94 protein-coding genes and 9 pseudogenes (2 of these 103 cut by a window edge) are annotated in these 115343 nt (G+C 37.3%); 43 read left to right on the top strand and 60 right to left on the bottom strand.

The genetic code is table 11. The annotated features are described in order from the left end of the window. The 4 genes from V5M36_RS15160 to V5M36_RS15175 form a co-directional block, all read right to left on the bottom strand. Window positions 1–760: the 5' portion of a DEAD/DEAH box helicase gene (locus tag V5M36_RS15160; protein WP_338560488.1), read on the bottom strand. It extends 2588 nt beyond the left edge of the window; the window shows 760 of its 3348 coding nt (coding positions 1–760); the start codon lies at window positions 758–760; its stop codon lies beyond the left edge, outside the window. Window positions 761–943: 183 nt separating this feature from the next. Then, entirely contained in the window at window positions 944–1222 is a 279-nt protein-coding gene (locus V5M36_RS15165) for a helix-turn-helix domain-containing protein (protein WP_053579060.1), read from the bottom strand. After that, window positions 1215–2507 carry a type II toxin-antitoxin system HipA family toxin gene (locus V5M36_RS15170; RefSeq protein ID WP_338560494.1) on the bottom strand — a complete coding sequence of 431 codons (1293 nt, stop codon included), beginning with the start codon at window positions 2505–2507 and terminating at the stop codon, window positions 1215–1217. Before V5M36_RS15170 ends, V5M36_RS15165 begins: the two co-directional genes overlap by 8 nt. Window positions 2508–2602: 95 nt before the next feature. Then, window positions 2603–2839 (bottom strand): hypothetical protein, encoded by a 237-nt coding sequence (locus tag V5M36_RS15175; RefSeq protein WP_005200773.1) that lies wholly within the window; start codon window positions 2837–2839, stop codon window positions 2603–2605. A 204-nt stretch (window positions 2840–3043) separates the two neighbouring features. Between V5M36_RS15175 and V5M36_RS16145 the strand changes: the two are divergent. Continuing rightward, a pseudogene (locus V5M36_RS16145) lies at window positions 3044–3238 on the top strand (helix-turn-helix domain-containing protein); the annotation flags it as partial. Here the strand turns inward: V5M36_RS16145 and V5M36_RS16150 are convergent. Continuing rightward, window positions 3206–3373 (bottom strand): class I SAM-dependent methyltransferase, encoded by a 168-nt coding sequence (locus tag V5M36_RS16150; RefSeq protein ID WP_005200775.1) that lies wholly within the window; start codon window positions 3371–3373, stop codon window positions 3206–3208. The pseudogene V5M36_RS16145 and the gene V5M36_RS16150 overlap by 33 nt on opposite strands. Window positions 3374–3670: 297 nt before the next feature. Here V5M36_RS16150 and V5M36_RS15185 point away from each other — a divergent pair, with 297 nt between their 5' ends. Genes V5M36_RS15185 through V5M36_RS15195 form a run of 3 tightly spaced genes read left to right on the top strand, consistent with a single transcriptional unit; the run spans window position 3671 to window position 9796 of the window. Continuing rightward, a complete protein-coding gene (locus V5M36_RS15185; RefSeq protein WP_004668045.1) occupies window positions 3671–4345 on the top strand; it encodes a hypothetical protein in 675 nt (224 codons plus the stop codon). Next, window positions 4345–6621 carry a hypothetical protein gene (locus tag V5M36_RS15190; RefSeq protein WP_338560498.1) on the top strand — a complete coding sequence of 759 codons (2277 nt, stop codon included), beginning with the start codon at window positions 4345–4347 and terminating at the stop codon, window positions 6619–6621. Before V5M36_RS15185 ends, V5M36_RS15190 begins: the two co-directional genes overlap by 1 nt. Then, entirely contained in the window at window positions 6605–9796 is a 3192-nt protein-coding gene (locus V5M36_RS15195; RefSeq protein ID WP_338560500.1) for a site-specific integrase, read from the top strand. Before V5M36_RS15190 ends, V5M36_RS15195 begins: the two co-directional genes overlap by 17 nt. A 314-nt stretch (window positions 9797–10110) precedes the next feature. Here the strand turns inward: V5M36_RS15195 and V5M36_RS15200 are convergent, their stop codons facing one another. The 3 genes from V5M36_RS15200 to V5M36_RS15210 are packed head-to-tail and all read right to left on the bottom strand — an operon-like array spanning window position 10111 to window position 14011. After that, entirely contained in the window at window positions 10111–11685 is a 1575-nt protein-coding gene (locus tag V5M36_RS15200; RefSeq protein WP_338560503.1) for an aldehyde dehydrogenase (NADP(+)), read from the bottom strand. 10 nt (window positions 11686–11695) lie between these two features. Continuing rightward, window positions 11696–12694 (bottom strand): AraD1 family protein, encoded by a 999-nt coding sequence (araD1, locus tag V5M36_RS15205; RefSeq protein WP_338560505.1) that lies wholly within the window; start codon window positions 12692–12694, stop codon window positions 11696–11698. A 12-nt stretch (window positions 12695–12706) separates the two neighbouring features. Continuing rightward, the gene (locus tag V5M36_RS15210; RefSeq protein ID WP_338560508.1) at window positions 12707–14011 is read right to left on the bottom strand and encodes an MFS transporter; all 1305 of its coding nucleotides are present in this window, start codon (window positions 14009–14011) and stop codon (window positions 12707–12709) included. 169 nt (window positions 14012–14180) lie between these two features. Between V5M36_RS15210 and V5M36_RS15215 the strand changes: the two genes are divergently transcribed. From V5M36_RS15215 to V5M36_RS15225, 3 genes are all read left to right on the top strand, one after another. After that, window positions 14181–15914: an IlvD/Edd family dehydratase gene (locus tag V5M36_RS15215; protein ID WP_338560511.1), complete on the top strand. Its 1734-nt coding sequence runs from the start codon at window positions 14181–14183 to the stop codon at window positions 15912–15914. An 80-nt stretch (window positions 15915–15994) separates the two neighbouring features. Beyond that, window positions 15995–16711 carry a FadR/GntR family transcriptional regulator gene (locus V5M36_RS15220; protein WP_338560513.1) on the top strand — a complete coding sequence of 239 codons (717 nt, stop codon included), beginning with the start codon at window positions 15995–15997 and terminating at the stop codon, window positions 16709–16711. A gap of 41 nt (window positions 16712–16752) precedes the next feature. After that, window positions 16753–17703 (top strand): NAD(P)-dependent oxidoreductase, encoded by a 951-nt coding sequence (locus V5M36_RS15225; protein ID WP_338560515.1) that lies wholly within the window; start codon window positions 16753–16755, stop codon window positions 17701–17703. Window positions 17704–17897: 194 nt separating this feature from the next. Here the strand turns inward: V5M36_RS15225 and V5M36_RS15230 are convergent, their stop codons facing one another. Together V5M36_RS15230 and V5M36_RS15235 are read right to left on the bottom strand one after the other, a co-directional pair. Then, the gene (locus V5M36_RS15230; protein WP_338560517.1) at window positions 17898–19076 is read right to left on the bottom strand and encodes a maltoporin; all 1179 of its coding nucleotides are present in this window, start codon (window positions 19074–19076) and stop codon (window positions 17898–17900) included. Window positions 19077–19210: 134 nt separating this feature from the next. Then, complete coding sequence (locus V5M36_RS15235; protein ID WP_338560519.1) at window positions 19211–20530, bottom strand: MFS transporter; 1320 nt, start codon at window positions 20528–20530, stop codon at window positions 19211–19213. A 561-nt stretch (window positions 20531–21091) separates the two neighbouring features. On the opposite strand from V5M36_RS15235, the pseudogene V5M36_RS15240 reads away from it, so the two are divergent. Further along, window positions 21092–21787: pseudogene (locus tag V5M36_RS15240) on the top strand (IS1 family transposase). A 130-nt stretch (window positions 21788–21917) separates the two neighbouring features. On the opposite strand, the gene V5M36_RS15245 reads toward V5M36_RS15240, so the two are convergent. The 3 genes from V5M36_RS15245 to denD are packed head-to-tail and all read right to left on the bottom strand — an operon-like array spanning window position 21918 to window position 25184. Continuing rightward, the gene (locus V5M36_RS15245; RefSeq protein WP_338560521.1) at window positions 21918–22802 is read right to left on the bottom strand and encodes an NAD(P)-dependent oxidoreductase; all 885 of its coding nucleotides are present in this window, start codon (window positions 22800–22802) and stop codon (window positions 21918–21920) included. Further along, window positions 22802–24178, bottom strand: a complete 1377-nt coding sequence (locus V5M36_RS15250) for an MFS transporter (RefSeq protein WP_131319431.1) — start codon at window positions 24176–24178, stop codon at window positions 22802–22804. Before V5M36_RS15250 ends, V5M36_RS15245 begins: the two co-directional genes overlap by 1 nt. Before the next feature lie 34 nt (window positions 24179–24212). Next, window positions 24213–25184, bottom strand: coding sequence for a D-erythronate dehydrogenase (gene denD, locus V5M36_RS15255; protein ID WP_131319429.1), 972 nt, complete (start codon window positions 25182–25184; stop codon window positions 24213–24215). A 357-nt stretch (window positions 25185–25541) separates the two neighbouring features. Between denD and V5M36_RS15260 the strand changes: the two genes are divergently transcribed. After that, on the top strand, window positions 25542–26420 hold the full coding sequence (locus tag V5M36_RS15260; protein WP_338560525.1) for an SMP-30/gluconolactonase/LRE family protein: 879 nt from the start codon (window positions 25542–25544) through the stop codon (window positions 26418–26420). 57 nt (window positions 26421–26477) lie between these two features. Here the strand turns inward: V5M36_RS15260 and V5M36_RS15265 are convergent, their stop codons facing one another. Further along, entirely contained in the window at window positions 26478–27407 is a 930-nt protein-coding gene (locus V5M36_RS15265) for a LysR family transcriptional regulator (RefSeq protein ID WP_338560527.1), read from the bottom strand. A gap of 111 nt (window positions 27408–27518) precedes the next feature. On the opposite strand from V5M36_RS15265, the gene V5M36_RS15270 reads away from it, so the two are divergent. The 3 genes from V5M36_RS15270 to V5M36_RS15280 all read left to right on the top strand — a co-directional run bounded on the left by V5M36_RS15270 (window position 27519) and on the right by V5M36_RS15280 (window position 32214). Further along, a complete protein-coding gene (locus V5M36_RS15270) occupies window positions 27519–28694 on the top strand; it encodes a fumarylacetoacetate hydrolase family protein (protein ID WP_338560529.1) in 1176 nt (391 codons plus the stop codon). A gap of 132 nt (window positions 28695–28826) precedes the next feature. Further along, entirely contained in the window at window positions 28827–30614 is a 1788-nt protein-coding gene (locus V5M36_RS15275) for an IlvD/Edd family dehydratase (RefSeq protein ID WP_338560530.1), read from the top strand. Between the two features lie 22 nt (window positions 30615–30636). Further along, entirely contained in the window at window positions 30637–32214 is a 1578-nt protein-coding gene (locus V5M36_RS15280) for an aldehyde dehydrogenase (NADP(+)) (protein ID WP_338560532.1), read from the top strand. A gap of 69 nt (window positions 32215–32283) precedes the next feature. On the opposite strand, the pseudogene V5M36_RS15285 reads toward V5M36_RS15280, so the two are convergent. The 5 genes and pseudogenes from V5M36_RS15285 to ptsP form a co-directional block, all read right to left on the bottom strand. Continuing rightward, window positions 32284–32445 (bottom strand): annotated as a pseudogene (locus tag V5M36_RS15285) (helix-turn-helix domain-containing protein); the annotation flags it as partial. A gap of 16 nt (window positions 32446–32461) precedes the next feature. Beyond that, window positions 32462–33226, bottom strand: a pseudogene (locus V5M36_RS15290) (IS5 family transposase). A 258-nt stretch (window positions 33227–33484) separates the two neighbouring features. Beyond that, window positions 33485–35167: a fructose-specific PTS transporter subunit EIIC gene (locus V5M36_RS15295; RefSeq protein WP_338560534.1), complete on the bottom strand. Its 1683-nt coding sequence runs from the start codon at window positions 35165–35167 to the stop codon at window positions 33485–33487. A 4-nt stretch (window positions 35168–35171) separates the two neighbouring features. Continuing rightward, window positions 35172–36104 carry a 1-phosphofructokinase gene (gene pfkB / locus V5M36_RS15300; protein WP_338560537.1) on the bottom strand — a complete coding sequence of 311 codons (933 nt, stop codon included), beginning with the start codon at window positions 36102–36104 and terminating at the stop codon, window positions 35172–35174. Between the two features lie 7 nt (window positions 36105–36111). Further along, window positions 36112–38976, bottom strand: a complete 2865-nt coding sequence (ptsP, locus tag V5M36_RS15305) for a phosphoenolpyruvate--protein phosphotransferase (protein ID WP_338564263.1) — start codon at window positions 38974–38976, stop codon at window positions 36112–36114. Between the two features lie 325 nt (window positions 38977–39301). Between ptsP and V5M36_RS15310 the strand changes: the two are divergent. From V5M36_RS15310 to V5M36_RS15320, 3 genes and pseudogenes are all read left to right on the top strand, one after another. Next, window positions 39302–39655, top strand: a pseudogene (locus tag V5M36_RS15310) (transposase); the annotation flags it as partial. Window positions 39656–39668: 13 nt separating this feature from the next. Then, window positions 39669–39962 (top strand): annotated as a pseudogene (locus V5M36_RS15315) (DUF1376 domain-containing protein); the annotation flags it as partial. Window positions 39963–39972: 10 nt separating this feature from the next. Further along, the gene (locus V5M36_RS15320; RefSeq protein WP_338560540.1) at window positions 39973–40722 is read left to right on the top strand and encodes an ATP-binding protein; all 750 of its coding nucleotides are present in this window, start codon (window positions 39973–39975) and stop codon (window positions 40720–40722) included. 44 nt (window positions 40723–40766) lie between these two features. Here V5M36_RS15320 and V5M36_RS15325 read toward each other — a convergent pair whose 3' ends face one another. Beyond that, window positions 40767–41513 (bottom strand): IclR family transcriptional regulator, encoded by a 747-nt coding sequence (locus V5M36_RS15325; RefSeq protein ID WP_338560542.1) that lies wholly within the window; start codon window positions 41511–41513, stop codon window positions 40767–40769. A gap of 188 nt (window positions 41514–41701) precedes the next feature. Here V5M36_RS15325 and V5M36_RS15330 point away from each other — a divergent pair, with 188 nt between their 5' ends. From V5M36_RS15330 to V5M36_RS15365, 8 genes and pseudogenes are all read left to right on the top strand, one after another. Beyond that, window positions 41702–42508 (top strand): VOC family protein, encoded by an 807-nt coding sequence (locus V5M36_RS15330; RefSeq protein ID WP_338560544.1) that lies wholly within the window; start codon window positions 41702–41704, stop codon window positions 42506–42508. Between the two features lie 39 nt (window positions 42509–42547). Next, window positions 42548–44134 carry a bifunctional 3-(3-hydroxy-phenyl)propionate/3-hydroxycinnamic acid hydroxylase gene (locus V5M36_RS15335; RefSeq protein WP_338560546.1) on the top strand — a complete coding sequence of 529 codons (1587 nt, stop codon included), beginning with the start codon at window positions 42548–42550 and terminating at the stop codon, window positions 44132–44134. Between the two features lie 31 nt (window positions 44135–44165). Next, window positions 44166–45014: a fumarylacetoacetate hydrolase family protein gene (locus V5M36_RS15340; protein WP_338560549.1), complete on the top strand. Its 849-nt coding sequence runs from the start codon at window positions 44166–44168 to the stop codon at window positions 45012–45014. A gap of 52 nt (window positions 45015–45066) precedes the next feature. Continuing rightward, the gene (locus V5M36_RS15345) at window positions 45067–46401 is read left to right on the top strand and encodes an MFS transporter (RefSeq protein WP_338560551.1); all 1335 of its coding nucleotides are present in this window, start codon (window positions 45067–45069) and stop codon (window positions 46399–46401) included. Between the two features lie 166 nt (window positions 46402–46567). After that, window positions 46568–47830: an OprD family outer membrane porin gene (locus V5M36_RS15350; protein WP_338560553.1), complete on the top strand. Its 1263-nt coding sequence runs from the start codon at window positions 46568–46570 to the stop codon at window positions 47828–47830. A gap of 195 nt (window positions 47831–48025) precedes the next feature. Then, window positions 48026–48221, top strand: a pseudogene (locus tag V5M36_RS15355) (IS3 family transposase); the annotation flags it as partial. A gap of 280 nt (window positions 48222–48501) precedes the next feature. Then, complete coding sequence (locus V5M36_RS15360) at window positions 48502–48738, top strand: VF530 family protein (protein ID WP_002058193.1); 237 nt, start codon at window positions 48502–48504, stop codon at window positions 48736–48738. 522 nt (window positions 48739–49260) lie between these two features. Beyond that, window positions 49261–50631 (top strand): phosphomannomutase CpsG, encoded by a 1371-nt coding sequence (locus V5M36_RS15365; RefSeq protein ID WP_338564265.1) that lies wholly within the window; start codon window positions 49261–49263, stop codon window positions 50629–50631. 69 nt (window positions 50632–50700) lie between these two features. Here V5M36_RS15365 and galE read toward each other — a convergent pair whose 3' ends face one another. The 20 genes and pseudogenes from galE to V5M36_RS15465 all read right to left on the bottom strand — a co-directional run. Continuing rightward, window positions 50701–51717 (bottom strand): UDP-glucose 4-epimerase GalE, encoded by a 1017-nt coding sequence (gene galE, locus V5M36_RS15370; RefSeq protein WP_338560559.1) that lies wholly within the window; start codon window positions 51715–51717, stop codon window positions 50701–50703. 12 nt (window positions 51718–51729) lie between these two features. Beyond that, complete coding sequence (gene pgi, locus V5M36_RS15375) at window positions 51730–53385, bottom strand: glucose-6-phosphate isomerase (protein WP_338560562.1); 1656 nt, start codon at window positions 53383–53385, stop codon at window positions 51730–51732. Continuing rightward, a complete protein-coding gene (locus V5M36_RS15380; protein ID WP_338560565.1) occupies window positions 53382–54641 on the bottom strand; it encodes a UDP binding domain-containing protein in 1260 nt (419 codons plus the stop codon). Before V5M36_RS15380 ends, pgi begins: the two co-directional genes overlap by 4 nt. A gap of 44 nt (window positions 54642–54685) precedes the next feature. Then, the gene (gene galU / locus V5M36_RS15385; RefSeq protein ID WP_338560567.1) at window positions 54686–55564 is read right to left on the bottom strand and encodes a UTP--glucose-1-phosphate uridylyltransferase GalU; all 879 of its coding nucleotides are present in this window, start codon (window positions 55562–55564) and stop codon (window positions 54686–54688) included. A 26-nt stretch (window positions 55565–55590) separates the two neighbouring features. After that, complete coding sequence (locus tag V5M36_RS15390; RefSeq protein WP_338560569.1) at window positions 55591–56223, bottom strand: sugar transferase; 633 nt, start codon at window positions 56221–56223, stop codon at window positions 55591–55593. Continuing rightward, window positions 56220–57362, bottom strand: coding sequence for a glycosyltransferase family 4 protein (locus V5M36_RS15395; RefSeq protein WP_338560571.1), 1143 nt, complete (start codon window positions 57360–57362; stop codon window positions 56220–56222). The genes V5M36_RS15390 and V5M36_RS15395 overlap by 4 nt, the downstream gene beginning before the upstream one ends. Beyond that, window positions 57352–58419 carry a glycosyltransferase gene (locus V5M36_RS15400; protein ID WP_338560574.1) on the bottom strand — a complete coding sequence of 356 codons (1068 nt, stop codon included), beginning with the start codon at window positions 58417–58419 and terminating at the stop codon, window positions 57352–57354. Before V5M36_RS15400 ends, V5M36_RS15395 begins: the two co-directional genes overlap by 11 nt. Continuing rightward, complete coding sequence (locus V5M36_RS15405) at window positions 58419–59489, bottom strand: EpsG family protein (RefSeq protein WP_338560576.1); 1071 nt, start codon at window positions 59487–59489, stop codon at window positions 58419–58421. Before V5M36_RS15405 ends, V5M36_RS15400 begins: the two co-directional genes overlap by 1 nt. A 15-nt stretch (window positions 59490–59504) precedes the next feature. Then, a complete protein-coding gene (locus tag V5M36_RS15410) occupies window positions 59505–60581 on the bottom strand; it encodes a glycosyltransferase family 4 protein (protein WP_338560578.1) in 1077 nt (358 codons plus the stop codon). A gap of 12 nt (window positions 60582–60593) precedes the next feature. Further along, complete coding sequence (locus V5M36_RS15415; protein WP_338560580.1) at window positions 60594–61559, bottom strand: glycosyltransferase family 52; 966 nt, start codon at window positions 61557–61559, stop codon at window positions 60594–60596. Continuing rightward, the gene (locus tag V5M36_RS15420) at window positions 61526–62731 is read right to left on the bottom strand and encodes an oligosaccharide flippase family protein (RefSeq protein ID WP_338560582.1); all 1206 of its coding nucleotides are present in this window, start codon (window positions 62729–62731) and stop codon (window positions 61526–61528) included. Before V5M36_RS15420 ends, V5M36_RS15415 begins: the two co-directional genes overlap by 34 nt. Window positions 62732–62733: 2 nt before the next feature. Then, entirely contained in the window at window positions 62734–63786 is a 1053-nt protein-coding gene (pseI, locus tag V5M36_RS15425; RefSeq protein WP_338560585.1) for a pseudaminic acid synthase, read from the bottom strand. Then, on the bottom strand, window positions 63779–64723 hold the full coding sequence (locus V5M36_RS15430) for an ATP-grasp domain-containing protein (protein WP_338560587.1): 945 nt from the start codon (window positions 64721–64723) through the stop codon (window positions 63779–63781). The genes pseI and V5M36_RS15430 overlap by 8 nt, the downstream gene beginning before the upstream one ends. Before the next feature lie 7 nt (window positions 64724–64730). Next, the gene (locus tag V5M36_RS15435) at window positions 64731–65426 is read right to left on the bottom strand and encodes a metallophosphoesterase family protein (protein ID WP_338560589.1); all 696 of its coding nucleotides are present in this window, start codon (window positions 65424–65426) and stop codon (window positions 64731–64733) included. Continuing rightward, window positions 65426–66103 (bottom strand): SDR family NAD(P)-dependent oxidoreductase, encoded by a 678-nt coding sequence (locus V5M36_RS15440; protein ID WP_338560591.1) that lies wholly within the window; start codon window positions 66101–66103, stop codon window positions 65426–65428. The genes V5M36_RS15435 and V5M36_RS15440 overlap by 1 nt, the downstream gene beginning before the upstream one ends. Then, on the bottom strand, window positions 66100–67224 hold the full coding sequence (gene pseG / locus V5M36_RS15445) for a UDP-2,4-diacetamido-2,4,6-trideoxy-beta-L-altropyranose hydrolase (RefSeq protein ID WP_338560593.1): 1125 nt from the start codon (window positions 67222–67224) through the stop codon (window positions 66100–66102). The genes V5M36_RS15440 and pseG overlap by 4 nt, the downstream gene beginning before the upstream one ends. Further along, a complete protein-coding gene (gene pseF / locus V5M36_RS15450; RefSeq protein WP_338560596.1) occupies window positions 67197–67883 on the bottom strand; it encodes a pseudaminic acid cytidylyltransferase in 687 nt (228 codons plus the stop codon). The genes pseG and pseF overlap by 28 nt, the downstream gene beginning before the upstream one ends. Continuing rightward, entirely contained in the window at window positions 67880–69040 is a 1161-nt protein-coding gene (gene pseC, locus V5M36_RS15455; protein ID WP_338560598.1) for a UDP-4-amino-4,6-dideoxy-N-acetyl-beta-L-altrosamine transaminase, read from the bottom strand. The genes pseF and pseC overlap by 4 nt, the downstream gene beginning before the upstream one ends. Further along, window positions 69041–70039 (bottom strand): UDP-N-acetylglucosamine 4,6-dehydratase (inverting), encoded by a 999-nt coding sequence (gene pseB, locus V5M36_RS15460; protein ID WP_338560600.1) that lies wholly within the window; start codon window positions 70037–70039, stop codon window positions 69041–69043. Between the two features lie 279 nt (window positions 70040–70318). Continuing rightward, window positions 70319–70543 (bottom strand): annotated as a pseudogene (locus tag V5M36_RS15465) (Vi polysaccharide biosynthesis UDP-N-acetylglucosamine C-6 dehydrogenase TviB); the annotation flags it as partial. Window positions 70544–70933: 390 nt separating this feature from the next. Between V5M36_RS15465 and V5M36_RS16155 the strand changes: the two are divergent. The 8 genes from V5M36_RS16155 (at window position 70934) to V5M36_RS15500 (ending at window position 77257) form a co-directional block, all read left to right on the top strand. Beyond that, window positions 70934–71035 (top strand): transposase family protein, encoded by a 102-nt coding sequence (locus V5M36_RS16155; RefSeq protein WP_445206287.1) that lies wholly within the window; start codon window positions 70934–70936, stop codon window positions 71033–71035. A gap of 42 nt (window positions 71036–71077) precedes the next feature. Beyond that, complete coding sequence (locus V5M36_RS15470; protein ID WP_338560602.1) at window positions 71078–71290, top strand: transposase family protein; 213 nt, start codon at window positions 71078–71080, stop codon at window positions 71288–71290. A gap of 146 nt (window positions 71291–71436) precedes the next feature. After that, complete coding sequence (locus tag V5M36_RS15475; protein WP_338564268.1) at window positions 71437–71559, top strand: hypothetical protein; 123 nt, start codon at window positions 71437–71439, stop codon at window positions 71557–71559. Window positions 71560–71829: 270 nt separating this feature from the next. Further along, window positions 71830–72924, top strand: a complete 1095-nt coding sequence (locus tag V5M36_RS15480) for a polysaccharide biosynthesis/export family protein (protein WP_338560604.1) — start codon at window positions 71830–71832, stop codon at window positions 72922–72924. Between the two features lies 1 nt (window position 72925). Beyond that, window positions 72926–73354, top strand: a complete 429-nt coding sequence (locus V5M36_RS15485) for a low molecular weight protein-tyrosine-phosphatase (RefSeq protein WP_338560606.1) — start codon at window positions 72926–72928, stop codon at window positions 73352–73354. 19 nt (window positions 73355–73373) lie between these two features. After that, complete coding sequence (locus tag V5M36_RS15490) at window positions 73374–75575, top strand: polysaccharide biosynthesis tyrosine autokinase (protein WP_338560608.1); 2202 nt, start codon at window positions 73374–73376, stop codon at window positions 75573–75575. 239 nt (window positions 75576–75814) lie between these two features. After that, on the top strand, window positions 75815–76522 hold the full coding sequence (locus V5M36_RS15495) for an FKBP-type peptidyl-prolyl cis-trans isomerase (RefSeq protein WP_338560611.1): 708 nt from the start codon (window positions 75815–75817) through the stop codon (window positions 76520–76522). Between the two features lie 45 nt (window positions 76523–76567). Then, window positions 76568–77257, top strand: a complete 690-nt coding sequence (locus V5M36_RS15500; protein WP_338560613.1) for an FKBP-type peptidyl-prolyl cis-trans isomerase — start codon at window positions 76568–76570, stop codon at window positions 77255–77257. Between the two features lie 100 nt (window positions 77258–77357). On the opposite strand, the gene murJ is transcribed toward V5M36_RS15500, so the two are convergent. Both murJ and ampD read right to left on the bottom strand, forming a co-directional pair. Then, window positions 77358–78908, bottom strand: coding sequence for a murein biosynthesis integral membrane protein MurJ (gene murJ, locus V5M36_RS15505; RefSeq protein WP_338564271.1), 1551 nt, complete (start codon window positions 78906–78908; stop codon window positions 77358–77360). 52 nt (window positions 78909–78960) lie between these two features. Further along, complete coding sequence (gene ampD, locus V5M36_RS15510; RefSeq protein ID WP_338560616.1) at window positions 78961–79542, bottom strand: 1,6-anhydro-N-acetylmuramyl-L-alanine amidase AmpD; 582 nt, start codon at window positions 79540–79542, stop codon at window positions 78961–78963. 153 nt (window positions 79543–79695) lie between these two features. Between ampD and nadC the strand changes: the two genes are divergently transcribed. Further along, a complete protein-coding gene (nadC, locus tag V5M36_RS15515) occupies window positions 79696–80541 on the top strand; it encodes a carboxylating nicotinate-nucleotide diphosphorylase (protein WP_338560618.1) in 846 nt (281 codons plus the stop codon). 880 nt (window positions 80542–81421) lie between these two features. Further along, window positions 81422–83674, top strand: coding sequence for a DUF6351 family protein (locus tag V5M36_RS15520; RefSeq protein ID WP_338560621.1), 2253 nt, complete (start codon window positions 81422–81424; stop codon window positions 83672–83674). A 315-nt stretch (window positions 83675–83989) separates the two neighbouring features. Here the strand turns inward: V5M36_RS15520 and rph are convergent, their stop codons facing one another. The 3 genes from rph to V5M36_RS15535 all read right to left on the bottom strand — a co-directional run bounded on the left by rph (window position 83990) and on the right by V5M36_RS15535 (window position 87084). Next, window positions 83990–84706 carry a ribonuclease PH gene (gene rph / locus V5M36_RS15525; protein WP_338560623.1) on the bottom strand — a complete coding sequence of 239 codons (717 nt, stop codon included), beginning with the start codon at window positions 84704–84706 and terminating at the stop codon, window positions 83990–83992. A 162-nt stretch (window positions 84707–84868) separates the two neighbouring features. Then, on the bottom strand, window positions 84869–86026 hold the full coding sequence (locus V5M36_RS15530) for a fatty acid desaturase family protein (RefSeq protein WP_445206288.1): 1158 nt from the start codon (window positions 86024–86026) through the stop codon (window positions 84869–84871). Window positions 86027–86061: 35 nt separating this feature from the next. Then, window positions 86062–87084: a flavin reductase family protein gene (locus V5M36_RS15535; protein ID WP_338560625.1), complete on the bottom strand. Its 1023-nt coding sequence runs from the start codon at window positions 87082–87084 to the stop codon at window positions 86062–86064. A 172-nt stretch (window positions 87085–87256) separates the two neighbouring features. Here V5M36_RS15535 and V5M36_RS15540 point away from each other — a divergent pair, with 172 nt between their 5' ends. Continuing rightward, the gene (locus V5M36_RS15540; protein WP_338560627.1) at window positions 87257–87913 is read left to right on the top strand and encodes a TetR family transcriptional regulator; all 657 of its coding nucleotides are present in this window, start codon (window positions 87257–87259) and stop codon (window positions 87911–87913) included. Window positions 87914–87996: 83 nt separating this feature from the next. On the opposite strand, the gene V5M36_RS15545 is transcribed toward V5M36_RS15540, so the two are convergent. Beyond that, on the bottom strand, window positions 87997–88614 hold the full coding sequence (locus V5M36_RS15545; RefSeq protein WP_338560629.1) for a thiol:disulfide interchange protein DsbA/DsbL: 618 nt from the start codon (window positions 88612–88614) through the stop codon (window positions 87997–87999). Window positions 88615–88801: 187 nt separating this feature from the next. Here V5M36_RS15545 and ubiG point away from each other — a divergent pair, with 187 nt between their 5' ends. The 5 genes from ubiG to V5M36_RS16165 all read left to right on the top strand — a co-directional run bounded on the left by ubiG (window position 88802) and on the right by V5M36_RS16165 (window position 92643). Next, window positions 88802–89518 carry a bifunctional 2-polyprenyl-6-hydroxyphenol methylase/3-demethylubiquinol 3-O-methyltransferase UbiG gene (gene ubiG / locus V5M36_RS15550; RefSeq protein WP_338560631.1) on the top strand — a complete coding sequence of 239 codons (717 nt, stop codon included), beginning with the start codon at window positions 88802–88804 and terminating at the stop codon, window positions 89516–89518. Beyond that, window positions 89515–90201, top strand: coding sequence for an HAD family hydrolase (locus V5M36_RS15555; protein WP_338560633.1), 687 nt, complete (start codon window positions 89515–89517; stop codon window positions 90199–90201). The genes ubiG and V5M36_RS15555 overlap by 4 nt, the downstream gene beginning before the upstream one ends. A gap of 34 nt (window positions 90202–90235) precedes the next feature. Further along, window positions 90236–90982: a YciK family oxidoreductase gene (locus V5M36_RS15560; RefSeq protein WP_338560634.1), complete on the top strand. Its 747-nt coding sequence runs from the start codon at window positions 90236–90238 to the stop codon at window positions 90980–90982. 847 nt (window positions 90983–91829) lie between these two features. Further along, complete coding sequence (locus V5M36_RS16160; protein WP_445206289.1) at window positions 91830–92225, top strand: transposase family protein; 396 nt, start codon at window positions 91830–91832, stop codon at window positions 92223–92225. After that, entirely contained in the window at window positions 92173–92643 is a 471-nt protein-coding gene (locus tag V5M36_RS16165) for a transposase family protein (protein WP_445206290.1), read from the top strand. The genes V5M36_RS16160 and V5M36_RS16165 overlap by 53 nt, the downstream gene beginning before the upstream one ends. A gap of 67 nt (window positions 92644–92710) precedes the next feature. Here the strand turns inward: V5M36_RS16165 and V5M36_RS15570 are convergent. From V5M36_RS15570 to V5M36_RS15580, 4 genes and pseudogenes are all read right to left on the bottom strand, one after another. Further along, window positions 92711–93786 (bottom strand): IS3 family transposase gene (locus tag V5M36_RS15570; protein ID WP_242757396.1). Its coding sequence is split into 2 segments (ribosomal slippage): window positions 92711–93534 and window positions 93534–93786, totalling 1077 coding nucleotides; the frame shifts between segments, so codons are not numbered across the junction. 123 nt (window positions 93787–93909) lie between these two features. Further along, complete coding sequence (locus V5M36_RS16170; protein WP_445206291.1) at window positions 93910–94404, bottom strand: transposase family protein; 495 nt, start codon at window positions 94402–94404, stop codon at window positions 93910–93912. After that, window positions 94352–94747: a transposase family protein gene (locus V5M36_RS16175; protein WP_445206289.1), complete on the bottom strand. Its 396-nt coding sequence runs from the start codon at window positions 94745–94747 to the stop codon at window positions 94352–94354. Before V5M36_RS16175 ends, V5M36_RS16170 begins: the two co-directional genes overlap by 53 nt. Window positions 94748–95508: 761 nt before the next feature. Then, window positions 95509–95712, bottom strand: a pseudogene (locus tag V5M36_RS15580) (sulfite exporter TauE/SafE family protein); the annotation flags it as partial. Here V5M36_RS15580 and V5M36_RS15585 point away from each other — a divergent pair. Further along, window positions 95679–96050 (top strand): hypothetical protein, encoded by a 372-nt coding sequence (locus V5M36_RS15585; protein ID WP_338560641.1) that lies wholly within the window; start codon window positions 95679–95681, stop codon window positions 96048–96050. The pseudogene V5M36_RS15580 and the gene V5M36_RS15585 sit on opposite strands and share 34 nt — an antisense overlap. A 21-nt stretch (window positions 96051–96071) precedes the next feature. Here V5M36_RS15585 and V5M36_RS15590 read toward each other — a convergent pair whose 3' ends face one another. From V5M36_RS15590 to V5M36_RS15615, 6 genes are all read right to left on the bottom strand, one after another. Continuing rightward, on the bottom strand, window positions 96072–96416 hold the full coding sequence (locus tag V5M36_RS15590; RefSeq protein WP_338560643.1) for a hypothetical protein: 345 nt from the start codon (window positions 96414–96416) through the stop codon (window positions 96072–96074). 664 nt (window positions 96417–97080) lie between these two features. Then, window positions 97081–98760, bottom strand: coding sequence for an amidohydrolase (locus V5M36_RS15595; protein ID WP_338560645.1), 1680 nt, complete (start codon window positions 98758–98760; stop codon window positions 97081–97083). Between the two features lie 689 nt (window positions 98761–99449). Continuing rightward, window positions 99450–100571 carry a molecular chaperone DnaJ gene (gene dnaJ / locus V5M36_RS15600; protein WP_338560647.1) on the bottom strand — a complete coding sequence of 374 codons (1122 nt, stop codon included), beginning with the start codon at window positions 100569–100571 and terminating at the stop codon, window positions 99450–99452. 94 nt (window positions 100572–100665) lie between these two features. Beyond that, window positions 100666–101043 carry a hypothetical protein gene (locus V5M36_RS15605; protein ID WP_338560649.1) on the bottom strand — a complete coding sequence of 126 codons (378 nt, stop codon included), beginning with the start codon at window positions 101041–101043 and terminating at the stop codon, window positions 100666–100668. Between the two features lie 132 nt (window positions 101044–101175). Next, a complete protein-coding gene (locus V5M36_RS15610) occupies window positions 101176–104310 on the bottom strand; it encodes an efflux RND transporter permease subunit (RefSeq protein ID WP_338564277.1) in 3135 nt (1044 codons plus the stop codon). An 11-nt stretch (window positions 104311–104321) separates the two neighbouring features. Next, window positions 104322–105425, bottom strand: coding sequence for an efflux RND transporter periplasmic adaptor subunit (locus V5M36_RS15615; RefSeq protein ID WP_338560651.1), 1104 nt, complete (start codon window positions 105423–105425; stop codon window positions 104322–104324). Window positions 105426–105574: 149 nt separating this feature from the next. On the opposite strand from V5M36_RS15615, the gene V5M36_RS15620 reads away from it, so the two are divergent. From V5M36_RS15620 to V5M36_RS15630, 3 genes are all read left to right on the top strand, one after another. Continuing rightward, a complete protein-coding gene (locus V5M36_RS15620; RefSeq protein ID WP_338560653.1) occupies window positions 105575–106189 on the top strand; it encodes a TetR/AcrR family transcriptional regulator in 615 nt (204 codons plus the stop codon). A gap of 125 nt (window positions 106190–106314) precedes the next feature. After that, entirely contained in the window at window positions 106315–109005 is a 2691-nt protein-coding gene (gene ppc, locus V5M36_RS15625; protein ID WP_338560655.1) for a phosphoenolpyruvate carboxylase, read from the top strand. Window positions 109006–109358: 353 nt separating this feature from the next. Beyond that, window positions 109359–110660, top strand: a complete 1302-nt coding sequence (locus V5M36_RS15630; RefSeq protein ID WP_338560657.1) for a solute carrier family 23 protein — start codon at window positions 109359–109361, stop codon at window positions 110658–110660. Window positions 110661–110844: 184 nt separating this feature from the next. On the opposite strand, the gene V5M36_RS15635 is transcribed toward V5M36_RS15630, so the two are convergent. The 4 genes from V5M36_RS15635 to ilvD form a co-directional block, all read right to left on the bottom strand. Beyond that, window positions 110845–112530: a putative bifunctional diguanylate cyclase/phosphodiesterase gene (locus V5M36_RS15635; RefSeq protein ID WP_338560659.1), complete on the bottom strand. Its 1686-nt coding sequence runs from the start codon at window positions 112528–112530 to the stop codon at window positions 110845–110847. A gap of 357 nt (window positions 112531–112887) precedes the next feature. After that, window positions 112888–113175 carry a chorismate mutase gene (locus V5M36_RS15640; RefSeq protein ID WP_338560661.1) on the bottom strand — a complete coding sequence of 96 codons (288 nt, stop codon included), beginning with the start codon at window positions 113173–113175 and terminating at the stop codon, window positions 112888–112890. Then, a complete protein-coding gene (locus tag V5M36_RS15645) occupies window positions 113168–114490 on the bottom strand; it encodes a hypothetical protein (protein ID WP_338560663.1) in 1323 nt (440 codons plus the stop codon). Before V5M36_RS15645 ends, V5M36_RS15640 begins: the two co-directional genes overlap by 8 nt. 83 nt (window positions 114491–114573) lie before the next feature. After that, window positions 114574–115343, bottom strand: partial view of a dihydroxy-acid dehydratase gene (gene ilvD, locus V5M36_RS15650; RefSeq protein WP_338560665.1) — the final stretch only. Its footprint extends 916 nt past the window's final position; the window shows 770 of its 1686 coding nt (coding positions 917–1686); the start codon falls outside the window, past its right edge — the gene reads right to left on this strand; the stop codon is at window positions 114574–114576.

Below are 115343 nucleotides of genomic sequence, written 5' to 3' on the forward strand. Positions count from 1 at the left end.
GCTCTGACCATTTAAGTGCAGCATGGCTCTTTTTTTGCCAATAAACATCGCCACTTTGAATAAAACTTTTGAAGTGCTCCAATAAAATCCCGGATATATCAAGATTGCTCTGATAAAAGCGTTCGTCACTGTTTGTTTTGGCGTAATAATAAACCTGATTAAATAATTGTCGTTTTTGTTCAGGTAAAGTCAGATGCTTTCTGGTTATATTTTCATATTGCGTATAATCACTTTCACCGGCAATCGAGCCATTTTTATTGCGTCTGGCCTTCTGCACAACAAGGGTCAATTTTTTTGAGCTGATAGACTGATTTAACAGGTAAATTAAATAAGTGTTTGTTTGGGAAGGTTGCTCAGGGTCCGTCTGTTCTAACTGCCGTTTAAAGTCATGCAACCAGCGTTGCGCCTGATCATATCCCTGTTGGCGGTTTGCTATTGACCGTGTTGATTGAGATTCAGCAGAACGCTGCTGAAATTCTTGGCGATATTCTTGAAAGAATAACCGTGCTAAAGCAGCAGCATGTTTACAGTTATATCTAACGGGACAAGTACAATCGTCATCGATTAAACGGTCCTTTTTAGGATTATAGGTAATGGCGGTATCGTAATAGTCTGTACCCTCAATTTGAGCATACATCGTGACATCGCCGCTTTCCTCAAAGAACTCAATCGTTTCCCTATCAATGTGTTTAGCATAGCTCAGACTGCGCTGAATAGTTGCGGTACTAAAGCGAGATAGAAAATTGATCAATGAGGACATGATTACCAGACACTAAATGTTTATACAATTATAACGGACAAAGCTGTCATTTCAGAATAGTAGCCGAACTGCTCAACCTGAGCACAGATTCGACTCACTCAATAGGAATATTGTGAGTAAAGACAATCAAATCAGAGAAGTTAAACAGATCATTAAGGTCGAAAATATCCTGATTGAAAGTTCTCATTTCTTCACGACAGTTAATTTTAAACCAAATGGGGTTAAAAGTTTTAGCATTGTTTCTAAGGTTGGATTTGCATCTGATCGCTCGAGCTTCTGTAAAGTTTGAAGCGAAATTTTAGTGATCTTGGACATTTCATGTAATGTCAGATGCAGCTCTGTTCTAATGAATTTTGCAATGACATGTATCGGCCAGTCTGGATTAAGCTGAATCATTTCTAAGACATATTGTCTTTTTCTAATTTGCTCTATTTGAGAGAGTGGAATAAAACGTTTATCCATGACAAATCTCCTTTAATTGTGCGCAAATACCTTCAATGCGATATGCACAATTTTCTAGAATTTCATCATCTATCCCGATAGATTTCATATGAGTTAAAAGCCCTTGATACAAAGGTAATTGTTCAGAAAATACAGATTTTATTTGTTCTATGGTTAAAGAACTGCATTCTACAATTTGATGAGCAATTGAAGCCCAATTGTTATCGTCTTTTTCCCATCGAGTAGATCTCGCGATTCCATCAGGATGTAGCCACATAGGGGCAAAATCAAATAAAGGCGTTAATTGAATATCGCCATTGTTAAGCCTTTGAAATGCCGTATTACGGGTATGATTATCTTTATTTCCTAAAGCGATATTGGCTAAATCTCTTTTTGCATATTCAAGAATTTCTGTTTCTGGATCCGTACAATAATTCATGATAATTTTGCAGACTTCGTTATGAGACATTTTTACTCCGAAGCCAGCTTTTCCACTAAAAGAAGCTAAACTTTCTTGGGCTATTCTTTCAACACGGTTATCAACCACTTGCCGATCAAAACGTGGAATAAATAAAGTTCTTCCATGTAATTCTAGAGGTCTAAATACTCGCAATCCTAAATATGCTGCTATTTGCATATATAAGGGTTCTTGATTCAAAATTTTGTTTAGACGTTGATCCGTTCCTCGGCTAAATTTAACCAACCAGTGCTGTTTAGCCATTTCATCAGGTAACGTATGATCAAGATAAAATAACTCATCATGACCTTGTGTTAGTAATAGTTTTGGCCACTCGCCTTGAACGCCAGATGATCCAGAGATAAATAGTCCAAAAGATGATAATGACTCAAGAAACTCTTCACTACGTTCGATAATTTCCTGTATTGAAAATCCTTGTACTAACTGATCTGAATATTGAGTTAAAAGCCATTCATGAGCTTCTTTTATTCTTAAGTTACCAATAGGGTTGCTCGCTCCTACTTTAAGCAATGGCCAATCTGCTGACTCTTCTTCATACTCAGGGCGGCCAAGTTTTTTTAATAGTTCTTTTCGACCATATCCTTGAGGTAATAGATCAACTAGAAAAGCTGGCCACGTAGGCTCAATATTGCTTTCTAAATTAATCGGATAATGGTTTGAAACAGCATGACCATCTCGTAATCCCATATGTTCAATTGCGTAATCCATTGAATAATATGTTCCGCAGCTAGCTTTCCAACCTTTAGCTTTTTCACCTATTACTTCAATAGTGGCACAATCGATCCATTGATTATTCAGAAATATTTGGACAGAGCAAAAATCATTCATAATTCTATTTAAATAGTAAAGTATAGTCAGTTTCCCCTATTATATACCTATTATAGTAGTAAAGTATTATTTTTATCCAAGTGAGTTTTCAAAATTTATTTTTTATTTAACATAAAATCTCTACTTGGGAAAACAACACAAAAACCCGCATCTAAAAAACTGAAATAAAAAATGCGCCATCCAAACTGTTCAGCTAGGGGCGTAATATCTTTTATAAAAATTCCATTTTTCCCATCCGGCGTGAGGAAAAAAGTAAGAGAGCTAGCTAGCCCAGTCTCAAACATACCTAAAATTTGTTTAGCCAGTTCTGTACGTAGAATGCCAAGGGTCATTGGAGATGGTAGTCATCTCAATTACGCAGCAACGCTTGGTTCATTGCAATAGATTCTATTAGATTGGAAATGTCTAATTAGATTTCTTTAATCTAATAGGATCTAATCAGCCAATAAAGCACCTCATTACCGATCAACTGGCACAGCTCATAACTCCATTATTTTGTGGCTTAATAGCCATAACTAAATATAAGACACAATATTATGGATTTAAAACTCAGAAAACCTGAAGAAGTTGTTGCGTTATTATGTGAGAGGCTTCGTAAAGAACGACTTTATCTAGAAATAACTCAAGCAGACGTTGCTGGTATTGGTGTGAATACAGTATCTAATCTGGAAGCTGGTCGAAATGTTTCATTTGAAAATTTAGTACGCATTAACTACCAGCTCAGCCGAATCATCTATTGCATCAACTTGATACCCTCTACTTTTGAAATCCAAAGTGTCATCACCCGACCCACAGCCCAAGTCCAAGTCCAAAATCTTTACTTGTGTAGGGAAATACTTAAAAAATGGTTCGTACAAACTCTGCATGTCAACTCGGTATGTACTATCAAAAAAATTTGAGCATTGTTATTGTAATAATCAGCTGTACTCATCCCTACCCTATTCAGTCTAATCTGCTATGTGAACATCATAATAGAAACTTGATATTTTTTGCCAACTCACAAATATAGCTAACTAATAGTGAGTATCCGATTGAGGAGGAAAATTTGAAACTTTCAATAATAAAAAAACTTTAAAAACAAGAAAAAAATGATGCCTCCTGCCATATTCAAACACTCCAAATATACGTGAATATTACTGTATTATTTTTATTCAATAGCACACATGGATTTGACATCTGAACTACTTTTAAAGTTTCCAGCAACACAGATAAGTACTCTAAAAAATTTCAAAAAAAGCAGAATCATCATTCATCCATATGCTTTTGGTTTAAACCTATGTTACTTACATATGTTTAAAAATCTCGCTGCAGATTTAGATATTTCTAATCGTCTAAAAGAACTTCACGTGTGGAAAACTGCAAATTTTGATGGCTACACCATCTTTAACAATATTCACTTATATCTAAGCTATGTAAAACAAGATGCTAAAGAAGTCTCTTTAATTATTCATCAAAAACCAACTTTTTCAGATGAGGAATTAGTATTTCTGATGGAGTTATGCAGTCGTGAATTTATTCAATTCATCAAAAATTCAAAATTCGATATTAAGTCTTTGGATCCAAAGAAAACATTGCACTTAATTAATATGCATCTTTCGCGTCAAACACTATTAACTCTTAACAAAGACTCATCTTTGAAGCCACACCATCAAATGAGTCTAGAGCTACTTGCACACTTGCTTTCATGCTCTCGAAACCAACTCAATCAGCGGATGAAAAATATCAAGCAAGAACGCACACAGATTTTTAATGAATTATCACTACACAGCAGTTGTGTAAAAGAACTTATCGATCGCCCTGATAGCTGCCTAAGTACAGAAAAAATTTGGAGATCATAGTGTCGAACGATCTAAACGAACATATTGATTTGCCAGTTATTTCACTGCAAAAAATGCTTGAAAAACTGTTTGGTGATGAGAAATTTGAACGTGCACAACACATCAACTATGTAATTAAACTATTGTCTTTGCAACAGGCTGACAACTTTCTAGATGGTCTCAATCTCGATTGCTTTAACGTCGATGTAGAATTTCAGTCAAATCTACCTAAACCATCAGTAATCTCTTTTACTAAAAAAGTTAAGATCAGCGATCTACCGATCACTTCATATATCAATTCAATTTCGCAATTATCTGAGTCGCAGACTCATGCACAAAATTGGAATATTCTAGTTTTAAAAGCAGCAATTTATTTAATTGCTCTTCCTGAGCTCAAGCCAGATCTTTTTAAACAAGCACACGCAGAACACTTCAATACAGTAAAGCGCTTATTTCAGCGTTTTAGAACTGCAAATAAAAATTTAGATACTGAAAAAAAATATCATAATACAGAAGAGTATAAACGCCTCTGGAATGTCTATCTTAAAGATCCAACGCTGAGCTTAGAACAATTTATTCAACATCTGATCACATTAGATACGGATGAATTGCCTGAGTTTGATCGCAATCTACTCAATGATATTCGCATTACTTTTAACTACGTTTTAAAAAACAAAGCGAAGATTGCACGTACAAGTATTGATACACAGCTTCAACATCAGTTTCTTGATGAAGAACAATTCATTGAAGAAAGTATCGAAATCAAAAAAGGTGCTAAATCTAAAGCACTGAATATAGAAACGTTAATTGATGAGCCGATTAATAGGCAAATTGTTGTCAATCCAACTCACGTCACACCACTCGCAGCACATTCAGAAACGAGTCAAAACTATGTTCTACGGCTTGTTGCAAAACATATTCAACGCAAAGAACATTTACTCACGTCGAGTAGTTTTTTCCCGAATCCATCTAGCGTGAATCATCTACTGAAAAGACTTCATGTGGACTACTCTGAACATCAAAATAAAAGTGCTTTGATCCTGATGCTCGCATTTTTAACAGGCAACAGTGTGAATGAGTGGCTATATATACAAAGCAAGCGAGCTATAAACTTAAATAACCGCCAAAAATTGATCCATAAAAATGATCAGTTCTTCTTAAGCAGTAAATTTAATGTATTTGAGAACCGCGATTTTGAGTATTCAGACAACTTGCTCAATCAGACGATCTATTTAGACATTCCAATCCCTAATCTATTCATTGAGGATCTCCGCAAAATGAATTCGGTTAGTTTCGATGATATACAGCAATATTTACGCAAATTAAGACAAGAATTATTGATTCCAAAACTGTCTGTCGTAAAGGTGAGTTCTCTACTGCATCACACGGTTCTTGAAAAAACAGGTAATAAACAACTTGCAGACCTAGTTACAGGGATTGATGCAAATCAGTCATCGTCTATTTCTTATTGTCATCAGCATATCCCGCGTTTACACGCACAATATCTCGATATTTTAAAATCACTCTGTGCGGATATAGTGCGTAAATATGAAAGTGGTGTTACCACTTCACCATCTGATTCAACACTTTATTTTGGTAGTCGTAAAGCTCCCAAGCCACAGGTAATTACAGAGATTTTTGCTGTATTGAAATTTAATATTTTTTCACAAGCCGAAGATGACCTAATTTCAATCTTTAATCATTACAACATCTGGCTATGGCATATCCTCCTTCTTTTTACAGCAGCACGCCCCGTTGCTGAATTCCCTGGATTTCTTAAAAACTTTAATTTAAAACGCCAAATTTTGATGGTTTCTGACAAAGAAGTAGGCGGCCGCAATGGATTCGGACGCCTCATTCCACTTTGCCCATTTTTAGTTGAAGAGATAAAAAAATTCCTTAATTTTTTAGAATATTTTTCGATTCAAATCATAATGAGCCACTCACACTTAGCTGATCTCTTACAACAAATCAAAACAAGTCAATTGCCCTTACTTGGCATTATCAAAAATAACGAGTGGATATCACTAAGCCCTTCTATAGTCAAAAATTTTCATCCTGAATTATGCCTTGATCATGCAAACTGGCACCGCCACACAGCACGTGCTTTTTTAACTCATAAAATTACCGAACCTGAGATTTTAGCTCTCTTTGGACATGAACTCATGCAACAAGAAGCAGCACATCCATTTTCCAGTTTATCGCTCTCTCAATTTTCTAAAATTGCAGATGTTTTAGAGCAAATGAAAGATCAATTTAAAATTAGCGGGATTGAAGTACATGTCATCATTCAATAAAAAAATCCAAAAAAAACGCTATGCTGAAGATAGACGTCAACTTCAACGTAATGAATTAGAAAAGACCCTACGAGCTGATGCAGAACAAGAGCTCCGACAATACTTTGATGAACAAAAATTCTCAACTGAAGACTTAATTCAAGCTTATCCCGCGATTTATGAGTTTATTAAACGTAAAGCACCAAATTTGGCTTGGAAAAAATATGCACATGAATTCTTCCGAACATATATCAAATATCTCAATAAGAACAATAACCTAGACTTCCCATTACCGTACCTCACCTTTGAGATGAAACGCGATGAACCAATTTTCACCCCAGATTGGATCCAGGCCGGTCATGAAATTGACATCATTATAGAAAAACTTTGGGATTATTGGATTCTTGCTCAAGATAGTTCTGCTTTTTCTGATGATGAAATTATTGGGAATATTCTGCTTTGCTCAATGTTATACGGTGGATTAAATCAAACATCTTCATTAAATGCTTTGCTCGAACATTTAAAAAACCTGGCAAAAATCCAAAAAATTTGCGATTTTAATATCATCTTTTTAGAGCCACTTTCTCAGAGCTATGGTGATTTATTTATTGATGAAAAAACGATACGCAAATCGCGTAATTTTGTTCCAGATCAACTAACACGCCTTTGGCTCATTCATTTCAATACAAGACAAATTCGTGACATCAGTCTTGACGTGGGTGCTTACCTTCGTCTCATTTTTCAAAAAATTAAACATCCATACACAAGCAAGACTTTTAAATTTCTACGTGACTACTCCAATTTCAACTGGCTACAACTGAAAAATTCAGATGTTGACCCAGCATTATCACAATGCTTGTTAGAAAAAACACTCACTTGTGGTTTATCTGAACATGAGTTTGAAAATTTTGCTCTCCCAAAATTTAAAACTCAGTTAGTGGATGAACTCGAACGAAATATATCTTCTACACCCAAGCCCTTACCAAATCTAAATACGTCTGAAGCGGTAGAGAATGTAATATTTATTCATAAAAACTTGCTGAAAATTATTCGCACATCATCAACGGAAAAACCAATTGTTGAACTCATTATTGAATTTTGTCTCATATATCAGACTCAGTTTAATGAGTTTTCTAAGCGTATTATCCTGTGGCTCATCAGTCTCTATCGACCAAGTTCAGAACAAATACAAGAACTAGCAACCTTTGATTTTGATGCAGTTAAGTACACTAAGTCATTTCAAGACAATCAAAAACTCGCAGATAGTTCAATCTATACATACTACACCCGGATCGCAGAACCGTTTTTAACTCATGCCTTACAATACTTCGATGCCGACGATGACATTAATGATCTGCTGAACAAAATCTATCAACAAATCATTAGCAATACACGACTTGCTGATGAAGCAGATCAACCTGAGTTTAAAAAATCTAAAGACCAAACTATTCGTATGTTGAAACGCTTTCACACCTTTCAACAAATTGTTTTTCAAGCAGAAGATTTCGAACTCGAATTTATTGCATCACAAAGTAGACCCCGCGCACGTATCATTGGGCACGTAACATTCCAAGTGATATTAAAGAAATTGGATCAACTTTTACATGACCACTTTATTTCAGATCATCATTATAAAATATTGAAAATAATTTATATTTTGGGATACCGCACTGGTATGCGTATTAATGAAATACTCGGTTTACGTGTAAAAGATATCGAGGGTTTCGATCAACTTTCTATATGGATTCAACCTTATGGTTCAAAAAAACAAGGGAATCAACATCTACTCAAAACAGATAGTGCTGAACGGATTGTACCCGCCTATGCTTTACTTAAAGATGATGAACACCAATTTTTTAGCGATTATGTTGTGGAAAAACGTTTAGAGAATAAGAAAAGCTTATATTTATTCAGTAACTTGAATGAAAATAAAAAACTGAATAAACATACTGTCACCACGCCACTAAAACAAATACTGAATCAAATCTTTAAAGAACATCATTATTCATTTCACTCTTTTCGTCACACTACAGCGAATCACTTATCACTGTTACTCAACTGCGAATATGCACCACTTGTGCAAAAGCTGACTGACTATAGTGAAGACGAATATCAAAAAATTCGAGCTGAGCTACTTCAGAATCAACATGGACAAAACCATTGGTTTGTTATTGCACATCTCTTAGGACATATAGAGCCAGTTGAAACTTTCAAAAGCTATATTCATTTAAGTTATCTCATAGCTGGTCAAAAACTACTAAAATATCATCCAGATATGCCTAATGAACTGGCTAAAAAAATCATGGGCCACAATGCAACGTTTAAAAATTTAAAAATAACAAATGATGAAAAAGACTTTAATTTTGAAAAAAATCAGGCAGTTCTAGCAACTATGTTATTGAACGATCAAACAAACTGGCTCCAAAGTAATGCTACTGACATTTTGGATGAACTGTCGTTACAAATAGATCAATCCCATGATTTTTTTGCTTTCTTTGCTGGAACAGAAGATTCTAAAATTTCACTTCAACGCTTTTATGAAACGCTCAATATATTGGAGACTACTAACGATCCTAAAAGTGCAGCTCAACGTATGTGCTTACCAGAAGAGCTCGTCAATTATTGGTTTGAAAATGCCCTAAATTTAGCAAATATTAAATCAAAAAAAGGGAATCCGCGTTTATTTAGTATTGAGAGCTCAACACACTTAAAGCCGGCGATGCTTGATACCGCTGAAGAGCGTCATGCGTTGACTTATTTTTTTGAACATTTACAGAAAGTAGCTCGTAAAAAACCAACACAAATTGCATGCGTCCTGAATGTATTTTTGAATCGAGTGACCGCATCACACACAGGTATCCATTATCGCTGGAAGGATATCGATCAACTCGAACATTTTTACTCCCAGGTTAAGGCTTTATTTCCTGCCAAATTTTGGCACTTATTTGGACAAAATTTGCAAACAAAGTTAGATGCTAAACAACAGCCTCAACTTTTCAAACTAGCAAAAGCATCAACAGATAAACATCCATCAACACAAGAGGATTTTCCTCGTCTACAACTCTATTCAGTCAAAGATGGTCATGCGCTTGCTGCATTTAAATTTTGCTTACATTTAGCATGTATTGGCAGACCACAATCTCTTGAGCTTAAAGTTGAAGGATTAGAAGGGAGTACTGGAAGCAGAGGAACTTAGCATGAGTATGAATCATTTAGACTTAGCTATGTAATTTTTATACTTGTGGTCTATCGGGTAAGGATGGCTTGTAACCTATGAAAAAAACGAGTGGTCGATTTATCCAGTGATTTGCAGTGATTTGCAGTGAAATTTATAGCAAAAAAGCGAATAATCTGTTTGAATCTTGCTTTTTCAATCATTAAACGCAAATATTATTTATTTTAGATTATGAAGTTACCATACTTTTTAATATGTTTCCCCCCTAACTTTCATTTCAAAATAAGCCAGTTTGTATAAAAAAGAGACCTATTTCCAGGTCTCTTTTAATATTTTTAGATTGGATTTCGGGTCATTTCACCATTGATCAATCTTAAGAGATTGAGCGGATTCTCATCACGTAATGCTTCTGGTAATAAACTTTGCGGATAGTTTTGATAACATACAGGACGTAGATAACGTTCAATGGCCAATGTGCCAACAGACGTACCACGTGCATCCGACGTTGCCGGATATGGTCCTCCATGAACCATTGCATCACAGACTTCCACACCCGTTGGATAACCGTTTAATAATAACCGTCCTGCTTTTTCTTCCAATATCGGCACTACTGCTGAAAATTCAGTTAAATCGGCTTCATCTGCAATGAGGGATGCCGTCAATTGACCATTCATGCTACTGAGGGCTTGAATCAATTGGGCCTTGTCTTCAACTTCAATTACAATGGTCGTTGGACCAAAGATCTCTTCTTGTAACAATTGATCTGCTGCCAGCAGTAGCTGTACATCTGCTTTAAATAGCTGAGGCTGCGCCTGAGTTCCTTGTTGCTCGTGACCAGCTAAATGCTGAATGCCCTGATGTGCGGTTAGATGTTCGAGACCCGAGGCGTAACTTTTCAATGTCCCTGCATTTAGCATGGTCTGTGCAGGCTTACCATTCATGATATTTGTCAGTGTCTCAATCATCTGGCTATATTCAGCTGATTTAATCCCAATGGTCAAACCGGGGCTAGTACAGAACTGACCACACCCCATTACTACAGAATCAGCCAAGTCCTGAGCAATTTGAGCACCACGGGTTTTAAGCGCGGCAGGCAGCATCAGCATGGGATTGATACTACTCATTTCTGCAAATACAGGAATGGGTTGTGGGCGGGAAGCCGCCATATCACACAATGCTCGACCACCTTTTAATGATCCTGTAAAACCCACGGCTTGAATCAATGGATGTTTGACCAGCGCTGCACCAACCCCATTACCATAGATCATATTGAATACACCTTTGGGCATATTGGTTTTTTCGACGGCCCGTTCAATGGCTTGTGCCACTAAATCTGCCGTTGCCATATGACCACTGTGTGCTTTCACCACCACAGGACAGCCTGCAGCTAAAGCCGAAGCGGTATCACCACCTGCTGTGGAAAAGGCCAATGGGAAGTTGCTTGCACCAAAGACAGCAATGGGACCTACGCCAATTTTAATTTGACGTAAATCTACACGAGGCATCGGTTGACGATCAGGCAATGCGGTATCAATACGTGCACCAAGGAAATCACCACGACGTAACACTTTGGCAAATAAACGCATTTGACCACTGGTTCGACCTCGTTCACCTTGTAGGCGGGCAAGCGGTAGAGCCGTTTCCTGAGAAACAATCTCTAGAAAATCTTGCCCAAGTGCATCTAATTCATCAGCGATTGCTTCAAGAAACTGAGCACGTTGTTCAGGTGACGTGTGACGGTAGTGCTTAAAGGCTTGGCTCGCAACTTCACAGGCCAAATTAACTTCTTGTTCAGTGGCCTGATGGAATTCATAAACCAAAACGTCACCCGTGGTGGCATGAACGCTCTGTAAGATTTCATGTCCCAATGCACTGCGTTGACCCGCAATAAAGTTTTTCCCAATGGTCATAGCCGGTTCCTTAAAGTGTAATAACTGCGCCAATCGGCAATTCAGCATGGGTATGTGCAAGTTTATTTTTCAGAGGATGACCAAATTCTTTCATTTCAATTTCAAATTCATCGCCGACTTGTGCTTGTATTCCATCTGCAAATGACAACGTTGCTGTACCAAAATAATGAACATGCACATCCCCAGGTTTTAAAAATTGCTGATATTTAAAATGGTGATATTCCAAATTACTGAGGCTATGACACATATTATCTTCGCCTGATAAAAATTCTTTTTCCCAAATGACTTCACCATCTCGGCGTAAACGGCTTGTACCGACCAAATGATTTGGAAGTTCACCTGTACGTAACTCTGGTCCATAACTGCAAGCACGTAATTTAGAATGTGCAAGATATAGGTAATTACGACGTTCCATAATATGATCAGAATATTCATTGCCCAAGGCAAAACCAATTCGATACGGTTTTGAATCTGGACCGATCACATATAAACCTGCTATTTCAGGTTCTTCGCCACCATCTTCTGCAAAAGGAGGTAAAGGTAAATCCGTACCGGGACGAACCACGATAGAACCATCCCCTTTATAAAACCATTCAGGTTGCGCGCCGACATTACCTGTAGTAGGTTTACCTTTTTCAACCCCCCATTGGAACATGCGCATGGTATCGGTCACTGATGCAGCATCATTTAAATTTTGTTGATGCATTTTGTCACGCGTAGATGCTGAACCTAAATGGGTTAAACCTGTACCTGATATAAAGCAGTGAGCGGTATCTGGATGATCCAAAGGTGGAAGAACTTTTAATTCTACTAGTAAAGATTGATAGTCATAACTGTCATCGCTATACCCCAGCTGTTGAACTTGTTGTTCCAGACTGAGTTGATTCTGAATCGCCATTAATGCTAAATCCCGAACACTCTCTACGATATTTACACGCTGAACCGTATTCTTTTCCACAATACCAACAGCACGCTGATTATGATTAATTTCAAACTGAATTACATTCATTACAAATTCCTTTTACGCTTGTTCACTTAAATTTAATTTTTGAGATTTGTTTCTTTCTAATTTTGAATAAACGAAGTAAGTCAAAATTAAGCCAAAAACCATAACGATAGAGAGGAAATACAGACCTGCTGCCATATTGCCTGTATATTCTTTTAATAATCCAATACCATACGGCCCAAGATAGCCACCTAAATTGCCGACTGAATTGATTAATGCAATGCCTGCTGCTGCACTTGCCCCAGTTAAAAACCGACCTGGTAAAGTCCAAAAAACAGCCGTTGTGGAAAATAGGCAAAAAGCGACCGCTGACAATGCAGCCAACTGTAAGACAGGTGAGCTTAGCCAAGCACTCAAGAACATGGCACAAGCACCAAAGGCATATAGAAAAGCCAAATGTCCATAACGATCATTTAAACGGTCTGTACTGCGTGGAATAATCAAAAGACCGATAATGCCAAAAACATAAGGAATACTGGACAAAAAGCCCACTTGTAGATCAGTTCCGCCACCAAATTGTTTAATAATGGTTGGAAGCCATAAATTTAAACCGTAAATACTTAAGGTGACTGGAAGGTAATAAAGCGCAAGAGTTAAAACCCGTTTATCTTTTAAAGCCAGTAAAGGATTACCATGCCGTGTTTGGTCGTATTCAGATTCATCTTTAACCAATTCATTTTTCAGCCAGTTTTTTTGCTGATCGGTTAACCATTTCACTTTATTAATATTGTCTGGCAAGTATAAATAGGTGGGTAAGGCAAGAAGAACTGCGGGTAAACCTACAGCAATAAATAGCCACTGCCAGCCATGCATATTCGCCACGCCATCCATACCAAGCAATGCGCCAGCCAATGGGCCTGCAATCATCATCGCAAGGGGCTGAGACAGTACAAACATGCCCATGATTTTTCCACGGTGACGCACTGGATACCATTGGGTAATTAAATATAAAACACCAGGAAAGAAACCTGCTTCAGCTACACCCAACAAGAATCTGAGGGCATAAAAACTTTTAGGGCCTTCAATCAGTGCCATCGCCATGGTGATTAAACCCCATGTCAATAAAATTCGAGTGAACCACTTGCGCGCGCCGAATTTATCCAAAAGTAAATTGCTTGGAACTTCGAATAGAAAATAACCAATAAAAAATAAACCTGCGCCTAATCCATAGGCAGCATCGCCAATCCCAACATCTGCCCCCATATGCAAATGCGCAAAGCCAACTGCCGCACGGTCGATATAGGCAACAAGATAAAGTATGACCAATGCAGGGATCAGCTTATATGTCACCGTCCGTATAACATCCTTTTCGAAATCCATATTCGACTCCACCTTCCATAGATTTATTCTTAAGCATCATGCTAAAGGAAACTTTCTATAAAATAAAATATAGTATTACTATTTAAATTTCAAACTCTTTTAAAAAGAATTTTTTTAGTGTATTTTGCTAAATATTATTTCAATAGTAATACTATATAAGGATATAGAGATGTCAGAAAAGAAACCTTTACGCTCAACCGCTTGGTTTGGAACGACAGATAAAAATGGATTTATGTATCGTAGCTGGATGAAAAACCAAGGGATTCCAGATCATGCATTTGATGGTCGCCCGATTATTGGTATCTGTAATACGTGGTCAGAACTCACACCATGTAATGCCCACTTTCGTAAAATTGCAGAACATGTAAAAAAAGGAATTTTAGAGGCGGGTGGTTATCCTGTCGAATTCCCTGTTTTTTCAAGTGGCGAGTCCAACTTACGTCCTACGGCAATGTTAACGCGTAATTTGGCCAGTATGGATGTCGAAGAAGCTATTCGTGGTAACCCTATGGATGGTGTTGTGTTACTTACCGGTTGCGATAAGACCACCCCAGCTCTATTGATGGGAGCTGCAAGTTGTGACGTTCCTTCAATTGTGGTGACAGGTGGCCCAATGCTGAATGGTAAACATAAAGGCAAAGACATTGGTGCTGGAACTATTGTTTGGCAAATGCATGAAGAATTAAAGGCAGGCAAAATTGATTTAAATGAGTTCCTTTCTGCTGAAGCGGGTATGTCTCGTTCAGCAGGTACGTGTAATACCATGGGCACGGCATCCACAATGGCATGTATGGCTGAAGCCTTAGGTACATCATTACCACATAATGCCGCGATTCCAGCCGTTGACTCACGTCGCTATGTTCTGGCTCATTTGTCGGGTATGCGTATTGTGGATATGGTCAAAGAAGATTTGACTCTTTCTAAAGTCTTAACTAAAGAAGCTTTTGAAAATGCCATTAAAGTGAATGCAGCCATTGGCGGTTCAACTAATGCAGTGATTCATTTAAAGGCCATAGCAGGTCGTATTGGTGTAGATTTAGAATTGGATGATTGGAATCGTGTTGGTCGTGGTATGCCAACAATTGTAGATTTACAACCGTCTGGTCGCTTCTTGATGGAAGAGTTTTATTATAGTGGTGGCTTACCAGCCGTAATTCGTCGTATGGGCGAACATAATTTATTACCACATCCGAATGCATTGACAGTCAATGGTGAAAGTATTTGGGACAATTGTCAAAACTCACCCATTTATAACGATGAAGTCATCCGTCAAATGGATAATCCACTACGTAAAGATGGTGGCATGTGTATCTTACGCGGTAATCTTGCGCCTAAAGGTGCGGTATTAAAACCATCTGCAGCTTCACCAAAATTAATGAAACATCGTGGTCGTGCTGTAGTATTTGAAAATTTTGATGACTATAAAGCACGTATTGCCGATCCAGATCTGGATGTAGATGAAACCTGTATTCTTGTCCTCAAAAATGCTGGGCCAAAAGGTTATCCAGGCATGGCTGAAGTTGGCAATATGGGCTTGCCACCCAAGATTCTTGAAAAAGGCATCACGGATATGGTTCGTATTTCAGATGCCCGTATGAGTGGTACAGCATACGGTACCGTTGTGCTACATGTTGCACCCGAAGCTATGGCCGGTGGTCCATTAGGCGCAGTTCAAAATGGTGACTTTATTGAACTGGATGCTTATGCAGGTAAATTACATTTAGACATCAGCGATGCAGAGTTGCAACACCGTCTGGCAAATTTAGAAGAACCGCCAAAACCAAACTTTATTGGCGGGTATCGTGAGCTTTATGTTAATCATGTGCTTCAAGCGGATGAAGGTTGCGACTTTGACTTTCTTGTAGGCTGTCGCGGCTCTGAAGTTCCACGTCACTCACACTAAGTTACTCAAAATAGATGATCTTGTTAATTTACAGGGTCATCTATACCATACTAAGGTCAAAGAAAATTAATTGCAGAATTATGAGTAACGCCGACTATAAAAACCCTGTTCCGAGTAAAAGCCAGCATGCACTCATTGTTCAACAATTGGGTCTAAAAATCGTTTCAGGTGAAATTCCTGAAAATGAAAAATTACCCTCTGAGGCTGAATTATGCAAGGAATTTCAGGTTAGTCGTCCCGTTTTTCGCGAAGCAATACGAGTCTTAAATGCCAAGGGTTTAACCTATTCTCGGCCACGTATTGGTACAGTAGTTCGACCTAAAGATGAATGGTATTTACTCGATCCGGATGTTTTATTTTGGTTAATTCAATCCACCCCTGAAAATGAATTCTTTAAAACATTGTCTACTGTTCGTCATGTCTTAGAGCCTGAACTCGCCTATATTGCAGCGAGTACCGCAACAGAAGAAGATATACAGAAGATAAAGAATGCCTATGATGGTATGGAAAAAGCCAAAAATGTAGAAGAGTTCATTCAACCTGATATTGACTTCCATTTGGCTATTGCAAAAGCCACACATAATGACCTACTCTCTTATATGTCAAAAATGTTGGTTTTGCCTTTACAGCAATCGATTAAAGTCACCAGCTTACGACCTAATTTACAAAGTTATTCATTACCTCGTCACAAAGCAATTTTAACCGCGATAGAAAATAAAGATCCCCTCTCTGCAAGACATGCATCTTTAGTGCAATTGGATGATACCAAAATGGCTTATAACTTAATTAAAAAATAAGTTTAAGTCTCCTTTTAAATTTTATTTAGATATATAAATTTATGAAAACTTTAAAAATTACATGTGTCGAAAAAGGCGTATTAATTAATAAAGCATTTAGCTTTGATTTTCCGGTGGAATACACTGAGTATGAACAACTGAATCAACAGCAATTTTATGATCAAGTTAAAGATCAAGATGTCATTATTATTAGTGATTTAAAAGTAGATGAGCAAATTCTAGCAAACAACCCGAACCTTAAATTATTGGTATTATGTTCTACCGGCTATGATCATGTAAATGTAGACTTACTTAAATCAAAAAATGTGGAAATTTGTAATATTCGTGGGTATGCAGGTGATGCCGTTGCTGAACATGCTTTTATCTTCATGATAAATCTGATTAAAAACTTTTCGTCTCAACTCAATGCTGTGCAAAGCGGAGCTTGGTCTGAAGGTTCAGTTTCTTTTTACTTAGCATCGCCCATACGTGAATTAAAAAATAAAACTTTAACCATTTTGGGTAAAGGGGAAATTGGTCAAGCCTTAGCCGATAAAGCTCGAGCATTTGGAATGAATGTCATTTTCAGCGAACGTAAAAATGCTGAAAAATGTCGTGAAGGCTATGTTCCTTTTGATCAAGCGATTAAGCAAGCAGATGTACTTTCACTGCATTGTGAGTTAAATGATGAAACTCGTGGCATGATTAATGCTACTGTGCTTAAACAAATGAAAAAAGACAGTATTTTAATTAATGTGGGGCGTGGCGGTTTAATCAATAATCATGATGTTGCTCATGCTTTAGAAAACCATCAAATTGCTGGATTTGGTGCAGATGTTCTAGATCAAGAACCGCCAACTAAAGACCATCTATTACTAAAAACAAATCATCCAAATGTTATGATTACTGCACATATCGCTTGGGCAACGAATGAAGCGCAAGAACGTTTATTTTCTATTTTAGAAAGTAATATCAACCAAAATATCTTAGGTCATAAGCAGAATCTGATTTAGTCTTTCGCTTGAAATTCTTGATATCAAAATACAAAATAAATCAAGTATTAGGGCCTGCTTATCTAAACAATAACCAGGCCTTTTAGTTGGAATATATAAAAAAGTAATATTTTGAATTATGCGTTTGCTTTTACAACTACAGTTGCAACATATTCGTCATATCGATATAAGGTGAAAAAACTACTTAAATTGTATTACCAGAAATATTCGAGTTGTAGGCCAAAGTTTGAGCCCTGATTTTGATTGATAAATTCATTATTACTCAAGTCTCTGATAACTTTCTCTTGATCATTCCAATAGGCATAAGTGTAATATACTCTCAATTCAGGGCGGTCATAAAATCGAGTTCCTTTAGGCGCATAGGTCGGTGCAATGGTCAATTTACTTAATTGACGATTTTCTCCCTTGCTACGAATCTGATCAAAACCAATTTCTGTGGACAGTTTGAAATGATCATTCAACACATAAGCGGTACGACTACCTGCTGAAAACCAATTCACTTTATCTTGATCTTTAAGCTGGGTTTGCTGATACAACACTTGTAGCTGACCATTAAACAACTTGGAGTTTGTTTCCCAATCAATGTAATCAAGAATACGCCATTTTTTACTCTCACGATCAAGCTCTGGATCACCGGTATATCCTAGACCTATCCCTGCCCCAGTTCCATATTGAAGAGTCAATGTATTTTTACCATTCCCAATACCTTGGGTGATATTTTCAATTGTATAAGCTATACCCGTATGTTCAGCATCTACGTAGGACACTCCAAGCTGTAATTCATTGAGCTTATTGAGTTGTATACCTTTAAAAGTAAGATCATGTCGATTTACATACGGCTCTTGATTAACATTATCTTTTCGAGAAAATACATAACTCAGTGAAAATGGTTCTAAATTGAAGCCATCCAGACCAAAGCCTGTGGCACTTTGATTCCAGTAAAACAGGTCTGAAATATGAATATCATGACGGTTATAATATCGTCGACCAACCCACATATTAGCACCATTTAAAAAGCTTATATTTTCCCAATTGACATAAGCTTGACTGAGTCTTGTGGAACCATATTCATCTGAAAATTTTAATGTATGGCTATATTCATTCATGAATTGCCCCATTGCGTTGAGGCTAAGTTTAGATTGATCTGAAAATTCAAACACTTTCTGTGAGAGAAAAAGCTCAGCATATTGTTCGCACTCATTTCCCAAACGATATTTAGATTCAGCACCAGTAAGCTGAAAACATTGTTGACTACTACCGCTTTCTGAATTACCAGTACCCAGTCGTATATATCCATGACTCTCAAGTGACCAGACACTTTGCAATGGTATAAAAACTATCATAGCTGCCATTAAACTGACGATTTTTTTCATTAAAAATCCTTTTTTTTAGACAAATCTTCCCTAGATTAAAGTCAAATTCTTTAATCAAATATTAAAACATTAGATAGCAACTACACACTAATCAGCAGAAATATGTAGTTGAAATAAATCTAATTTTTTGGCGATTAAATAGTTTTTAAATTATCTTTTTTATCCAAATAACCTAAGATAACTTGCAGTAAAACACCTATCAGCGCACATACAGACATCAAAATAAAGCAAAGTGTATAACCTGTTGCATTATGCCAACCGCCAAAGTTAGTCAATAGAGATCCCATTAAAATTGGCGCAATTGCTCCGCCAACATAGAGTGCTACAGTAATGATACTATTTGCTGTCCCCATTGCATCTTGATCCGCATAATCTGATGCAGTTGCATAATAAATGGGCCAAATTGCATTCGCTGAGAAACCGAAAATTAATTGAATAATAATGACTGAAGTAACACCTTGAGTTAAACAGAAACTGAGTATTCCGCCTGCCATCCAAATTCCACAAAGAATTAAGGTTTTACGTCGACCAATTTTGTCTGATAAAGAAGGCCAAAAAATTTGCCCCATGATCCCTGTAATGGTAAATACCGCACTTAAACCAGCAGATTCTGCTAGATTTAAACCGACAATATTGTAGAGGTAGGCTGGAAAAATGGTGAGAAATCCAAGATATACAATGTGTGTAATTAATGTACTTCCTGCAGTAAATAAAATACCGCGAGATTTTAAAGTTTTTTTCAGTAATCCTTTTTGAGCTTGTTTTTTATTTTGATCATCAGATTCAATTTTTAAATTTTCTGTAGGAGCTGTAAATCCACGCTCGATACAAGAATCATGAAATTCATCATAACGCTGTTTAGTTGAATAGATGACCCAAAATGTGAGGACTGGTACAGAAACCATAATGCCTAGATAGAATGCATAGCGCCAATTTTCAGGGCCAAAGTAATAAATGATGGATGCCATAACAACACCACTCAGCATTGCACCTACTGGATAACCTGCATGGTGTGCACCGATAGCAAATCCACGATGCTCTTTCGGCCACCATTCAGCAGTGTTACTAACGCCAATCGGCTCAGCTGCACCACAGCCCATTGACACTAATACTCGTAAGATAACAAATTTGTAGAAAGTATTACTAAAAGACATAATGCCTGATAGTAAAGACAGTAAAGTGAATCCGATAATTAAAGGCCATTGAAAAATTGCACGTTTCCACCCTGGTGCTTTAACATCACAATATGCACTGACAGGAATACTCAATAACGCCAGTGAAACAGTAATTAGAGCAATGGTATATCCCCATTCTGTAGGCGTGAGTGAAAACTCCTCACAGATCATTATGGCGGCACGAAATATCAACTCACGGTCGTATGCAATAACTAGCCAAATTAACCAGCACACAATTAGCGATACCCACGAATGTTGATGTACTTTTTTTAAACTCATCTTATTTCCTTATACCTTTATCCACTTAATGTGAATGAAGTAATCCATTTTGTAATTTCATTTTTAAATATTTTCAGGTTTCTCTAGCGTAGATTTTTTCCATGAAATTAAAGGAAATATAGACTTACATCTTTTTCAATTCCAATTATATTTTCCCACCTCACAATAACTAAATGTTATCAATAAACCGAATCCTGCTTAAATTAAGAAATTAAGAAATTAAGAAATTAAGATCATCTATTTTGAAAGGTATTGATAACGTTGAACCTCAACAAGGCCACAAACTGATCTGACAAGCCTAAAATTTGATTCAACTAGAGCATAAAATTACATATATTTTATGCTGTTACAGGAAAAAACCTTATCAACGATTAGGGTTATCCATATGTTTTTATTTAGATATTACTATTCATATTTAAAAAGATTTAATGATAAAACCTGAGTGAATGAATCGACAAGTGCACACCCCAGCAAAACGATATGATCTAGTTGATTTGGTGGTGTTTAAAAAAGTATGCTGAAAAAAAGCAGGTTGGATTTTGATAAAATAGGGAAATGTGAATAACTCTAGAAATCAAATGTCCAACCTGCCTCAGTGAGAGTATAAAGAAAAATGGCATCAAGGTAGATGGGAAACAAAACTATCAGTGCAAAGACTGTAAACGTCAGTTTATTGGTGACCATGCACTCAGCTATCAAGGGTGTAATTCAGGTATTACTCGTAAAATATTACAGTTAATGGTCAGAGGCAGCGGTATACGAGATATTGCTGAAGTTGAGCGTATCAGTATCGGTAAAGTTTTACGCACTTTAAGTGAATCAACATATCAAATTCAGCCTAAACAAAGTGATTACGAATCTATCGAAGTGGATGAATTCTGAACCTTTGTAGGAAATAAAAATAATAAACAATGGCTTATTTACGCCTACCATCGAGAAACAGGTGAGATTATTGCTTATGTTTGGGGTAAAAGAGATTTAGCTACAGTCCAACTGCTGAAGGCAAAGCTTAAACAATTAGGTGTTCACTACACTCGAATTGCAAGTGATGATTGGGACAGTTTCATCACTGCTTTTAAAAACTGCAAGCAAAGTATTGGTAAGTTTTTTACTGTGGGTATTGAAGGCAATAATTGTAAAATAAGGCATCGAATTAGGCGTGGCTTTAGAAGAAGCTGTAATTTTTCGAAAAAGCTTGAAAACCATTTTAAAGCCTTCGACTTAACCTTCTTTTATATCAATAATGACTTCATTTAATGTCAGCATACTTTTTTAAACACCACCGTTGATTTAAATAAAAATACTGGCTGTTTAAAAGCCAGTAATATAGAAAATGAATAGGTCATTTACCCGTATTTATCTGAGATATTTTGGAAGTTGAACATCTTTAATGTTCGTTCTCTAAATGATTCATTCTTTTCAATTCACGAATCAGAGCAGAATGATCTAAATCACCATCACCTGCATTAACCATATTTTCAAAAAGTTGATCGACCAATTGTGCAACAGGCAAACTCAAGCCTAAACTTTCAGCATACGCCGTGGCTGTGTGGATATCTTTCAATTGCGTTTTTGCAGTGCCACCAGGTTTAAACTGATTTTGCAGCATTCTTTCACCATGCTGCTGTAAAATGGGTGAATCTGCAAAACCACCTGAAAGTGCTTCTCTGACTTTAAAGGGATCGGCCCCACCTTGTTCAGCAAGTAATAAACCTTCACTCACCGTGGCAATCGTACTGGCAACAATCATTTGATTGACCAGTTTTGCCAATTCTCCACAGCCTGCGCCACCGACTAAAACAGGTCGACCCATGGCAGAAAAAATTGATTTTGCCTGTTCAAAGACCGCTTCTTCTCCACCGACCATAATGGCGAGATTGGCATGAATTGCGCCTTTTTCTCCCCCTGACACAGGTGCATCCAAATACTTAAAGCCCAGTGACTGACATTTTTCATTTTGCGCCTTTGCCGTTTCTACCGGAATAGAACTCATAACAATGACTGTAGCGCCTTGTTTTAATTTGGCGACCGCACCTTGGTCTTGAAACAAAACCTCATTGCAGGTCTGTCCATCACTGAGCATACAAATCAGGAACTCCACATCTACGGCAACTTGATTTAACTCCTGGCAAGCTGTGGCACCCAGCTTGACTAAATCACTAAGTTTAGCTGGCGTTCTGTTCCAAACTTGGACTTGATGACCCGCTTTGAGTAGGTTCGCCACCATTGGTGAACCCATAATTCCCGTACCGACAAAGCCAATATTCGCCATTATTTTAACTCCGAGACTATATTCTTATGCAGAACACCTGACTCTTTCTTCAGCGAATCCGACTTTAACTTTGCCAATAAAATTAAACCAAGCCCACCCATTGCAACAAAGCCTGCTATGACCATAAAGGCAACGGTATAATTACCTGTCGTGGTATAAAGATAGCCTGTTAAATAAGGTCCAGTAAAACCACTTAAATTACCCACAGAGTTGATCAGTCCAATCCCTGCAGCAGCACCGACACCTGTTAGGGTTTGACCCGGTAAAGTCCAGAAAATGTTAATGGCACTAAATACACCAATGGCTAAGAAGATAAAGCCCACAATAATTGCCCAAGGTTGATTCACAATCAGTGCAATGGCGATCGCAATTGCGGCCATCAATGCTGCACTTGCACCATGCCAATAACGCTCTTGTTTACGATCAGAACGGCGACTCCATAAGATCATGCCTACTGCAGCAAATGCATAAGGGATAGCCGTTAACATACCATTTTGAATTAAGCTGATTTCCATTCCAAAAGTATTACGAAAGGACTCTAAAACGCTCGGTAAGAAAAAGAACATCGCATTTGAGCCTGAGGTAATACCGAAATAAACCAGTGCCATGATCCAAACCAAGGGATTTTTAAATACCTGTTTAATAACCGCACTTTTACTCAAATTTGCATCAGCAGATTTCGCTTTTTCACTTTCTTCTTTTTCCAAAGTATTCATTAACCATGTGCGCTGCTCACCTGTTAGCCACTGAGCTTCTTTAGGCGTATTGGTTAAATATTTAAGACAAACAATGCCTAGAATAATGGATGGAATGCCTTCTAGAATATACATCAAACGCCAGCCTTCATAACCAATGGTATTGCCCCATTGCATTAATCCTACTGAAACAGGTGCACCAATAATTTGCGCAATTGGCAACCCTAAATAAAACATTGCGAACACACGTGCACGGTAGCGTACAGGAAACCATAATGTAAGATAGAAGATCACACCTGGGAAAAAGCCAGCTTCTGCAATACCTAATAGAAACCGTAAAACAATAAACTGGGTTCCAGTTTGAATAAAACCCATCAATGCAGCAATAATTCCCCAAGTAATCATGATCCGTGCAATCCAAATACGGGCACCGAAACGATGAAGCAAAATATTACTAGGTACTTCTGCAATAAAATACCCCAAGAAAAAAATACCCGCACCCAAACCAAAAATAGTTTGAGTGATTCCTATCGCCTCATTCATATGTAAGGCAGCAAAACCAATATTGGTTCTGTCTAAAAATGCCATTACAAATAAAATAATTAAAAAAGGAATAATTCTTTTTGAAATACGTTTAACGGTCTGCTCTTCCAAAGCAGATATCGGTTTAATATCTTCCATAATATTGTCTCACTTTAGTCAGCTATCTCAGCCATTATTTCTGGGTGTCTTCAATATGAGCCTGAATAATACTTTCAAAATTTTCATCTGCTTTAAATCCGAGCGATTCGGCATATTCTGCTTTGACTTGCACAGGCCAGCTTTGCACAATGCGTTGAATGGTTTTGTCTTCTTGCCATTGCACCAAATCTACTGCGGATTTCCCTGCAACTTTTTCCAATGCGTCCAGCATTTGCTGAACAGTCACGGTTAAACCGGGTAAGGGAATAATTCGATTATCCGCTAATTGATTTGGGGAAAGCGTTGCTGCCTGAATCATTGATTCAACACAACGACGTGGTGAGGTAATAAATACTGGCGTATCTGCTTGAACTGGGCAGATAGCAGATTCGCCTTTTAGCGGTTCACGAATAATCGAACTAAAGAATGTAGATGCTGCTTTATTTGGTTTACCCGGGCGAACAACAATCGTCGGAAGTCGTAATACACGCCCATCAATAAAACCTTTACGTGAATAATCTGATACCAGTAATTCACCTATGGCTTTTTGCATCCCGTATGAAGATTTAGGGGTCACTACAGTTTGATCTGTGACTACGTCTGGTAATTCTCCCCCAAATACCGCACAGCCACTGGCGAAAATAACCCGTGGTTTTGAGCCATGTTTTCTCAAAGCTTCAAGTAAAGTCAGTAGTCCGTATAAATTAACATTCATACCTAAATCAAAATCAGCTTCAGCTGCGGAACTTACGACAGCCGCCAAATGCCAAACCACATCGATATTTTCTGTGATTTTCTCTACTAAACTCTTATCAGTTATGTCGCCAGTAATCACTTGGATTTTAGGGTCTTGCGGAAGCTCTTCACCTGCAAATGCATCAAACAATATAACCTTATCAATCGTTTGAGCAGCTTGACCGTCGAATGAGATTGTACCTAATTCTAAAATTTTAATTGCGATTTGCTTGCCAATAAAACCAGTACCGCCAGTAATCAGGATATTCATGGGTGCTCCTTCCCGCTATTTATTTACTTTGACGAATCCAATCGCCGTTAAAGCCAAATTAAGCAGGAAGATCAATAATTACCAATGAATTATTCCTAAATATCGATAACTTTTTAACATCAATTATTAATTCTATTCAGATTTCTCTAGCGATTTATGATGTATATGATTCATTCGTATACTATTTTTTTATGTGTATATCTCTATAATCTCTTGCCAATAACCCTTACTTATCAAATAGTGATTTTTAATCATTGGTAATAAACGCTATTCCGTTTTAATTTAATAAAAAAATGCGTGATTATTCATTAAAATCAACTGCCTTAATAAATGGATGTATTTTTCAGGACAATATAAATGGAAATTAAAGTATTTGTAGATATCAAAACACGTTTAGGTGAAGTCCCGACTTGGGATCCGATTCGTCAAAGCTTGTTTTGGATCGATATTGTGGACGGCCGTTTATTTTGCTGTGATGAGCAAGGTGGCAATTTAAGGGCGTGGGAAACTTTCCAAAAGGTTGGGTCTTATGCACTGCGTGAGCATCACAATGGTGCGATCGTTGCGCTTGAAGATGGTGTTTATAGTTTAGATTTCGACACAGGTGATTTAAAGTTCATTGTAAATCCTGAACCAGATATGCCTTTTAACCGTTTAAATGATGGTGGCGTAGACCGTCAAGGGCGTTTTATTTTTGGATCAATGAATCGTTTGGAAGAAGCTAAAACTGCATCTTTATATCGTTTAAATACAGATCTTTCTATTCAAAAACTCGAAGACAATATCAATACCTCCAATGGTGTTTGTTGGAGTCCTCATGGAGATAAATTTTATTTTGCCGACACTTGGCAAGGTGAAATTTGGTCATACGACTACGATAGTTCAAATGCAGGTCTATCCAACAAGCAAGTTTTTTGTAACATTGATATGCAAGATGGCGGCTCTGCAGATGGCTCAACGGTCGATAGCGAAGGTTATGTTTGGAGTGCCAAAGTCTATTCAGGACAACTGGTTCGTTACACACCAAATGGCATAATCGATCGTATTATTGAAATGCCCGTTAAAAAAGTCACAAGTCTGGCATTTGGTGGGAAAAATTTAGATGTGCTTTTCGTTACCTCTATGTCACAGCCACCATTGCCACGTTTCCCCGGAGATAACCAACTCCGAGGCAGTGTATTTGCGATTTATGGCTTAGGTATTACTGGTGTAGCCGAGACGCGATTTAAGGGCTAAAAATAAAACGATATATGATGTATTTATAATTATAAAATACATCATATATATTGAACCTCATTTAGTGTTTTTGAGTAATATACTCACAAAATTCTGAGCAATATCTGAAATAGGTTCGCATTTACGGGTCAATATTCCATAATCCTGTGCATCTAGAATCAAATCAGTTTCAACAACACATAATTGGCCATCTTTTACTTGTCGGCTCACCATGGCTTCAGGCAACATCGCAATCATGGGTCCGTCACTGAGCATTTTTAAGAACGTTTGCATGGACATCGTATTGACTGTATTTAAAGGCGTTTTTACATTTGCCTGCGCAAATGCTGCCTCCATTCTTTCTCGAATTGGTGTGCCTTTTGGATACAACACCCACGGCCATTCCAATAGCTCTTCCAAAGGATAAAACTTCTGCTGTGCACATGCATGCTCACTATTCACTACAATACAAAAAGGTTCTGGGCCCAAAGCTTGAAAATCAAAATATTGACTTTGCGTGGTTTGAGTAAAACGTCCTATTGCTAAGTCTAAAGTATGCTCACTGAGCATTTCCATTAGATGATCACTCGTCTGTTCTACTACATCAATCGAAAGCAGTGGCCACTGTTTTTTTATTTCAATAACAGCGTTAGGAATCACCATCGCAGTGGCAGCAAAAATCCCTCCTACTTTTAAAAATCCATGTCCACCTAATCGTAACATTTCAATATCTTCAACAAAGTGTTGTGCATCATTCAGCACGCGTTGTGAATAGCGAATCACATGTTGTCCTAAAGCTGTTACAGGCATACTTCTCGGTAATCTCTCAAAAACAGCAAAACCTAATAAATTTTCAATTTCTTTAAGCATTTTACTGATAGCAGGCTGACTTAAATTCATCTGTTCAGCAGCTAAATGCATATTATTGGTTCTTGCCAATGTTTCCAACAACACTAAGTGTCTATATTTAAACCAATTATTAAAACTCGAACAACTCAATTCTGCCATTTAAAAATCCTTTTTTTGATAACTAAATATTATTGATAATTAAATTATTATCATTGGTACTTATTGATCAGGAATCCTATCATAATTTTAAATATAACAAGGATGATTGACATGAAAGTAACACTGACTTCGACTAATTCACTACCTCTAGATGGCACAGAAGGATGTTTAATTGGTCGTGCGTGGATACCTAATAATATCGCTGGTCCCTCGCCTGTTCTTTTAAAAGGTAATCAAGTTTTTGATATTTCATCTCAATTCAGTACTATTTCTGAATTATTAGAAATTGATCAACCTGCTCAGGTTCTATCACAGATTGAAGGGCAGTTGGTCGGATCTATTGATGAGATTTTTGAAAATACTCAAGCAGTACCAGATCAGAGCAAAGCTTATTTCTTAACGCCTATTGATCTTCAAGTCATTAAAGCCGCAGGTGTAACTTTTGCCGCAAGTATGCTTGAGCGTGTAATTGAAGAACAAGCTACTGGTGATGCACAAAAAGCACAAAACATTCGTGAAGTAGTTCAAAGCGTCATTGGCGACAGTCTTAAAACGATTCAGCCAGGTTCTGAAAAAGCACTCGAATTAAAACAATATTTAATTGAACAAAATATGTGGTCTCAATATCTTGAAGTCGGTATTGGTATTGATGCTGAAATTTTTACTAAAGCTCCTGTTTTAGCTGCTGTTGGCTCAGGCCAGAATATTGGTATTCATCCAAAATCAGCATGGAATAATCCTGAACCAGAAGTAGTTTTAGTCGCTAATAGTCAGGGGAAAATATTAGGTGCTACTTTAGGTAATGACGTTAATCTTCGAGATTTTGAAGGCCGTAGTGCTCTGCTACTGAGTAAAGCTAAAGACAATAACGCCTCATGTGCAATTGGCCCTTTTATTCGTTTATTTGATAAAACTTTTAATTTAGATGACATTCGCGCATGCGATGTAGAGTTAGAAATTCAAGGCACAGATGATTTTGTACTTAAGGGTCTAAGTTCAATGTCCCAAATTAGTCGTGATCCAGAAGATTTAGCCCAGCAGACTTTAAATGAAAATCATCAATATCCAGATGGTTTCGTCCTTTTTCTAGGCACTCTTTTCGCACCGACTCAAGATCGTGAAAAACCGGGTGAAGGTTTTACTCATAAAATAGGTGATGTGGTACGAATTCATACGCCTAAACTAGGCACATTATTTAATACTGTTACTACAAGCGATAAAGCAAACCCATGGAGTTTTGGTATTACTTCATTAATTCGTAATTTAAAACAGCGTGAATTACTGTAAATTTCACGTACTACCTATAAGTGTAGTTGTATTTTCCAAACTTATCTTTTAGGGTCTTAGTCTCAAACTCCATGTAATAAATATTTTAAATACCAATTATTTGCACAATATTGAAGAAGTAAGGATCTGGAAATGAATGATCAGAATAAACGGATTTTTTTACGTAGCCAAGAATGGTTTGATAATCCAGAACATGCAGACATGACCGCCTTATATGTAGAACGCTATATGAATTATGGCTTAACACGTGAAGAGCTTCAATCCGGCCGCCCGATCATTGGTATTGCGCAAACAGGTAGTGATTTAACTCCATGCAACCGACATCATAAAGAATTGGCTGAGCGCGTTAAAGCAGGTATTCGGGATGCTGGTGGTATTCCTATGGAATTCCCAGTTCATCCAATTGCAGAACAATCACGTCGCCCTACCGCTGCCTTAGATCGTAATTTAGCGTATTTAGGTTTAGTTGAGATTCTGCATGGATATCCTCTTGATGGAGTTGTATTAACGACTGGTTGCGACAAGACTACGCCCGCTTGCTTAATGGCTGCAGCGACCACTGATTTACCTGCCATCGTTTTATCAGGTGGACCAATGCTCGATGGTCACTATAAAGGTGATTTGATTGGTTCAGGTACAGTTATCTGGCATGCTCGTAATCTACTGGCCTCAGGCGAAATTGATTATGAAGGCTTCATGGAAATGACCACGTCAGCATCTCCATCTGTTGGTCATTGCAATACCATGGGCACAGCACTTTCAATGAATGCTTTAGCCGAAGCTTTAGGAATGTCTTTACCGACGTGTGCCAGTATTCCTGCGCCTTATCGTGAACGTGGTCAAATGGCATATACAACAGGAAAGCGGATTTGCCAAATGGTTATCGATGGCTTAAAACCCTCTAAGATCATGACCAAAAAATCCTTCGAAAATGCGATTGCAGTTGCATCGGCTTTGGGGGCATCTAGTAATTGTCCTCCACACTTAATTGCTATTGCACGTCATATGGGTATCGAACTTACATTAAATGATTGGCAACGTGTCGGCGAAAATGTCCCCCTTATTGTCAACTGTATGCCTGCAGGTAAATATTTAGGTGAAGGATTCCATAGAGCGGGTGGTGTTCCTGCCGTGATGTATGAATTACAAAAAGCAGGTGTCCTACATGAGGATTGTGCATCTGTTAGTGGAAAAACGATGGGAGAAATTGCACAGCAATCTCAAACCTCGAATGCCGATGTTATTTTCTCTTATGAAAACCCACTTAAACATGGGGCTGGTTTTATTGTCCTGAGTGGTAATTTCTTTGATAGCGCTATTATGAAAATGTCAGTGGTCGGTGAAGCGTTTAGAAAAACCTATTTATCTAACCCTGAGGAAGAAAATAGTTTCGAAGCTCGAGCAATCGTCTTTGAAGGTCCTGAAGATTATCATGCGCGTATTAATGACCCTGAACTTAATATTGATGAACATTGTATTTTAGTGATTCGTGGTGCAGGAACGGTGGGGTATCCAGGGAGTGCAGAAGTCGTCAATATGGCACCTCCAGTAGAGTTAATTAAAAAAGGGATCGACTCTTTACCTTGCTTAGGGGATGGCCGTCAAAGTGGTACCTCAGCAAGTCCTTCTATTTTAAATATGTCGCCTGAAGCAGCCGTTGGCGGTGGTATCGCATTGCTAAAGACAAATGATCGTTTAAGAATTGATTTAAATAAACGCTCTGTCAATGTTCTTATTTCAGATGAAGAATTAGAACATCGTCGTACACAATGGAAACCGAACTTCCCCGCTTCTCAAACGCCTTGGCAAGAAATATACCGCAAGATGGTAGGACAACTCTCTACAGGTGGTTGTTTAGAACCAGCGACTTTATATATGCGCGTCATCAATGAAAAAAATCTACCGCGGCATTCTCACTAATCATAAATTTAGGAAAATCCAGATGAGTAATATTGGACAAAACTTTATTGCTGGCTCACGCAGTGCATTAGGGCATGAAATCTTACACAGTATTCATGCAACGACAGGTGAAGCCTTAGCTTATGAATTTCATCAAGCTACAGAAAGCGAAGTGAATCAGGCCTGTGAAGCAGCCAGCCAGGCTTTTAAAAGCTATCGTCACACTTCACCTGAACAACGAGCTCACTTCCTTGAAACCATTGCTGATGAACTAGATGCCCTCGGAGCAGATTTCCTTGAGATTGTTTCTCAAGAAACAGCTTTGCCGATTGCTCGTCTCCAAGGTGAAAGAGGCCGAACCAGTGGTCAAATGCGTTTATTTGCCAAAGTGTTACGTCGTGGTGATTTCCTCGGTGCACGTATTGATACTGCATTGCCTGATCGTCAGCCAATGCCTCGCGCTGATTTGCGTCAAGTTAAAATAGGGGTAGGACCGATTGCAGTCTTTGGTGCAAGTAACTTCCCGCTAGCCTTTTCAACAGCGGGCGGTGATACCGCTTCTGCTTTAGCTGCTGGCTGCCCTGTGGTGGTGAAAGCACATAGTGGCCATATGGCTACGGCAGATTTAGTGGCTCAAGCCATTGAAAATGCTGTAGAAAAATCAAATATGCCGAAAGGTGTATTTAACATGATCTATGGTAACGGTGTGGGTGCAATGCTAGTGAAACATCCGCTGATTCAAGCTGTCGGTTTTACAGGCTCACTCAAAGGTGGTCGAGCATTGTGTGATATGGCGGCTTCCCGCCCACAACCCATTCCTGTATTTGCAGAAATGAGTAGTATCAATCCCATGCTGATGCTGCCTGCCGCGCTTAAAACCCGTGGTGCTCAAATTGCTCAGGACTTGGCTGATTCTGTAGTAATGGGGTGTGGTCAGTTCTGTACTAGCCCCGGTTTGATCATTGGGATTAAATCAGCTGAATATAGCCAGATGATTGAGACACTGACAAATATCATGAATGGTAAGCCTGCACAGACCATGCTAAATGCAGGGACATTGAAAAGTTACGCCTCGGGTCTCGAACATCTAACCGCACATCAGGGCATTCAGCATTTAGCTGGTCACGAGCAACAAGGAACTCAGGCGCAGCCTCAGCTATTTAAAGCAGATGTACAGCTACTGCTGGCAGCAGATCAATTGTTACAAGAAGAGATCTTTGGTCCAACGACCATTGTAATTGAAGTTGAAGACAAGGCCCAATTGATTCAAGCCCTCAGTAGCATGAATGGTCAATTGACGGCATCCCTCATTGCAGATGAAGCCGATTTAACTGAATTTTCAGCAGTAGTGCCGATATTGGAAGAAAAAGCAGGACGGTTATTATTAAACGGTTATCCAACGGGTGTGGAAGTCTGTGATGCAATGGTTCATGGAGGACCATATCCGGCAACGTCGGATGCACGTGGTACGTCTGTTGGCACATTGGCCATTGAACGTTATCTACGTCCTGTATGTTATCAAAACTATCCGCAAAGTTTATTACCAGAAGCATTACGTGATGAGAATCCGCTCAATCTCTTAAGATTGATCAATGGTGAAATGACCCGAAATCCAATCTAAAAATATTAAAAGAGACCTGGAAATAGGTCTCTTTTTTATACAAACTGGCTTATTTTGAAATGAAAGTTATCATTTCTTCACGACAGTTAATTTTAAACTAAATAGATTTAAAAGTTTTAGCATTGTTTCTAGGGTTGGATTTGCATCTGATCGCTCTAGCTTCTGTAAAGTTTGAAGAGAAATTTTAGTGATTTTTGACATTTTATGTAATGTCAGATGCAGCTCTATTCTAGGGTCTGTTGACATTTCAAGTATAGAATTTACCCGATAAAGGTAGCCAAATAAATACACAAGCTAATGCAACTGCACCCTCATAGCTACACTTTAGCTTATCATATCGTGTTGCTATTCCTCTGAACTGCTTTAACCTACAAAATGCATTCTCAACTAAGTGTCTGATTTTATATAAATACCAATCCATATGGTCATTATTTGACTGTGTATTTGATTTTCTTGGAATATTAGCTTTAGTTTTTTTCGCAGATATTTGTTCCCTTAATGATTCAGAGTCATATCCTTTGTCTGCACAACATACTTCCGTTTCACTCAAATCCAGTTTTTCAATCATTTTTGGAGCAATCTTGACATCATGTGTCGTTCCATCGGAGATAATAATTTCAATTGGATTGCCATCTGCATCAACAGCTAAGTGTATTTTAGAACTATTTCCACCAATGCTTTTAGAAATATCCTGATCTTTTATTCCAGCAGAATGTTGGTGTGCCCGAACATGACTACCGTCAATAAAAACCCATTCCATATCAGCATTTTAAGAAATTAATTTAAATACTTTCATTAACTTATAATTTTTACACCAACGATTATATTTTTTAAATATTGGGTTATACGAACCAAATTCTTTAGGCAAATCACGCCAAGGACAGCCTGTTCTTATTCTATAAAGTATTGCTTCGACAAAATTTCTCAAATTAGATTTGAAATAGATATCAAAATTTCGGAAAATAGAAAGTAACTTAGACCATTGTTGATCATTCAGCATTGTACGAGGCATAGCGAGAGTAAAATTGGGTTTGGCGATTTAATTTTACTATCTCGCTATTTTTTTAAGCAACAAATGTCAACAGACCCTACAATGGATGGGGTGAATATTGGCTCGATTTGTAAGGTTGCAATCCTATTCAGCAACATCGCTCATGATCTATTACATGGACAAATTCAAGTAGAGACTCTCCAAATGATCCAAAATAGGATTGGGCATACTATTCATTTATTGCAACTAAATAGCTTTCACAAAGCTTCTATGAAGGGCTTATTCTAACCGTTGTTTTATCACGGCATAAGCTACACCAGTCACCACACTTCCAATCGCAATCGCCAATAAATATTTTAATGGATAATTCATCGCATTCGGAATGATCAGTACCATTACACCGCCATGAGGAGTGACTAGTTCACATTTAAATAATGCAACCAAAGCCCCAGTTACAGCACCACCTGCGATCGCGCATGGAAGCACTCGAATCGGGTCTTTGGCAGCAAACGGAATAGCCCCTTCCGAGATGAAACATAGGCCCAGAACTACAGCAGCCTTCCCTGCATCTTGCTCAGGTTTGGCAAATTTATGCTTTGCAAGAAAAGTTGCAATTGCCATACCCAATGGCGGCACCATACCCGCAGCCATAGTAATCGCCATCGGTCCGTATGTTTGTGACGTCAGTAAACCTACCGTAAAGGCATAAGCTGCTTTATTAATTGGCCCCCCAACATCAATACACATCATACTCCCAAGGATAATCCCCATGATCATGGCATTGGTCGTCCCCATATTGGCAAGGAAGTGTGTGAGTAATTCAAACAATTGTGCAACAGGCTGTCCAACCACATAAATCATGATTAAACCAACAGCTAAACTGGCTAATAGTGGAATAATCAAAATTGGTTTTAATGCTTCTAGGCTACTTGGGAGTTTAAGCTGTTTCGATAAAAATAACGCAATATAACCTGCAATAAAACCTGCAACTAATCCACCGAGAAAGCCTGCCTCTAATTGTGTTGCAAGTAAACCGCCAATCAAGCCTGGAGTTAAACCCGGACGATCCGCAATAGAATAAGCAATATAACCTGCCAGCATAGGTACCATAAGAGTAAATGCTGCAGCACCTATTTGCTTTAAGGATGCGGCAAAGCTTCCTTCAACAGGATTGAGGCCAAACATAAACGAGATGGCAATGATCAAACCGCCCGCCACCACCATCGGCAGCATGAAAGACACCCCTGTTAAAAGGTGTTTATAAATTCCAGTTTTTTCTTTGTTTTCATTTTCTGTTTTAGTGGCTGTTTGCTTACCCGTTTCAAGCACTTTGGCCTCAGCAATTGCATTTGCAAAAGTCTTATCCGTTTGCTTAAGGGCAAATCCTGTACTGCAGCGATATACACGTTTGCCTACAAAGCGATCTGTATTGACCTCAATATCCGTTGCTAAGATCACCACATCTGCTTTGGCAATACTTTCTGCCAATAAAACATTTTTAGCCCCAACCGATCCTTGGGTTTCAACATCAATCTGATAACCGTGCTTTACTGCACCTTGTTGTAAGGCTTCGGCCGCCATAAACGTATGCGCAACACCAGTTGGACATGCTGTAATGGCGACAAACCGTGCAACCCCTACATTGGCTGCAATAGTTTCATCTAAAGCATCTGAATGCTCAAGAACTTGTTGCAAAAGCATGATCGCATCGTGTTGTGCATTATTCAAACCAATGACTTTCACAACCTTGTCACGCAGTTGATCCGCATCTGCCGACTTCTGTCCAACAAAAACAACCGTATCAATAACATTTGATAAATCGAGATGCTCGACTGATGTCGCCACATCATTGGAAATGCCAAGTGCTGTTGCTGCTTTGGAGAGTTTTTTTGCCAAAATCACTGCATTAATCGGCTGCTCGGGACTATGTGGCACAAATAAAATATGTTTTATCTCTTGCATCGTATTAACTCAATGATTGGACTGAGATTTGCGATTTCAAATCTTCAATAACAGCAAAGTCTGGAAGGGCAAACCCAATTTGGGTCACAGCATTGCTCGCAATTGCGGTTGCTGTTTTCAATGTTTCTTCTGGGGAAGCTGAACTCAACAAGCCATGAATCATACCTGCCAGCAAGGAATCTCCCGCACCCACCGTACTTTGGACGGTGACCTTCGGTGCAGTAGCATGCAGGGATTGAGTGCGGTGAAGCCAGTTCACCCCGTTTTCACCCATCGAGACCACAATATGTTCGATCTGACTATTTAAACTGGCAAAAAGATGCTGCTGTTCTGCAAACGTTTCTGCTGGCAAATGGTAGGTTTCCGTCAACTCATCTGTATTAGGCTTAATCAACCAAGGATGGGCAGCAATTGCTGCTTTCAATGCAACACCACTGGTATCTACTGCGACTTTTTTACCAGCAGACTGTAACAATAGAATCAGTGTTGAAAGCTCTTCTGCAGAAAAACCTTGTGGCAAACTACCTGCAATCACAATCACATCAACCTCTAAAATCAGTTGAGATAGGCGTTCACATAATTGTTGTTTTGCTGAGGTATCTATAAAAAAGCCCTTGCCATTGATGTCAGTCATCTGACCAGAAGCTTCTGCAACTTTAATGTTTTGTCGTGTTTCACCTGCAACATAAATAAATTGGTTATCAAATTGCTCTTGCTGGATATGATGGTCAAAAATTTGACGGTTTTCTTGCCCCAAAAAGCCACTCACAATCAGTTCATGACCCAAATCCTTAAGGACCTGTGCCACGTTTAAGCCTTTACCTGCTGCATGGCTTTGGGCCGTTAACTGACGATTGACCTCGCCAACTTTTAGTTGATCCAATTGCACGGTGAGGTCAATTGCAGGATTCAGAGTAATGCTTAATATCTTAGCCATTCGGTAATTACTCCACCAATGCACGTACGGCAGTTGCACTGTCACAACTTAAGGCTTGCTGTGCGACCTGTTGGCAATTTATATAGTTCAAACCACGAATTTGCGCCTTCACCAATGGAATACTGGTACTCGACATACTCAACTCATCCACGCCCAAACCTATCAATACAGGCACAGCTTTTGGATCAGCAGCCAATTCACCACAAATGCCCACCCATTTACCATACTGATGTGCTGCCCGAACCGTTTGATCAATCAATAGCAAAATACTCGGATGTAAGCCATCAGCTTCAGCAGACAACAGTGGATGACCACGGTCAATCGCCAGAGTATATTGAGTCAAGTCATTGGTTCCAATACTAAAAAAATCAACTTCTTGAGCAAGAATTGGAGCCAACAATGCTGCCGCAGGAACCTCAATCATAATACCGACTTGTAAGTTTTCACATGGATGCTGTATGCGAACCTCATCCAAAATTGCTTTTGCTGCTCGCCATTCTTCAACCCGCCCAATCATAGGAAACATAATTCTTAATGGGCGATTATCCGCTGCTTTAAGTAAAGCAACCAATTGCTGACGTAACAACTCTGGCTTACGTAAAGTCAGACGAATACCACGTAAGCCCAAGAATGGATTTTCTTCCTTTTCAATAGGCAAATACGGCAAAGGTTTGTCCCCGCCCACATCAAGTGTACGTACCACTAATGGACGACCCGCCAAAGCATCTAACACCACCCGATAATCGGCTTCCTGTGTAGCCTCATCAGGCGCACTGCTGTGTGACATAAAGACCAATTCTGTGCGTAGCAAACCAATTGCTTCTGCCCCATCGGCCACAGCCTGTATCGTAGCGCCCACTTTGCCAATATTGGCTGCGATTTCAACTTGATGTTGATCCAGTGTGATGGCAGGTTCTAAACAATGCTGTTCCGCTTGTTCTCGCAACTCACGCTGGCGTTGGCGCTCTGCAATGGCATGATCAATCTGATTTTGCTCGGGTGAGACCACATACTCACCACTATCCCCATTAATTAGCACTGTGGCATGGTTCTCAATATTTAAAACAGCTACACCAGCACCTACGACTGCTGGAATAGCCAGAGCACGTGCCACAATAGCACTATGGGCACTCGCTCCACCAACCGCGGTCAAAATGCCTGCAACACGATCTTTATTCAGACGCGCTACATCACTCGGACCAACATCATGCATAATTAAGATATAAGGTTGCTCGGGTTCTGTGACATCGGCCACACCACACAAAGCAGCCAAAACACGCTCACCAATATCCCTTAAATCAGCCGCACGCTCTGCCAGTAAACGATCGCTAAGTGCAGCCTGTGCGGTAGCAGACACTTCAATATGATCATGCCAAGCTGCAGCAGCAGACAACCCTTGCTTTAAACCGCGTTGTACACTTTGGAGGAGGTCTGGATCATCCAGCATTTCCAAATGTGCCATGAATATCTGCTTAATGGCAGTAGATTCAGTATGTGCAATGAATTGACGTAAGCTATTTTTCACCTGATGAAGCGCAATTTCAAGCTTTTCATTCTCAGCTTTAAAACTCTGTCCGCGACGTTCATAACTAAATTCACGTGGCTTCACCACATGAGCAGGACCAAAAGCAAGGCCAGTTGATGCCGCAATACCGCAGCTACCCGTATCGCCATGTGATTCAAAAGGCATTAATTCCAAAGTATTTACGACTGGGTCACTACTGCTGTGCTGATGAGATACAAGATCAACAGGTTCAACATCTTCTCCTAAGCCCTGTTGAACTGCATCAATAATCTGTTCTAAGCCTGCTACAGCATCGGTATCAGGTTGTGCAATAAAAGTCAGAGTTTGACCACGACGGCATCCCATGGCTAATAATTTGGTTAAACTTTTTGCCGAAACGTATGCCCCATCATCTACAGCAATGAGAATATCCCCTGCAAATTTCTTGGTCATATTGACCAAGTATGTCGCAGGACGCGCATGTAGACCATGAGCATTAGCTAAGACAATACGACGAGATGGCCAATCAGGAATCAGTTCAGCACCAATTAACTGCGCCAACTGGTGACTATCTTGCTCTTGGTTGAGGGTAAGAACTTGTTCAGTATCAAACAAAATATCCATTAACCGTTGAAACCGTTGCATATCCAGTTGCTCATTACTGGCAATACACACCAAAGTCTTGAGCATTTCCTGCTGATGGCTTAAAACCTGTTCCGCTTTTACCAAACTTACAGCTGGGCTCAAAACATGCTGGTTAGAAGTGATCGACCAGACCCCCTCCCCTAAATGAATCATGCTGTTTAGCTTTAAACCCGACAGAAAACCACACTCCACCATTTTTTGCTTTTTCAGCAGCTGTGTTGCCTGCCAAATTAAATCTTCTACATCAAGTGCGGGAACTTGGGTGGCGATTAAATTTTCATGCAATGCCAAAGATGCGGGTTGGGCTTGTAATAATGCAATAATTTGCTCTGCGGATTGAGCCTGTTTCACTTGATCAGCGACATCATTAATTAAAGCCCGCGTCAAAATTTGTAAGACTTGCAAATGCTCATCTGATTTCGCAGCAATCACTACTGCTAAATAAATTTTATTTTCACCGTCCCAAACAACTCCTTCAGGAAAGTGCGCCAGACGAATACCAGTTTTTAAAATACATTGGCGAGACTGAGGCGTCCCATGCGGAATGGCAATTCCTTGCCCTAAATATGTTGCACTTTGTTGTTCGCGCGCGGTCAAGCCATAAATATAATCAGGGGTAACCAATTGGTCTTCGACTAAGATATCGACTAGACATTGCAACGCTTGTGCCTTATCAGTGGCGTGTTGTTTCATTCGAACATGTTGTATATCTAGCGCGAGCATAAAACGTCCTTGCAAAGCAGCATAGTGAGAAGCCATGCCTTTTTTACTGGAGAAAAAATAAAAGTCGAATTCTACTCAGGATTTACACAAAAATCTGTATATTTTGATTTTATCTTGATAATCATCATTACGACGCAATTAAGAAACGACGAGATTCTCCAGAGCTCAGTGTTGCGATAGTTGGGTTTAGTTCTAATTGAACCGCTCTATCTGATTTCAGGGGGTATATTTTACTTTTTTCATCGGATCACTACGCTTCGCTACGTCTTGAGAAGCAATGCGTCTCATCTCAGAAAGTTTGGGCTCCGACAAACCCGGTACGGTTCAGTTAAAAGAACAGCAGAGGTTTTATATTGTGCATCAAGATGAAGATGATTTATTGTCCTTTGAGGGTTTTCATGAATTACATTCAAGTCATTGGAAAATAGAGCAATATCACCGGGTGATTAAACAGGTTTGTCATATTGAAAAGTTTCAAGTAAGACGATCTAAACTGATTTTGAATCATATTTTTTCAGCCTTGATGGCCTACGTTGAGATACAAAAGAACCAGTTTGAGCGGATCTTTGAAAATGTATATCGTTGGCAGAAGAAATTATTTAGACCAGTTATCAAAAACTTCATTGATGACTTTATTCTCGATAAAAATCATCTGCTACCACAGAGAATCTATAAATAATAGTGCGTAAGTCCTAACTAATTTAAAAAATCAGGCATTACAAAACCAGCAAATCAAATCTAATAAAGCAAAAAATGCTGCTCAAGCACGCTGGAACAAATCTTCAAGCAATGCTCAAGCACACTCGCACCAATCACAAGAAAATGCTCCAGCATCTATTGAGGATACCCTAAGCATTACTCAAGCCATACTTGAACCATGCCCTTCATCTTCATCTTCATCTTCATCTTCATCTTCATCTTCATCTTCATCTTCAAATTTTGAAGAAAAAAATGAGGCTTTATTAGAAAACTCAAAATGGATTTAGGGGAACGAACATGAATACTATGCTTAAAAGGCTCCAGATTCACGCAGAAGCAACTGAAGTGCTTTGCCCTACCCATGATATCCCCCTGATAAAAATTGCTGGTCACAGGCTCTGTAAATTGTGTGCTAAAGAAATCGTCCATCATTCACATATGGCTTATGAGGACGAATTAAAACAGCGCTTATTGCACCAGAAAATCAGAAATTTAGGGCTTAATAAACGCTACCTAGAATGCGGTTTTAAAAATTATGTAATCACATGTCATGAACAAGACAATGCAATCAAACTATGCCAAGCCTTTGCACAACAGATTATTTCTGGTCATTCACCCAATCTATTGCTTATCGGCACACCTGGTACAGGTAAAACCCATCTAAGTGCCTCTATCCTTCGCAACATCCTACATAATAGTGTGAAATCTGCACGCTATTTCACCAGTGCGGAAATTGCTCAAAAAATGATGGATACCTGGTCTGATTCGTCTCATTCTGAAAAAGAATTAATCGACCATTTCTCAAGTTTTGATCTATTAGTAATTGATGAGTATGGCTTACATGATCGCCATGAGAAGCGCTTAGAAATGGTACATAAAGTTTTATATAGCCGTTATGACAATATGAAGTCTACGTTGCTTATTTCTAATTTGACATTACAGAGAATGAAGCAAGATTTAGGAATTCGTTTATGGTCGAGATTACACGAAAACAATTTAAATATAGTGCCTTGTTATTGGAAAGATAATCGTCTTAATTATATCTAAATTCAAAATAAAGGTAGCTGCTTGCTACCTTTATTATCATTAAACTAAAAATTTAGATTTTCTATTTTCCCAGAAATCTGCAAACTAGTTCTATGAATTTTGTCACTTATCTTTTTTAAATTATCTATACTTTTTTCTGGAACTACTATACTAAAACTTCCCATTAATTTATTTTTAAAAAAGATTGGTGAGGCAATACCATAAACACCAATATCTAATTCGCTATAAGTAATACAGACTTTATTTTTTCTTATTTCTCTTAAATATTTATAAAAACTATCATACGATTTATGTTCTGTAATTTTTAAAATTTCCATAGAGTGCTTATTATATATCTCCCATATTTTATCATCATTTAACCACGCTAATATTGATTTAGATGTAGCCCCTTTAAATATATCCATAGTTTTCCCTCTTTCATAACTTATATTAAAATCACAGTCACCCCCTTTAACCTGGTGTACACAAAGTACTTTATCCTCGCCATATAACCGAGATAAAACAACTACTGAATCCTTATATAAATTAGATATTTCCATCATTAAATTTTCAGCCGATTTAATTAAAGGATCATTTTCACGAATATTACGATCTAACTCAATAATTAAAGAGCCAAGAACATAATTAGATGGAGTTTTCTTTTCTAGAAGCCCTATAGATTCGAAATCAGATAAATACCTATAAGCAGAAGCAGTAGATAAACCTAGTTCTTTTTTTACTGTTTCTACATCTATAAAAGTACGAGTTTTAAATAGACCTAGCAACTTTGAAAAATTATGTAACTTTGTCATGAGTAGTACACCAAAACAAACAAACAAACTATTGTTTTTAAAAAATTTTTTAAAAAAAATTTTTTTAACCTAAATTTATGGAAACTTTTTATAGCATTTTTCTCAACATATAAGAATTAAAATTTAAGTAGAAAATATTTCATTCAAAATCACTGCAAACAAAACATTGGATTAAAAAGGAACTTTTTATGAAAGAGATTGGTGCACGTTTGAAGAAGCTTACTTTAAGCTCAACAACTCCAGAGAAACTTGCCGAATTTTATGCTCAAGCCTACAAACTTGATCTCTTAAAACAAGATAATCACTTTATATGTCAGAAAGAACAAGTATTATTGGAATTTATTCCTGGAGAATCAGGGCAATTAGTCCAAGTGGATTACATTTTTAATCATTATAGAGATTTTGAAAACTATAAATCATATTTAAAGGAAAAAATTGAGATAAATAATATCTCTGATAATGAATTTACTATTAATAATCCACTAGGACATATTGTAGGTTTTAGCTTTAATGAATATGAAAAAACTCATCCCAATAAATCTCCTCGGTTACAACATTTTGGAATACGTGCTGTAGATATCGACTCTCTCAGTAATTTTTATGAGCATGTTTTAGGATTTACCATTTCTGATCGCGTATATAACGAGCAACAAGAACTTACTGCTATTTTTATCAGAACTGACCAAGAGCACCATTCTTTTGCAATTTTTAAATCACCCATTAATCGTTTTGACCATTTTTCCTGTGAGGTGCGTGATTGGACAGAAATGAAGACGTGGGCAGATCATATGGCCAAATGCTCTATTGAACTTGCATGGGGAATAGGTCGCCATGGTCCTGGCAATGATACATTTTTCATGATTAAGGATAGTGATGGAAATATGGGAGAAATTTCGGCAGAGCTTGAACAATGTTCACCAGGTCGTCCAGTTGGCATTTGGAAACATCACCCTCTAACGCTCAATCAATGGGGCGTTGCGATTATGCGCTGTTAATTTTCAATATCAATCAACATATTCGTAAAAGGTAAAAGTATGGAAACTATAAATACCGAAGTTTTAATAGTCGGTGCAGGACCAGTAGGATTGATGTTGGCAAATATGTTGGCATCTTATGGCGTAAAGACCATAGTTATTGAAATAAATGCCTCCTATGAAGTTGAACCACGTGCAGTCTCAATTGATGATGAAAGTTTAAGAAGCTTACAACAAATAGGTCTTGCTAAAAAATTCTCAGAACAAATTGTTTTGGGGTATGGAGTCCAGTATTACGACTGGAATAATAAACCGCTCGCAGAAATTATGCCTGCTAATGAAGAATATGGTTATCCAAAACGTAATGCATTTCGTCAGCCGGATTTAGTTAAACTTCTAGCTGATCATTTGAATACCCAAAATAATGCATCTATTAAATTTGGTCATCAACTTATAGATATTCAAGAGACTAGTAATTCTGTTATTTGTGAAGTTCAGAATACGAATCAAGAATCAATTAAAATTCATGCTAAGTGGCTTGTAGGATGTGATGGGGGTAGAAGTTTTACTCGTGACTCAATAAACGTTGTTTTAGAAGGTCAAACATATCCACAAAAATGGCTGATTGTTGATTTAGCTGATCGAAAAAGTAGCTTAAAACACACTAAAACCTACTGTGATCCTTTAAGACCTGCTATTCGCCTACCAGGACCAAATAGAACTTTAAGATATGAGTTTATGTTACATCCTACTGATAAAGATCAGGATGTATTGCGTGAAGATGTTTTTAGAAATTGGATACGTGCAAGGGTTCCTGAAGACTCAAGATTACCCTTAGTACGCAAAGCTATTTACGGCTTTCATGCTCGTGTTGCCTCTTCTTGGAAAAAAAATCGAATTCTATTAGCAGGTGATGCAGCACATCTCACTCCTCCTTTTGCAGGACAAGGTTTAAACAGTGGAATAAGAGATGCGACGAACCTAGCATGGAAGTTGGCCGGAGTCTTACACTGGGGGCTCGATGAAAACGTAATTGACTCTTATGAATCAGAACGTAAACCGCATGCTGCAGCACTTATTAAAATGGCATTGCAAATCGGCACTTTTATGCAACCTAAAAATAAATTTAGCGCCATCTTAATGCAAAATAGTTTAAGGGCCGCTTGTTTCGTCCCTACATTCAAAGACTATATTTTACAGCTCAAATTCAAACCTAAACCACATTTCCAAAATGGATGGTTTATCAATAATGGGCCGCATAAATATGCTCAATTAGTTCCACAGCCTAAAGTTACTGACTTACATGGTAACACTCAGTTATTAGATGAATATTTAGGGAATGGATTTGCTGTAATTGGCTGGGCAAGTCAGCGATATTTTGACTCCATAGAAGAGTTAGTACCTAAAAATGTACCTATAAAGTTTCTTGCTTTACTAAATGAAAAGAATGACTGCAGGCATATGAAAGTTCCTGATCAATTCATTCTAATTCGTGATGATTCAGGATCAATAGCAAACCTTTTAGAGAAATTAAAAGCTGAAGCCTTAGTTATCCGCCCTGATCGGTATAGCTATCAAATTGTTCAACCAACAGAGCTATTCGCAGGTAAAAAGACAGTAACTGCAACAGAGATAGTTACCGCATAAACATTAATTGTGTATACGAAGGGAAAATTAAATGAAATTAGCAAGTTTTACTCATGCTGGTAAAGAATCATATGGCATTTATACAGATGATGGAATTATTGATTTGAAGCCTCAATTTGGCTCTGAGTTTCCTGATTTAAAAAATGCTTTAGAAGAAGAAGCACTTAAGCGCATTAAAGAATATGCTGCTTCTGCACCAATTTCATATTCGCACGCAGAAGTTACTTTACTTCCTGTTATCCCCAACCCAAGTAAAGTGCTTTGCATTGGCCATAACTACGAAGCACATCGTATTGAAACCAATCGAGCTAAAACAGATTATCCATCTGTATTTATGCGTTATGCAGACTCCCAAACTGCTCACCTTCAACCTATTATTAAGCCAATTGAATCTGACATGTTGGATTATGAAGGCGAAATTGCTGTTGTCATTAGCAAACAAGGGCGTCGAATTAAAGAAAGTGAAGCATGGGATTATGTAGCAGGCTATAGCTGTTATAACGATGGTTCTGTTCGTGACTGGCAATGGCATACCCAACAATTTGGTCCAGGAAAAAATTTCTCTCAAACTGGTAGCTTCGGACCTTACTTAGTAACTAAAGATGAGATTGCTAATGGTGAAGTCCTAACAGTCAAAACAATACTGAACGGAGAAATCATGCAAGAAGGAGATACATCAATGATGTTATTTCCAATCCCTAAATTAATCGAATATTGCTCAACTTTCATTACTTTGAACCCTGGGGATGTAATTGTAACCGGAACCCCTGCGGGTGTAGGTGCAAAACGCAATCCGCCTGTATTCATGAAAGAAGGAGATCAGGTCGAAATCCATATCGACAAAATTGGCGTACTACGTAATACGATTTCAGTTGGCTAATTAGTGCTTAATTTTATTATAAATATCTGAAATACAAAGAGGAGGAGACAAGATGTCTCTAAGAAACATGGATGTTCAAGAATTTATTGATTCTATTCGATTTGGTTTTACTCAAAAACTTTTACTCCTATTATGTTTTATCATTGTTGCTCTTGACGGGTTTGATACTGCATCAATTGGTTTTATTGCTCCCGTTTTAAAACAAGACTGGGGCGTAAATCCTGGACAATTAGGAGCTCTATTTGCGGCTGGTCTTATTGGATTAACCTTCGGAGCTCTCCTTTTTGGTCCACTGGCAGATCGATTGGGTAGAAAAAAGATTCTACTTATTTCTGTTCTTTTTTTCGGATTAGGCAGTCTATTATCCGCTTTTTCTCCAAATATGCTCTCTCTAATTATATTAAGGCTCATCACTGGGATTGGGTTAGGCGGTGCAATGCCCACAGCAATCACTTTAATGTCTGAATATAGCCCAAGTACAAAAAAATCAACATTTGTCACTCTTATGTTCTGTGGATTTACGATTGGTTCCGCACTTGGTGGCATACTTTCAGCTCAACTTATTCCATTTATAGGTTGGCGTGGAATTCTCTTCTTAGGAGGAGTATGTCCACTAATTTTATTACCAGTTTTCTATATTTTTATTCCTGAATCTCTTCGCTTTAAAGTATTAAAAAAGCATCCAAAACATCAAATTGATGCACTAATTAAAAAATTATCACCAACAATTTCTACATGCCCTCAGCTACATGCAAATGTAGAAGAAAAAATTAATTCATCTGTAAGAGACTTATTTAATTCAAAATTTGCTTTTAGCACTATATTAATATGGATAGTTTATTTTATGAGTCTAATGACTATTTACTTAATATCTAGCTGGCTACCAACACTTTTAACCAATATTGGTCATTCATTAAAAAGTGCCTCTATGATTACAGCCGTTTTCCAAGTAGGAGGAACTGCCGGCTCTATTCTCTTGGGTTATCTAATGGATAAGATGGGTGGAAATAGAATTTTATCCACGTCATATATATTAGGGGCTATCTTTGTTGTATTTAGCGGTTTATTCAGTCATCAACTAATCTTGTTAATATTAACTATGTTTGCTGTTGGCTTTTTTATCAGCGGTGGGCAAACAGGCATGAATGCATATTCAGCTAATTTTTATCCTACACACTGTCGAGCTACAGGCGTAAGTTGGGCTAATGCCGTAGGTCGTGCGGGTTCTGTTATTGGTTCATTTATTGGAGGATGGCTAATGGCGTTAGATTTAAATATTACTATGATTCTATCACTATTAGCTATACCCGCAATCATTGCCTCTTTCTCTCTGTTTATTCTTAATCGTAAATCTCATAAAAATTTATTAGCCATGGAATCTAATTAATACTCAAGATTCCTAATCTTAAAACAGCAAATCTAAGAATAGATAGGATTTGCTGTTTGAGGCAATAAATTTAAATTCTTTTTAAATTTCAAAACTATAACTATTTGAGTAAAACGGTCAACTTCCGATTTATTTCTGGAATCTATTGACTTTAATAAAGGTAAATATGAAATTTTTAATAACTATTGTACCGCTAGTATTAGGTGTATGTACTTTTAACAGCCATGCTGGACAGTTTGTAGATGAAACTAAAGTTAACCTAACTGCAAAAAATTATTTTTTTACTCGTGATTATAAAAAAGAATCAGCCTATCCAGCAGCTCGAGATTGGGCACAAGGTTTTATTTTTAAAGCTCAATCTGGCTTTACTGATGGAAAAATTGGATTTGGTATAGATGCCTTAGGCTTAGTCGGAATAAATCTATTAGGCAAAAATACTCATTATGCAACGGCTAATGTCTTACCAGTTAATCAGAATAATGAACGTCCGCATACTACAGGTGAATTTCGGCTTACAGCAAAAGCAAAAATGAGTGAAACAACATTACAAGCTGGAACATTGACCCCAATGTTCCCCGTATTATTTTCTTCACCCACTAGGCTATTTCAGCAAAATTATCGAGGAACACAAATAAAAAGCAATGAAATTAAAAATTTAACTTTAAATGCAATTTATGTGGATCGTGTTAATCAAAGAGATTCCACAAACTTCGAGTATTTGCAATTAGCAAATCCAAATGGACGTTTTGAAAGTGCGGCCATATCTTCTAGATTACATATGCTTGGCGGAGAATATAAAGTCAATAATCACTATTCTGTACAATTTTATAATTCAATTTTACATGATATTTATCAGCAAAATTATCTTGACGTAAAGTCAAAAATCCCATTACTTGAAGGTAATTTAAATACAAATGTGCGACTTTTTTTAAGTAAAGATAATGGTGGTGCTTTAGCAGGGACCATCGATAACCAACACTTTAGTGGAAGTTTAGGCTTTACTCAAAACAACCACACTTTCACAGTGGGATATATGCAATCATTTGGAGACTCAGCCTTACCTACACTTTCAGGCACAGAACCATATGTTACCATTGATAGCATGAGTGCAGACTTCATCAACCAAGATGAAAAAGTATATATGTTACGTTATGATTATGACTTCAAAGATACTTCTTTGAATGGCTTTAAAATCATGACCCGTTATACCAATGGATATGATATTAATTTACCTCAATTTCATAAAGATAATTTTAAGCAAAATTCATGGGACATTGACCTAAACTATAAAGTACAAAGTGGAATATTAAATGGCTTAAATTTAAGAGCTCGTTATATGAAATATCGTAATAATATGCCTACAATTGGTATGGCATTTCGCCCAGATGATGAGATAAGAATTAGTTCTGAATACACTTGGGCATTTTAAATTAAATCTATTAATATTTTTTAGCATCTTTCTAAATTTCATAGAGATAGCCACATAAATATACAAGCTAAAGCAACTGAATTTTCTTAGTTCTACTTTAGCTTGTCATAACGTGAACCGTACCGGGTTTGTGAACCGTACCGGGTTTGTCGGAGACCAACTTTCCTGCGATGAGAAGCGCATCGCTTCGCAAGGGAACATCGAGCAAAACGAGATCTACATGATTTTCATCATGCTAAGCAAATCAAACGAATTTGGAAAGAAAGTTCGGGCCGGTATGGCGTTCGTAAAGTCTGGCAACAACTGCAACGAGAAGTTATGTTATTGCGCGCTATACAGTTCTCGATTGATGCAAAATCTTGAAATACAAGGTGTATGGCGTGGTAAGAATACAGATATGGTGCTTGATGCGCTGAGTTATGTGTCGTCTTTTGAGCTTGAAGCAATGTACGATTATAAGATTAACCCGTTAGGTCAGGTGGCCTAACTTAAATAAAAGTCTCCGACAAACCCGGTACGGTTCAATCTCTTACCAATATGATGCCTCACTCGATGGCTGGGGGGCTCTAGAATTTTGGTGGCTATTCAGTCCATCATTACCTACATTCCAACTCTCTAGTTTTCCAACTAGCCCAGGTTATAATAGCCACCCAAAATACGATTGATCTATTATGAACACCTCCAATGACCCTTTACACGGCAAAAAACTTGCTGACATTTTGGATGAATTATTGGATTACTACGGTGGCTTTGAAGGCTTAAGTCGCAAAATTGAAATTAGATGTTTTTGCATAGACCCAAGTGTTAAATCATCATTACGATTCTTGCGTACCACACCATGGGCACGTGAAAAAGTAGAAAGCTTATATTTGTACGTCTTACGCCAAAAGGCCAAACAGAAACCGTAACCTCAGGCAACACCCCTCTCATCATAAAATTATACCAGTCAGTAAAATACCCTTAGATTAAGCATATTTATGTTGGTTATTATTGTTGATTATCACAATAAATTAGTGACCAAAAATCAAAGTACCCCACCCCACCTTAAATTACGTCACATAAAATAAAAACTCTATATAACTGTTATATATAGAGTTTATTAACGTACCAATTATGTTATTTAGTGTATTTTATGTCGGTGACTCTTGCCAAGGTTGGGGTCGAGAGTTCGAGTCTCTTTTTCCGCTCCAAATTCAAGAAAGCCCTCATCGAAAGATGGGGGCTTTTTTTAAAACTTTAAAAATGTATCCATAATAAGTATTTATAAAATATGTTAACTAAACGTTAACCATTCTTAAGCATCTAAAATAAAAAATGATCACGAAACCTCACCAACGATAATCTTAATACTCGCTTTCAAAATGGGCAGACCTGATTGAGTACGGTATACTGAAACCCTCACTCAATTTATCCAATTAGAATCATTCATGATGAATAAACTCACTTGTTTTAAAGCCTATGATATTCGTGGAAAATTAGGCTCAGAACTCAATGAAGACATTGCTTATAAAATTGGTCGTGCATATGGACAGATTTATCAACCAAAAAAAATAGTCGTTGGATGTGATATCCGTTTAAGTAGTGAAGGCTTAAAACAAGCCACTATCCGCGGCTTAAATGATGCAGGAGTCGATGTACTCGATCTAGGTATGACAGGAACAGAGGAAGTTTATTTCGGTGCTTTCCATTTAGACGTACAAGGCGGTATTGAAATCACAGCCAGTCACAACCCAATGGATTATAACGGCTTAAAACTCGTCCGTGAAAATGCTCGTCCAATTGGCGCGGACTCTGGTTTAAATGAGATTCAAGCATTGGCTGAATCTCAAGATTTTAATTCTGTTGAAATTAAAGGTACAACTCAATCCTACAATATCGTACCTGAATTTCTTGATCACCTCATGACCTATATTCAACCTGAAAACATTCGTCCACTAAAATTAGTTATGAATGCTGGAAATGGTGCTGCAGGTCATATTGTAGATGCGCTGGAAGACAAATTTAAACAACTAAATATTCCTGTTGAATTTATCAAAATCAACAATGAAGCAGATGGCCATTTTCCAAATGGTATCCCGAATCCTATTCTCGTTGAGAACCGTGCCAGCACCAGTGAAGCAGTGATCCAACATCAGGCGGATATGGGCATTGCATGGGATGGCGATTTTGACCGTTGTTTCTTGTTTGATGAAAAAGCTCAATTTATTGAAGGATATTATATTGTCGGCTTACTTGCCCAAGCTTTTCTACTGAAACAGTCAGGTGAAAAGATTGTGCATGATCCCCGTTTGGTCTGGAATACTTTAGATATTGTAGATCAATATAAAGGAATTACGGTTCAATCTAAGTCTGGACATTCATTTATTAAAGACAAGATGCGTGAACACAATGCTGTTTACGGTGGCGAAATGAGTGCACATCATTATTTCCGTGATTTTGCTTATTGTGATAGCGGCATGATTCCATGGTTATTGGCTATTTCTGTACTCTCTGATACCAAACAAACGCTTTCAAGTCTGGTCGAAGATATGATTACCAAATTCCCTTGTAGTGGCGAAATCAACTTCAAAGTGACAGATACAAAAGTGACTATTCAGAAGATTTTTGATCATTTTGCAGATCAGAATCCAAAGATTGATCAAACGGATGGCGTTAGTTTAGACTTTGATGCTTGGCGCTTAAATGTTCGCGCATCAAATACTGAACCACTACTACGCTTAAACATTGAAAGTCGTTTGGATAAAAATCCAGAACCTATGCAAACCTATGTTGATGAGTTAACAGCACTCATCCAAAGCTAGGTCAGTATCACACAGTATAAAAAATACAAAAAAAGGGAGCTTTAGGCTCCCTTTTTTCGCTATAGACTATTATTTATAACCATTCGGGTTTTGCTTTTGCCAGTTCCAGCTGTCTGCTAGCATATCTTCTAAACCATACTGCGGTATCCAACCTAATTCGGCAATCGCACGCGAATTATTCGCAAATGATGTTGCAACATCACCTGAACGACGTGGTGAAATTTCGTAAGCAACAGCGACGCCATTCACTTTTTCAAAAGTATTTTTAACCTGTAATACCGAAGAACCATTTCCTGTTCCAATATTCCAAGCACGGCAGCCCGTATTTTCTAAGCGATTATTCAATGCACATAAATGTGCATTTGCAAGATCGACAACGTGGATATAATCACGTACTCCAGTACCATCTACAGTATCGTAATCATCACCAAAAATTGATAATTTTTCACGGCGACCTACTGCAACTTGAGTTACAAATGGCATTAAATTGTTTGGAATCCCTTGTGGATCCTCACCAATACGTCCACTTTTGTGTGCACCGACTGGATTGAAATAACGTAACAGGGCTATCGACCAACGTGCATCTGAAATCGATAATTTTTCTAATAACTGCTCAACAATGAGTTTCGTATAGCCATAATTATTGCTTGGCAGCCCGGTAGGCATTTCTTCACTTAAAGGTGAAATATTTGATTCATCATAAACAGTCGCGGAAGAACTAAAGACCAAGTTAAATACTTGCGCACGTTCCATCGCCTGTACCAAACACACTGAACCAGCAATGTTGTTATCAAAATAAGTCAGTGGAATTTGCTGACTTTCACCGACTGCTTTGAGTCCAGCAAAATGAATCACGGCATCAATATGGTATTTTCTAAACAACGTATCCAGTGTTTCAGAATGGCGAATATCACCCTCTACAAACGTTAATTTTTTTTGTGCTAAGGCTTGAACACGCGTTAATGACTCTACCGAACTATTTGATAGGTTATCTAAAACAACAACATCATGTCCCGCATTTAACAGTTCAATACAGGTATGCGAACCAATATAACCCGCCCCACCCGTCACTAATATTTGTGCCATTTTCAACCCATTCTATTTATTTAACAATACTTTAATCAGACCTTGAGTTGAAGCATCCAATTGTGATAAATCCTGCTGAGTGCCATTTAACACAGGTAAGATTTGATTGGCAATTTCCTTGCCTTTTTCTACGCCCCATTGATCAAAGGGATTAATATTCCAGATAACAGATTGCACAAAAACTTTATGTTCATACAACGCGATGAGCATGCCCAACGTATAAGGATTTAACTCATTCAATAATAAGGTTGAGCTCGGTTGATTACCTTCGTACTGCTTATACTCAGGTAGATTTTCAAGCTCTTTTTGATCTAAAGCCTGATTACCAAATGCAAGAAGTCTTGACTGAGCTAAACAGTTTGATAGCGCCAAATGATGTTGCTCGATTAAGGCATCTGCATTTCCAGCATAGGTAAACTGGTTAGAATTATAACGCTGTACAGGTGCAATAAAATCACAGCTTACTGAATGCGAACCTTGATGCAACAGTTGGTAAAATGCATGTTGCGCATTCGGTCCCACCTCACCCCATAAAATCGGGCAAGTATCAAATTCGACTTTAAGCTCATTTCTTTGGATCGATTTACCATTCGACTCCATTTCAAGTTGCTGTAAATAAGACGCGAAATATTTCAAGCGACCATCATAAGGCAACACAGCATGTGTTTGAATATCCAGAAAATTATTATTCCAAATACCCAATAAACCCATCAATACAGGTACATTTTCACTCAGCGGTGCATGCTGAAAATGTTGATCCACGGCGTAGGCGCCGGCTAATAATTGCTTAAAGCCACCCACACCTACAATTAATGCGATCGGTAAACCGATACATGACCAAAGCGAATAACGCCCCCCGACCCAATCCCAAAGTAAAAATTGGTTTTCAGGTGCTATACCCCATTGCGTCATTTTTTCTGGTTTGGTTGAGACACCAATAAAATGATGTCGTACTGCACAGACATCATCACCTAAAGATTTCTCTAACCACTGCCGAACAGTATGTGCATTTGACAATGTATCTATGGTGCCGAAAGACTTTGACGAAATAATGAATAATGTTGTCTCAGGACGCAGTTGATGAAGTAGCGCCGAAAGCTGACTCCCATCCATCGTAGAAACAAAGTGCACACCCAAGTCTGCTTTGCTATTGACCTTAAAATCAGACAATGCATGCGTGACCATAAGCGGTCCAAGGTCCGAACCACCAACCCCGATATTCACAACGTCTCGAATGACTTCGCCTGTACATCCACGATATTGTCCCGCATGAATCAAATCCACCAATTGATACATACGCTCTAACTGGGTATGCACCAATTCACTTAATGCTGGATTGACCGAGTCATTTTTCGGTAAACGTAACGCCCAATGCATCGCAGCGCGCTGCTCTGTATAATTAATTTTTTCTTCTGAAAATAACCGCTGAATCCAGGTTTTTAATTTTTTTTCTTCAGCAAATTCTGTGAGTTTTTCAATGATCGTTGCATCAATACGATGTTTACTAAAATCAAAGGTCAATTGATCAAATTGTACTGAAAGCTGTTTAAATCTCAGCGGATTGTCGGCGAATAGACTCGTTAAATGTTGATTATTTTTATCAGTCGCAGCCGATTTTAATTGATCAAGTAAATCTGACTCTGTTTCAGGCACACTCAATGTATTCATACGCGGCCTACTCCTTGATAATCAAACCCTTGTGATTTTACATATTTCGGATCGTAAATATTTCGACCGTCCAAAATAAGCGCATTCTGCATCTTGGCTTTCAAATAACCAAAGTCTGGACTCCAATATTGCTTCCATGCAGTCAACAAACACAACGCATCGACCTGATCTGTCGCTTGATATTGATCTTCACACAAAACTAAATCAGCACGCTCGCCATACTTTTTTCGAATTTCATTCAGTGCTTCTGGATCATGTAAATACACAATTGCACCTTGCGCCCATAATGCATCGAGTAAGGGGTGAATCGATGAGTTTTGAATGCTGGATGTATTTTCTTTAAAAGATGCACCCCAAATCGCAATTTTTCTATTTTTTAAATCGCCTTTAAAGTAGTTCCATAACTTTCTAAACAAGATTTCTTTTTGTTCTTCATTAATATCCCAAACTTGCTCAAGTAGGCGGCTTTTAGTGCCCGTTCCTGAGACAGTATTTGCGAGTGTTAAAATATCATGAGAAAAGTTTTCACCACCAAAACCAGCACCTGGTGAAAGATAAGATGCACCAATTCGGTTATCCGCAGCCAATCCTTGTTGTACGTTGCTAATATCAATCCCTAATTTTTCAGAGACTTGCGCCAAATCATTCATAAAGCTAATACGTGTGGCCAACATGCCTGAAATACTCAATTTGGTAAATTCAGCATCTAAAATCGGCATAAATAAAAATTGCTGCTTAGATGGAAATAAAGGACGAAATACTTCCATCAGAAATGATGATGTTAAAGCATCTTCAACGCCCACAATCAACTTTTGTATACTCAACACACTATTTAATGCATTACCTTCTTGAATATTATCGGGTAAATACGCCCACATCGGCTGCGCTATTTTTTTAGATAGTCTTTGTGTCGCATGAAGTCCAAATGTCGAACCATTCATCATCAGCTTAGGCAACACGCTTTGCTGACTCATATCTGCAAGCAGCTGTTCTGCTCGACTTAATTCTGAATTTGCAAAACCCAATAAGCACACATCATGTTCAAAATCATTTAAAAGTGCTTGCTCTACATTCAAGAAACCCGACTGAATTTGCTTTTCCAAGAGCTGATTCACATGATGATCCTGATATGTAGGCATGCTTGCTATTTGATTTTCTAAAAAAAACGGACACCAACAAACCTGATGACCAGATTCAGCAAACAATCCAGCAAATACAGCAGCCTGAAGTGTAGAACCGAAAATACTAATTTTCATACATCACCAAATAACCAACACGCGCAAATAATTTGAATCAACAATTAAGATAAATCTAATTCTTGGATTAGTTTTTTAAATTCAGCGCCCAATTTTTGATGGGTCAAACCATAATGTAATACAGCTTTGAGATAGCCTATTTTGCTACCGCAATCAAAAGTTTGACCTTTCATACGATAAGCCTCTACAGCTTCTGACTGTTGCAAAGTCGCAATCGCATCCGTAAGCTGAATTTCACCACCCGCACCTTTCTCTGTAGTTTCGAGTAGCTGCATAATTTTTGCTGGCAGTACGTAGCGGCCCACAACTGAAAGATTGGATGGCGCAGAGCCTATAGCAGGTTTTTCAACGATTCCCTGCATCACAATGCTTTGACCTTCGTCAAGCGTATGCTCTACATCCACAATTCCGTATTGATCAACCATATGATCAGGCACAGCTTCAACCATAATTTGCGATGCATTTGAGCGATTAAAACGCTCAATCATTAATGACAAATCATTTTTTTCAGCATCATCTTTAACCAACACATCGGGTAATAAAACCACAAAAGGTTCATTACCAACGATGTCTTTCGCGCAGAGTACTGCATGACCTAAGCCGAGTGGTTGAGGTTGACGTACACTCACCACACTCACATTTGAAGGTAGAATATCAGTAATTTCTTTAAGCAAATCAATCTTTTTTTTATTTTCTAATGTCGTTTCAAGTTCAAAATTACGGTCAAAATAATTTTCAATTGATGCTTTAGATGAGTGCGTCACTAAGATGATTTGTTCAATACCTGCTGCAACGGCTTCTCTAACGACATACTCTATTGCAGGACGGTCAACCACTGTGACCATTTCTTTAGGAATAGACTTACTCGCTGGTAAAAAACGGGTACCCAAACCAGCAACGGGAAGAATGGCTTTTTTGATCATAACGACACTATATTAAATAAGTTAATTTAAGAATTTGAAGATGATTTTGATTCAATAGCATCTACATCATTTTGAGAAGAAAAACGACTCGCACCCACTTCTTGATCAGGTGCATTTATACCATCTTTATTGAGCATTACTTTGACGGTTTTAAACATAATTTTAAAATCGAGTAAGATAGTTCTTGATTCTACATATCGAACATCAAGTTCAAATTTCTCTTCCCATGATAAATTATTACGACCATTCACCTGAGCTAATCCAGTCATGCCTGGTTTAACTTCATGACGTCGCATTTGATATGGGGTGTAATGCTCCATAAACTCGCATAGTTGGGGTCTTGGTCCCACAATACTCATATCCCCTTTTAAAACATTGATCAGTTGAGGCATTTCATCCAAGGTTGTCGAACGTAGTTTTTTCCCAAAAGGTGTAATTCTTTCTTCATCAGGCAGAGGATGACCATTTTTATCAACAGCATCTTTCATCGAACGAAATTTTATCATTTTAAAAATTTTACCGTTTTTACCTGGCCGCTCCTGTATAAAAAAAATTGGGGAGCCTAAGTTTTGACGAACTTTCAATGCAACAATAAAGAAGATTGGTGAAAGAAGAATGATAGCTATCAACGATATCATAATATCTACTAAGCGTTTCATTTATGATTTAATCCCATAATTTCTACTAGTTTAGAATTAATTTTCTCTGCATCAAATTTTTCTTGTGCAATTTTAAAGCTTTCTAGACCCATCTCGTTGATTCGATGTGGATGTTCAATAAAATAGCACATTTTATTTGCCAAAGCTGCCGAATCCCACTTAGGTACAAGATATCCATTGAGCCCATCAACTACTGTTTCACGACAGCCCGGCACATCTGTAGTAATCACAGGTCGTCCAATAGCCATTGCTTCCTGTGTACTTCTAGGTACACCCTCTCTATAGGATGGCAGAACAAATACACTCGAGTCTGTTAGCCATTTTTGTACATTTGTTACATAACCGGGATATTCGAATAATTTTTCATTAATAAATTGATCGAGTTGTTCCTGCTTCAGGGCACCCATATTTTGATGATCAATCTCACCTAGAACTGTAAAATGTGCATAAGGATATTTTAATTTTACTTTCCTCATTGCATCAATAAGCTCAAAAACGCCTTTTTCTTTGAGCAACCGCCCAATGAATATAAATTTAATAGGATTTGTTAGCGCTTCCGTATATTCATAATCCTTTAAATTTAGTCCGATACCACCTAAAACATGAGTCTCAGATAATTTAAGCCCATGTTTTTGCATAAGGTCGTGCTGATCATCTGGATTTAAAAAAATCATTTTATCAATATAAGGAAATGCAAATCGGTAAAGTAACAGTTGTACGTTACGAATCAATTTCGTTTTGCTTGTTTGTCCTTCAGGCTGATCTGTAAAGGTATAGCCTAAACCTTCGAGCATGCCAATAATATTGGGCACTTTTGCGATTTTGGCGGCGATACTGCCATATATCACAGGTTTTGCAAAATATGAAAATACCAAGTCTGGTTGGATATCTTTAATTTTTTTTACCAACTGTAAGGTTGATGCAATATCTGCAAATGGATTAAGTCCACCACGGCTAAGCTCATAACAGACTGGTATTGCACCTAAGGTTCTAATTTTATCTAAACAACTTCCAGTATATTCAGAGGTAAATGCATAGACCTGATGGTGATCGCTGATTAATTTTTTTATTAAATCAGCACGAAATCCATAAAAACTAGAACCTGTGGTTCCGATGATGATGATTTTTTTAGGCTTCATAGATTTCTAACCATTTATCCACAGAAGCTTTGAGTGAAAATTTTTCTTCAACAAGCTGTCTTGCTTTTTTATTATTTTCTGCAACGATCTCAGCCGTAAGCTGTAAGGCTTTCTCTAAAGCTTCTGCCAAAGCTAAACTATTTTGTGGTGGAACCAATATACCAGTATCGCCCATGATTTCAGCACTACCACCACAGTCAGTTGCAATTACATATGTTTGACATGCCATTGCCTCTATCACTACTGTGGGTAGTCCTTCATGCTTAGATGATAATATAAAAAAATTTGCATCATTCAATAAATCTGGTATATCTGAGCGTTTTCCAAGCAATATCACTAAATCTTTAATGCCTAGGTCTTGGATTAAATTTTCTAGATTTTCACGCAATTCACCATCGCCAACAATATAAAATTTTATATTAATATTTTTTGATTTATCCTTTAATAACAATATTGCATGAAATAAATTTGGATAATCTTTTTGTTCATTAAACCTACCAACCGAAATAAATTTAATTTCATTTTTTTTATTTTTCTTATTCTCGAGTTTATTAAACTTTTCTAAATCTATACCATTATAAACAGTGACTAAATCACTCTTAGAAAAAGCACCTTTTGCAATTAAAGAATCGCAAGCTTCATTACTTACATTAGTATTCATATCTGAAAGAAAATTTGTAAATTTATAGGCAAGCATTCGAATGCTACCACCTTCATTTGAATTATGCGCAGTACAAATAAGCTTTGGAATTGAATAAAATACACGAGAAACTCTAGCAAATATATTTGCATGTATCATATGTGAATGAATAATATCTGGTCGAAAACTTTTTAATAAATTTCCATAGCTATAGAGTGCATTTTTTAGATTTTTTAATGTATCAAGATTAAGAGAAATTAATTCAATACTTTCATTTTTTGGATGTACAATAATTGGTCCTTTTAAATAAGCTATTTTAACTAAATGTCCCTTACTAGACATTTGATCAGCTAAATCAACCACAACCTTCTCAGCACCACCCAACCCTAAACCTGTTATGAGATACAAGATATTCATTAAAATGACTCTATAATATAATTAAAAAGATAGTTTTGATAAGGCAGCCACGCATGAGACCAAGCACCAAAATTCAACCAAATAATAAGCATGATAGTATTAAAAAATATAATAAAACCTAGCATTACCTGTCGATTAAAGACATTTAAAATTGTAAAAAGATAGGAAAAAACAAAAATATCATAAACAATTAAATATAGGTTAAATCGATCTGCTAAAGTTGAAAATGGAATTGCAAGTGCTAAAGTATATAAAATAAGTAATGAAAGATAATCAAATAATCTAATTTTTTCCAACAAAATTCTTTTTATTTCTGATCTGTAAAATATATAAAATATTAATGGAAGAAAATGAACAATGATCCTAAAAATTGCTCCAGCTGAAGACACTTCTCCTGACTGGTCTGTATATATATTTTCACCTGAAACTGAAGATATATATACTGCACTACTCATAACTAAAAATGAAAAAAAGGTATAACTTAGAAAAACAAAATTACTGTTAAAGGTTCTTGGAAGAAAAAACAAAGGAGCAAACATTAAAATAATAATAGCAGATTTATGAAAAATAAAAGCAAGCAAAGAAAAAACTAAAAAATTAACAAGCTTTTTTTCTATCGCGTAAAGCATTGCTATCAGAAAAAAACTAATAGCAACAGATTGTCGGGTATACCCCATAGAAACCACAAGAATCAAATAGGGAAAAGAAACTAAAAGTGATATCCAGTAATTTTCAATTTTTTTATAGAAAAAAATAAACGAAATATAAAAAAAGATTGAACATAAAAAGTTAACGAATATAGTATCAGAAAAACCAATGATTTGACTTAAATAGTTAAAAAAACTATAGCCAGGATCAGTGATAAAGAGTGACTCGTTAAAGCTTAACCCTTTAAAATAATCATAAATTTGTAGATAATTACCCCAATCCCCCCCTATTTGAAAACGAAGACCTGTAAATACAATTAGAAAGATTATAAATAAAATAAAAGTTAACTTATTTGCAGCAGTTCTTTTAAAAAAAAATGCAGCTAAGCAAATAAAAGACCAAATTAAATAGTAAATTAGCAAGATAATAGTCCTAAATTATTTCAAAATACTTAACCATTCTTTGGTAATATTTTGGGTACTATATTTTTTAGCATTTTCATACGATGCTTGTGACATTTTCATAAAATCATTATCATTAAGAGTAATCATATGGAGTAATTGATCAGATAAATCCTTCATATTTTCCGCTTCAGCTAAAAATCCGTTTTCACCAGGTGTAATTAAGTCAGATGGTCCAGCATCACAACTAAATGAAACTACAGGTATACCAAATGATTGAGCTTCTAAAATAACCATTCCGAAACCTTCAAAACGTGAACTCAAACAATATATGGATGCATTTTGATATTGCACGGTAACATTTCTAGTTATAGGAATAAAATTAACTCTTTTAGATAAACCTAAATTTATAACTTGCTGTTTTAATTTACTTTCATCCTCTCCACCACCAACTATTTTAAGTGTCCAGTATAAATTAACTTTGCAAACTTCAGCCCAAGCTTCAATTAGTAGATCAAATCCTTTCTGATACGTTAACCGTCCCATAGCAAGAACAGTTTTCGATGATGAGTTCGCTCTATGATTTGTATTTTCATAAGGAGTTGGATTCGCTATAGAAATAATTTTAGCATTAATTTTATCTAAACCCTGTTGCCATAATTCCATATCACGATTAGTCAAGGTTACAATATAATCACAATATTTTGCAGCCCATTTTCTTCCTAAATCTCGAAATTTAACACCAAGATTGATATTAAAATTAAAATGCTCCCAACAAATATGTTTTACATTTAAACCTATCAATGCTGGTACTGTAAAAACACATGAAATACTATCTACCACGATCAAGGTATCTACTCGATTTGCTGTTACAAATTTTCTAATCCGCCAAACAGCACCTAAGAAATTTTTCTTCATTGAAATTTTTTCAGGATAGATGCAATTAATACAAACACTTGGCTCCAAATCAAAAAAAGGTTGGTTACCCTCAGCTAAGCTTAAAATAGAAACTTGGAAACCTTGTTTAACTAGAGCATTTGCAATTAAAGTAGTTACACGCTCTGTTCCACCACTATTATTGATATTTCCAATTAAAAAACAAATTCTTTCCATTATTATATTACCTTAATCTATTTTTAAAACAGAGATATCAAATTTATTTTTTACCATTAAGTAAAAATCTTTGTATTTTTCTAGAAGAAAATGATCTGCTATGTATATTACTTCCACTCGTTCCAATTCTTTAATATTCAACAATGCACTACTAATAAAGCTATAAACTTCTACTTTAACATTTTGATTTTCAAGTAAATATTGAACAATGTAGTCTTCAAACACCAAAGGACTCTCTATTATCTCAAATTCGCCATTCGGATAACTATCTTCACGTGGATGAGGAAAGTAATAGCTTAACTTTAATCTTTCTAATTTACTTAACACAAAATTATGAGTAAATTTTTCATCAATTTCAGTTAATGGCTGACCCAAATAAAATTTTACAATTCTGTTTCCACCAGAGCAGTCTGATTTTACTTGCGGTAACAAAGAAATATATTTCGTATTTGCAATAATATTAGGTACATTTCTATATAATGTATAATGAAGTTGAGATCTTTTTTTTATATCTTTCATATAGTGTTTAACTCCCAAAAACCTCCATATAAACTGTTTCAACTTAGGTGGTTGAGTATTAGAATAATATAAACTAGAAGATATTATATTTGCAGTACCATCATCAAAAGTATAAATACTATTCAAAAAATTTTTAGAAACTATATATTGAAAATGTCTAGAATCAATACTTGCCAAGTACAATTCTTTATAATTTTTATTTAAATTGTTTTTTTTTAAATTTTTAATAAAATCAAAAAAACCAAATAATCCTGATTTTGGAATATAATATATACTGCTCAAACATTTTTTTTTCAATCTATCGTAGTAGTATTCATACTTCTCATTATCATTTAGAACCATAACTAATAAATCAAAATTCCTATCGGAGTGTAGATCGATAATCCTTTCTGCAATCAACATCTGCAAGGGAGTAACGCACATAATTAAGCTTGTTGACTCTTGCTTAGGATTACCCATAAAACCACTACCATTAATAAATTAGAGAGTATAAGAGAAAAAGGAATATATTTTATAGAAATTTCACTCAGAAAAGCAAGCAACATTATATATACTACTGATGTTGAAAATGTAACACTTGCTATCAATTTATTCTTTCCATAAAAAAATAAATAATTAACTAGTAATAAGTAAGGCAACGTTAAACCATAGCCTATCAGAAATAATACGGTATAGAACTGTGAATCACCAAATCCTTTACCTAAAAACCATATAAATAGTGTGTTGGGTAGAAAATAACAAAATAAAGCAGGAAGACTAATAAAGATAAGACTTGTTAATGTATATTTTTTTATTTTTTCGATTGTTAATTTTTTATTTTTTAATCTCTCATAATAATAAGGAACAATTGCCTTATTTAAAGCCATAAAAAATATTGTTAATACAGATGCTATTTGCACACCCGCAGAATAAACACCCAGCTCAGCAGGTGCATATAATTTATAAATGAATATTCGATCAACCTGTCCTTTCATAAAAAAACTCAATTGATGCAAAATCAAAGGAATACCAAATGAAAAAATATAGAAAAGAGAAGATTTATAGTTCTTCAAACTAAATTTACGACTAATTTTAAAGCTTTTATTAATAAAGAGGTAGGTAACAAAAAAAACTAAAGCACTACTCCAAAGCAACGCTACTAATCGATTAACCACCTGATCACCAGCAACATACTCAAGCATTATAACTGTTAATACTATTAAACTAATACTACTTAAAAATTGAATTATAATATAAGGAACTGGTTGCTTTTGAGCTTGACGTAAAGCAAGCTGTACAGATAAAAAGGAATTAAAAGTTGCAATAAGGGTAATATATGCAATTATTTCACTTTTTAACATCCATGCAACTATCAAACATACACATGAAAATATAATATTATATAAATAACCTGCCTTTACAATAAGGTCTATCGCTTTATTACCATAAAAATAAAAATAGCGTGTTACTGCACCTTCTTGACTAAGACCGATAAAAATACTGAATAAAGCTAAAATGGTTAAATAATATGAGAGCTCACCAAAACCATCAGGCCCTAACTTTCTTGTCAAATAAGGCAACATGAGAAAAGGGAGACTTTTCGCAAAAAGCTCCCCTATCAGATATATAGCACTATCTTTTAAAATACGCATACTTATTTAAATAAATCTATACGTGTCGCAGTATTTTTAATTACATCTTGGGCCAGAACCTTCCCGATCAAAGTATCAAAATACTTAGGTGCTAATCCAAAGCCTGGTCGTACACTACGAATGCAAGTTTCATCTATTACATCACCCGCTTTCATGTCTTTCACAAAGTAAAGTGAACGTCTTAATTGCGCATTACCTTGCTCACTAGATTTACGACCATAATCTACTTGCCCCAAAGCTTGCCATGCGGTTTTGGCACCATCACATAATTGTTTCAAATCTTCAGGTTCTAATGAAAAACTATCATCAGGCCCACCACCATTACGATCTAAAGTAAAATGCTTCTCAATAATACATGCACCCAATACGACTGATGCAATGGCTGTTGTATTGTCTAAAGTATGATCAGATAAACCTACAGGTATATTAAAACTTGAAGACATATCCTGAATGGTTCTTAAATTGTAATCTTCTGCTGGTGCTGGGTAGCCACTTACACAATGTAAAATAGCCAGCTCTTTACACCCCCCATCATAGGCAGCTTGTACTGCTTCTGCAATTTCTTCTTTATTAGCCATACCTGTAGAAATAATCAATGGCTTACCGGTAGCAGCCACATATTTAATTAAAGGCAAATCTACAGCTTCAAAAGAAGCAATTTTATATGCAGGTGCATTTAAGTCTTCTAGTAAATCTACAGCTGTACGGTCAAATGGCGAACTAAAAATAGTAATCCCTAACTCACGAGCATAATCAAATAAAGGCTTATGCCACTCCCATGGCATATGTGCCTTCTCATAAAGCTCATATAATGATTGACCATCCCACAACCCTCCATGAATAATAAATTCTTTATTTGTACTATTTAGGGTAATTGTATCTGCTGAATAGGTTTGTAATTTAACTGCGGAAGCACCCGATTTTTTAGCCACATTCACAAGTTCGAAAGCTTTTTCCAAGCTTCCGTTATGATTAGCTGATATTTCTGCAATCACATAGGGTTCATGATTTGCAGATATTCTTTTTCCATTGATAGTAATGTAATGATTATTCATAAATTGTCTCAGGTAAATGAATATACTCTTGGACTCCACGATAAAACCGTGTACCTGTTATTGGTGGTGTATAACTAGAAATAGGCATCCCTAAATGTTGTGATAATAACCATTTTAAATCTGTAAATCCCATTTTATCCCTAAATACTAAGGTACTAGATAGGCGTGGATTAATTTCAAAAAGCTTAGGCCCTTCCTTAGTTAGCCTTAACTGGACATTCATTACCCCATCAAGATTTAGAGCAATGGCGATTGATTCAACATATTTTTTTATATGAATATTATCAATAACTTCGCCTTTACTAGTAAACCCACCTTGCAACTCACGTTTTATTATTAACATACGAGTTCCTGTTACAGGGGAACGAAATACTGGGCAAGTATACTCCTCATTATCAGGGCTTAAATATTCTTGCCAAACTAAGCTTCCATCTAAATCCAAAGGTAATTCACTTTCAGAATATACTTTAGAAACTCGCTTACTTCCTTGTCCCGAACGTGGTTTTACAATAACTGGATATACTGTTGGTCTACTTTCTTTTAGGAGGCCATATTTTGGGACTACAATCCTACATAATGCTAAATACTCTAAACACTCATGTTTATCCAAAGATTTTTCAACAACTAAATCATTTGTTTTAACAATTATCGCATCTGCGATTTTATTTAATCCACCTTGTACAATTTTTGAAATCTCTGCTTCGCTAGTAGGAATAAATATTTTTATATTATTATTTATTATATATTCTTCAAGCCAATTTAAATAATAAGCTTCATCAGCCCTTGGCGCGACAGTACAGTAGTCATAGATAGACGTACCAGCGTGGTCAGATTGAATATCAATACCATGGATTTCACCTTTCCAGTCATTACTACGAAGAATCCTACCTACACCAAATCCTATATCACTTGCCACACCACTTACTAATATATTCATTTAATTACTACCTGTTCATTATTTTCCAAAGATACTCTAATTGCGTATCTTTAGACTTTGCCGTCTTTATTATTTCAGAGTGATCAAAAGCTATATGTTTAAATCTAGTAGTAAAATTTTTAGTATCAATAATTGCATAACTAGCAAGCCCCCCAATATCACGTGGTTGCCCAACAGAACCAGGATTAATCATAATCTTATTTTCATGAACATGTATAAAAGGATAGTGGGTATGGCCAAATATAGTAACATTACTGTCTGAATAGTTTTGTTTGATACGCTCAAAACTAGCATCAGGATAAAGATAATCATTAGTATCCTGAAAGCTCCCATGCGACATATAAAATGTACACCCGTCAATATTTAACTGTTTATATTCAGGCAATGCTGTAAGCCATCTTATATCATCACCACTAAGACTCTCGTGACAAACATCATAACCAGAACCATATTTTTTGCGATAAAACTCAGCTTTTTCCTTTGATAATAATGTCTCTAGGAGGATATTTTCATGATTCCCTCTTATACATATAACTCTATTATCATTACGTAAAAGTTTAACCACTTCTTTAGGCCAATAGTAGTAACCTATCAAATCACCAGCGACTAAAATAAAATCAATTCCCTCTTTATTTAAATCAGCATAAACGGCATTTAATGCAAAAATATTTGAATGAATATCAGAAATTAAAGCAACTTTCATTATAGAGTTCCTTTAATCAATTCACATATTTTTTTTGCAACTTCATCGGGAGAGACAAGTTTATTAGACCCTTTAAATCTTTGAAATAGCTCAACATCTGGCATTCTATCTTTAGAGGACGATCGGATTATAGTTTGCATATCTGTATCCATAACTCCGGGATCATAGTGAATAACATCTACATTTTTATTTTCTTCTGCAATAACATCAAAAGCCATTTTTATAGCAGCTTTACTTGTACAATATGAGAGCCAACCTTTTATTGGACGTGAAGCAGCCCCTGATGTAATATTAATAATTAATAAACTAGCTCCTATACGTTGAGTTTCAAGAGCTAAATATTGAGCTAATACGAAAGGCGCTTTAAAGTTAACATTGAATGGGACATCCATTTCTTTTAAAGAAATATTTAATGTTTGTGAAATCGGCTCAATGACACTTGCATTATTAATAAATATTACTAGTTTCGTCTCTTCAATTAAGTTAATTTTACTAGCATCTATAATCTCTTCTGAGAGGTCTATCTTCAAATAGTCTATTGATGGATCAGCAATCAAATTAGAAAATTGTCGAGAAATAAATACTTTTTTATCTTTTGAATAGTCATTTCCAGATAACTCCTTACTTAAAGATTTACCTAGACCTCTCGTAGTCCCAGTCAAAATAAAAGTATTCATAATAAAACCTTAATTTTATCTACAACTTTTTTACACCCCAATCCATCAACAACACTTATTGAATTTTCAATAAGCTGTGGCAGGTTTCTTTTTGCATATTCAAATTTAGAGTTCAAAACCTTACTGTTTATACTATCCTCTAATCTACATAAAATAGCGGCCCCACACTTCTCAAGAATATGAATTACCTTTTTTTGATTTTCCGCTAAACAAATGACTATACATGGCAATCCCAAACAACACCGTTCCCAAGAAGTAGAACCAGCCGCCCCAATAGCTAAATCACTTTTTGCCATTAATTCAGCCATATTATTTACCCCCACCACAACTTCAGTTGTCCAAGGCATATCTTTAGCTTGTTGACACACCTCTTTAATCCATGGTGCAGTCCCACCCATCACCACTGTAATTTTTAATTCAGAAGGTAAAGAGCATTGCTTAAGTGCTGTGAGTATTTTGCTCGTGATATTGTCTTTATCTACCCCTCCTAAGTTAATCAACAGATGTTCTAACTGCCCATACACTCGGCGTTCAAGGCTGTAATCACGCCACTCTATGAACTCAGGACGTAATAAAGCATATTCAGCACCACACAAAATTTCACAAGAAGTCAAAACTCTCGGGAGGTAATCCTTTAAATCTCGCCCCAATGTCTGGTCTAATAACAAGTCACAATCATGCTGACGGTCAGCTAAATCATCAATAATCATTACTTTTTTGCAATATGGACGCAATGCTTTTTCCCAGCGTATATCCAAAGCATAATGATCAACAACCAACCATTCTGGCTTTAATTTTTCGACAATAGGAATGCATAAACTCGAATCTTCTTTTTGGGTTGTGCCTAACCAAGAAGCATGCGCAAGGTCAATCGCATGGTTTTGAAACTTAGTTTCTTGAGATAGATCCATATAGGAGAGTACATCAACATGATAGCCTCGTTGCATAATTAGACCAATTAAATTTCCAGGATGCTCACGGCAAATAAAATAGCATTCTGCCCCCTGATTTTTCAAAGCATCGGCTAAAGTGAGACACCGCATGACATGCCCTGTACCGATTTGGATAGAGGCATCTACTCGAAAGACAATTTTCATCGTTGCATTGCTTTGAATAACCATTCAGCACGATTCCAGTCTTCCAGCGTATCTATGTCTTGAACTCTATATCTTGGGAGAATAACTGGCGTAGACTCTGATCCAAAAATAACCTTTTCAGACATCCAAGCATCTACTTTTCCCCAATAAAACTGACCCGCATCATGATAGGCTTCTTCTAAATCTTGCGAACGTGTCTGAAAGTGCTCTGGTAAAAACATTTCAACATTATTATCTTCAGTAATCCTAATAGCTCGTTGAATTGGAAAAGCATAAGATGTCACTGTAAAGGCATAAGATGCATTATTTTGCTCAAGTTGAGCTAGACCACGTTGAATATCATATGCACTAACAAAAGGAGCTGTTGCATATATACAGCAAACTAAATGAGGAGCTTGCAAATTGTCAGTCAGCCACTGAATAGCTTGTTTGATCACTGGTATAGTACCTACATGATCATCTGATAATTCAGCGGTCCGGATAAAAGGCACTTCAGCACCATATTTTTTTGCAATCTCAGCAATCTCTCGATCATCTGTTGAAACGATAACACGATCAAAACAATTACTTTTTAAGGCAGCCTCAATAGACCAAGCAATCATCGGCTTACCAAAAAAATCTTTAATGTTTTTCCGTGGTATTCGTTTACTACCCCCTCTTGCTGGAATGATTGCTATCTTCATCCTAACAGCACCTTCTTCAAAATGCGAACCACTTCATCCTGTTGATTTTTAGTTAAATTTGAAAACATAGGTAAGCTAATTGCTTCGTTGTAGTAAAGCTCTGCTTGAGGGAAATCCCCCTTATTAAAGCCCATTCTTTGATAGTAAGGCTGCATATGCACTGGGATGTAATGCAAATTAACTCCGATACCAGCTTCGCGGAGCTCTTCAAATACTTGTAAGTGGGTCTTATTAATTTGATCTAAACGTAGGCGAATAACATATAAATGTAGCCCCGAATAACTGTCAGGATGTTGCAAAGACAAGGTTAATGGCAAATCTAAAAGCAACTCATCATAGCGTTGAGCAAGTACATGACGCTGAGCAACAAATTCATCCAAACGTTGCATCTGACTGATACCCAACGCAGCCTGAAGCTCAGTCATACGATAATTGTAACCTAACTCGACTTGCTGATAATACCAAGGCCCATCTGGATCATGAGTCATTAGACCAGTATCACGGGTCACACCATGACTGCGATATAAGTTCATCTTTTCAGCCAGTAAATCATCGTTAGTCAACGTCATACCACCTTCGCCAGTTGTGATAATTTTAACTGGATGAAAACTAAATACCGTGATATCGCTGTAATGACAATTACCAATAAATTCATTTTGGTATTTGCCACCAATCGCATGCGAAGCATCTTCGATAACGCTAAAATTATACTTTTCAGCCAGTGCATGAATGGCCTGCATATCACAAGGCTGTCCACACAAGTGAACAGCAACAAGCACCTTTGGTAACTTACCATTACGTTCAGCTTCGACAAGCTTCGCTTCTAACGCTTTGGGACAAAGGTTGTAGGTCGCAGGATCAATATCAACAAAATCTACTTGAGCGCCACAGTAAAGACCGCAGTTTGCGGAAGCGACAAAAGTTATTGGAGTAGTCCAAAGCCAATCTCCATGCCCCAATCCTAGAGCTAGGCATGCAATATGCAAAGCACTTGTTGCACTATTGACTGCTAATGCATGCTTAGCACCCACATGTTGTGCAATAGTTTGCTCAAATGCAGGAACTTTCGGTCCTTGAGTTAAAAAGTCAGACTGTAAAACCTCAAGTACTGCATCAATATCTTGTTGAGATATATCCTGACGACCATACGGAATCATTTAGATACTCCCGATTTTTTCACGGTTAGTTTCAATCCAATCTTGTAAATCAACGTCACTCATCCACTCTGTATTGTTATCGCTGGCGTAGACAAACCCTTCAGGTACTTTTTTACCGTCTTTAATGCGTTTTGGACAAGTTGCCCATTGATTAATGGTAGGTAGAATTTTAAAGTGCTCCGGATACTCATAGGTGTAATAAGCATCTTCTGCGCTGATCATTTGCTCATGGAGCTTTTCGCCTGGTCGTATACCGATGACTTCTTGTTTGGCTTCAGGTGCAACAACGCGAGCTAAGTCAGTCACTTTCATTGATGGAATTTTTTTAACATAAATTTCACCTCCGATCATATCATCGAAGGCATGCCAGACTAGATCAACAGCATGTTCTAATGAAATCATAAAGCGAGTCATGCGGTTATCGGTAATAGGTAACACACCTCTATCTTTAATTGACATAAAGAATGGAATTACAGAGCCACGTGAACCCATCACATTACCATAACGCACGACTGAAAACTTAGTACCATGCTCGCCAGAGTATGAGTTACCAGCAACAAATAATTTATCAGAAGCAAGTTTGGTAGCACCATATAGGTTAATTGGGCTACTGGCTTTATCAGTTGATAGTGCCACGACACCTTTTACACCTTTATCAATACAAGCATCAATGAGGTTCATCGCACCATTAATATTGGTTTTTACGCATTCAAAAGGATTATATTCTGCTGTTGGAACGATTTTAGTGGCTGCAGCATGTACAACATAATCGACCCCATCTAATGCACGATAAAGACGCTCTTTATCTCTTACATCACCAATAAAAAAGCGAACACGATCATCACCTTGAAACTTTTTAGCCATATCCCATTGCTTCATTTCATCACGTGAAAAAATGATAATTTTTTTAGGATTGTATTTAGCAAGCGTCATTGGCACAAAGGTGTTCCCAAATGAACCTGTACCACCGGTGATAAGAATTGTTGAACCTTCTAACATCATTTCCTCGATTTATCTAGTATAAATAATTATTAAAGTCTTAAAACTGCTATTTGTTTATCTAAAATATATTTTAAATCATATAAAATCTATCACTCTTTACTGAATTTCTCATACTATTCAATTAACATTTCAATAAATTAGTCATGTGCTACTGCCAATTCAGTGGCATCGCATTTCACATAACAAAGTTCAAAAATAGGAGCTAAGCCATATTTTGACTCAATATATTGAGCATTTACTCATGGATCATAGATATCTAAATCTAACTCATATTCTTTTTAAATCTTCTAAATTTACTGAATAACTAAGTTGATTTGCTTGTTTTAAATCGTTCGGTGAAACTTCTAAAGGCTAGTCTTGACCACTTTTTATTTCATCAATCAATTTTTGATCAATATCAAAGCCCACGACTGGTACTTTACTTCCAAATCCAAGCGCTAAAGGAAAACCGACATATCATAGATCAATTACAGCAGTCTTGAGTTTATAAAAAGTTAGCATTTTGATCATTGCTTATCTGCATTAACTAAAAAATGAATAAATTATATCAGAAAATCCAGCTTTTCCTGATATAATTATATATAATAATCAATTAAAATCTAGCAACAATTTTTTAAGAGATATAGTCTTAGTGAAATTATAATAAATCTCTTTCATAACTCAAAAATGGTCACTTTTTTTGTGATTATATGTCCGCTTCACTTTGTAAGATTGATGCATAACTTCAATATAAATATAAAATATATCGACTCTAAAAGCTTTCTGACTCGCAGTTTAAGCGTTAGACAGGCACCTCATATTCAACTTTTTATTTAACGACTGAGCTATTGAAAATAGCATTTACCGACTCCTGGTAGATCTGCTAAATTAAGCTTAGAAGATCAAGTTCTTTTGAGTCTAAGATATTGGCGTGAATATCAAACCTTATTTCATGTTGCGACTAGTTATGGTGTTTCAGGACCGACGGCTTCAAGAATTATTCGGCATGTTTAAGACTGCTTAATCCAGTCTAATCTTTTTAATTTACCGAAGGATTTGCCTGAAGGTGAGGGCATTGATTGGAATGTTGTCATTATCGATGTAACAGAATTACCCACTCAAAAGCCTAAAAAACAGAAGAAAAGCTATAGCGACAAAAAAAAGACGCATACTTTTAAAGTACAAGCGATGATTCATGCTAAAACACGAGAAATACTCAGTTTATGTATGTATAAAGGTGCAGTAAATGATTTTGAGTTATTCAAATGAAACTTAAATTTATTTCCTAAGCATTCATTTGTATTAGCGGATAAAGGTTATCAGGGTATTCATAACATTTACGCAAACAGTTTGCTTCCGTTGAAAGCAAAAAAGGCTGCACATTAGATCCTGAGCTTAAAAAATACAATCGAAAAATCAATAAAAGAAGAATCGTTATTGAACATGTTTTTGGTACGCTGAAGCGTTTTAAAATATTTATTGAACATTACCGAAATAGAGGAAAAAGACTTGGCTTGAGGTTCAGTTTAATTGCTTGAATTTACAACATGGAATTGAGTGAAAAGTGACTTATGAAAGAGGTCTAATATCAAAAAAATTAGATCAGTTGAAACTCATTTTAATAAGTTAAAGAGATCTTTATAAACTGAGATAATATATAAACTTTATCCTTATTTTTTTATCACTACCAAATATACTACCTAACTAACTTAACATTAAAATATATGCATTTAGATAAATTTAGCATAGAATTCTAAATTCTTATAAATGCTAAGTTACAGTACAATATAATTTAAAGGGTTTTGATTGTGAAGTTTCAACACACGTCTATTTTTTTAATAATAGCACTTATTTTTTCAGGCTGTGCGACAACTTCTGGCCTTCAAACTTACGATATCCCTAATGAAGGTACTTATGAAACAGAACAAGGCGCCCATTTAAATGTGGTCCAGGTGACTCAAGAAAATATTCCCTTGATCACCAATCAAACACAACTCCCAGCCTCTCAAATTTCACATTTATTCCAAAGTAAACAAACCACTTATCGTTTGGCTGCTGGAGATGTACTTTCTATCCAACTTTGGGCTTACCCAGAAATTACACCGCCAGTGACAGATTCAGGCAATGCTCGTGCTTTAGGCTACACCATAGATTTTAATGGTAATGTTTACCTCCCATTAGTCGGTCAACTAAATGTTGCAGGTAAAACGCTTTCCGAAGTCAATCGACTGTTGAGAAGCAATTTCTCAAAATACTTAAAACATCCAGATGCTGTTGTTCGAGTCATGGCTTATGAAGGACGCCGATATTTTGTTAATGGTCAAGTGCTTAGAAGTGGACAATATACGTTAAATGATCAACCTGTAAGCCTATATACTGCATTAAGTATGGCCGGTGGCATCAACCCTGAAACTGGTGATAACACCAATATTCAGTTGGTCCGTGATGGTCAGACCTATGCGCTCAACTCTCTAGAATTAGAAAAAATAGGATTTTCACTGCATAACTTACTGATTCAACCCAACGATACGATATTCATTAATGCTAAACAAAACCAAAAAATTTACGTGATGGGTGAGTCGAATAAAAGCCAAGGCCTTGAAATACGTGATCAAGGCATGACCCTCAGTGATGTTCTGGGTGAAAGTCAAGGCATCAATCCACTGTCTGCGAGTGCTGCACGGATATTCGTCATGCGTACAAATTTAGATACTAAAAGTTCAACGGTTTATCATCTTAATCTGAGTAGCCTGGGCAATTTAGCTTTAGCCAATCAATTCAATATGCAAAAAAATGATATTGTATATATTGATGCGACTGGATTAACGCGCTGGCAGCGTGTGATTAACCAGATTATTCCTTTTTCCGGTCTTGTTAATACAGCCAATAGTTTAAGCAATTAATATGAAAATTCAGAATATCCTTGTGGTTTGTGTAGGTAATATTTGTCGTAGCCCAATGGCAGAATACTTGCTTAAACAACAACACCCAGAGTTAGCAATTGATTCAGCGGGTTTATCTGCGATGACTGGACATGCAGCGGACGATAAAGCCATTGCGTGTATGGACAGTTTAGACATTGATCTGCGAACGCATATTGCCAAGCAAATCAATGCCGAGTTAATAAAAAAATCAGAATTGATCTTAGTAATGAGTTCAAATCAACAAAAACATATCGAACAGACTTGGACTTTTTCCAAGGGTAAAGTTTTTCGTTTGGGACACTGGCAAGGAAGAAATGTGCCCGATCCGTACCAACATGATCAAGCTTTTTTCGAAGAAACGTGTCGTAACATTCAATCCTATGTTGCGGATTGGAAATCACATATTTAAATTTATTTAGTAGTTTTTTATGAAACAAAATTCAACAACAAATGACGACACCATTGACTTAAAAGCGTTGTTTTTTTCACTGATTTCTCAGTGGAAAATCATTGCCCTGTGTATTATTCTTGCTTTAATTTGCGCTCTACTCTATTTACGGGTGACGATACCGATTTACTCTACAGATGCCATGGTGCAAGTCGAGGAAAGTAAAGGTGCTGGAGCAGCGGCATTACTTGGAGACCTCAGTAAAGCAGCCCCAGGTGGTCTAGGTGGAAAATCACCTGCCTATGCAGAAATAGAAATATTAAATTCTCGTATGATTTTAGGAAAAGTCATACAAGATTTAAGACTCGATATTCGAATTCAAGATAATGAAGATACTCTGTTTGGTCGGGTTATTGAAAAAAACAACAATCAAGTCAATTATTTTAATCATTTAGTTCAATTTAAAAATAAAAAAACTGAATTTGTGATTAAGCATTTTGATGTGCCCAACTATTATTTTGATAAACCGCTTAAGTTGAACTTTATCGAAGGACAAAAGTTTAATTTAAGTTTTAAAGACCACATTGTTTTTGAAGGTTCGTTCAATCAATTAAGCTCCCATCAAGATCAATATGGACAGTGGAAAATTGAAATATTCAACAAAAAACCTTTTGCAAAAAGCTTTACAATCAAGAAGCTTTCTGTTCCCGCTGCAGTACAACTCGTTAAATCAAACTATAGTGTTGCAGAAAGAGGAAAACAGTCGGGTGTCATTGGTCTCAACTATAATGGTCAAGATAAAAACCATATTACTGATGTGTTGAATCGAATATTAACGGTTTATCATGCTCAAAATATTGAACGTAAAAGCTTAGAATCTAAACAAACCTTAGGCTTCTTAGACAAACAACTGCCAGAACTCAAAAAACAATTAGAAGTCTCTGAAATTAAGTTTAACCAGTTCCGTGAAAAATATAATACGGTAGATGTTACTCAAGAATCTGAGTTAATGCTTAAGCAAAATGTTGAGCTAGCAAAGATAAAAATTGAATTGCAACAACAACAAGCAGAACTTGGATCTAAATATACTAACGATCATCCACTCATGGCAGCGATCAATGCTCAACTGGCAGAAATCGACCAAAAAACTGCAGAGATGATGCAAACTATCAAAAAGCTTCCTGAAACACAGCGATTATATTTACAACTCTATCGTGATGTAAAAGTAAATAATGAACAATATACGGCACTCCTCAATAGCTACCAGCAATTAAAAATCGCTGAAGCGGGTGAAATTGGTAATGTGCGCATTATTGATTATGCTATTGAACCTGTTCAACCGATTAAACCTCGCTCACTTATCGTACTAATACTTTCAATCTTTGTGGGCGGTTTTATTGGTGTACTTATTGCTTTAATCAACAATTTATTAAGGACAGGCATTAAAGATTCTGCACAAATTGAAAATGAGTTGGATTTACCTGTTTATGCAACCGTGCCTCGCTCTCCAAAACAAGAAAGTCGTATTCAATCCTTAAAAAAGAAGAAAAATATTCCTATTCTTGCGCTTAAAAATAGTGATGATATTGCGATTGAAAGTTTACGCAGTATGCGTACAGCCATTCAGTTTGCGCTCAGTGCGGCTAGAAATAATATCATTATGATTTCAGGACCTTCACCTGAAGTCGGTAAGTCATTTATTTCGATTAACTTGGCGACTATTTTGGCGCAAAGCAATAAGCGTGTTTTGATTATCGATGCAGACTTACGTCGCGGTTACTTACATAAGTATTTTAATCTTGAGGTTACACCCGGGTTATCAGAATATTTAAATAGCCAAAATACATTACTTGATATTATCCGTGAAACTGAAGTTTCTGGTTTACATGTGATGAGTCGAGGTAAAAGCCCAAACAACCCATCTGAAATGTTAGGTTCAGATAAATTTAAGTCATTACTTGAAGAACTATCAACTCAATATGATCATGTGATTATTGATACGCCTCCCGTATTGGCCGTGACGGATGGTATTATCATTTCTCAATTCACAGGGGTGAATTTGGTTATTGCTCGTTATGCAAAAACACAGATGAAAGAACTTGAATTAACAGTGAATCGTTTTGAACAAGCCGGTGTCAAAGTGAATGGCTTTATTCTGAATGATATTCAGCGCGGTTCTGGTGGTTATAGTTATGGCTATAATTACGCTTATGCTTATAAAGCATCTAAGGATCAAGATTAAATAGATCTTTCGCACTTAAGCTAACATATTCAAATTAAAAGCCAGATTTAGATCTGGCTTTTTTCAATATAAACAAAGGTAATTTTGAGATAAGTGATTATCTACTCATCTATTTCATTGTTTATTTTTAGTTGATTTCATAGCATAAGTCTATCGTTTCTGAACAGGACGTTATATGCTGTTGAGGGATAGCTATATCAAAAAATAGCACATTTAAGATTAAAAAATTGGGAAACCTCATGAGTAAAGCCTTACCCATTGCAGTTGCAGTTATTCTAGGCGGTGCTGCACTTGTACCTGTTTATTACGCAACACAAAATCCAGCAGATGCGTCTAAAAGCTCAGTGAGCAAAAATGCATCTCCTGTGGAAAAAATTAGTTATGCACTTGGTTATGAAGTTGCAAGTCAGATTCCTCCTGAAGTTGAACTTGATACTTTTATTAGCGGTATTCGTGACTCAAAAGCAAAAAAAGAACTGGCATATACGGATGAGGAGTTACAAACCGCTTATCTTGAATTTCAAAAGCAAATGCTCGAAAAGCAGACTCAAGAAACGAAAGCAGTCGATGATCAAAATCAAAACTTCTTGACTGATAATGCCAAAAAAGAAGGTGTGAAAACTACAGCTTCTGGCTTGCAATATAAAGTAACTCAAGCCGGTACAGGCAAACAGCCGACAACAACGTCTGTAGTGACAGTGCATTACACCGGTAAATTGTTAAACGGCAAAGTATTTGATAGTTCAGTCGAACGTGGTGAACCGATTGAATTCCCACTGAATGGTGTAATCCCTGGTTGGACTGAAGGTTTACAACTCATGAAAGAGGGTGGAAAAGCGACTTTATACATTCCTGCTCAGTTGGCATATGGTCAACAAGGTGTACCCGGTACCATTCCCCCAAACAGCACGTTGATTTTTGATGTTGAGTTAATTAAAGTCAACTAAATCAAATAAAAGGAGAGCTTAGCTCTCCTTTTTTGGATATATTATATGAAAAAAATAGTATTAAGCTTTACCATAATAGCCCTCGCTTCGCATAGCTGGGCTGCGAGCGTAAATAATAAAAGTCCTGAAAAAGATCAACTCGGTTATAGTTATGGTTATGTCATGGGACGTACCAATGCGGACACATTGAAAGATCTCAATATTGACGCTTTTATTCATGGTCTTAAACAAGGTTCCGTCGGTCAAAAATCGAGTTTGACTGATCAAGAGATGGCTCAAGCCTTGTCTGAATACAAAAAACGTAATGAATCCAAACAACTTGAGCAATTCCAAGCCTTAGCGAATGAAAACTTAAAAACGGGTGAGGCTTTCTTAAAATCGAATGCGCAAAAAGCAAGCGTAACTATCCTACCGAGTGGCTTACAGTATCAAGTGGTACAAGCTGGTCAAGGTAAAACGCCCAAAGCAAGCTCAAAAGTTAAAGTGAATTATGAAGGTCGCCTAATTGATCAAACTGTTTTTGACAGTTCGATTGCTCGGAACCAACCTGTTGAGTTTCAAGTGAGTCAAGTCATCGCAGGCTGGACTGAAGGTCTACAACTCATGAAAGAAGGCGCAAAATATCGCTTCTTTATTCCAGCAAAATTAGCTTATGGCGAAATCGGTTCAGGTGACTCGATTGGTCCAAATAGTACGCTGATTTTTGATATTGAATTATTAGAAGTCAAACCTTAATTTTTATATTTGTGCTTTTCTCATATTCTGGTTTTTAGATTTTAGAACTCAAAAAAACATCGCAAGCGCGATGTTTTTTATTTTGAGAATATCGGCTTATTTAGTGTTTTAACTGACGTGGTTTAAATCCAGAAATTAAAAGACCCAACGCATAAGCAATCACACCCAATACACATAAACCCATGACTTCAAGTACGCGAACCCAAGGTGCAAGCGTGCCATCGTACCAAGTTAAACCATACCAAAGTGCCGCAATCATAACCACATTACCTACGGCGAATTGCATAAATAATTTTTTCCAATGTGGACCAAAACGGAAAATATTCCGTTTATGTAAATAGAAATAAAGCATTCCAGCATTTACCAACGCAGAACCTGAAGAAGAAATCGCCAAAGCCATATGCTGCTCTTCCCAGCCAATATATTTAAAAATACTGATGAAAATTACATTTAGAATCGCATTTGCAGCCACCGCCATAAGTCCTACACGTACTGGGGTTTTGGTGTCCTGAATAGCATAAAAACCAGGTGCAAAGACTTTGATCAACATGAATGCCAATACGCCCATGCTCATACACTGTAATGCTAAAGCAGTCATTTGAGTATCATGTAAAGAAAAAGCGCCATGTTGAAAAAGTGCTTGAATAATCGGTGTTGATAACATAAACAAAGCAACACTGGCAGGAATACCTGCGAACACAATGATTCGAGCTGCCCAATCCAACATTTCTTTAAATTTATTCTGATCTTGTTCCGCTTTACGCATCGAAAGTGCAGGTAAAATTACCGTTCCAATCGCTACACCAATCAGCCCCAATGGCAGCTCTGTCATACGTTCAGCCGTATATAACCAAGAAACTGATCCATTCTGCATAAATGAAGCCCAGATGGTATTCAGCAACAAATTAATTTGAGTGACTGAAACACCAAACAAAGCGGGCAACATTAATTTTAAAATACGTTCGACACCTTCATGTTTAAAATCGACTTTTGGTGGAATCAGTAGTTTTTTTCGCCATAGCTCAGGAATTTGTAAGGCCAATTGTAAAATACCCGCTACCACCACTGCCCAACCCAATGCCATAATCGGTTCGGCCATATACGGCGATAGCCACCAAGCCCCTGCAATCATAGAAATATTGAGTAAAACGGGTGCAAATGCTGGCGTAGAAAACGAACCATAACTATTGAGAATACTACTGGCAAAAGCCGTTAGCGACATGAACAGTAAATATGGAATCGTTAATCTGAATAGATCCACCGCCATATTAAATTTGACTGGATCGGCATGAAAACCTGGTGCATAAACATATAAAATTGCAGGTGCAATGACCATACATATCAGCGTTAAGGTCGTCATAACCACCAACAAACAACCAAATACCCGACTAATCAGGATTTGAACTTCTGCGTGTAGCTTCGTCGTTTTATATTCAGTTAATACAGGAATAAATGCTTGTGAAAAAGCGCCTTCAGCAAAGAGTCGCCTAAAAAAGTTGGGAATACGAAATGCAACCACGAACGTATCGAAATCTTTACCTGCGCCAAAGACGTTAAGCAAAACCATATCACGCACGAGCCCCATGACTCGAGACAACATGGTCATCGCACTGACTATAAAGGTGGACCGCCAAAGCGCCATCGTATTCACCAAATTGAAAGAATGTCGTTATTGTAATGAAACTAAAAATGAATTTCGTTGTTTAATGCAAATCTTGTGCTGTTTTTATTTGATGCAGTTGCTCACGGAAATAAGACCATTGAAAATATGGTCCAGGATCTGTTTTACGACCCACTGCGATGTCTGAGTGCCCCGCAATATGTTGATTTATTTTAGGATAAGCTTGTTGTAGTGTCGCCACGACACTAGATAACACCTGATATTGCACGTCCTCAAAATCAGTATCATCACTTCCCTCAAGCTCAATGCCAATCGAGTAATCATTACATTCTTGTTTTGTTAAATAGGTCGAACGTCCTGCATGCCATGCTCGATCTCTAAAATTTACAAATTGTAAGACTTCACCTGTTCTTAATATTAAAAGATGAGTTGAGACTTGCATGCCTTCAATGGTTTTGAAGTATGGGTGAGCGGACCAATCAAGCTGATTTTGAAAAAACTGCTCAATATAGCCCCCACCAAATTGTGACGGTGGCAAACTAATATTATGAATCACGATCAATTGAATATCTGTTTCAACAGGTCGTTGATTAAAATTAGCAGAAGCAATAAATCTTGCACCACTTAACTTTCCATCAATTACTTGAAACTGCGGTATTTTCAATCTCACTTCTCCATGTTCTTTAAATTCTGGCAAGTTGCTATTTTAGCTTAATTCGTTCAATCAAATGTCATTTCGAATAAAAAAACAACGACCTGTTTCGGTATGAAATGTTAATATATTGCTCATTTTTCAGGTATTCACGATAGGGAATTTATGCACATACCACAATCATTGCTTGAACATAGTATTCAAATCAATATTCAACAGGCTCTGGCTGAAGATATTGCAGATGGTGATATCACTGCCCTACTCACCCCTGAAAATGAACAAGCCACTGCTTCAATCTTGAGTCGTGAGCCGATGATATTGGCTGGACAGCCTTGGGTTAATGCTTTAATACAAACTTATGATTCTAGCGTAAATATTGAATGGTTAAAAAATGACGGGGAACATGTGGCTACCAATGAAGTTTTTCTGAGACTTAGAGGTTCAGCACGTAGCCTATTGACCGTTGAACGCGCTGCTTTAAATTTTATCCAGACTTTATCTGCCGTCGCAACTAAAACTGCCGCGTATTTGACCCACTTAGATGGTCTAAATACCAAACTGTTAGATACTCGAAAAACATTACCCGGTTTACGCATTGCCCAAAAATATGCTGTTGCGATCGGAGGCGGTCAGAACCATCGACTAGGCTTGTTTGATGCTTTTCTGATTAAAGAAAATCACATTATGGCGGCAGGTGGAATCTCTCAAGCGATTGCTCAAGCTCGTCAAATCGCCCCGACTAAACCGATTGAAGTTGAAGTTGAAAATTGGGATGAACTCAACCAAGCATTAGATGCTGGTGCAAATATTATTATGCTTGATAATTTTAGCCAACAACAAATGATCGATGCTGTAGAACATGTCAATGGACGTTGCAAATTAGAAGCATCAGGTAATATTACTCTCGAAAACCTTCGAGAAGTTGCAACGACAGGCGTTGATTATATTTCGATGGGTGCTTTAACCAAAGATGTCAAAGCAATTGACTTATCTATGAGATTCAATGCTTAAAAAGAATTGATAATTCAACTTTAAAAGGACGCATTTATGTCGTCCTTTTTTAATGTGAGATCATTTCACTCACCATAAACTTTTGAATAAAGCGCTTCCTATTAAAGCCAATAATCTATGAGATTAAGACTTTTTCATTATACTTAAAACAGAGTTTAGAGCAGCAATAAAGACTTTTAATTTATTTTTAAATTTTTGATTTATTTAAATATTTTTTTGATTATTACTTTTTAAATTTTGATTGTTACTCTTTAAATATTACAAAAAAATGAAACACAAATACTTAGTCGGAAGTTCGTTGATTTTTTCATCATATTTGTTAGCATCGAAATTAATGCCCATTTTTATGAGGAGATTCGATACCTAATCAATGAGGAAGAAAGCTTGATTTGATGTGCGAAATCTAAAGCGAAGAGCACTCAATTTTAGAGCGTCGCATAATATCTTCATTTTGTAGAAATGAATGTTTAGCAGAAATCAATGTGTTGTAGAGCTGATTATTATATAGAGCTGAGTGTTGAATATCTATAAATGCAAATCACAACTAATCAGCACGATCCATCCTTAACTCACTAAAAAGGAACTCTATTTTTTACTGTTACTAAAAGGAATATTGAAAAGCAAGAATTCAAATTAATCCGAGACAATAGCAATAAAATCGATAATCAAATCACGGTTAAGATTAAAAATATCGAATAAATCATTTTATATAGGATAAATGATTAAAAAGCAAATGTTGAAAATGGAAATTCATTTTAAGTCAATGTCCGAGTCATGCTTCGCTTATATACGAAGGATATAAATATTACAGTTTATACAGCGAACATTTTTAAGACAGAGAAATCTTAAGGAAAAAAACAATAATTTAGGGATAAAGAAAATGAAGTTCAAATATATACAGACACTGTTCAGTGTCATGGTTTTGGGAACCTTTCTCCATGGATGTGGCGGAAGTAGTCATTCTAATAATGCTGAACAACCTGGCGGAGGTACTACAACACCAAATCCGCCACCGACCAAAATAGAACGAGAAATGGTTGACGTACTCTCAACTCGACCAGACCTAATCTCAGATAATGATGTTTTATTAGGTTTAGATCTTCCCCCCAACGCAACCCAACAAACACTCAAAGTAAGCTTAAATGGTCAAAATATTACAGATCAATTTACGCATGCTTCGCGCCGCGCACTCATTGATGGCTTAAAGATTGGTGATAATCAGCTGAAAGTCGAGAGTGGTGATTATTATCAGAACTTAACTTTAATCAATCACAGTGCAAGTGGTCCTCTTCTTTCTGGTCCTCAACTGAACCCATGGACCTGTAATAATGGCTCGACAGATATATTTTGCCGCAAAGTAGTCAGTTATAACTATTATTACAAAGATAAAATCGGCCTCATCAAAAGCTATGATCTTGCAAAACCGCCTGCTGCAAGTTTAATTGCATCTACGACTACCGATCAGGGGGTTACTGTACCTTTCATTGTGCGTGAAGAAATTGGTTACCAAAATCGAGATGAATACCGTTTTGCTGTTCTATTCGATCCCGCTAAACCTTGGACAGCACTTGATCCTCAACCGCAGTTTAATCATAAACTTGTGGTTACGCATGGTCAAAGCTGTGGTAATGACTATGAGTCTGCGACAGCACCGACCGTTATTGCGACCTCTACCTCTATTTTACCGGATATCTCAATGACTGCTTTGAGTCGAGGCTTCGGTGTTATGTCTACGGCGCTTGCCAACAGTGGACACAACTGCAATATTGCAATTCAAGCTGAATCATTGATCATGGCTAAAGAGCGATTCATTGAGCAATATGGCACACTGCGTTATACCATTGGTCAAGGTTGTTCTGGCGGTGCATTGGCTGCACAATCTGTCGCGAATGCATATCCTGGTCTTTATCAAGGGCTTTTACCGACCTGCTCATTTCCAGATGCTTGGAGTACAGCATCGCAGTTTGCAGACTATCATTTGATGATTAATTATTTCCAAACACTGCAAGGTCGTTTAGGATTTCTACCCCATCAGATCGCCCATACTCAAGGCCATATTTCTGAAATTAATGGTTTTATTAGTGAGCTTGCACAATTCGATGTTGCTAGACCCAATACGATCTGTAAAGGTATTTCCGAGCAACAACTTTATCATGCAGTAAGCAATCCAACAGGAATTCGCTGCTCCATTCAAGATGCGGCAATCAATTTACTTGGACCACGTGCACCAGAACTTTGGGGTGAAACCGAGAAAAAAATTGGTCGTGGTTTCGCAGGTCTTCCAATAGATAACGTGGGAGTACAATATGGTTTAGACAGTCTGATTCAAAATATAATTAGCCCTGAACAATTTGTATTACTCAATGAAAATCTAGGCGGCGTTGATATCGATATCAATAATGTGTCAACTCGCTTAGAAGCCAATCAAACGACGTTGAATCATGCCTATCGTAGCGGTCTAATTAATGTCGCCAATCATTTAAATAAAGTCGCCATTATTGACTGTCGTGGACCTGATCCTGCCTTATTTCACGATGCATATCGCACTTTTGCAGTACGTGCACGTTTGGAAAAAGCACATGGCGATTTTAATAATCATGTGGTTTATGGCGGTGATTTGATTTTATTTGCAGATGCAAAATGTTTAGACATTAGTTTTAATGATATGGATCGTTGGTTAAGCAATGTCGAAAGTGACACATCCAATCTAACAGTCGATCTTAAACTCACCCATAACAAGCCGAGCGACATTAAAGACTCATGTATTACATTAGGCATCATTGACCGCAAGGATTTATGTGGTCAGTTACGGTTGCCACTTTATAAAACACCTCGAATGGTCGCTGGTGATAGTATTTCAACCTATGCGAATAAATGCCAACTTAAGCCTTTAATCGTTTCAGATTATGGCAACAGTATTCGTTTTACCAATCAACAATTGGAACGACTCAAAAAGATTTTCCCTAAAGGTGTCTGTGACTACAGTCAAACACCTGTCGGATTTTCTCCAACTACTGCTTGGATGAGCTATCAAAATGCGCAAGGCAATGTCATTTATGGCGGGCAAGCACTACCAAAACGAGGCAATAAGGCAGCCAATGGTTGGACTTCTGCCGCTTTTAATAGCTATTAAATTAAATTGAAGTGAAGTGAAGTGAAGTGAAGTGAAGTGAAGTGAAGTGAAGTGAAGTGAAGTGAAGTCTAAGTAATTCATCAGTCATAATCATCTTAAAAGTGATTCATGACTGATTGATTTATAAATTGACTTCAAGTCAGAGCAAGTCAAAATTACTTATATTTTCATCTAGAAATACACTGTATTTACGATGTAAATAGCTTTGTTAAGATTAAAAATATCAACTTAAACTTCTAATAAAAAACGCACCCTCATGTGCGTTTTTATCAATATGATTTAACTTATTTAAATTCTTCAACAATTCGAATTAACTTACCAGCCCAATGCAGCTTGTTGTTTTTTCACTAATTCTGCGATACCTTTTTCTGCCATTTCCAGCATTGCATTCGACTGTTCACGTGTAAATGGTTTTTCTTCAGCAGTTCCCTGAATTTCAATAAATTCACCGCCTTGAGTCATCACAACATTCAAGTCTGTTTGGCAATTTGAATCTTCTTCATAACAAAGATCTAAAAGCACTTCGTCTTGAAAAATACCCACAGAAATTGCAGCCACTAAACCTTTTAATGGGTCTTGTTTGATTTTCTTTTTCTCAAGCAAAACATTCATTGCATCGATTAAAGCAACCGCAGCACCTGTAATCGCAGCTGTACGTGTGCCGCCATCTGCTTGAATAACATCACAATCAATCGTAATTGTATTTTCGCCAAGCTTCTTCAAGTCCACCATAGCTCGTAAGCTACGACCAATGAGACGTTGAATTTCTTGAGTACGTCCACTTTGCTTGCCACGTGCTGCTTCACGATCACTACGCGTATGAGTAGAACGTGGTAACATACCGTATTCAGCAGTTACCCAACCTTGTCCTTTGCCTTTCAAGAAACGTGGAACAGAGTTATCAATACTTGCCGTACACAGCACTTTCGTATGACCAAACTCAACCAAAACTGAACCTTCCGCATAACGCGTATAGTTACGGGTAATTTTCACGTCACGTAATTGGTCTAATGCTCGCTGGTCAATACGCATAACTTGTCCTTGAAATTCACTTAAAATTTATTGCACATATTATAACAGATGCCTCGCTCAAGTTCAGGTTCATCATATTAACTTTCGTATTGACCATTACTCATGATGAACCCTTCCGTCTTGAACGCTTGATGTTTTAACAGATTTCAACGATCTGTATTTTCAAGAACTCATCTTGCTCCAAGGCAAAATATTTTTAAATTTCGTGATCGCTTTTGACACAATATCCGCAGACTCGTTGGGTAATGAGCATTTTGCTAACCGTACCCAAACACTCCAAAATTGTTCTAAGAAATTAGCTTCGTTATAGTTAATTCCATACTCTTCACACAAAGCACGTATTTGAGGTGCTGCTTCTGAATAGCGGTTTGCAGGCATATCTGGAAACAAGTGATGTTCAATTTGATGACTTAAGTTACCACTTAAAATATGTAACCAATCCGTACCTGTAAAATTACTCGAACCTCGAATTTGACGTAAATACCATTCTGCACGTGTTTCATTTTCAGTATTGTCTGCTTCGAAGGTCTCTGCATCTTCGGTGAAATGACCATTAAAAATTACAGCCGACGACCACAAACTACGAATCACATTTGCAACAGCATTTCCCGCAAAAACAGGCAATGCATTCGGACCAGCGATGAGCGGGAAGAATACATAGTCTTTTATAACCTGACGACGGACTTTTTTACGAAACTTTGCAGCATCGTTCCAAACTTGCTTCCAGCTTTTGGTTTTATAAACCAAAGCATCTTCTAAATGTAAATTTTGCGCACCCACATACCATTCAAAAAACACCATCAATTGAATCGCTAAAGGAATATTCAATAAGAAGCGTGGTTCCCATTTTTGCGACTGGCTCACACGTAGCAGACCATAGCCAACATCATGATCTTTGCCCACAATGTTGGTATAGGTATGATGAATATAGTTATGCGTATATTTCCAATCATCACCTGTCGACATGGTATCCCAGTCGTAATTTGCACCATTTAAAGAAGGATCATTCAGCCAGTCGAATTGGCCATGCATCACGTTATGACCCAATTCCATATTTTCAACAATTTTGGAAATACCTAAAAGTCCTGTGCCGACTAACCAAACAGGTGGCAACCATCCACCAAACATCAGCAAGGCACGTGAACTTATTTCGCTATAACGAACAAAGTTACGAATTTTATAAATGTACTTGGCATCTTTTTCACCAATATCCGCCATGATGTTTTGACGAATCTCGTCCACACGACGGCCGAACTCTGCAATTTGTTCTGGATTAAGATGTTTAGATTTACTGTTGGGAAAATTCACTGACATATTCATTGTTATTCTCACTATAATTTTAGCGTATAGACCGCTTATAAATTAATAACGACAGGACTGATCGCTTGGCTAATACACAACTTTATTTGCGTATTTGACTGATGATCAATTTCACCTGTAATTAAATTTTTGGTCGAACCACTCACCTTGGTGCAGGTGCAGGTATTACAAACACCCATACGGCAACCATGTGTCGGTTTTAAACCCGCTTGTTCTGCACTACTCAACAAATTCGTATTGGCTTCAAATTCATGTTGTGATCGTAGAAAAGTGACGGCCTGACTTTCAGCGTGTTCATCAACCAGTAATTGGAAATATTCTTGTTTCAATAAATGCTGAATACCGAATTGCTGATAAATTTGATTCAGGCTTTTCATCATCGCAGCTGCGCCGCAGGCATACGTTAAGCGCTGTTGATACTGTGGACTAATGCGCTCTAACAACTCATGATCTAAATGCTGTTTAACTTGGGCCGTATGAATATGATGACAATTCAACTGTGAATACTGTTCTGCTAGTTGGGTCAGCTCCACGTGAAACGCTTCATCACGGCTGAAGTAAATTAAATCAATCTCAGTATCTTGTTGTATCAACGCTTGTTTCAATAATGAATAAATTGCAGTAATGCCACTACCAGAAGCAATAAGCAAAAGTGGTTGTGTCTCGGGTTCTAAAAGAAAAGTACCTTGAGCTTGTGAAATTTCAATGACAGCATTCGGCTTCATTTGAGCAAGCTGACTAGAAACGATACCCTGCACTTTCACTGCAATGATGAGATCACCATTACTTAAGTGTTCGACAATTGAATAACTACGTTGTTGACGAACGCCAGCAATCACGACGGTTACCAGAATACTTTGGCCAGCACAAACCTGCTGATGCTGAAAATTACGATTTGGTCTCAAGGTGATTTTGACAAAATCATCACTGAGGTTTTGCACTTTAATAACAGAAGCTTTAGCACGTTTCCAAGCCCAAATCGGATTTATTTTTTCAGCGATGAAGTCAACAAAGTCTTCACGTATCCATTCTGGCTTATAGGTCATATAACTGCTCATTCCGTTCCTCTTTGTATTTCAATTTAGTTGAGTGAACATGTGTTCTTATAGTGAACACTCGTACACTATAATCAATTTTCAGAATCAGTCAACACTTGTACACTGACATTCGTCGTTTTTTTTGTAGTTTTTTTTGATAGACTCATCACGATATTTCTTTTTTGGTATGACGATGTCTATTCGGGATGAACGTAAACAACAAAGCCGTCAGGCTTTATTAGATGCTGCTTTAGCTTTAAGCACGTCTGGGCGTTCATTTAGTAGCATTAGCTTGCGTGAAGTTGCGCGTGAGGTTGGCTTAGTGCCAACAGCTTTCTATCGGCATTTTCAAGATATGGATGAACTCGGACAAGAGTTAGTCGATCAAGTCGCGCTATATTTAAAGACCGTCTTGCACCAATTAGGACAAGGTCTAGCACAACCTGAAGCGAAAGCAGAAACCAGCATGGCTCTCTTTTTTGAAGCTATAGATCTCAATGCGACCCCTTGGATCTTTATGATTTCTGAGCGTTGGGGCGGTTCTGAAGTGGTTCGCCGCGCAATTGCTCGAGAAATTGAATTTTTAAATATTGACCTTGCCAATGATTTGAAAAAATTCGATATCGTGCAAAATTTTCATCAAATTGATGATTTAAAAGTTCTTTCCAATATTTTAATTAACCTGTGCTTTACATGGGCCATGTCATGGATCAGCTTGGGCAGACAATTCACAGGTATGGAGCTTGAATTGCAAAAAATGGTGCTTAAAAAGCAATCGATTACTCAAGTACATTTGATCTTTAAAGGAATTCTGAACTGGAAAACATCAGAAATTTCTGCAAAAACATAAATTCAAAACCAAAAAATCAAAAACCCGCACTTAATGCGGGTTTTTGATTTTTAAATGAAGTGAAATCTCTCATACTGCTATATTTATTTTGCTTTACGTTCTTGATTCAAGAGGAAATCAACCACTTCAGTAACTTTCGCATTTTCGCCTTGTACAACATACTTGCCGTTCACAACGACTGCAGGCACACCTGTTAATTGATATTGTTGTGCAAGTTTATTGGCCTGTGAAACTTTTGCAGTAATCGCAAAGGAGTTATATAAGCTATTAAATTTAGCTTCTGGCACACCATATTGAGTAAAGAATTTCGCTTGAGATTTTTGATCAAAAATCTGTTGACCCTTGTCATGGATCGCATGAAATAAAGGAAGATGTGTTTTTTGACGCACACCCAGTGCTTCAGACACATAGTATCCGCGTGCATTTTGTTCCCAAACCTTATTCATCGCTGCAGGCGTGCGTATAAAGTTCACATCCTTTGGAATTTTCTTTAACCACGCTTGCATATGTGGTTCAAGCGTAAAACAATGTCCGCAACCATACCAAAAGAATTCACGAACTTCGAGTTTACCCGGAACTGTAACTGTCCCTGGATTTTGAAGAACTGTATAGTCTTTACCCGCTGTGAAATTGGCCATTGCTGCACTAGAAAATGCCACTGTAAGTGCTGCAGCAACACCCGTTAAAATAAATTTTTTCATTCAGTTTTTTATCCTATAAATCATTCTGCTTAGCTTATGCATTTACTATAAAACAAATATGGGAAAATCGTTTTCCTTCTGTGAACTTTTTTACATGATTTATCGCTTTTTTTATAATTAGCGATACACTAGCTTCATAAAATTAATTTTTCATTCACATCATACGAATTATGCTGAGGTAGCTCTAATGACGCAACTTAATGTAGATCCACAAGAAATTGCTAAATTTGAAGCACTCGCATCGATTTGGTGGGACCGGCATTCAGAGTTTCGTCCACTCCATCAAATCAATCCCTTACGTTTAAATTGGATAGATGAGCATGCAGGTGGTCTAAGCGGGAAAAAGATTTTAGATGTCGGTTGTGGTGGTGGCATTTTGGCAGAAAGTATGGCGCGCCGTGGTGCGGATGTACTGGGCATTGACATGGGTGCAGCGCCATTGAATGTTGCTCGACTACACGCAGAACAAGAAAACGTCAGCAATATTGAATATCGTCAAATTCCAGTTGAACAACTTGCTGAAGAACAAGCGGGTCAATATGACATCGTGACATGTATGGAAATGCTTGAACATGTCCCTGATCCAGCATCGATTATTCAGGCCTGTCAAAAATTAGTCAAACCAAATGGTCATGTTTTTTTCTCAACGATTAATCGTAATCCAAAATCGTATTTATTCGCGATTGTCGGTGCAGAATACGTACTTCGTTTACTAAAAAAAGGCACACACGATTATCATAAATTCATTAAACCTTCAGAATTAGCAAGTGATATTCGCAGTGCGAACTTAAAACTGAAAGACATGACAGGCTTGCACTACAACCCACTGACTAAGAATTATTGGTTAGCGCCAAATGTAGATGTGAACTACATGGTTTATACCGTCAATGAGGTTGCTGAATGAAAGCAGTACTCTTCGATCTGGACGGAACACTGATTGATACCGCAGCGGATTTTATTCGTATCATTCAAAATATGTGCCGAGAAGAAAATCGTGAAGTGGTCGATGCCGCACTAATTCGGACGCAAGTCTCGGAAGGCGCACGAGCAATGGTTCAGTTAGTCTATCCAGAACTTGAGGTCACTGATCCGATCTTTTTAGCTCATCGGCAGCGCTTTTTAGATATTTATGGCGCTGATATTGCTGTAGATACAGACTTATTCGATGGCATGTATCCATTATTAGAGTCTTTGGAGGCTGAAAATATACCTTGGGGTATCGTCACTAACAAACCGCGTTGGCTCAGTGAAGCTCTACTAAAAGCTTTAAATTTAACTCAGCGCTGTGCTGTATTGGTTTGTCCCGAAGACGTTAAACAGACTAAACCAGATCCTGAACCGATGTATTTGGCAGCCAAGCACATTCATATTGCTGCTGAAGATTGTATTTATGTTGGGGATCATCCTCGAGATATTGATGCAGGCCGTCATGCCAATATGTACACTATTCTTGCAGCTTACGGATATTTACCATTGCAACACAAAGACGACTTAACAGCTTGGCGCGCAGATTGTATAGTGAATACAGTCGAAGAATTACATCAAGCGATACACCAAATCATCGGTTTATCCAACAAGACTGCTTAATCTGAATCAATAACCAATAATAAGGAGGTCGCACATGAATTACTCAGAATATCAACCTCGTCCAGATTTACTCAAAGATAAGATTATTCTTATCACTGGTGCTGGAGATGGTATTGGGCGTGCTGCAGCACTGAGCTATGCATTGCACGGCGCAACAGTAGTACTTCATGGGCGCACCATCAATAAACTAGAAGTAATTTACGACGAAATTGAAAGTCTTGGAGCACCACAACCCGCCATTCTTCCTTTGCAATTATCAACCGCGACTTCACATGACTATGAGCTGCTTTACGATACTTTGGCTCAACAATTTGGTCGACTTGATGGCATTTTGCATAATGCTGGTATTTTGGGTGAACGGGTAGAGCTTGCACACTACCCTATTGAAGAATGGGATGATGTGATGGCTGTTAACTTGCGTGCACCCTTTGTACTGACGCAAGAACTCTTACCTCTCTTGGAAAAGTCTGAAAATGCTTCGGTGGTTTTCGCAAGTTCTGGTGTAGGTCGTGAAGCTCGTCCGAAATGGGGTGCATATTCCGTTTCAAAAATTGCGATTGAAGCTGTCAGTCAAATCTTTGCCAAAGAAAATGTATATCCAAATATTCGTTTTAACTGTATTAATCCAGGCGCGACACGTACAGCGATGCGTGCAAAAGCCTATCCAGATGAAGATCCAAAGACATTGGCTACGCCTGAAATGATTTTGCCTGCATATTTATACCTGATGGGCGAAGACAGTTTAGGAATGAATGGTCAAAGCATTGATGCTCAAGGCTAATCAATTTATATCATCTAATAAAGAGGATTTGTTAATCCTCTTTTTTATACGTGCTTTATTTATAAAAGGATGAGCCAATCTAAACATAAATTCATATTAATCAATCTCTTATGTTAAAATAATAATCATTCTAAATTACCTTAGGTGATTTGATAAATCTTACTCAAATAGCTGCTTTACGATATTCTTAGTATTTTAATTTATTCAAACATATTTAGTATCTTATCCAATTAAGGCTACTTGTCTCATGATTCGCTTATTGAAAGTATTCTGGATCAACGCTATTCCTAATATTGATGATTTAGACTCTTATAGTTGGCTGCCCGACTTAACATTAGATATATTCTAATTAAACCTCTTTCATCAATCAAAAAATGATCATTGATTAGCAGTAAATTAATTTGTAAAAAAACCTTCTCACTTTGGAAGAAATTCAGGATGAGTGGATACTTATGATAAGCGTTTTGTGTGAATAATCACTTAATAAAAGAAGTCTATTGTTTCTCCTTAAATATTCAGAATTTCTCATTAAGTAGAAAATTTTCATTCTATAAATTGATAGATAAAATAAATATCGTTATTTTTTAAACTTATAAATTTTCCAATATTTTAATTCAAATATCTTATTATTTATAAAAAATCTCTCACAATCTTAAAATATATTTTGATCGAAAGAATAAATATAAATGAAGACAATTAATTAAAAATAATTAAAAACGATTTTGATTACTTTTTAATAATATTAATTATTATCATTCAGTAGATCTCTTTCATAACTCAAAAAACAGTCATCTTTTTGGTGATTATATGTACCCTTAACTTTGTGAAATTGATGCATAATTTCAGTATGAAATATATCGACTCTAAAAAGCTTTCTGACCCGCAGTTTAAGCGTTATACAGGCATCTCATACTCAACTTTTTATTTAATGGTTGAGCAATTGAAAAAGCATTTACCAACTACGGGTAGACCCGCTAAATTAAGCATAGAAGATCAAGTTCTTTTGAGTCTAAGCTATTGGCGTGAATATCGAACCTTATTTCATGTTGCGACCAGTTATGGTGTTTCAGAGCCGACGGCTTCAAGAATTGTTCGGCATGTTGAAGACTGCTTAATCCAGTCTAATCTTTTTAATTTACCGAAGGATTTGCCTCAAGGTGAAGGCATTGATTGGAATGTTGTCATCATCGATGCCACAGAAATACCCATTCAACGGCCCAAAAAAACAGAAGAAAAGCTATAGCGGTAAGAAAAAGACACATACCTTTAAAGTACAAGCGATTATTCATGCTAAAACACGAGAAATACTCAGTTTATGTATGTGTAAAGGTGCGGTGCATGATTTTGAGTTATTCAAAAGAAACTTAAATTTAATTCCTAAGAATTCATTTCTATTAGCGGATAAAGGCTATCAGGGTATTCATAATATCTACGCAAACAGTTTGCTTCCGTTGAAAGCAAAAAAAGGCTGTACATTAGATCCTGAGCTTAAAAAATACAATCGAGAAATCAATAAAAGAAGAATCCTTGTTGAACATGTTTTTGGTGCGCTGAAGTATTTTAAAATACTTGCTGAACGTTACCGAAATAGAGGAAAAAGACTCGGCTTAAGATTCAATTTAATTGCTGGAATTTACAACATGGAATTGAGCAAAAAGTGACTTATGAAAGAGGTCTAGTAAAAAGTTAGGTAATCCTCCCATAAATAACCGAAGTTAAAAGTAGAGGTTAAGCAGCCATTAGAGGTGGCTTTCCTTTGTTAGCTTGATGTGGTCTTTCATGGTTGTAATGCCACAACCAGTTTGTTGCATAATCTTGTACTTCATCCAAAGTATCAAATAAATGCTTGCTCAGCCAACTATAACGTATGGTCCGATTATAGCGTTCAATATACGCATTCTGCTGTGGCTTACCCGGTTGAATATATTCAATACGAATACCGTGCTCAGTAGCCCAGCGCACAAATTCGTGACTGATAAATTCGGGACCATTATCGCATCGGATCACTAACGGTTTTTCTCTCCACTCCAGCAATTGATTCAACGTACGAATAACCCTGATTGTGGGCAATGAGAACCCTGCTTCAATGGCTAGGCCTTCGCGGCGGTAATCATCAATCACATTCAATAATCGAAACTTGCGACCATCGGAAAGCTGATCATGCATAAAATCTAATGACCAAACCTGATTTTCTCGGATTGGTTCTTTCAATGGTTCAGGCGCATGCCGTTTTAGTCTTCTTCTCGGTTTAATACGCAGATTCAGTGCCAACTCACAGTAAATGCGGTAAACCCGCTTGTGATTCCAGCAGCAACTCTCAACATGCCGTAAATACGAGAAGCACAAACCAAAGCCCCAATCGGAATTTTCCTCAGTGAGTTCAATGAGCTGTTCAGCAATGAGTGCATTGTCATCGCTGAGTTTGGCTTGATAGCGGTAGCAGGTTTCACTAATGCCAAATGCTTTACAAGCCAAACGAATACTAATGGCATGCTGGGCAACTGCCTGTTGTGCCATCTTACGCTGGCAAGATGGCTTTACCACTTTTTTGCCATCGCTTCCTGGATGATTTCGGCCTTTAATCGCTCTTCCGCATACATCTTTTTAAGTCTGGTATTTTCGGCTTCTAGCTCTTTCAGTCGAGCCATTAATGATGTATCCATACCACCATATTTGGCACGCCATTTATAAAAGGTAGCATTACTCATGCCGTGTTCACGGCAAAGGGTCGCTACAGGTGTGCCAGATTCTGCCTGTTTCAAGATGGACATGATCTGACTGTCAGTAAATTTAGATGTTTTCATGCAGAATCTCCTGCTCGTATCTTAAGAGAAAATTCTACTTTTAGATCCTATTATTTTTAGGGGGGATTACCGTTATGCAATCTTCCCTTATAAATAGTCAATACATTAGACCTCTTTCATAAGTCACTTTTTGCTCAATTCCATGTTGTAAATTCCAGCAATTAAATTGAATCTTAAGCCGAGTCTTTTTCCTCTATTTCGGTAACGTTCAGCAAGTATTTTAAAATGCTTCAGCGCACCAAAAACATGTTCAACAAGGATTCTTCTTTTATTGATTTCTCGATTGTATTTTTTAAGCTCAGGATCTAATGTACAGCCTTTTTTTGCTTTCAACGGAAGCAAACTGTTTGCGTAAATATTATGAATAACCTGATAACCTGATAACCTGATAACCTGATAACCTTTATCCGCTAATAGAAATGAATTCTTAGGAATTAAATTTAAGTTTCTTTTGAATAATTCAAAATCATGCACTGCACCTTTACACATACATAAACTGAGTATTTCTCGTGTTTTAGCATGAATAATCGCTTGTACTTTAAAGGTATGTGTCTTTTTCTTACCGCTATAGCTTTTCTTCTGTTTTTTTGGGCCGTTGAATGGGTATTTCTGTGGCATCGATGATGACAACATTCCAATCAATGCCTTCACCTTGAGGCAAATCCTTCGGTAAATTAAAAAGATTAGACTGGATTAAGCAGTCTTCAACATGCCGAACAATTCTTGAAGCCGTCGGCTCTGAAACACCATAACTGGTCGCAACATGAAATAAGGTTCGATATTCACGCCAATAGCTTAGACTCAAAAGAACTTGATCTTCTATGCTTAATTTAGCGGGTCTACCCGTAGTTGGTAAATGCTTTTTCAATTGCTCAACCATTAAATAAAAAGTTGAGTATGAGATGCCTGTATAACGCTTAAACTGCGGGTCAGAAAGCTTTTTAGAGTCGATATATTTCATACTGAAATTATGCATCAATGTCACAAAGTTAAGGGTACATATAATCACCAAAAAGATGACTGTTTTTTGAGTTATGAAAGAGATCTATTATATATTTTACATAAAGTCAGAAAATTCTGAAAACCGACTTAGATACTTCTCACTAACTTTTTAGTTGATTTAATCTCATTGAGCTAAAAAGAAAAAATCTTACCTAATTTAACTTTAATCAAAAAACAAGTAATCAGTATCAATCCGAATACTCATAAATAAACAGAGTATCGATGTAAGCAAATGCTTACATCAATTCAAGCCTTTTGCAGCTAGGCAATCACATTGTTATTTTCTATTATGAATACATAGAGAGCAGGATGCTCCAGCTAAGAAAAATAAGACAGGGATAAAAGGTACGACAGGAGTTATACCTCAGCAACAAATACGAAAAACCTCGACAGGATGTCGAGGTTTTTTTATGGCCAAAATTAATCATCTAAAAATTCGATTATTGTTTTTGATTTTATCCATTTTACAGATTTAATATTTTTTTATATGATTGTTCTCAAGTCAGACAGGAAGTAAATTAAAGTATTTACGACTCATCCAGCTAACTTAATTTAAAGTCAATTTTCTTCCCAGCCAATACCCCTTTTAGGCTGGGATTTTTTTGTCTAAAATTTAGCACATTAAATAAAAATTTAAAGTTTCAGTTTGAGACTGAGAAGAACTCAGATAAACACTCGTGCGCTTTTAAGACATCTTGATTATGTAAAGAAAATAGCCATTCACATTCGGCCAATTAAAAAGACCACAAAAATAAGAAAAAATATGCGATTAAATCCACTTCCGTAGCGTAATGCTAATAAGGTTCCCACCAGTGAGCCTAAAATATTACAAGCAGCAAGTACGACTCCAATCAACCACAGAACATGACCTGAAGGAATAAAAAATAGTAATGAAGCGCTTATCGTTCCTAGTTTTACAAGTTTTACAAGTTTTACAAGTTTTACAAGTTTTACAAGTTTTACAAGTTTTACAAGTTTTACAAGTTTTACAAGTTTTACAAGTTTTACAAGTTTTACAAGTTTTACAAGTTTTACAAGTTTTACAAGTTTTACAAGTTTTACAAGTTTTACAAGTTTTACAAGTTTTACAAGTTTTACAAGTTTTACAAGTTTTACAAGTTTTACAAGTTTTACAAGTTTTACAAGTTTTACAAGTTTTACAAGTTTTACAAGTTTTACAAGTTTTACAAGTTTTACAAGTTTTACAGAAGCTGATGCATTTAAAAATCAAAAGCAAAAACTTTAACAAAAAGAAAATTTAAAAAATAATAGCTTTTCCTTTACTAAGGTCTGTTGATTGATAATAAGCTATAACCAACTGGTAAATTCCAATTTTTTAAATATTGCATATAGCTACAAGAATCCTCAAAATCAGTCCATGTAAACTCCGTGATCACACCTTGCTTTTCACAAGTATAGGTTGCACTTGCCTGCCCATTTTTATACTCAATACCTATTAATTGTGCATCTTGAATACAGTTGGTATTCTCTGTCACGTTTTCAAGAAATTTTTCTGCTTCTGTTTTACTAGCCCCACCAATATTAACAAAACCTCTGTCTTTTAGCTTAGGATAATGCTCAAAATCAACATATAAACAATTCTCTCCAACGTTATTATTAGCAATCATTTGTTCACCGAGTTCTAGTGATTTCACTAGTTCGGGGTATTTATTATATATTCTATATAAACCATACACCTTGACGAACAGTAAAATCATAACAACACTCAGTATTAAGAGCAGTGTAACTTTTAACCAGATCGACAAATACATATTTAATTTCCTCAAGACATCTATCTACCATTACCTGCTGTTGAAAACCACCTTTTTCTCGGATTAAAGACAGCAGGCATCTATCTCAGATTTGAAGCCTAATTCAACAAAGATGACGATGACTTACTACCAAATATTCAACCTCCTACCCTAATATCCATGTCTTGAATAAAGTTACAATCATCTTTCCAGCTATAAAATCTCGTGTAAAAGAAATAACATCCATTGCAGAATATTTTTAATCTTCATTTTTTATAAAGCCATATTTATTCGTATTTATATGACCAAAAGATCATTGATAGATTAATACACTCTAAATTGATCTTTTTTGCATTTCATCAGAAAATCTAAGCTATTTCTTATTTCAACAAGAGATTTATTAAATTCAGGTCTATTTAATTAGAAGCAACCTCCTAAAAAAAGCCTAGATATAAAATCTAGGCTTCGTGTAAATCATCTTCTCTGAATTTAATGCACATTTAAATAAAGCATCATTTAAAAGCTCAAATTCATGTACCCATTAATGGTCATGACCATCAGCAACTTCAGTAACCTTTTCATTGGCTTTGGTTTTATTCGCTTCGCGATCATAGACAATTTTCCCGTTAAATACGGTCATCACCACTTCAGAGCTTTCTAGTGCAGCAGGTTGAACCTTAAATAAATTCTGACTCATCACAACTAAATCTGCTGCTTTACCCTTTTCGATTGATCCTGTTTCTTTTTCAGCAAAAATCGCTTCAGCCCCGTTAATAGTATGACTCGCAATCATGGCATCAAGTGAAACACCTGACTGAACTCCTTGAGCGATACGCGTCATTGGGAAAAATTCACGAACTGGATAATCACTTGATGAATTCAATAATACACCAGCATCGAAAAATGCTTTAGGCAATGGATGACCATCTGCACGTATACCCAGTGAAAGGAAGCGCGGAATCGTTTCAATTGCTTCATCACTCACATGAGTAATCATATGTCGTGCATCACGCTTACCATTTTGCTGTTGCGCATATTCAAAGGAATCTAGCATTAAATTATAGGTCCTGGTTGGGCCTATATCATGGATATATACTCGAAACTTTTCTTTATCTAAAGCTGCGACTGTTTTCTTTAAAATCTCCTGATCCCATACCAGTGATCCATACGTACTGCTGGCTCCAGTACCAAAAATTTTAATCGAATCTGTTTTAAAGAATTTACCCTTGTATTTAGCTCGGCGCTCTATAAATCCTGGAATTTGTTCAGTGCCACGATTTTCATCTGCCCACTGTAAAAGATCATAACGTACAGTCAGTTTAGACTCATTGTCTAATGCTTTCATCGCTTCCAAGAATGTATCAGTCGGATAATGAATCGGCACCAATACTGATGTTACTCCGCGTTGTGGTGCGAGTTCTTGTTGGAAAGAAAGTACTGCATTTTTATATTCATCTACACTAAAGTCTGGTTGTGGCAACACACTGATGACTAAGTTTTGTGCGCTAAATTCTCTCAGGATACCTGTAGGGTTTCCTTGAGAATCACGGTCGATGAAGCCCCCAGCTGGATCTTTTGTCTCCGCTGTAATACCAGCGTTCTGCATGGCACGTGTATTTGCCCATACTTCATGATGCCCATGGGTAATAAAAACTGCAGGAATATCCTTTCCTACAATCTCATCCAATAATACCGCAGGTGATTTTCCTGTTAATTTTGCTTGTTCAAGCACATATTTCAAATTCCATCCTACACCCCTGATTTGTTTAACATCAGGCTGTTTAAGCAAGAAATCTTGAGTTGCTTTTTTATAAGCCTCTAATGTCTGTGTGCCGAGATTAACCCAATACATTGATTCAGCACGTAAATAAGCATGGTTATGGGTATCAACAAAACCTGGAAGTAAAATTTTACCTTTTAAATCAATAATTTGAGTTTGTTGACCACGCCAATCTTTGAGTCCAGAATTACTGCCGACATAGACAATTTTTCCATCTTTAACTGCAACAGCTTCTGCTTCAGAGCGGGCTGTATCGACTGTATAAACAGAGCCATTCTCAAAAATAAGATCTGCCTGTTTAGAATCTATAGCGCTATCATCATTGCTTCCACAAGCTGTTAATGTGACAGCTAAAGTCGTCGCAAGAGATCCTATCCAAAAATTTCGTAATGCGGATTTCGCAAATGGAAATTTAGAGTTCATTTGAGATTGTTCCTTCATATTAATTTCATCCTTGTGCCCTTTATTTTGTTGCTATTTTTTAGTAATACTGCAATAAAGCAAAAAACTTCCTGCTTTAATATCTTATGCCGTAGCTGATATATAGAACTAAACTAGTGAAGGAGCACCCTTAAGTCAAAAACTTACGAGGTATATCTTTATGTAATAATAGTATTCAATGCATGTATGAATCATAAAAAAAAGAGCGATCTAAATCTCTGAGATAACGTAATTGGCGATAGAAGAAACGTATTATGAGATGCATCTAAATTCAAATTTTTAGTTATATTAATGAATATGAAAAACGCTTAGTCTTTAATTTTAGTATTTTCAAGTTGATTTCATCTTTTTTAAAGTCAAAAATAATTGATATTTAACGTTTTATTTTTTAATTTAATTTAATAATTGTTATTTTATAAATCGTTTTTTCTTTTTCATTTGCGTTTTCTTTTCATTTGCTTTTGATTACATCTACATTGACGTAAGCCAATGCTTACACCAATTCAAGCCTTTTGCAGCTAGGCGAGTTCGTTACCATTTTATATGATGAGGACATAGAGAGCAGGATGCTCCAAAAAAATAAAAATACGATGAGATACAAGGAAAGTCAGGTACGACAGGAGTTATACCTAAAGCATCAAATACGAAAAAGCCCAACAGGATGTTGGGCTTTTTTGATTTCCGTTTAATTAATCAAATAAACGGTCGAAGAATGATTTTTTCTTCGGAGACGATTTACTGTCTTCACCATCCATCGATTCTTGTAACTCTTTTAACAGTTCACGCTGGCGTGAAGTTAAATGTACAGGGGTTTCGACCACAACACGACAAAGTAAATCACCTTGCATGCTGGTACGAACAGGTTTTACACCCTTACCACGTAAACGGAACATTTTACCCGTTTGTGTACCTTCAGGTACTTTCAGGTTTACACGCCCGTCTAATGTTGGAATTTCAATTTCTTTACCCAAAGCAGCATCTGCAATACTAATGGGTACGTCCATATATAGATCAGCGCCATCACGTTGGAAGATCTCATGTTCACGAACAGTCACTTCTACGTATAAGTCACCTGATTGACCATCACGAATCGCTTCACCTTTACCCGTTAAACGTACGCGATCGCCATTATCTACACCAGCAGGGATCGTCACTTCTAAAGTTTGTTGACGATCTTTTACACCCGACCCATGGCATGTATTACAAGGGGTCTTAATGATTTTACCTTGACCACGACATGTGCTACAGGTTTGCTGAACAGAGAAGAAACCTTGCTGCATACGGACTTGACCCGCCCCATGACAGGTTTTACAGGTTTCAACATCTTGTGGATTTTTTGATCCTTTTCCATCACATGTTTCACATGGCGCTGGCGCTGTGAAAGTAATGGTTTTTTTAATACCTTTTACGGCTTCTTCAAGCGTCAGTTCCATTACATAGCGTAAATCAGAACCACGTTTTTGGCGTTGTTGACCACCACGACCGCCACCACCAAATGCGCCACCAAAGATATCGCCAAATTGGCTAAAGATATCTTCTGCGCTAAAACCACCACCGAAGCCACCACCGCCTCCGCCCATACCACCTTCGAAGGCTTGATGGCCCATCCGGTCGTACATGCTGCGTTTTTCGCCATCAGATAAAACTTCATAAGCTTCAGCAGCTTCTTTGAATTTATCTTCAGCTTCGGCATTGTCTGGGTTACGATCTGGATGATACTTCATCGCCAACTTACGGTAGGCTTTTTTAATTTCATCATCACTAGCGGTTTTAGCTACGCCTAAAACCTCATAATAATCACGTTTAGCCATGTCTGGCGATGCTCCACAAAAAAATAAGATTACTTCACTGCGAAGTATGTTGGGGTCATAGCTCGATATTACAAGTCGGAGTAAAAATTATTTTTTAAAAAACGGCTTTTTTCTGAATATACTTCACGAAACCTTTTAACCAAACATTCAAAAGGTATAACCACGCTATTGCAGCAAAAACAACACCAATCACCGTGCAGGTTTTTACCCAAATCATGCTATCCCAATAAATAAAGAATGCAGGAATAAACCATAAAAATGCAAAAACAACTAAAATGAGAAAGAGCACAACGCTGCGCATAATCCATAATGCTTGGGCCTGCATCCATACTTCGGCAGTATCAGACTGCACCACTTTTCGAGACAAAAAGTAAGCTATTACAGCGGTAATTGCTGTAAATAATGCTAAAAACATAAACACATAAGACAAAGTAACAAAACGACGATGTCTATCTAAGCTGTCTCGCCCCATGGATAATTTTAACCTCAATTCACTGCACACTCATTTTGAGTTATACAGTGAATTTATTATTTTATTGTCTGTAAAAAACTAGGGACTACTATATTGAATTTTTCAGTATTTCGCACCTAATATTGCAACATTCTACACACTATTTGACTCTTTTTTTACTTTAAACCACGCTGCATACAGAGCAGGTAAAAAGAATAATGTTAATAGTGTAGCAATAATAAGCCCACCCATAATCGCAACAGCCATCGGCCCGAAAAAAATACTTCTTGAAAGTGGGATCATGGCCAGCACTGCGGCCAGTGCCGTCAGGATAATTGGACGAGAACGGCGCACTGTTGCATCCAAAATTGCATCCCACTGTGAATGTCCAGATTTGATGTCTTGCTCAATTTGATCAATTAAAATCAATGAATTACGCATAATCATTCCTGATAATGCAATCGTACCCAGCATCGCAACAAATCCAAAAGGTTTATTGAAGAGCAAGAGGAATAAGACGACTCCAATGAGTCCCAATGGCGCGGTAAGAAATACAATAAATGATCGAGAAATACTCTTCAGTTGTATCATCAATAATGTGAAAACGACCGCTAAAAATAAAGGCATACCCGCATTTACTGAGGTCTGACCTCGTGCTGACTCTTCGACCGTGCCTCCAACTTCAATTAAATAACCACTTGCTAAGTCGGCACGAATACTTTCAATCGATTCCTTTAACTCATTCACCACCGTCGCAGGTTGTAATTGAGTTTGAATATCTGCCCGCACGGTAATCGTTGGTAAGCGGTTACGATGCCAAATCAGCCCATCTTCAAATTTGTATTGAATATTGGCAATTTGTGCTAAAGGTACCGTACCTCCTTTCGATGTTGGCACCGCGAGACTTTCTAAAGATGCTACATCTGCACGTTCAGCCTGATCACCCCGTAACCGAATATCAATTAATTCACGCTTTTCACGATATTGATTAATCACCGCACCACTAATCGAGCTGTTCAGGAAGTTGGCGACGTCTAAACTACTGACGCCTAATTGACGTGCACGATCCTGATCAATTTCAAGAGAAATGACTTTGCTCGGCTCACCCCAGTCTAAATGTACATTATTGGTGTTTGGATTTTCACTAACGACTTTTGCGACGTCCTGCGCACGCTGACGTACCGTATTTAAATCTTCACCAGATACTCGGAACTGCAGTGGATAGCCAACAGGCGGTCCATTTTCTAATAATGAAACGCGTGTTCGGACTTGAGGAAGCAATTGACTAATTTCTTGACTCAGATTTTTCCGAATCTCATCTCGTTCTTCTAAAGAAGATGCCAAAACGACGAGCTGTGCAAAACTGGCTTGCGGTAACTGTTGATCTAAAGGTAAATAAAAGCGTGGCGAACCTGTGCCCACATAAGCAACATAGTTATCAATCCCTTTTTGAGTTGATAAAAACTTTTCGACTTTTTTAACTGCATTTTCAGTTGCTGTTAGTGATGCGCCTTCTTCAAGTTTTAAATCCACTAAAATTTCAGCACGGTTAGACGGTGGAAAAAACTGTTGTGGGACCAACTTAAACATTAAAATAGACAAGATAAAAAGACCCACGGTCGCAGCGATAACGGTCTTACGATAAGTCACACATGTATTCACCCAGCGTCTTAATTTTTGATAAGTCTTGGATTGATAAGGATCGTGCACCTCTCCCTGAACATGAATGATTGGTTGCGGTGCAGGCTGTTTACGCAGTCGGGCCCATAAGCGCTGATACCACGACGCTTTATGCGGAGTATTATTAAAATCTGGTAGCAGTTTGTCTCCTAAATAAGGCACGAACAACACCGCAGCAAACCATGATACGACCAGTGCAATGGTCACCACTTGGAAAATAGAACGCGTATATTCGCCTGTACTTGAAGCAGCTGTGGCAATCGGCAGAAAACCTGCTGCAGTAATCAAGGTTCCCGTGAGCATAGGAAAAGCTGTAGATGTCCAAGCAAAACCTGCTGCTTTAAGCCGGCTATACCCCTGCTCCATTTTTATGGCCATCATTTCAACAGCAATAATTGCATCGTCGACTAACAGTCCAAGCGCTAAAATTAACGCACCTAACGAAATTTTGTGTAGTCCGACATCAAAGAAATTCATGCCCGCAAAGGTCATCGCGAGTACAAGCGGAATGGATAATGCCACCACCAATCCCGTGCGGAAACCAAGTGAAAAGAAACTCACCAAGAGAACAATAATTACCGCTTCAGCCAGCACTTTAATGAATTCGTGAATACTGTGTTCTACCGCAACAGGCTGATCTGAAACCTTTTTCAGTTCCATACCAAGAGGCAAAGCTTGTTGTAAATCGTTAAATTTTGTTTCTAAGTTTTTACCTAAGGCGATGATGTCACCACCCTTACGCATTGAAACGGCAACTCCAATACCGTTTTGTCCCATAAAGCGCATCCGTGGCTGTGCTGGTTCACTGAAACCACGATAAATTTCTGCAACATCACCCAACTGAATGGTTTTATCTCCCACTAAGAGGGGCATTTTTTTCAAATCATCTACTGACTGCAGTGCTCCACTTACACGCACTTGAATTCGATCTGTGCCTGTTTCAAAAAAACCTGCACTGGCAGTACTATTTTGTTTTTGTAATGCCTCTTGAATCGCGGTTACTGGAATACCCAGTTGAGAGGATTTTGTATTTGAAATTTCTATCCAAATTTTTTGATCTTGTAGACCGACTAAATCTACTTTCGCTACGTCTTTAACGCGTTGTAATTGAAGCTGAATCCGATCTGCATATTCTTTTAAAATGGCATAGTCAAAATCTTTTCCTGTAAGAACGTAGATATTTCCAAAAGTATCGCCAAATTCATCATTAAAAAATGGTCCCTGCACACCAGCTGGTAATTGGTGTTTGATATCGCCTACTTTTTTTCTCACCTGATACCAGACATTAGCGAGATCTGCAGATTTAAGAGAGTCTTTCGCAATGAACGTGACCATAGACTCGCCGGGTCTTGAATAAGCCGCCACGCGGTCGTATAAGCCCGTACTCATCAACTCTTTTTCAATCCGATCTGTCACTTGCAATGACACTTCTTCTGCTGTCGCACCTGGCCAATAGGTTTGGACCACCATCACCTTAAAACTAAAGGGTGGATCTTCACTTTGGGCCAGTTTGGCATATGAGTAAATACCCAATATGCCCATCAGAATCATAAAATAAAGAATCAATCCTTTATTGTTTAATGCCCATTCTGACAAGTTGAAATTCATTTTGGAGCTCATTATTTTGCTCCTGCTTGAATCTGAACACTACGATTCTGTCGATCGATCGGATTAATTTTTTGTTTTTCTCTTAATAAATGCACACCGCCCACAACCACCCAATCCGCTGCTTTTAAACCTTGAGTAACAGGTACATTTTCCTTGCCATATGCACCAAGACTTACAGCAACTTTACGGATGGTATGATCTGTATTCACGACCCAAACATATGGCTGATTTTCTGTTGCAGATACACTGGTTAAAGGCACACTTAAAACATTATGTGCAGTAGAAGAAAAAAATACGCGGGCACTTTGCCCCAATTGAATTGCAGATTGGCCTTCTTTTAAAGCCACTTTGACACTAAAAGTACGAGACTGATCTGCTGCGGGCGAGATTTCACGCACATAAGCAGCGAAACGCTCTTCAGGCTTTGACCACAAGGTAATCCAAGCATTTTGTCCCACTTTAATTTGGGTAATGGCTTGTTCTGGAATTCCGATCACCACCTCACGATCACCATCAATGGCCACTTGGTATGCAGCTTGCCCAGCAGCAACCACTTGCCCAACTTCGATATCGCGCTGGGTAATCACGCCATTTTTATTGGCAACCAACTGGTTATAACCGGTTTGATTACTGCTTACTGCATAATTTGACTGAGCTTGTTTTAAGTTTGACATCGCAGACTTAAATTGGTTTTCAACCACATCATATTGCGAGCGGCTCACCGCATTAATCGGTAAAAGCTGCTGAAAACGTTTAAACTCATCTTCTGCTATTTTTGCTGCTGATTTTGCAGCGTCAAGTTGAGCCTGAGCAGAATTTAATTGGAGTTGAGCATCTTGAACATCCAGTTTCGCCAAAACTTGTCCAACCTTGATTCGGTCACCCACATCGACATAGCGTTCCGTAATTTGGCCCGCCACCCGAAATGCCAGTGCCGTTTGTTGTCGAGCTTGTACTTCACCCGCATAGCTTTTTAATTCATCATGTGTCGTATTTGGTTGAGCCACCATCACAACGGGTATTTGTTCTACTGCTTGTTTTTCTTTGCTACAACCCGCTAATGTGACACCACACAACAGCATCAAACTGATGACCGCAACTTTTAGATTACTCATGTGAACTGCTCTTATTCAATTATTTGGGCAAATGTTGTTTCCAGTATATTAATTTGATTATTTTTTAATTAATATACTGCATGGTACATTAATTAAAATTTATTTTCCAAGTCATGACTTAATTTATTTTTTTTGGAGATTATTGGCAAATGAAAGTGGGTCGTCCAAAGGATTTAGAAAAACGCCAACAGATTTTAGATGCAGCGAAAGCATTGTTTTTAATGCACGGTTTTCATGGTTCAAGTATGAATCAAATTGCTAAAGCAGCCGGTGTCACCAAATTGACGGTATACAATCATTTCCAAGACAAAGAAAATTTATTCACCTGTGCCATCGCAGAAACATGTGAAGAGTCCATTGATACTCGAACTGTAAGCTTAGATCAACATTCAGATTTTAATGCGGCACTACAGCAACTGTGTAAATTGGCAATTGATCTGGTGAATCTACCTGAAGCCCTTAAACTTGAGCATTTATTATTAGAACTTGCGGCTGAGCAAAATCCTCTCGTGTTGCCTTTTTATGATGCCTCGCATAATAAATTATTGAAAGTTTGGCGCGTTTTTTTTCAACAAGCAATCGCGCTAAATTTCATTCAAGATGCCAATATTGAAAAGCAGATTCATTTGCTCATCTCTTTATTACTCGGACAGCGGCATCATGAAGTTTTACTCGGTATTCGTGCAATCCCAAATGTTGAGGAGCGCCAATCAATTGTTGAAGAAGCCATTGAAATATTTATGCTCAAATATCAAAAAAACTGATTTTTATTTAGTAAAAGGCGTTTTTTAATACGGTATTTTTCATTTTTTATCCTAAAGTGCTAGATGCATGACTTGGTTTATCATTAAATCGAGGTATATTCTAAATACAAGAATAGGAGAAAAAAATGATTCAACAAATTGATGCTCCATTACGTGAAGACGTACGTTTACTTGGAAATCTTTTGGGTGAAACGCTCAAAGAACAAGCCGGACAAGATTTGTTTAATCAGGTAGAACAAATTCGTGCCTTAGCCAAAGGGGCGCGTGATGGTAAGCAGGAAGCAGAAAAACAACTCGAACAACTCTTTTTGAGTCTTGAGGACAATGAAATTTTGCCGCTAACACGTGCATTTTCACACTTTCTCAATTTTGCGAATATCGCTGAACAGTATCATGTGGTTCGTAGCCGTCGCCGCGATGAGTTTGATACTCAAGCGCCTTCAGCCAATGTACTTGATCCACTTTTCACTAAATTTAAAAAACAACAGATCTCTGCAGAAGTACTCTACAAACAAATTTGTGAACTGAGCATCGAGCTCGTATTGACGGCGCATCCGACAGAAGTGAGTCGTCGAACATTGATTCAAAAATATGATGGCATTAACAATTGTCTATCTAAGTTTGATCAGCAAAAATTAACACCCAAGCAACGTGCTGTCGTATTAGAAGAACTAAAGCAACTGGTCTGCTCTGCATGGCAAACTGATGAAATTCGTCAGCATCGCCCAACCCCTATCGATGAAGCAAAATGGGGTTTTACCACCATCGAACAAACGCTCTGGAATGCGATTCCGAAATTTATTCGTGAATTAGATACATTGGTACAAGACAACTGCGAAAAAACACTTCCATTGGATATTGCCCCTGTTCGCTTTGCATCTTGGATGGGCGGTGACCGCGATGGTAATCCCAATGTGACACATCAAGTGACTCAGGAAGTACTTTGGCTTTCTCGTTGGAAAGCAGCGGATTTATATTTAAGAGATATTGAAGATTTACGTTGGGATTTATCTATTCAGTCCTGTAGTCCAGAACTACAGCAAGCACTTGGGATCGATCATCCAGAACCGTATCGAGAATATTTACGTCATACTCGTGAACGCCTTAAAATCACTCGAGCATGGTTGTCCGCAAAGTTACAAGGACAACATTCGGATGTCGATCGTAATCAAATCATTCATCATAAAGATGAATTATTACAGCCGCTTTTATTGTGTTATCGCTCTCTCGTTGATTCCAACTTAAAAGAAATTGCCAATGGTAAATTACTCGATTTTATATATCGAGTGAATTGTTTCGGAATTGAATTACTCAAGCTTGATATTCGTCAAGAATCAGGACGTCATCGCCAAGCGATCTCTGCTATTACTGAATACTTAGGTTTAGGCAATTTTGAAACATGGACTGAACAGGCACGCCAGAACTTCTTATTACAAGAGCTCCAAAGTAAACGACCTTTATTGCCTAAACATTTAAGTGTTCCCGAACAAAGCTTAATCGAACATTCAGATGTACAAGAAGTATTTGCAACCATGCGTACTTTGGCAGAACAACCGAAGGAAAGTTTAGGTGCTTATATTATTTCGATGGCGGAATATCCAAGTGATGTACTCGCGGTTTTACTGCTACAAAAAGAAGCAGGCATTAAGCATCCTCTGCGCGTGGTTCCTCTCTTCGAAACCTTAAAAGATCTGGACAGTGCTGCCCATACCATGAATACCTTATTTAATATGGATTGGTATAAACAGCATATTGCAGCCAAACATGAGGTCATGATTGGCTACTCAGACTCTGCCAAAGATGCAGGTTTTATGTCTGCCAACTGGGCACAGTATCGTGCACAAGAAGAATTGACCGCCGTGGCGAAAAATCACGATATACAACTGACGCTATTTCATGGTCGCGGTGGCTCAATTAGCCGTGGCGGTGCACCTACACAACAGGCTTTGTTTTCACAACCACCAGGTTCAATTTCAGGTGCAATTCGAGTCACTGAACAAGGTGAAATGATCCGCTTCAAATTTGGTTTAGAAGAAATTGCTTTACAAAATCTTGAAATTTATACCGCTGCAACTCTAGAAGCAACCTTACTCCCACCGCCTGAACCGAAGCAAGAATGGCGTGACTTAATGCATAAGATGACGGATCTTTCGGTACAGGTTTATCGTCAAACGGTACGTGAAAACCCTCATTTCGTTCAGTATTTAAGAACAGTGACACCAGAACTTGAATTGCAAATGTTACCTTTGGGCTCTCGTCCGGCAAAACGTAAAGTCAGTGGTGGAATTGAATCTCTACGTGCCATTCCTTGGGTATTTGCTTGGACACAAATTCGTTTAATGCTTCCTGCATGGTTAGGAACTGGGGCGGCAATTAATCAAGTGATTTCCGAAGGTCATAAATCTCAACTTGATGAAATGTTACAGCAATGGCCGTATTTCCAGACCTTGATCGATATGCTGGAAATGGTGTTGTCGAAAGCTGACAGCAATATAGCGCTTTATTATGAAGCGCATTTAACTCAAGATGATCATCTGAAAGTCCTCGGTGCTGAATTACGTCAACGTCTACACGATGCTGTACAAACCTTACTGGTTATGAAGGGCGAGTCTCAATTACTCAGCTCGAATGAGGTTCTCGATCAATCTATGAGAGTAAGAAAAACGTATTTACTGCCTCTGCATTTACTGCAAGCAGAACTCATGAAAAGACGCCGTAACTATTTATCCCATCAATCTGCTGAACAAACGCCTGTTGATCATGCCTTGATGGTAAGTATTGCGGGGATTGCTGCCGGCCTGCGAAATACTGGCTAAAAAAACATAAATAAAATAGAGCCTTCTAAAGGCTCTTTTTATTCACTTCGATAAGATGAATCTTAAAATTCAGATCATGTGCTTGTTATATAAAAAGGATGAATGAAACATTTTTTGAAAACGAGATCATATTTTTGGATTACTTTATTATTCACATTATTTATGAACATATTTGATAAGCTAATCAGATAATTCACTGATTATACTTTGGTTTTAAAAAATAATTATTTTACCACTCGGTAAAAATACAATATAAGTCAGGATTTTAGTTTTAATTTTTTTTAAATTGGATGATTAAACCTGATTAAAACAGGCGTATGATGTGCACAATTTATCTTTTGAGTGCTCAATTTATGTCCGGTTGGTTTCCAAAATGGCGCCCTTATGACGGTAGTATTGATGCACGACCTGTGGGCACAAATGAATATCTTCCAGCTGCGCAAAGCGTTGTCCTCGGTATACAACATGCATTCGCTATGTTCGGTGCAACGGTACTCGCTCCATTTTTGATGGGCTTTGATCCTAATCTTGCCATTTTAATGTCAGGTATTTGTACCATCTTGTTCTTTTTTATGACAGGTGGACGTGTTCCAAGTTATTTAGGTTCAAGTTTTGCCTTTATTGGCGTCGTCATCGCGGCAACGGGTTATACCGCTGCTGGTGGTTTAAATCCCAATATTGGTATAGCTGCTGGCGGTATTATTGCCTGTGGCGTACTGTACGCCTTACTCGGTTTTTTAGTGATGGCAACAGGAACCAAATGGATCGAAAAACTCATGCCGCCAGTGGTCACAGGCTCAGTGGTCATGATCATTGGTTTAAACCTTGCACCTGTTACCGTTAAAGCGGTCGCTGGTAATCCATTCAATATGTGGATGGCATTACTGACAGTGATGTGTATGGGTTCAATTGCAGTCTTTACCAAAGGTCTATTACAACGTTTACTTTTACTCGTTGGTCTGTTGTTGGCTTATTTGGCCTACTACCTTGTCTCGAATATTATGGGCTATGGCACACCAATTGACTTCTTGCCAATGCAACAAGCGTCTTGGTTCGGTGTTCCAGATTTTCATGCTCCTGTTTTTGATTTTAATGCGATCTTAATTATTGCGCCGATTGCCTTAATTTTAGTGGCTGAAAATTTAGGTCACATTAAAGCAGTAAGTGCTATGACAGGCGAGAACCTAGATCCTCACATCGGCAAAGCTTTTGTTGCTGATGGTCTAGCAACAACGCTAGCTGGTGGCGTTGGTGCGCCAGGTATGACTACTTATGGTGAAAATATTGGCGTGATGGCTGTCACCCGTGTTTACTCGACTATTATTTTCGTTATTGCTGGTATTTTCGCAATTTTCTTAGGACTTTCTCCTAAGTTTGGTGCAATCATTCATACCATTCCAACTGCGATTTTAACGGGTGCGTCTATTGTTGTATTCGGTCTGATTACGATTGCTGGTGCTAAAATTTGGATTGAGAGTAAAGTTGATTTTTCTCAAAACAAAAATTTAATGATCGCTGCAGTGACGATTATTTTAGGTACAGGCGACTTTGCCCTTCAGTTTGGTGACTTTAACTTAGGCGGTATTGGTACTGCTACGTTTGCCGCATTATTTTTGAACTGGTTCTTTAGTTTGGCAGATAAGAAAGCTCAATAAAATATATAAAAATGAATCTTTATAGCAGCCACAAGGCTGCTTTTTTTATGTAGATATTTTACTAGGGCCTGCTTTTTTCCGAAGCTGAGTATCTCATAACTGAAAACGAAAAACGGAAAACAAAAACTTTCATTAAAAGTATCTCAGCTCGATTAAAAACTGTGATTCTTAAAGATTGATCTTATCAAATATCTATCGCTTGTGGCCGTCCAAAATAATACCCTTGGAAGGTGTTACACCCATTTTCCTTTAATAATAAAAATTGTTCCTCAGTTTCTACGCCTTCCGCAACCACATTCAAATCTAGAGTTAATGCTAATTCAATAATGGTTTTTACAATTGCAAAATCCCGTGGATTACCTGCGATATTTTCTACAAAAGAACGATCAATTTTCAACTGATCTAAAGGCAACATTTTTAAGTAGTTCAGCGATGAATAGCCTGTACCAAAATCGTCCATAGAAAAACGAAGACCCTGCTGAATCAATTTTTTCATTTTTTCAATTGAGTTTTGCATGTCGGTATAGAACATACTTTCTGTGAGTTCTAGACGCAATAAGCGAGGATCAATCCCAGCTTCATCAATAATACGAATCACATTTTGATCAAAATCGGCTTTTCTAAATTGCTCAACACTAATGTTCACAGAAATACTTTTATCTGCGTAGTTTGGGTCCTTCGACCACTCTTTGAGTTGTCGACACGCCATAATCAAGACTTTATTACCCAGTTCATGAATTAAATCAGTCTTTTCAACTTCTTCAATAAATTTCCCAGGTAAAATCAAACCATGAATCGGATGCACCCATCGAACCAGTGCTTCATAACCTAGAATGTTTTTATCTTGATCGACTAAAATCTGATAGTAGAGTTGGAACTCATCACGCAACAAAGCTAATCGCAAATCAGTTAATAAAGCTGCTTTGGCTAAAACACTTTGCTCCATAATCGGATTAAAGACACAAATACAATTTTTTCCATTTTCTTTTGCTTGATACAGCGCCATGTCGGCATATTTTAATAATTCATTTTTTGGCAATTCCATATTTTTAAAATTAAAAATGCCAATACTTGGACTGGTATGAATTTTCTGTGCATTCAAAATGAAATAATCATTTAGTCTATTTCTCACCCGATCAGCAATTTCCATCACTGTCAGATGTGCCTGCTCCTCATTTTCACTTAAATTAGGCAAAATAATTAAAAACTCATCGCCACCTAAACGAACAATTGTATCTTTACTGGTAACGCATTCTAAAAGTCTTGTAGCGACCATTTTAAGTAGTTCATCGCCATTATCATGTCCAAGTGTGTCATTAATATTTTTAAAATTATCCAAATCAAGCATCATTAATGCCGTATGTGTGCCTTGCTCTTTTCCACTTTCAATCACATGAACCATTTGTTCTTGCATAAAGCGTCGATTCGGTAGTCCTGTCAACTCATCATGTAAGGCCATATAACGTAAGCGATCTTCAGAACTTTTTAATTCCGTGATATCGGTCCTAATCGAAATATAATTTTGTAGAACGGCATTATTATCTTTCAATGGCACAATGGTGGTATCAACCCAATACAGTGAGCCATTTTTTGCTCGATTACAGATTTCACCTTTCCAAATTTCGCCTTGTGCGATACTTCTCCACATATTGGAAAAGAACGTACGAGGGTGATAACCCGAGTTAATAATTTTATGCGTTGAACCGACCAATTCTTGAAAAGAATATTGAGAAATTTTACAAAATTTTTCATTCACATGGGTAATCACGCCACGCGTATCTGTAATCGCAACAATTGAATGCGCATCAATAGCGACTTTATAGTTTTCTAAGTCCTTGACGATTTTTTCTAATTGTAATTGGGTATCCATGGCTTCTCGAACACAAAGTCTTAAAAATGGTGTGTCCAAATGTTAACTTATTATGATTTTTTGTAACAGAGCGATAACATGACTTAAATCACGTTCCTTAAAAAATATTTTCTTTTAAATCATCTAAATAAAATAATTTTTATTCCTAAATTTTTGCCATATGTGACATTTACATCTCAATTTCACAAAATGATTACATTGTTCACTGTTTTTTATTTATTCCAAAATAAATCGTAGTCACAATTATAGATTCTCAACCACACGCTTGTTAAAAAACTCATTTTTAGGGCTAATCATGCTTTCATCTTTTCTTAACGAGAGTTTCATCTGAGTGAGAAAAGTAATTTGAACCTTTGATTAAGGTCGTAATTCTTTTAGCTCACGCTGTATAAAATGCTGGATCATCTCTCGATAAATTTTTTCAACTAAATCTGCATCCACATCTTGTATAAGGGCTTTGGCGCGTACATGTGCAATCACCTGTTCTACACGTTCAGGAGATTGAACATCTTGAACGCTACTTTTGAAACGCATTGCCTGATCCACATAAAATTGGCGCTGTGCGATAAGCGCAATAAGATCATTGTCTATCGCATCAATTTTTTCTCGAGTCTCGGATAGAGATTCACATTTATCTTTATTCATCTTTATTTTCATCAGCCTGTTTAGTTTCTAAGTCATTGTCACTTTTATACTTTTGTTCTAATACATTACTGAAAATACTTTCAATCATCCATACGCGATACAGACTATTAAACACATAACTCTTGCTATCAATTCTCAACTCAATCACAGGCAAATTCGGTTGTGACTTCATTTCACAGCGTAAATCATTCTCTTTCAATTGTTTTTCAATATCGATAAGATCTGAAGATTGAATTGCCAGATCTTTTTTTATTTGCTCAAGATGTGGTGCGCAGGATAAGTCTTTAGCTTTGCTCCATACAGATTCTAAAATATGATAAATCGCATCAATACGCTGTTCTTCAGGAACACTGTAAAACAGTTGTGCCATGTTGAGGGTCGCATCCACGGTGGGACGACAAAAGGGCGTAAATTGCACACCTGTACGTTTAGATAAACGTGTTGCCAAGCTCCAATCAAAAGAATCACGACCGTGATAACTGAGCGGATAAACTTTTAAATCAATATCATAATAATCGGCTAATTCTTCTTTAATATACGCCAATAGTAACCAACTGATGGGATCCTCTAACGCGATATATAAATCCAACTCAGGATTCATCGCCTGAATTTCTGTCAACTCTTCAGCATCATTCATCAAATGTTCGCGCCATTCGATATGATTGATGAGGAAAATAGGATTACCGGTCAGAAGATTTTGTTGTTTTAAACGGCGTGTTAGTCGCAATAGATCATCTACTGCATGATATTTTCTTCCACCAATTTCAAAGTAACTCGCCAAAACAGGAGTATGTTCAAATTTTCTTTCAGCAAGATCTGGAACGCTTTGATATTGACGCGCCATCGCATATAAAGTGCGTAATTTTCCATATTGTTGTTGCCACAACATATGAAACACATCTTCTAATAAATAAAGAAAGTTTTGACCTGTTAAAGGCGTATGACGCAATATCGTTTCGGCTTGACCAATAGCTTCAGCATTCGGAATTTCGGGTTTTTCATTATCAAAACCAAATCGATGTTGATACGCTAAAATTTGCGCATCTCTCAGACTATAGTCATTCCATTCTTCAGCGGTCATCGCATTCGGTGCTTCAGCATGCGTATCTGAAATAATAATTTTGAGAGGTTGAATGTCTTCATTCAGAATGTCATTCAATTGAGTGAGCTGTTGAACCGCAAGATAGCTATAAACATCATCTAAGCGTAGATAGATAGTTAAACCTTGTTCTGTTGATAGTACCTCTTGACGATTTGGTTTTTGATAAAACCAACTCGATCGAATCGGATCAAACCAACGGCGTAACAATGACATGTAGAAAGCCTCTAAAGATAATAAACCTTTGCATAAAAAATCTTATTACAAAGGTTTATATCAATTTACAGGAAAATGCTCAATTACACATCTAAATCTAGATCAGTTACTGCGCCTTTTTCTGCACCTGTGGTTAATTTTGCAAATTTTGCTAAAGCACCATAATTATAATTTGGCTTCGGTCTTACCCAAGCAGCTTTACGAATTGCAATTTCCTCTTCTGGCACATGCCACGTCATTTCACGTGTTTCAGCATTAATAGAGATTTTATCGCCATTTTTCACCAACCCAATTGGACCGCCTTCGTATGCCTCTGGGGTAACATGACCCACCACAAAACCGTGACTACCGCCAGAAAAACGTCCGTCTGTTAGCAGTGCAACTGACTTGCCTAAACCTTTACCAATAATCGCAGATGTTGGCTTTAACATTTCAGGCATCCCTGGACCGCCTTTAGGTCCTTCGCCACGAATGACAACTACTTCGCCTTCCTGAACTTCGCCATCCAAGATTCCGCGCATTGCGCCAATTTCACCTTCAAATACACGTGCAGGACCTTCGAAGTAAAGACCTTCTTTACCGGTGATTTTTGCCACTGCGCCTGTTGGTGATAAATTACCTTTCAACACCACCAAATGAGAATCTTTTTTAATCGGTGCATCAAATGGTAAAATGATTTGCTGACCTTCTGGGTAATCTTCAACATCTGCTAAGTTTTCAGCCAATGTCTTACCTGTAACGGTTAGACACGATCCATCTAGCATGCCAGCTTTCAACATACGTTTCATTAATGGTTGAATACCACCAATTGCAATCAATTCAGACATCAAGTATTTACCTGATGGGCGAACAT

The sequence above is a fragment of the Acinetobacter sp. KS-LM10 genome (assembly GCF_036896575.1).
Lineage (GTDB): Bacteria > Pseudomonadota > Gammaproteobacteria > Pseudomonadales > Moraxellaceae > Acinetobacter > Acinetobacter avistercoris.

Excerpts from the sequence above, each read along its gene's own strand:
- V5M36_RS15410 (WP_338560578.1), bottom strand. The coding sequence starts at position 60,581 with ATGGAAAGAATTTGTTTTTTAATTGGAAATATCAATAATAGTGGTGGA.
- pfkB (WP_338560537.1), bottom strand. The coding sequence starts at position 36,104 with ATGGCTAAGATATTAAGCATTACTCTGAATCCTGCAATTGACCTCACC.
- V5M36_RS15170 (WP_338560494.1), bottom strand. The coding sequence starts at position 2,507 with ATGAATGATTTTTGCTCTGTCCAAATATTTCTGAATAATCAATGGATC.
- pseI (WP_338560585.1), bottom strand. The coding sequence starts at position 63,786 with ATGAATAATCATTACATTACTATCAATGGAAAAAGAATATCTGCAAAT.
- galE (WP_338560559.1), bottom strand. The coding sequence starts at position 51,717 with ATGGCACAAATATTAGTGACGGGTGGGGCGGGTTATATTGGTTCGCAT.
- V5M36_RS15535 (WP_338560625.1), bottom strand. The coding sequence starts at position 87,084 with ATGAGCAGTTATATGACCTATAAGCCAGAATGGATACGTGAAGACTTT.
- V5M36_RS15210 (WP_338560508.1), bottom strand. The coding sequence starts at position 14,011 with ATGGATTTCGAAAAGGATGTTATACGGACGGTGACATATAAGCTGATC.
- V5M36_RS15615 (WP_338560651.1), bottom strand. The coding sequence starts at position 105,425 with ATGAGTAATCTAAAAGTTGCGGTCATCAGTTTGATGCTGTTGTGTGGT.
- V5M36_RS16175 (WP_445206289.1), bottom strand. The coding sequence starts at position 94,747 with ATGAAATATATCGACTCTAAAAAGCTTTCTGACCCGCAGTTTAAGCGT.
- araD1 (WP_338560505.1), bottom strand. The coding sequence starts at position 12,694 with ATGAATGTAATTCAGTTTGAAATTAATCATAATCAGCGTGCTGTTGGT.
- V5M36_RS15340 (WP_338560549.1), top strand. The coding sequence starts at position 44,166 with ATGAAATTAGCAAGTTTTACTCATGCTGGTAAAGAATCATATGGCATT.
- galU (WP_338560567.1), bottom strand. The coding sequence starts at position 55,564 with ATGATCAAAAAAGCCATTCTTCCCGTTGCTGGTTTGGGTACCCGTTTT.
- V5M36_RS15590 (WP_338560643.1), bottom strand. The coding sequence starts at position 96,416 with ATGATTGCTAATAATAACGTTGGAGAGAATTGTTTATATGTTGATTTT.
- V5M36_RS15220 (WP_338560513.1), top strand. The coding sequence starts at position 15,995 with ATGAGTAACGCCGACTATAAAAACCCTGTTCCGAGTAAAAGCCAGCAT.
- V5M36_RS16170 (WP_445206291.1), bottom strand. The coding sequence starts at position 94,404 with ATGCCACAGAAATACCCATTCAACGGCCCAAAAAAACAGAAGAAAAGC.
- V5M36_RS15260 (WP_338560525.1), top strand. The coding sequence starts at position 25,542 with ATGGAAATTAAAGTATTTGTAGATATCAAAACACGTTTAGGTGAAGTC.
- V5M36_RS15345 (WP_338560551.1), top strand. The coding sequence starts at position 45,067 with ATGTCTCTAAGAAACATGGATGTTCAAGAATTTATTGATTCTATTCGA.
- V5M36_RS15630 (WP_338560657.1), top strand. The coding sequence starts at position 109,359 with ATGTCCGGTTGGTTTCCAAAATGGCGCCCTTATGACGGTAGTATTGAT.
- V5M36_RS15400 (WP_338560574.1), bottom strand. The coding sequence starts at position 58,419 with ATGAATATCTTGTATCTCATAACAGGTTTAGGGTTGGGTGGTGCTGAG.
- ubiG (WP_338560631.1), top strand. The coding sequence starts at position 88,802 with ATGACGCAACTTAATGTAGATCCACAAGAAATTGCTAAATTTGAAGCA.
- V5M36_RS15185 (WP_004668045.1), top strand. The coding sequence starts at position 3,671 with ATGGATTTGACATCTGAACTACTTTTAAAGTTTCCAGCAACACAGATA.
- V5M36_RS15365 (WP_338564265.1), top strand. The coding sequence starts at position 49,261 with ATGAATAAACTCACTTGTTTTAAAGCCTATGATATTCGTGGAAAATTA.
- V5M36_RS15165 (WP_053579060.1), bottom strand. The coding sequence starts at position 1,222 with ATGGATAAACGTTTTATTCCACTCTCTCAAATAGAGCAAATTAGAAAA.
- V5M36_RS16150 (WP_005200775.1), bottom strand. The coding sequence starts at position 3,373 with ATGCAGAGTTTGTACGAACCATTTTTTAAGTATTTCCCTACACAAGTA.
- V5M36_RS15495 (WP_338560611.1), top strand. The coding sequence starts at position 75,815 with ATGAGTAAAGCCTTACCCATTGCAGTTGCAGTTATTCTAGGCGGTGCT.
- V5M36_RS15225 (WP_338560515.1), top strand. The coding sequence starts at position 16,753 with ATGAAAACTTTAAAAATTACATGTGTCGAAAAAGGCGTATTAATTAAT.
- pgi (WP_338560562.1), bottom strand. The coding sequence starts at position 53,385 with ATGAATACATTGAGTGTGCCTGAAACAGAGTCAGATTTACTTGATCAA.
- V5M36_RS15490 (WP_338560608.1), top strand. The coding sequence starts at position 73,374 with ATGAAACAAAATTCAACAACAAATGACGACACCATTGACTTAAAAGCG.
- V5M36_RS15430 (WP_338560587.1), bottom strand. The coding sequence starts at position 64,723 with ATGAATATATTAGTAAGTGGTGTGGCAAGTGATATAGGATTTGGTGTA.
- V5M36_RS16165 (WP_445206290.1), top strand. The coding sequence starts at position 92,173 with ATGCCACAGAAATACCCATTCAACGGCCCAAAAAAACAGAAGAAAAGC.
- V5M36_RS15610 (WP_338564277.1), bottom strand. The coding sequence starts at position 104,310 with ATGAATTTCAACTTGTCAGAATGGGCATTAAACAATAAAGGATTGATT.
- V5M36_RS15540 (WP_338560627.1), top strand. The coding sequence starts at position 87,257 with ATGTCTATTCGGGATGAACGTAAACAACAAAGCCGTCAGGCTTTATTA.
- V5M36_RS15195 (WP_338560500.1), top strand. The coding sequence starts at position 6,605 with ATGTCATCATTCAATAAAAAAATCCAAAAAAAACGCTATGCTGAAGAT.
- V5M36_RS15520 (WP_338560621.1), top strand. The coding sequence starts at position 81,422 with ATGAAGTTCAAATATATACAGACACTGTTCAGTGTCATGGTTTTGGGA.
- V5M36_RS15280 (WP_338560532.1), top strand. The coding sequence starts at position 30,637 with ATGAGTAATATTGGACAAAACTTTATTGCTGGCTCACGCAGTGCATTA.
- V5M36_RS15645 (WP_338560663.1), bottom strand. The coding sequence starts at position 114,490 with ATGTCATTGTTACGCCGTTGGTTTGATCCGATTCGATCGAGTTGGTTT.
- V5M36_RS15435 (WP_338560589.1), bottom strand. The coding sequence starts at position 65,426 with ATGAAAGTTGCTTTAATTTCTGATATTCATTCAAATATTTTTGCATTA.
- V5M36_RS15635 (WP_338560659.1), bottom strand. The coding sequence starts at position 112,530 with ATGGATACCCAATTACAATTAGAAAAAATCGTCAAGGACTTAGAAAAC.
- ppc (WP_338560655.1), top strand. The coding sequence starts at position 106,315 with ATGATTCAACAAATTGATGCTCCATTACGTGAAGACGTACGTTTACTT.
- V5M36_RS15545 (WP_338560629.1), bottom strand. The coding sequence starts at position 88,614 with ATGAAAAAATTTATTTTAACGGGTGTTGCTGCAGCACTTACAGTGGCA.
- V5M36_RS15420 (WP_338560582.1), bottom strand. The coding sequence starts at position 62,731 with ATGCGTATTTTAAAAGATAGTGCTATATATCTGATAGGGGAGCTTTTT.
- V5M36_RS15275 (WP_338560530.1), top strand. The coding sequence starts at position 28,827 with ATGAATGATCAGAATAAACGGATTTTTTTACGTAGCCAAGAATGGTTT.
- V5M36_RS15395 (WP_338560571.1), bottom strand. The coding sequence starts at position 57,362 with ATGAAGCCTAAAAAAATCATCATCATCGGAACCACAGGTTCTAGTTTT.
- pseF (WP_338560596.1), bottom strand. The coding sequence starts at position 67,883 with ATGAAGATAGCAATCATTCCAGCAAGAGGGGGTAGTAAACGAATACCA.
- ptsP (WP_338564263.1), bottom strand. The coding sequence starts at position 38,976 with ATGCTCGCGCTAGATATACAACATGTTCGAATGAAACAACACGCCACT.
- V5M36_RS15200 (WP_338560503.1), bottom strand. The coding sequence starts at position 11,685 with ATGACCATTGGGAAAAACTTTATTGCGGGTCAACGCAGTGCATTGGGA.
- V5M36_RS15415 (WP_338560580.1), bottom strand. The coding sequence starts at position 61,559 with ATGGGTAATCCTAAGCAAGAGTCAACAAGCTTAATTATGTGCGTTACT.
- V5M36_RS15320 (WP_338560540.1), top strand. The coding sequence starts at position 39,973 with ATGAATACTATGCTTAAAAGGCTCCAGATTCACGCAGAAGCAACTGAA.
- dnaJ (WP_338560647.1), bottom strand. The coding sequence starts at position 100,571 with ATGGCTAAACGTGATTATTATGAGGTTTTAGGCGTAGCTAAAACCGCT.
- V5M36_RS15330 (WP_338560544.1), top strand. The coding sequence starts at position 41,702 with ATGAAAGAGATTGGTGCACGTTTGAAGAAGCTTACTTTAAGCTCAACA.
- V5M36_RS15530 (WP_445206288.1), bottom strand. The coding sequence starts at position 86,026 with ATGAATATGTCAGTGAATTTTCCCAACAGTAAATCTAAACATCTTAAT.
- V5M36_RS16160 (WP_445206289.1), top strand. The coding sequence starts at position 91,830 with ATGAAATATATCGACTCTAAAAAGCTTTCTGACCCGCAGTTTAAGCGT.
- V5M36_RS15270 (WP_338560529.1), top strand. The coding sequence starts at position 27,519 with ATGAAAGTAACACTGACTTCGACTAATTCACTACCTCTAGATGGCACA.
- V5M36_RS15325 (WP_338560542.1), bottom strand. The coding sequence starts at position 41,513 with ATGACAAAGTTACATAATTTTTCAAAGTTGCTAGGTCTATTTAAAACT.
- pseB (WP_338560600.1), bottom strand. The coding sequence starts at position 70,039 with ATGTTAGAAGGTTCAACAATTCTTATCACCGGTGGTACAGGTTCATTT.
- V5M36_RS15555 (WP_338560633.1), top strand. The coding sequence starts at position 89,515 with ATGAAAGCAGTACTCTTCGATCTGGACGGAACACTGATTGATACCGCA.
- V5M36_RS15440 (WP_338560591.1), bottom strand. The coding sequence starts at position 66,103 with ATGAATACTTTTATTTTGACTGGGACTACGAGAGGTCTAGGTAAATCT.
- V5M36_RS15265 (WP_338560527.1), bottom strand. The coding sequence starts at position 27,407 with ATGGCAGAATTGAGTTGTTCGAGTTTTAATAATTGGTTTAAATATAGA.
- V5M36_RS15380 (WP_338560565.1), bottom strand. The coding sequence starts at position 54,641 with ATGAAAATTAGTATTTTCGGTTCTACACTTCAGGCTGCTGTATTTGCT.
- V5M36_RS15595 (WP_338560645.1), bottom strand. The coding sequence starts at position 98,760 with ATGAAGGAACAATCTCAAATGAACTCTAAATTTCCATTTGCGAAATCC.
- rph (WP_338560623.1), bottom strand. The coding sequence starts at position 84,706 with ATGCGTATTGACCAGCGAGCATTAGACCAATTACGTGACGTGAAAATT.
- V5M36_RS15640 (WP_338560661.1), bottom strand. The coding sequence starts at position 113,175 with ATGAATAAAGATAAATGTGAATCTCTATCCGAGACTCGAGAAAAAATT.
- V5M36_RS15235 (WP_338560519.1), bottom strand. The coding sequence starts at position 20,530 with ATGAGTTTAAAAAAAGTACATCAACATTCGTGGGTATCGCTAATTGTG.
- V5M36_RS15230 (WP_338560517.1), bottom strand. The coding sequence starts at position 19,076 with ATGAAAAAAATCGTCAGTTTAATGGCAGCTATGATAGTTTTTATACCA.
- V5M36_RS15585 (WP_338560641.1), top strand. The coding sequence starts at position 95,679 with ATGAAGCGCTTATCGTTCCTAGTTTTACAAGTTTTACAAGTTTTACAA.
- V5M36_RS15335 (WP_338560546.1), top strand. The coding sequence starts at position 42,548 with ATGGAAACTATAAATACCGAAGTTTTAATAGTCGGTGCAGGACCAGTA.
- V5M36_RS15215 (WP_338560511.1), top strand. The coding sequence starts at position 14,181 with ATGTCAGAAAAGAAACCTTTACGCTCAACCGCTTGGTTTGGAACGACA.
- pseC (WP_338560598.1), bottom strand. The coding sequence starts at position 69,040 with ATGATTCCGTATGGTCGTCAGGATATATCTCAACAAGATATTGATGCA.
- V5M36_RS15620 (WP_338560653.1), top strand. The coding sequence starts at position 105,575 with ATGAAAGTGGGTCGTCCAAAGGATTTAGAAAAACGCCAACAGATTTTA.
- V5M36_RS15245 (WP_338560521.1), bottom strand. The coding sequence starts at position 22,802 with ATGGCGAATATTGGCTTTGTCGGTACGGGAATTATGGGTTCACCAATG.
- V5M36_RS15560 (WP_338560634.1), top strand. The coding sequence starts at position 90,236 with ATGAATTACTCAGAATATCAACCTCGTCCAGATTTACTCAAAGATAAG.
- V5M36_RS15360 (WP_002058193.1), top strand. The coding sequence starts at position 48,502 with ATGAACACCTCCAATGACCCTTTACACGGCAAAAAACTTGCTGACATT.
- V5M36_RS15390 (WP_338560569.1), bottom strand. The coding sequence starts at position 56,223 with ATGAAACGCTTAGTAGATATTATGATATCGTTGATAGCTATCATTCTT.
- V5M36_RS15605 (WP_338560649.1), bottom strand. The coding sequence starts at position 101,043 with ATGGGGCGAGACAGCTTAGATAGACATCGTCGTTTTGTTACTTTGTCT.
- V5M36_RS15250 (WP_131319431.1), bottom strand. The coding sequence starts at position 24,178 with ATGGAAGATATTAAACCGATATCTGCTTTGGAAGAGCAGACCGTTAAA.
- V5M36_RS15485 (WP_338560606.1), top strand. The coding sequence starts at position 72,926 with ATGAAAATTCAGAATATCCTTGTGGTTTGTGTAGGTAATATTTGTCGT.
- nadC (WP_338560618.1), top strand. The coding sequence starts at position 79,696 with ATGCACATACCACAATCATTGCTTGAACATAGTATTCAAATCAATATT.
- V5M36_RS15500 (WP_338560613.1), top strand. The coding sequence starts at position 76,568 with ATGAAAAAAATAGTATTAAGCTTTACCATAATAGCCCTCGCTTCGCAT.
- pseG (WP_338560593.1), bottom strand. The coding sequence starts at position 67,224 with ATGGTTATTCAAAGCAATGCAACGATGAAAATTGTCTTTCGAGTAGAT.
- V5M36_RS15350 (WP_338560553.1), top strand. The coding sequence starts at position 46,568 with ATGAAATTTTTAATAACTATTGTACCGCTAGTATTAGGTGTATGTACT.
- denD (WP_131319429.1), bottom strand. The coding sequence starts at position 25,184 with ATGAATATCCTGATTACTGGCGGTACTGGTTTTATTGGCAAGCAAATC.
- V5M36_RS15295 (WP_338560534.1), bottom strand. The coding sequence starts at position 35,167 with ATGCAAGAGATAAAACATATTTTATTTGTGCCACATAGTCCCGAGCAG.
- V5M36_RS15175 (WP_005200773.1), bottom strand. The coding sequence starts at position 2,839 with ATGACCCTTGGCATTCTACGTACAGAACTGGCTAAACAAATTTTAGGT.